This window comes from Mesorhizobium sp., from assembly GCF_005063415.1.
Lineage (GTDB): Bacteria > Pseudomonadota > Alphaproteobacteria > Rhizobiales > Rhizobiaceae > Mesorhizobium.
Genome location: NZ_SUEG01000001.1, coordinates 1 through 111,674 on the forward strand (window position 1 = coordinate 1; position 111,674 = coordinate 111,674).

General features: G+C 62.2%; 113 protein-coding genes, 1 tRNA gene and 2 pseudogenes (1 of these 116 running past the window's edge). 76 read left to right on the forward strand and 40 right to left on the reverse strand.

Annotated elements, in window-relative coordinates:
* From E5W70_RS00005 to E5W70_RS00015, 3 genes and pseudogenes are all read right to left on the reverse strand, one after another.
* Positions 1–248, reverse strand: a pseudogene (locus E5W70_RS00005) (TIGR01620 family protein); the annotation flags it as partial.
* A complete protein-coding gene (locus tag E5W70_RS00010) occupies positions 245–1,723 on the reverse strand; it encodes a YcjX family protein (protein ID WP_292653432.1) in 1,479 nt (492 codons plus the stop codon). The gene E5W70_RS00010 and the pseudogene E5W70_RS00005, both read right to left, overlap by 4 nt.
* Before the next feature lie 62 nt (positions 1,724–1,785).
* On the reverse strand, positions 1,786–2,289 hold the full coding sequence (locus E5W70_RS00015; protein ID WP_292653433.1) for a histidine phosphatase family protein: 504 nt from the start codon (positions 2,287–2,289) through the stop codon (positions 1,786–1,788).
* A 260-nt stretch (positions 2,290–2,549) separates the two neighbouring features.
* On the opposite strand from E5W70_RS00015, the gene dksA reads away from it, so the two are divergent.
* Positions 2,550–2,966 carry an RNA polymerase-binding protein DksA gene (gene dksA, locus E5W70_RS00020; RefSeq protein WP_023717816.1) on the forward strand — a complete coding sequence of 139 codons (417 nt, stop codon included), beginning with the start codon at positions 2,550–2,552 and terminating at the stop codon, positions 2,964–2,966.
* Positions 2,967–3,049: 83 nt separating this feature from the next.
* On the opposite strand, the gene E5W70_RS00025 is transcribed toward dksA, so the two are convergent.
* Positions 3,050–3,802: a flagellar biosynthetic protein FliO gene (locus tag E5W70_RS00025; protein ID WP_292653434.1), complete on the reverse strand. Its 753-nt coding sequence runs from the start codon at positions 3,800–3,802 to the stop codon at positions 3,050–3,052.
* A 203-nt stretch (positions 3,803–4,005) separates the two neighbouring features.
* On the opposite strand from E5W70_RS00025, the gene cckA reads away from it, so the two are divergent.
* Together cckA and E5W70_RS00035 are read left to right on the forward strand one after the other, a co-directional pair.
* Positions 4,006–6,579 (forward strand): cell cycle histidine kinase CckA, encoded by a 2,574-nt coding sequence (gene cckA / locus E5W70_RS00030; protein ID WP_292653435.1) that lies wholly within the window; start codon positions 4,006–4,008, stop codon positions 6,577–6,579.
* A gap of 83 nt (positions 6,580–6,662) precedes the next feature.
* Positions 6,663–7,373, forward strand: coding sequence for a purine-nucleoside phosphorylase (locus tag E5W70_RS00035; protein WP_292653436.1), 711 nt, complete (start codon positions 6,663–6,665; stop codon positions 7,371–7,373).
* Positions 7,374–7,422: 49 nt separating this feature from the next.
* Here E5W70_RS00035 and E5W70_RS00040 read toward each other — a convergent pair whose 3' ends face one another.
* Complete coding sequence (locus E5W70_RS00040) at positions 7,423–7,818, reverse strand: hypothetical protein (protein WP_292653437.1); 396 nt, start codon at positions 7,816–7,818, stop codon at positions 7,423–7,425.
* A gap of 299 nt (positions 7,819–8,117) precedes the next feature.
* Here E5W70_RS00040 and urtA point away from each other — a divergent pair, with 299 nt between their 5' ends.
* The 6 genes from urtA (at position 8,118) to E5W70_RS00070 (ending at position 14,312) form a co-directional block, all read left to right on the forward strand.
* The gene (gene urtA / locus E5W70_RS00045) at positions 8,118–9,428 is read left to right on the forward strand and encodes an urea ABC transporter substrate-binding protein (protein ID WP_292653438.1); all 1,311 of its coding nucleotides are present in this window, start codon (positions 8,118–8,120) and stop codon (positions 9,426–9,428) included.
* Between the two features lie 100 nt (positions 9,429–9,528).
* Positions 9,529–11,145, forward strand: a complete 1,617-nt coding sequence (urtB, locus tag E5W70_RS00050) for an urea ABC transporter permease subunit UrtB (RefSeq protein ID WP_292653439.1) — start codon at positions 9,529–9,531, stop codon at positions 11,143–11,145.
* Positions 11,142–12,374, forward strand: coding sequence for an urea ABC transporter permease subunit UrtC (urtC, locus tag E5W70_RS00055; protein ID WP_292653440.1), 1,233 nt, complete (start codon positions 11,142–11,144; stop codon positions 12,372–12,374). Before urtB ends, urtC begins: the two co-directional genes overlap by 4 nt.
* A 7-nt stretch (positions 12,375–12,381) precedes the next feature.
* Entirely contained in the window at positions 12,382–13,128 is a 747-nt protein-coding gene (urtD, locus tag E5W70_RS00060; protein WP_292653441.1) for an urea ABC transporter ATP-binding protein UrtD, read from the forward strand.
* A gap of 70 nt (positions 13,129–13,198) precedes the next feature.
* Positions 13,199–13,894, forward strand: coding sequence for an urea ABC transporter ATP-binding subunit UrtE (gene urtE, locus E5W70_RS00065; protein ID WP_292653442.1), 696 nt, complete (start codon positions 13,199–13,201; stop codon positions 13,892–13,894).
* A gap of 217 nt (positions 13,895–14,111) precedes the next feature.
* Complete coding sequence (locus tag E5W70_RS00070) at positions 14,112–14,312, forward strand: hypothetical protein (RefSeq protein ID WP_023674857.1); 201 nt, start codon at positions 14,112–14,114, stop codon at positions 14,310–14,312.
* Positions 14,313–14,356: 44 nt separating this feature from the next.
* Here the strand turns inward: E5W70_RS00070 and E5W70_RS00075 are convergent, their stop codons facing one another.
* From E5W70_RS00075 to E5W70_RS00115, 9 genes are all read right to left on the reverse strand, one after another.
* A complete protein-coding gene (locus E5W70_RS00075; RefSeq protein ID WP_292653443.1) occupies positions 14,357–15,163 on the reverse strand; it encodes a DUF72 domain-containing protein in 807 nt (268 codons plus the stop codon).
* Between the two features lie 28 nt (positions 15,164–15,191).
* Positions 15,192–15,662, reverse strand: a complete 471-nt coding sequence (locus E5W70_RS00080) for a GNAT family N-acetyltransferase (RefSeq protein ID WP_292653444.1) — start codon at positions 15,660–15,662, stop codon at positions 15,192–15,194.
* Positions 15,659–16,069 carry a DUF302 domain-containing protein gene (locus E5W70_RS00085; protein WP_292653445.1) on the reverse strand — a complete coding sequence of 137 codons (411 nt, stop codon included), beginning with the start codon at positions 16,067–16,069 and terminating at the stop codon, positions 15,659–15,661. The genes E5W70_RS00080 and E5W70_RS00085 overlap by 4 nt, the downstream gene beginning before the upstream one ends.
* Entirely contained in the window at positions 16,069–18,990 is a 2,922-nt protein-coding gene (uvrA, locus tag E5W70_RS00090) for an excinuclease ABC subunit UvrA (RefSeq protein WP_292653446.1), read from the reverse strand. Before uvrA ends, E5W70_RS00085 begins: the two co-directional genes overlap by 1 nt.
* 698 nt (positions 18,991–19,688) lie before the next feature.
* Entirely contained in the window at positions 19,689–19,982 is a 294-nt protein-coding gene (locus tag E5W70_RS00095) for a hypothetical protein (protein ID WP_292653447.1), read from the reverse strand.
* Positions 19,983–20,075: 93 nt separating this feature from the next.
* Entirely contained in the window at positions 20,076–20,681 is a 606-nt protein-coding gene (locus E5W70_RS00100; protein ID WP_292653448.1) for an ATP-dependent Clp protease proteolytic subunit, read from the reverse strand.
* 26 nt (positions 20,682–20,707) lie between these two features.
* Complete coding sequence (locus tag E5W70_RS00105) at positions 20,708–21,232, reverse strand: SRPBCC domain-containing protein (RefSeq protein ID WP_292653449.1); 525 nt, start codon at positions 21,230–21,232, stop codon at positions 20,708–20,710.
* Entirely contained in the window at positions 21,229–21,543 is a 315-nt protein-coding gene (locus E5W70_RS00110; protein ID WP_292653450.1) for a metalloregulator ArsR/SmtB family transcription factor, read from the reverse strand. Before E5W70_RS00110 ends, E5W70_RS00105 begins: the two co-directional genes overlap by 4 nt.
* A gap of 60 nt (positions 21,544–21,603) precedes the next feature.
* The gene (locus tag E5W70_RS00115) at positions 21,604–21,993 is read right to left on the reverse strand and encodes a cupin domain-containing protein (protein WP_366509630.1); all 390 of its coding nucleotides are present in this window, start codon (positions 21,991–21,993) and stop codon (positions 21,604–21,606) included.
* 208 nt (positions 21,994–22,201) lie between these two features.
* On the opposite strand from E5W70_RS00115, the gene E5W70_RS00120 reads away from it, so the two are divergent.
* On the forward strand, positions 22,202–22,711 hold the full coding sequence (locus E5W70_RS00120) for a single-stranded DNA-binding protein (protein WP_292653451.1): 510 nt from the start codon (positions 22,202–22,204) through the stop codon (positions 22,709–22,711).
* A 123-nt stretch (positions 22,712–22,834) separates the two neighbouring features.
* Positions 22,835–23,260, forward strand: coding sequence for an OsmC family protein (locus E5W70_RS00125; protein WP_292653452.1), 426 nt, complete (start codon positions 22,835–22,837; stop codon positions 23,258–23,260).
* Between the two features lie 8 nt (positions 23,261–23,268).
* Here the strand turns inward: E5W70_RS00125 and E5W70_RS00130 are convergent, their stop codons facing one another.
* On the reverse strand, positions 23,269–23,898 hold the full coding sequence (locus E5W70_RS00130) for a MarC family protein (RefSeq protein ID WP_292653453.1): 630 nt from the start codon (positions 23,896–23,898) through the stop codon (positions 23,269–23,271).
* 74 nt (positions 23,899–23,972) lie between these two features.
* The gene (locus E5W70_RS00135; RefSeq protein ID WP_292653454.1) at positions 23,973–24,503 is read right to left on the reverse strand and encodes a hypothetical protein; all 531 of its coding nucleotides are present in this window, start codon (positions 24,501–24,503) and stop codon (positions 23,973–23,975) included.
* Positions 24,504–24,589: 86 nt separating this feature from the next.
* Between E5W70_RS00135 and E5W70_RS00140 the strand changes: the two genes are divergently transcribed.
* Both E5W70_RS00140 and gyrA read left to right on the forward strand, forming a co-directional pair.
* Entirely contained in the window at positions 24,590–25,417 is an 828-nt protein-coding gene (locus E5W70_RS00140; protein WP_292653455.1) for an AraC family transcriptional regulator, read from the forward strand.
* Positions 25,418–25,565: 148 nt separating this feature from the next.
* Entirely contained in the window at positions 25,566–28,376 is a 2,811-nt protein-coding gene (gene gyrA / locus E5W70_RS00145; RefSeq protein WP_292653456.1) for a DNA gyrase subunit A, read from the forward strand.
* A gap of 56 nt (positions 28,377–28,432) precedes the next feature.
* Here gyrA and E5W70_RS00150 read toward each other — a convergent pair whose 3' ends face one another.
* Positions 28,433–28,585 (reverse strand): hypothetical protein, encoded by a 153-nt coding sequence (locus tag E5W70_RS00150; RefSeq protein WP_254817366.1) that lies wholly within the window; start codon positions 28,583–28,585, stop codon positions 28,433–28,435.
* A 197-nt stretch (positions 28,586–28,782) separates the two neighbouring features.
* On the opposite strand from E5W70_RS00150, the gene coaD reads away from it, so the two are divergent.
* From coaD to E5W70_RS00195, 9 genes are all read left to right on the forward strand, one after another.
* Complete coding sequence (gene coaD / locus E5W70_RS00155) at positions 28,783–29,283, forward strand: pantetheine-phosphate adenylyltransferase (protein WP_292653457.1); 501 nt, start codon at positions 28,783–28,785, stop codon at positions 29,281–29,283.
* Positions 29,284–29,358: 75 nt separating this feature from the next.
* Positions 29,359–29,949 carry a peptidylprolyl isomerase gene (locus E5W70_RS00160; RefSeq protein WP_292653458.1) on the forward strand — a complete coding sequence of 197 codons (591 nt, stop codon included), beginning with the start codon at positions 29,359–29,361 and terminating at the stop codon, positions 29,947–29,949.
* A gap of 28 nt (positions 29,950–29,977) precedes the next feature.
* Positions 29,978–30,490 carry a peptidylprolyl isomerase gene (locus tag E5W70_RS00165; RefSeq protein WP_023717788.1) on the forward strand — a complete coding sequence of 171 codons (513 nt, stop codon included), beginning with the start codon at positions 29,978–29,980 and terminating at the stop codon, positions 30,488–30,490.
* A gap of 29 nt (positions 30,491–30,519) precedes the next feature.
* Positions 30,520–30,885 carry a hypothetical protein gene (locus tag E5W70_RS00170; RefSeq protein ID WP_292653459.1) on the forward strand — a complete coding sequence of 122 codons (366 nt, stop codon included), beginning with the start codon at positions 30,520–30,522 and terminating at the stop codon, positions 30,883–30,885.
* A gap of 12 nt (positions 30,886–30,897) precedes the next feature.
* Positions 30,898–31,983 carry a tRNA preQ1(34) S-adenosylmethionine ribosyltransferase-isomerase QueA gene (gene queA / locus E5W70_RS00175; RefSeq protein WP_292653460.1) on the forward strand — a complete coding sequence of 362 codons (1,086 nt, stop codon included), beginning with the start codon at positions 30,898–30,900 and terminating at the stop codon, positions 31,981–31,983.
* Complete coding sequence (locus E5W70_RS00180) at positions 31,973–32,242, forward strand: hypothetical protein (RefSeq protein WP_292653461.1); 270 nt, start codon at positions 31,973–31,975, stop codon at positions 32,240–32,242. Before queA ends, E5W70_RS00180 begins: the two co-directional genes overlap by 11 nt.
* Before the next feature lie 8 nt (positions 32,243–32,250).
* On the forward strand, positions 32,251–33,381 hold the full coding sequence (gene tgt / locus E5W70_RS00185) for a tRNA guanosine(34) transglycosylase Tgt (protein ID WP_292653462.1): 1,131 nt from the start codon (positions 32,251–32,253) through the stop codon (positions 33,379–33,381).
* Positions 33,382–33,540: 159 nt separating this feature from the next.
* Complete coding sequence (locus E5W70_RS00190) at positions 33,541–33,912, forward strand: hypothetical protein (protein ID WP_292653463.1); 372 nt, start codon at positions 33,541–33,543, stop codon at positions 33,910–33,912.
* Positions 33,909–34,571 carry a hypothetical protein gene (locus E5W70_RS00195; RefSeq protein ID WP_292653464.1) on the forward strand — a complete coding sequence of 221 codons (663 nt, stop codon included), beginning with the start codon at positions 33,909–33,911 and terminating at the stop codon, positions 34,569–34,571. Before E5W70_RS00190 ends, E5W70_RS00195 begins: the two co-directional genes overlap by 4 nt.
* A 28-nt stretch (positions 34,572–34,599) precedes the next feature.
* On the opposite strand, the gene E5W70_RS00200 is transcribed toward E5W70_RS00195, so the two are convergent.
* Positions 34,600–35,019 (reverse strand): DUF4864 domain-containing protein, encoded by a 420-nt coding sequence (locus E5W70_RS00200; RefSeq protein ID WP_292653465.1) that lies wholly within the window; start codon positions 35,017–35,019, stop codon positions 34,600–34,602.
* A 242-nt stretch (positions 35,020–35,261) separates the two neighbouring features.
* Between E5W70_RS00200 and E5W70_RS00205 the strand changes: the two genes are divergently transcribed.
* The 15 genes from E5W70_RS00205 (at position 35,262) to glpK (ending at position 51,645) form a co-directional block, all read left to right on the forward strand.
* Positions 35,262–35,498: an Lrp/AsnC ligand binding domain-containing protein gene (locus E5W70_RS00205; protein WP_023674883.1), complete on the forward strand. Its 237-nt coding sequence runs from the start codon at positions 35,262–35,264 to the stop codon at positions 35,496–35,498.
* Positions 35,499–35,668: 170 nt separating this feature from the next.
* A complete protein-coding gene (locus E5W70_RS00210; RefSeq protein WP_023674884.1) occupies positions 35,669–37,081 on the forward strand; it encodes a circularly permuted type 2 ATP-grasp protein in 1,413 nt (470 codons plus the stop codon).
* 157 nt (positions 37,082–37,238) lie between these two features.
* On the forward strand, positions 37,239–38,180 hold the full coding sequence (locus E5W70_RS00215; RefSeq protein WP_292653466.1) for an alpha-E domain-containing protein: 942 nt from the start codon (positions 37,239–37,241) through the stop codon (positions 38,178–38,180).
* Between the two features lie 61 nt (positions 38,181–38,241).
* Positions 38,242–39,036: a transglutaminase family protein gene (locus tag E5W70_RS00220; protein ID WP_292653467.1), complete on the forward strand. Its 795-nt coding sequence runs from the start codon at positions 38,242–38,244 to the stop codon at positions 39,034–39,036.
* Positions 39,037–39,067: 31 nt separating this feature from the next.
* Positions 39,068–39,799, forward strand: a complete 732-nt coding sequence (locus E5W70_RS00225; RefSeq protein WP_292653468.1) for a peptidase — start codon at positions 39,068–39,070, stop codon at positions 39,797–39,799.
* A 58-nt stretch (positions 39,800–39,857) separates the two neighbouring features.
* Positions 39,858–41,231 (forward strand): pyridoxal-dependent decarboxylase, encoded by a 1,374-nt coding sequence (locus tag E5W70_RS00230; protein ID WP_292653469.1) that lies wholly within the window; start codon positions 39,858–39,860, stop codon positions 41,229–41,231.
* A gap of 128 nt (positions 41,232–41,359) precedes the next feature.
* The gene (locus tag E5W70_RS00235; protein WP_023674889.1) at positions 41,360–42,127 is read left to right on the forward strand and encodes a DeoR/GlpR family DNA-binding transcription regulator; all 768 of its coding nucleotides are present in this window, start codon (positions 41,360–41,362) and stop codon (positions 42,125–42,127) included.
* A gap of 125 nt (positions 42,128–42,252) precedes the next feature.
* A complete protein-coding gene (gene glpD / locus E5W70_RS00240; RefSeq protein ID WP_292653470.1) occupies positions 42,253–43,779 on the forward strand; it encodes a glycerol-3-phosphate dehydrogenase in 1,527 nt (508 codons plus the stop codon).
* A gap of 39 nt (positions 43,780–43,818) precedes the next feature.
* Complete coding sequence (locus tag E5W70_RS00245) at positions 43,819–44,898, forward strand: ABC transporter ATP-binding protein (RefSeq protein ID WP_292653471.1); 1,080 nt, start codon at positions 43,819–43,821, stop codon at positions 44,896–44,898.
* Positions 44,899–44,907: 9 nt separating this feature from the next.
* A complete protein-coding gene (locus tag E5W70_RS00250) occupies positions 44,908–45,975 on the forward strand; it encodes an ABC transporter ATP-binding protein (protein WP_292653472.1) in 1,068 nt (355 codons plus the stop codon).
* Position 45,976: 1 nt separating this feature from the next.
* Positions 45,977–46,843 carry a sugar ABC transporter permease gene (locus tag E5W70_RS00255; RefSeq protein WP_023674893.1) on the forward strand — a complete coding sequence of 289 codons (867 nt, stop codon included), beginning with the start codon at positions 45,977–45,979 and terminating at the stop codon, positions 46,841–46,843.
* 1 nt (position 46,844) lies between these two features.
* Positions 46,845–47,759, forward strand: a complete 915-nt coding sequence (locus E5W70_RS00260) for a carbohydrate ABC transporter permease (protein WP_292653473.1) — start codon at positions 46,845–46,847, stop codon at positions 47,757–47,759.
* Positions 47,760–47,932: 173 nt separating this feature from the next.
* The gene (locus tag E5W70_RS00265) at positions 47,933–48,199 is read left to right on the forward strand and encodes a DUF2160 domain-containing protein (RefSeq protein ID WP_031211283.1); all 267 of its coding nucleotides are present in this window, start codon (positions 47,933–47,935) and stop codon (positions 48,197–48,199) included.
* Between the two features lie 78 nt (positions 48,200–48,277).
* Positions 48,278–50,005: an ABC transporter substrate-binding protein gene (locus E5W70_RS00270; protein ID WP_292653474.1), complete on the forward strand. Its 1,728-nt coding sequence runs from the start codon at positions 48,278–48,280 to the stop codon at positions 50,003–50,005.
* Positions 50,006–50,151: 146 nt separating this feature from the next.
* Positions 50,152–51,645 carry a glycerol kinase GlpK gene (glpK, locus tag E5W70_RS00275; protein ID WP_292653475.1) on the forward strand — a complete coding sequence of 498 codons (1,494 nt, stop codon included), beginning with the start codon at positions 50,152–50,154 and terminating at the stop codon, positions 51,643–51,645.
* Between the two features lie 78 nt (positions 51,646–51,723).
* Here glpK and E5W70_RS00280 read toward each other — a convergent pair whose 3' ends face one another.
* Complete coding sequence (locus E5W70_RS00280; protein WP_292653476.1) at positions 51,724–52,188, reverse strand: BA14K family protein; 465 nt, start codon at positions 52,186–52,188, stop codon at positions 51,724–51,726.
* Positions 52,189–52,497: 309 nt separating this feature from the next.
* Here E5W70_RS00280 and E5W70_RS00285 point away from each other — a divergent pair.
* Positions 52,498–52,573 (forward strand) — tRNA-Lys (locus E5W70_RS00285).
* An 87-nt stretch (positions 52,574–52,660) separates the two neighbouring features.
* On the opposite strand, the gene E5W70_RS00290 is transcribed toward E5W70_RS00285, so the two are convergent.
* Genes E5W70_RS00290 through E5W70_RS00310 form a run of 5 tightly spaced genes read right to left on the reverse strand, consistent with a single transcriptional unit; the run spans position 52,661 to position 57,119 of the window.
* A complete protein-coding gene (locus E5W70_RS00290) occupies positions 52,661–53,056 on the reverse strand; it encodes a hypothetical protein (RefSeq protein WP_292653477.1) in 396 nt (131 codons plus the stop codon).
* A gap of 46 nt (positions 53,057–53,102) precedes the next feature.
* Positions 53,103–54,227, reverse strand: a complete 1,125-nt coding sequence (gene dprA / locus E5W70_RS00295) for a DNA-processing protein DprA (protein WP_292653478.1) — start codon at positions 54,225–54,227, stop codon at positions 53,103–53,105.
* A complete protein-coding gene (plsY, locus tag E5W70_RS00300; RefSeq protein WP_292653479.1) occupies positions 54,224–54,811 on the reverse strand; it encodes a glycerol-3-phosphate 1-O-acyltransferase PlsY in 588 nt (195 codons plus the stop codon). The genes dprA and plsY overlap by 4 nt, the downstream gene beginning before the upstream one ends.
* 59 nt (positions 54,812–54,870) lie before the next feature.
* On the reverse strand, positions 54,871–56,157 hold the full coding sequence (locus E5W70_RS00305) for a dihydroorotase (protein WP_292653480.1): 1,287 nt from the start codon (positions 56,155–56,157) through the stop codon (positions 54,871–54,873).
* Positions 56,154–57,119, reverse strand: a complete 966-nt coding sequence (locus E5W70_RS00310) for an aspartate carbamoyltransferase catalytic subunit (RefSeq protein WP_292653481.1) — start codon at positions 57,117–57,119, stop codon at positions 56,154–56,156. Before E5W70_RS00310 ends, E5W70_RS00305 begins: the two co-directional genes overlap by 4 nt.
* A gap of 155 nt (positions 57,120–57,274) precedes the next feature.
* On the opposite strand from E5W70_RS00310, the gene E5W70_RS00315 reads away from it, so the two are divergent.
* The 3 genes from E5W70_RS00315 to E5W70_RS00325 all read left to right on the forward strand — a co-directional run bounded on the left by E5W70_RS00315 (position 57,275) and on the right by E5W70_RS00325 (position 59,929).
* Positions 57,275–58,903, forward strand: a complete 1,629-nt coding sequence (locus E5W70_RS00315) for a DNA alkylation response protein (RefSeq protein WP_292653482.1) — start codon at positions 57,275–57,277, stop codon at positions 58,901–58,903.
* Positions 58,904–59,063: 160 nt separating this feature from the next.
* Positions 59,064–59,618 (forward strand): hypothetical protein, encoded by a 555-nt coding sequence (locus tag E5W70_RS00320; RefSeq protein WP_292653483.1) that lies wholly within the window; start codon positions 59,064–59,066, stop codon positions 59,616–59,618.
* Positions 59,618–59,929: a DUF6105 family protein gene (locus tag E5W70_RS00325; RefSeq protein ID WP_292653484.1), complete on the forward strand. Its 312-nt coding sequence runs from the start codon at positions 59,618–59,620 to the stop codon at positions 59,927–59,929. The genes E5W70_RS00320 and E5W70_RS00325 overlap by 1 nt, the downstream gene beginning before the upstream one ends.
* Here E5W70_RS00325 and ruvX read toward each other — a convergent pair.
* Positions 59,896–60,381 carry a Holliday junction resolvase RuvX gene (gene ruvX / locus E5W70_RS00330; protein ID WP_292653485.1) on the reverse strand — a complete coding sequence of 162 codons (486 nt, stop codon included), beginning with the start codon at positions 60,379–60,381 and terminating at the stop codon, positions 59,896–59,898. The two genes, E5W70_RS00325 and ruvX, sit on opposite strands and share 34 nt — an antisense overlap.
* A 116-nt stretch (positions 60,382–60,497) precedes the next feature.
* Between ruvX and E5W70_RS00335 the strand changes: the two genes are divergently transcribed.
* The 6 genes from E5W70_RS00335 (at position 60,498) to E5W70_RS00360 (ending at position 64,864) form a co-directional block, all read left to right on the forward strand.
* On the forward strand, positions 60,498–61,205 hold the full coding sequence (locus tag E5W70_RS00335) for a metal-dependent hydrolase (protein ID WP_292653486.1): 708 nt from the start codon (positions 60,498–60,500) through the stop codon (positions 61,203–61,205).
* 24 nt (positions 61,206–61,229) lie between these two features.
* The gene (locus E5W70_RS00340) at positions 61,230–61,646 is read left to right on the forward strand and encodes a hypothetical protein (protein ID WP_292653487.1); all 417 of its coding nucleotides are present in this window, start codon (positions 61,230–61,232) and stop codon (positions 61,644–61,646) included.
* Between the two features lie 76 nt (positions 61,647–61,722).
* Positions 61,723–62,010: an Asp-tRNA(Asn)/Glu-tRNA(Gln) amidotransferase subunit GatC gene (gene gatC, locus E5W70_RS00345; protein WP_292653488.1), complete on the forward strand. Its 288-nt coding sequence runs from the start codon at positions 61,723–61,725 to the stop codon at positions 62,008–62,010.
* A gap of 7 nt (positions 62,011–62,017) precedes the next feature.
* Positions 62,018–62,476 carry a GNAT family N-acetyltransferase gene (locus E5W70_RS00350; RefSeq protein ID WP_292653489.1) on the forward strand — a complete coding sequence of 153 codons (459 nt, stop codon included), beginning with the start codon at positions 62,018–62,020 and terminating at the stop codon, positions 62,474–62,476.
* Complete coding sequence (locus E5W70_RS00355) at positions 62,476–64,041, forward strand: amidase family protein (RefSeq protein WP_292653490.1); 1,566 nt, start codon at positions 62,476–62,478, stop codon at positions 64,039–64,041. The genes E5W70_RS00350 and E5W70_RS00355 overlap by 1 nt, the downstream gene beginning before the upstream one ends.
* A gap of 28 nt (positions 64,042–64,069) precedes the next feature.
* Positions 64,070–64,864 (forward strand): YdcF family protein, encoded by a 795-nt coding sequence (locus tag E5W70_RS00360; protein ID WP_292653491.1) that lies wholly within the window; start codon positions 64,070–64,072, stop codon positions 64,862–64,864.
* Here E5W70_RS00360 and E5W70_RS00365 read toward each other — a convergent pair.
* Positions 64,813–65,556 (reverse strand): DUF599 domain-containing protein, encoded by a 744-nt coding sequence (locus tag E5W70_RS00365; RefSeq protein ID WP_292653492.1) that lies wholly within the window; start codon positions 65,554–65,556, stop codon positions 64,813–64,815. The genes E5W70_RS00360 and E5W70_RS00365 overlap by 52 nt on opposite strands.
* Before the next feature lie 170 nt (positions 65,557–65,726).
* Between E5W70_RS00365 and E5W70_RS00370 the strand changes: the two genes are divergently transcribed.
* From E5W70_RS00370 to E5W70_RS00385, 4 genes are all read left to right on the forward strand, one after another.
* Positions 65,727–67,130 carry an L-serine ammonia-lyase gene (locus E5W70_RS00370; protein ID WP_292653493.1) on the forward strand — a complete coding sequence of 468 codons (1,404 nt, stop codon included), beginning with the start codon at positions 65,727–65,729 and terminating at the stop codon, positions 67,128–67,130.
* Positions 67,131–67,215: 85 nt separating this feature from the next.
* Positions 67,216–67,653 carry a DUF1489 family protein gene (locus tag E5W70_RS00375; protein ID WP_292653494.1) on the forward strand — a complete coding sequence of 146 codons (438 nt, stop codon included), beginning with the start codon at positions 67,216–67,218 and terminating at the stop codon, positions 67,651–67,653.
* A gap of 125 nt (positions 67,654–67,778) precedes the next feature.
* Positions 67,779–68,510 (forward strand): VWA domain-containing protein, encoded by a 732-nt coding sequence (locus E5W70_RS00380; RefSeq protein ID WP_292653495.1) that lies wholly within the window; start codon positions 67,779–67,781, stop codon positions 68,508–68,510.
* The gene (locus E5W70_RS00385; protein ID WP_292653496.1) at positions 68,510–69,208 is read left to right on the forward strand and encodes a DnaJ domain-containing protein; all 699 of its coding nucleotides are present in this window, start codon (positions 68,510–68,512) and stop codon (positions 69,206–69,208) included. Before E5W70_RS00380 ends, E5W70_RS00385 begins: the two co-directional genes overlap by 1 nt.
* Positions 69,209–69,256: 48 nt before the next feature.
* Here the strand turns inward: E5W70_RS00385 and E5W70_RS00390 are convergent, their stop codons facing one another.
* Positions 69,257–70,645: a D-alanyl-D-alanine carboxypeptidase gene (locus E5W70_RS00390; RefSeq protein ID WP_292653497.1), complete on the reverse strand. Its 1,389-nt coding sequence runs from the start codon at positions 70,643–70,645 to the stop codon at positions 69,257–69,259.
* A 297-nt stretch (positions 70,646–70,942) separates the two neighbouring features.
* Here E5W70_RS00390 and E5W70_RS00395 point away from each other — a divergent pair, with 297 nt between their 5' ends.
* The 3 genes from E5W70_RS00395 (at position 70,943) to clpA (ending at position 74,346) form a co-directional block, all read left to right on the forward strand.
* Entirely contained in the window at positions 70,943–71,272 is a 330-nt protein-coding gene (locus E5W70_RS00395; protein WP_023674920.1) for a phasin family protein, read from the forward strand.
* Between the two features lie 272 nt (positions 71,273–71,544).
* Positions 71,545–71,871, forward strand: coding sequence for an ATP-dependent Clp protease adapter ClpS (gene clpS / locus E5W70_RS00400; RefSeq protein WP_023717744.1), 327 nt, complete (start codon positions 71,545–71,547; stop codon positions 71,869–71,871).
* 6 nt (positions 71,872–71,877) lie between these two features.
* Positions 71,878–74,346 carry an ATP-dependent Clp protease ATP-binding subunit ClpA gene (gene clpA, locus E5W70_RS00405; protein ID WP_292653498.1) on the forward strand — a complete coding sequence of 823 codons (2,469 nt, stop codon included), beginning with the start codon at positions 71,878–71,880 and terminating at the stop codon, positions 74,344–74,346.
* Between the two features lie 94 nt (positions 74,347–74,440).
* Here the strand turns inward: clpA and E5W70_RS00410 are convergent, their stop codons facing one another.
* From E5W70_RS00410 to E5W70_RS00425, 4 genes are all read right to left on the reverse strand, one after another.
* A complete protein-coding gene (locus E5W70_RS00410; RefSeq protein ID WP_292653499.1) occupies positions 74,441–74,872 on the reverse strand; it encodes an HIT family protein in 432 nt (143 codons plus the stop codon).
* 120 nt (positions 74,873–74,992) lie between these two features.
* Positions 74,993–76,207, reverse strand: coding sequence for a GNAT family N-acetyltransferase (locus E5W70_RS00415; RefSeq protein WP_292653500.1), 1,215 nt, complete (start codon positions 76,205–76,207; stop codon positions 74,993–74,995).
* 40 nt (positions 76,208–76,247) lie between these two features.
* Positions 76,248–76,976, reverse strand: a complete 729-nt coding sequence (locus E5W70_RS00420; RefSeq protein WP_292653501.1) for a glycerophosphodiester phosphodiesterase — start codon at positions 76,974–76,976, stop codon at positions 76,248–76,250.
* Between the two features lie 14 nt (positions 76,977–76,990).
* Positions 76,991–77,455, reverse strand: coding sequence for a RidA family protein (locus E5W70_RS00425; RefSeq protein WP_292653502.1), 465 nt, complete (start codon positions 77,453–77,455; stop codon positions 76,991–76,993).
* Positions 77,456–77,593: 138 nt separating this feature from the next.
* Between E5W70_RS00425 and E5W70_RS00430 the strand changes: the two genes are divergently transcribed.
* The 5 genes from E5W70_RS00430 (at position 77,594) to tsf (ending at position 82,223) form a co-directional block, all read left to right on the forward strand.
* On the forward strand, positions 77,594–78,421 hold the full coding sequence (locus tag E5W70_RS00430) for a cell envelope integrity EipB family protein (RefSeq protein WP_292653503.1): 828 nt from the start codon (positions 77,594–77,596) through the stop codon (positions 78,419–78,421).
* A 135-nt stretch (positions 78,422–78,556) separates the two neighbouring features.
* The gene (locus E5W70_RS00435; RefSeq protein ID WP_292653504.1) at positions 78,557–79,855 is read left to right on the forward strand and encodes a hypothetical protein; all 1,299 of its coding nucleotides are present in this window, start codon (positions 78,557–78,559) and stop codon (positions 79,853–79,855) included.
* 43 nt (positions 79,856–79,898) lie between these two features.
* Entirely contained in the window at positions 79,899–80,177 is a 279-nt protein-coding gene (locus E5W70_RS00440; RefSeq protein ID WP_292653505.1) for a DUF4031 domain-containing protein, read from the forward strand.
* 205 nt (positions 80,178–80,382) lie between these two features.
* On the forward strand, positions 80,383–81,180 hold the full coding sequence (rpsB, locus tag E5W70_RS00445; protein ID WP_292653506.1) for a 30S ribosomal protein S2: 798 nt from the start codon (positions 80,383–80,385) through the stop codon (positions 81,178–81,180).
* A gap of 119 nt (positions 81,181–81,299) precedes the next feature.
* Positions 81,300–82,223 carry a translation elongation factor Ts gene (gene tsf, locus E5W70_RS00450; RefSeq protein WP_292653507.1) on the forward strand — a complete coding sequence of 308 codons (924 nt, stop codon included), beginning with the start codon at positions 81,300–81,302 and terminating at the stop codon, positions 82,221–82,223.
* Here tsf and E5W70_RS00455 read toward each other — a convergent pair.
* Positions 82,213–83,163: a LysR family transcriptional regulator gene (locus tag E5W70_RS00455; RefSeq protein WP_292653508.1), complete on the reverse strand. Its 951-nt coding sequence runs from the start codon at positions 83,161–83,163 to the stop codon at positions 82,213–82,215. The two genes, tsf and E5W70_RS00455, sit on opposite strands and share 11 nt — an antisense overlap.
* A 114-nt stretch (positions 83,164–83,277) precedes the next feature.
* On the opposite strand from E5W70_RS00455, the gene E5W70_RS00460 reads away from it, so the two are divergent.
* From E5W70_RS00460 to lpxB, 13 genes are all read left to right on the forward strand, one after another.
* Positions 83,278–83,706: a nuclear transport factor 2 family protein gene (locus E5W70_RS00460; protein WP_292653509.1), complete on the forward strand. Its 429-nt coding sequence runs from the start codon at positions 83,278–83,280 to the stop codon at positions 83,704–83,706.
* Positions 83,707–83,761: 55 nt separating this feature from the next.
* Positions 83,762–84,868, forward strand: a complete 1,107-nt coding sequence (locus E5W70_RS00465; RefSeq protein WP_292653510.1) for an aldo/keto reductase — start codon at positions 83,762–83,764, stop codon at positions 84,866–84,868.
* A gap of 132 nt (positions 84,869–85,000) precedes the next feature.
* Positions 85,001–85,723 (forward strand): UMP kinase, encoded by a 723-nt coding sequence (pyrH, locus tag E5W70_RS00470; RefSeq protein ID WP_023674934.1) that lies wholly within the window; start codon positions 85,001–85,003, stop codon positions 85,721–85,723.
* A 97-nt stretch (positions 85,724–85,820) separates the two neighbouring features.
* Entirely contained in the window at positions 85,821–86,375 is a 555-nt protein-coding gene (frr, locus tag E5W70_RS00475) for a ribosome recycling factor (RefSeq protein ID WP_292653511.1), read from the forward strand.
* 32 nt (positions 86,376–86,407) lie between these two features.
* A complete protein-coding gene (locus E5W70_RS00480) occupies positions 86,408–87,130 on the forward strand; it encodes an isoprenyl transferase (protein WP_292653512.1) in 723 nt (240 codons plus the stop codon).
* A gap of 3 nt (positions 87,131–87,133) precedes the next feature.
* Positions 87,134–87,967 carry a phosphatidate cytidylyltransferase gene (locus tag E5W70_RS00485; RefSeq protein WP_292653513.1) on the forward strand — a complete coding sequence of 278 codons (834 nt, stop codon included), beginning with the start codon at positions 87,134–87,136 and terminating at the stop codon, positions 87,965–87,967.
* A 104-nt stretch (positions 87,968–88,071) separates the two neighbouring features.
* Entirely contained in the window at positions 88,072–89,214 is a 1,143-nt protein-coding gene (gene rseP / locus E5W70_RS00490; RefSeq protein WP_292653514.1) for an RIP metalloprotease RseP, read from the forward strand.
* 217 nt (positions 89,215–89,431) lie between these two features.
* Positions 89,432–91,786, forward strand: coding sequence for an outer membrane protein assembly factor BamA (gene bamA / locus E5W70_RS00495; protein ID WP_292653515.1), 2,355 nt, complete (start codon positions 89,432–89,434; stop codon positions 91,784–91,786).
* 179 nt (positions 91,787–91,965) lie between these two features.
* Complete coding sequence (gene lpxD / locus E5W70_RS00500; protein ID WP_292653516.1) at positions 91,966–93,024, forward strand: UDP-3-O-(3-hydroxymyristoyl)glucosamine N-acyltransferase; 1,059 nt, start codon at positions 91,966–91,968, stop codon at positions 93,022–93,024.
* Positions 93,017–93,481, forward strand: a complete 465-nt coding sequence (gene fabZ / locus E5W70_RS00505) for a 3-hydroxyacyl-ACP dehydratase FabZ (RefSeq protein ID WP_023674942.1) — start codon at positions 93,017–93,019, stop codon at positions 93,479–93,481. The genes lpxD and fabZ overlap by 8 nt, the downstream gene beginning before the upstream one ends.
* Before the next feature lie 13 nt (positions 93,482–93,494).
* The gene (gene lpxA, locus E5W70_RS00510) at positions 93,495–94,328 is read left to right on the forward strand and encodes an acyl-ACP--UDP-N-acetylglucosamine O-acyltransferase (RefSeq protein ID WP_292653517.1); all 834 of its coding nucleotides are present in this window, start codon (positions 93,495–93,497) and stop codon (positions 94,326–94,328) included.
* A gap of 6 nt (positions 94,329–94,334) precedes the next feature.
* A complete protein-coding gene (lpxI, locus tag E5W70_RS00515) occupies positions 94,335–95,237 on the forward strand; it encodes a UDP-2,3-diacylglucosamine diphosphatase LpxI (protein WP_292653518.1) in 903 nt (300 codons plus the stop codon).
* Complete coding sequence (gene lpxB / locus E5W70_RS00520; protein WP_292653519.1) at positions 95,227–96,393, forward strand: lipid-A-disaccharide synthase; 1,167 nt, start codon at positions 95,227–95,229, stop codon at positions 96,391–96,393. The genes lpxI and lpxB overlap by 11 nt, the downstream gene beginning before the upstream one ends.
* A 127-nt stretch (positions 96,394–96,520) precedes the next feature.
* Here lpxB and gltA read toward each other — a convergent pair whose 3' ends face one another.
* Positions 96,521–97,849 carry a citrate synthase gene (gene gltA, locus E5W70_RS00525; RefSeq protein WP_292653520.1) on the reverse strand — a complete coding sequence of 443 codons (1,329 nt, stop codon included), beginning with the start codon at positions 97,847–97,849 and terminating at the stop codon, positions 96,521–96,523.
* Positions 97,850–98,028: 179 nt separating this feature from the next.
* A complete protein-coding gene (gene gltX / locus E5W70_RS00530; RefSeq protein WP_292653521.1) occupies positions 98,029–99,450 on the reverse strand; it encodes a glutamate--tRNA ligase in 1,422 nt (473 codons plus the stop codon).
* A 96-nt stretch (positions 99,451–99,546) separates the two neighbouring features.
* Here gltX and E5W70_RS00535 point away from each other — a divergent pair.
* A pseudogene (locus E5W70_RS00535) lies at positions 99,547–102,011 on the forward strand (ComEC/Rec2 family competence protein).
* Here E5W70_RS00535 and lexA read toward each other — a convergent pair.
* Positions 102,005–102,739: a transcriptional repressor LexA gene (lexA, locus tag E5W70_RS00540; protein WP_023674949.1), complete on the reverse strand. Its 735-nt coding sequence runs from the start codon at positions 102,737–102,739 to the stop codon at positions 102,005–102,007. The pseudogene E5W70_RS00535 and the gene lexA overlap by 7 nt on opposite strands.
* Positions 102,740–103,187: 448 nt before the next feature.
* Between lexA and kynU the strand changes: the two genes are divergently transcribed.
* Complete coding sequence (gene kynU / locus E5W70_RS00545) at positions 103,188–104,435, forward strand: kynureninase (protein WP_292653522.1); 1,248 nt, start codon at positions 103,188–103,190, stop codon at positions 104,433–104,435.
* Positions 104,436–104,532: 97 nt separating this feature from the next.
* Positions 104,533–105,363, forward strand: coding sequence for an alpha/beta hydrolase (locus E5W70_RS00550; protein WP_292653523.1), 831 nt, complete (start codon positions 104,533–104,535; stop codon positions 105,361–105,363).
* Positions 105,364–105,370: 7 nt separating this feature from the next.
* Here the strand turns inward: E5W70_RS00550 and glp are convergent, their stop codons facing one another.
* From glp to E5W70_RS00575, 5 genes are read right to left on the reverse strand one after another with little or no spacing between them, the layout of a single operon-like run.
* Positions 105,371–106,576 (reverse strand): gephyrin-like molybdotransferase Glp, encoded by a 1,206-nt coding sequence (gene glp, locus E5W70_RS00555; protein ID WP_292653524.1) that lies wholly within the window; start codon positions 106,574–106,576, stop codon positions 105,371–105,373.
* Positions 106,576–107,082, reverse strand: coding sequence for a cyclic pyranopterin monophosphate synthase MoaC (moaC, locus tag E5W70_RS00560; protein ID WP_292653525.1), 507 nt, complete (start codon positions 107,080–107,082; stop codon positions 106,576–106,578). Before moaC ends, glp begins: the two co-directional genes overlap by 1 nt.
* Before the next feature lie 2 nt (positions 107,083–107,084).
* Complete coding sequence (trpC, locus tag E5W70_RS00565) at positions 107,085–107,897, reverse strand: indole-3-glycerol phosphate synthase TrpC (RefSeq protein ID WP_292653526.1); 813 nt, start codon at positions 107,895–107,897, stop codon at positions 107,085–107,087.
* Between the two features lie 4 nt (positions 107,898–107,901).
* Positions 107,902–108,912: an anthranilate phosphoribosyltransferase gene (trpD, locus tag E5W70_RS00570; protein ID WP_292653527.1), complete on the reverse strand. Its 1,011-nt coding sequence runs from the start codon at positions 108,910–108,912 to the stop codon at positions 107,902–107,904.
* Positions 108,909–110,801 (reverse strand): SurA N-terminal domain-containing protein, encoded by a 1,893-nt coding sequence (locus E5W70_RS00575; protein ID WP_292653528.1) that lies wholly within the window; start codon positions 110,799–110,801, stop codon positions 108,909–108,911. Before E5W70_RS00575 ends, trpD begins: the two co-directional genes overlap by 4 nt.
* Before the next feature lie 142 nt (positions 110,802–110,943).
* On the opposite strand from E5W70_RS00575, the gene tpiA reads away from it, so the two are divergent.
* Positions 110,944–111,674: the 5' portion of a triose-phosphate isomerase gene (tpiA, locus tag E5W70_RS00580; protein ID WP_292653529.1), read on the forward strand. It continues 37 nt past the right edge of the window; only the first 731 of its 768 coding nucleotides appear in the window; the start codon lies at positions 110,944–110,946; the stop codon falls past the right edge of the window.

Here is a 111,674-nt window from a genome sequence, read left to right on the forward strand (position 1 = left end):
CCGAAGAACAGGCTGCCAAGCAGCGAACGTTTTCGCGGCGCAATCGCCGGCGGCGGTTCGGCAGCGACGATATCAGGCTCGTCGAAGACATCGATCTCCGCCGGTGTGACCACGGCTAAATCCGCCTTCACGGTAGGCGGCTTTCGCGCCGGCGCGGCCTCGGACGCAGCATGGCGAGCCGTCGAATCTTCCTTTTGCTGGGGCTCCGGCTCGATGCGAAAGGCCGCCGGTCTGCGGGGCGCACTCATGCGAGATGATCTCCGATCAGGAACTGCAGCGCGCGGTCGAGCCTGATATGTGGCAGCGACAGCGTGACGCCCTCGGCGGTGCGCTCGAGTTTCGGCGGGCGAAAGCGCACGAAGCGGATCGCGGGGTCGTCATTGTTCTGGCGGCGGGCCGATTCGGAAACGTCGAACGCCGCATCAACTTTCTCCGGCAAGTCACCGGGAAATATGGCTGTTTCGGTCTTTCCGTCAAAGGTTTCGCCATTAATTTTTTCGCCACGCAATGGCGTGCCGATAATGACCGGCAAAGTCTCGCGGACCTGCTTGACCGTGCCTTCACGGGTCGCGCGCATGGCCGCCATGGCCACGACGTCGACGTCGGCGCCGGTGAAATTCGCCCGCGCCACGGCGCGGTCGGCAAGCCGCCGCACGATCGCCTGCAGCCGGTCGTGGCTTTCGTGGTGAAGGTGGTCGGCCTTGCTCGCGGCCACCAATATGCGGTCGATGCGCCTCGAAAACAGGTCGGTCAGGAAGTTGCCTCGGCCGGGCCGGAAACAGGACAGGATTTCGGTGACCGCGCGCTCCAGATCGGCCATCGCACCGGGGCCGGCATTCAATGCCTGCAAGGCGTCGATGAGCACGATCTGGCGGTCGAGACGCGTGATGTGTTCGCGAAAGAACGGTTTGACGACATGCGTCTTGTAAGCCTCATAGCGCCGCTCCATCATCGCCTGCAGCGATCCCGAGCGGGCGCGCCGGCCGCCCAGATTTGGCAGCGGCGCGAAGGTGAGAGCGGGCGAGCCTTCAAGATCGCCGGGCATCAGGAAGCGGCCGGGCGGCAAGGTCGAAAGCGCCCGCTCGTCGAGCTTGCAGGCCTTGAGATAGGCCGCGAAGCTCTCGGCGAGACGGCGCGCCGTCATCTCGTCGGCGTCGGCGTTGGGATCGACCGGATCGGAGAGCGCCCGCCATTCCCGCGAAAGATCGACACGAACCGGCAACACGGCCATCTCGAAGGCCTCACGCGAAAAATCGGCGTAGGACTTGCTGAGCAGCGGCAGGTCGAGCAGCCATTCGCCGGGATAATCGACGATGTCGACCGACAATTTGCCGGCGGAAAACATGCGGCTCCAGCCAGAGGCCGATTCGTATTCGATGGTGAGCCTCAGTTCGGAAATCGCACGCGTCGAATCCGGCCAGACCCGATCGTCGACAAGAGCCGCGATGTGATCCTCGTACTGGAAGCGTGGTACCGCGTCGTCCGGCTGCTCTTCGAGAAAAGCGCGGGCGATGCGCCCCGATTTTTGTGCCTCAAACAGCGGCAAGCGTCCGCCATGGACCAGATTGTGCACCAGGGCCGAGATGAACACCGTCTTGCCGGCGCGGGACAGCCCAGTCACGCCAAGGCGCAGCGACGGAGCGAAAAGCCCGGCAGCGCGGCCTGACAACGTATCCAAGGCAATCTTCGCCTCGTCGGTAAAAGTCGTCAGCGATGATGCCAAATCTGTTCTCGCGGGCCGGTCAGGATCCGATATAGGCTTTGATGCGCGGCTTTGAAATGGCCTCAGATATCGGCAGGCGTCAGGAAGGCTTCGAGATAGCCGGCGCCCGGCGCAGCCTCGGCAAGACTGCCGTTGAACCGGACCGCCGCAAGTGCGGAGGCCGGGAAGCCGTGGTTCAGCATGGCCCGCGCGGTCTCCTCGCCGTCGCCTGAGAGCGCCATGGCGAGATCCTCAATCATCGGATTGTGGCCGATGACAAGCAGGGCATCCAGCCCGCCATTCTGCCGGATGGCAGCGAGGTACGCAGCGGCATCGTCGCTGTAGAGCGTGTCAAGGAACAGCACCCGGCCCGTGTCGGTGTGGCCAGCCAAGCTTTCCAGCGTCTGGCGGGCGCGCCTGGCGCTTGAGCAAAGGGTGAGGCCCGGTGCGTATTTGCGGGAACGCATCAGCGTGCCCATCGCTTCGGCATCGGCGAAGCCGGATGCATCGAGCGGGCGGTCGATGTCAGCCACGCCAGGCAGTGCCCAGCCGGCCTTCGCATGCCTCAGCAGGTAAAGTCTGGTCACCGGATCCCCGTTGTGCCGGGCACCGAACCCGTCAACACGCCGCAGGATTTGCCATCAGAAGAGCTCCGTGCGCAATGGCAAGCGCCCCTCAAGCATAGCGAATCATGTACGGATTCGGTCGTATTCTTCGCAAAAAGGGCATCGCAGATGCTGGTTTGTCCGGGACTAACAATTGCGTGAAACTGTCGTCGATTGATCTTGTGCAGTTTTCGGTCCGCGAATATATAGGCGCCAAATTTGGGGTTTGTTGGGTGAGTCGAATGAACGACATCGTTACCGCCGATTACGTACCCTCCGAAGACGAGCCGTTCATGAACGAGCGGCAGAAATCCTACTTTCGCCTGAAGCTCGTCACCTGGAAGAACGACATCTTGCGCGAAGCGCGCGAAACTCTCGAAATCCTGCAGCAGGAAAACGCTAACCACCCCGACCTCGCCGATCGCGCCTCCTCGGAAACCGACCGCGCCATCGAACTTCGCGCCCGCGATCGCCAGCGAAAACTCATCTCGAAGATCGATTCCGCCCTCCAGCGCCTTGACGAAGGCACTTACGGTTATTGCGAGGAGACGGGCGAGCCGATCGCACTGAAGCGGCTCGACGCGCGCCCGATCGCCACGTTGTCGATCGAGGCACAGGAGCGCCATGAGCGGCGCGAGAAGGTCTACCGCGACGACTGAGTCGGCGGGAAAATCAGCGGCATCGGTAAAGCGTTCAAAATGGCCGGTTTTCCGGCCATTTTCATTGGCCGGTCGCTATCGGCCTATCTTTTCTGATTGGACAACTCGCCGAGGAGCTTCGTCATCTCGTCGTCGAGAGAGGGCGATGCCTTCGCCGCCGGCTTGCTCGGCGCTTGGCTGAAGCGTGGCTCGTCGAGGGAAACCTCCAACTCCTTCATCAGCGCATCGTCGATCGACTCATGCTGTGCCGGCGGCTCGTATCTTGCCGGGGAGTCCTGTTTTGCCGGCGGCGGCGCATGTCGCGAGGCATTGGCGTTGACGGATCCATAACTTGGCAACGGTGTGACGTTCGATGCCGGTTTCGGCGCCGGTGCCGGCATTGTTGCCGGCATTGTCGCTGTCTGGCGGGCTCGGACAGGGGTCGCGGTTACGCTTGCCGGCTGCGGCGGCGCTTGCCTCGCCGGCGCGGCTGTGGTCGAAGCCGACCTTGCTGCCGGCTGGTGGCTGTTGTCTCCGGTCAATGCCGGGCGGCGCAGCGCCGAGAGCCTGATGTCGCGCTCGACGACGACGTCGGTCGGACCACCGATCAAGAGCAGGTGCTCGATATCGTCGCGGCGCACCAGCACCAGCCGCCGGTGACTGTCGACCGCTGTGGCATCCATGACAGCCAGTCGCGTCTTGCGGTTCCTGCCGCCGGCGACGAATGTTCCGAATGTCAGGCTGCGGACCAGCCTGATGATAAGAAGAATGATGAGCAGAAGGACAAGTACTGCAAACGTCCATAGGATTGCTGCGGCATAACCAGGACCCGCCACGCCATCCAGCCATTGCAGCATTGGTTCCCCCAAAATCAGCTTTCGAAGAGAGGCGACACTAGACTGTTGCGGCAGCCCACCGCAAGTTGCCTTTAACGCTTCGTGAACAGCTTGAAACACCGGGAGCCGAACGGCGTCATTTTTAGCGGACATCTGCAGCCGGGCCTTTTCCCGACCCTGAGAATATGATTCAACCGACACCGGAATTCACGAGCAGGGGGCACATGGCCAAGGAAGCGCGCGGCGATTTCTATCCGGTACCTATCGTCGACCAGAACACGCGACCGGGTGCGGTCACCCGGCTGATCGTCTTCATCGTCGTCCTGACAGGGGCAGCGATCGTCTTCGGCCTTTTCCGCGAGCGACTTGGCGATCCATTCCTGCTCGGCATGCTTGGCGTGCTGGCGATGATCGGTGTCGGCTTTCTATTCGCCACTGCGATCGGCTTCGTGCATATCACGCCGCGCTCGACAAGCGACGAACTGTCGAAAGCTTTCGTCGATTCGATGTCGCAAGGTCTCCTGGTCACCGACACCAAAGGCCGTATCATCTACGCCAACCGGACCTATGCCGATATGACGGGTGCCGAGTCGGCCGCCGACCTCAAGACGGTCGAAGGTTTGCTTTCAGACGTTCCCGAGGCCTCGGTGACCATATACCGGCTGGCGTCAGGCCTGCGCGACGGCCAACCGGGCGACGGCGAGTTCCGGCTCGCGCAGTCCATTCGGCCAGGCGCCGAACCGGGCGCGCGCTGGTACCGCGTCCGGGCCCGCGCCTTCAGCGTTCCCGGCCAGCGGCTGCCCATGCTTGCCTGGCAGCTTGCCGATATCTCGCGGGAACGGGCCGAGCAGGAGCGGTTCTTTCTCGACCTGCAAAAGGCGATCGATCACCTCGACCATGCGCCGGCCGGTTTCTTTTCGGCTGACCAGGAAGGCCGCGTCACCTACATCAATGCGACCCTTGCGGAGTGGCTGGGCATCGACCTGGCCAGCTTCACCCCCGGCGCCATCACGCTGCCGGAGATCGTCGCCGGCGACGGCATGGCGCTGGTCCGTTCGGTCAAGGCCGACGCGGGTACCACGCGCAATGCTGTTATCGATCTCGATCTGACGACGATGACCGGCGAGGCGCTGCCGGTGCGCTTCATGCATCGTGTCTCGGCCAGCCGAGAGGGCCTCAACGGCCCGACTCGCACCATCGTGCTCAACCGGACGCAAGGCGAGGACGCTTCGGCCGACCTCCGCGCCTCGGAAATACGCTTCACGCGGTTCTTCAACTCGACGCCGATGGCGATAGCCGGCGTCGACCACGCCGGCCGCATCCTGCGCACCAATGCGCCGTTTCTGTCGCTGTTTTCCTCGGTCGTCGACCGCGACGCGGTCGATCGGCGTGTGCGGCTGGATACGGTGATCCACGAGCGCGACCGGCCGGCTTTCGCCGCGGCGTTCGAAAAGGCACGCCAGCAACAGGCCGACATCGAGCCGATCGATACGGTGCTGCCCGGCAATGAGGAGCGCCACATACGCTTCTACGTCAACGCGGTCGCAGACGGTACCGGCGGCGAAGGCGCCGAGGAATCGGCCATCGTCTATGCCGTCGAGACCACCGAGCAAAAAGCCCTCGAGGGCCAGATGGCGCAGAGCCAGAAGATGCAGGCGGTCGGCCAGCTCGCCGGCGGCATCGCGCATGATTTCAACAATGTGCTGACCGCCATCATCATGGCCTCGGACCTGCTGTTGACCAACCACCGGCCGTCCGATCCGTCGTTCCCGGACATCATGAACATCAAGCAGAATGCCAACCGGGCGGCCTCGTTGGTGCGGCAGTTGCTGGCCTTCTCGCGCAAGCAGACCCTGCGGCCGGAGGTGCTCAACCTGACCGACGTGCTCGCCGATCTCAGGATGCTGCTTGCCCGGCTGGTCGGCAACGACATCAAGCTCAAGATCGACCATGGCCGCGACCTGTGGCCGGTCAGGGTCGATATCGGGCAGTTCGAGCAAGTGGTGGTCAATCTGGCGGTCAATGCGCGCGATGCGATGCCGGCCGGCGGCGACCTCACCGTACGCACCCGCAACGTCAGCGCCGCAGAGTGCAAGACCTTTTCCTACCGCGAACTTGCTCCGGCCGACTATGTGCTGGTCGAGGTCGAGGACAGCGGCAGCGGCATCGCGCCTGATGTGCTGAAAAAGATCTTCGAGCCCTTCTTCACGACAAAGGAGGTTGGCAAGGGAACTGGCCTCGGCCTGTCCATGGTCTATGGCATCATCAAGCAGACAGGCGGCTTCATCTTCTGCGATTCCGAGGTCGGCAAGGGATCCGTGTTCCGCATCTTCCTGCCGCGGCACATTGCGGAGGCAAGGAAGGCGGGCGAGGCTGGAGAAGTGCCGGCCGCGCCTGCCAAGATCGCCGACCCAGCCAAGGATCTGTCGGGCTCGGCCACGGTGCTGCTGGTCGAGGACGAGGACGCCGTGCGCATGGGCGGCATGCGGGCGCTGAAGTCGCGCGGCTACACCGTCCACGAGGCGTCCTCGGGCGTCGAGGCGCTTGAAGTCTACGAAGCGCTCGGCGGCAAGGTCGACATCGTGGTGTCGGACGTGGTGATGCCGGAAATGGACGGCCCGACGCTGCTTGGCGAATTGCGCAAACGGCAGCCCGACATCAAGTTCATCTTCGTGTCCGGCTATGCCGAAGACGCGTTCGCCAAGAACTTGCCGGCCGACGCGCATTTCGGCTTTTTACCGAAGCCGTTTTCGCTCAAGCAATTGGCCACCATCGTAAAGGACATGCTGGAATCCTGACCCTTCCAATGCTCCGCTTGCGCAATGTCGTGAGACTGCCATGATTGCAGGCGAAATGGGCGACGGGTTTTGGAAAGCATGCCGTGACGCCACACAACGAGGCAAGCAAGGGCGACTACGCAAGCACGGTGCTGCTGCCGGGCGATCCGCAGCGCGCTGAATGGATGGCGCAGACTTTCCTGGGAGCGCCGCGCTGCGTCAACCGCCGCCGCGGCGCGCTCGGCTTTACCGGGTTGTTTCGCGGCAAACCTGTCAGCATCCAATCCACCGGCATCGGCGTCTCTTCGTTCCTGGTCTATGTGCATGAGCTGCTGGATTTCTACGGTGCGACAACACTGATCCGCACCGGCACCTGCGGTGGCCTGACCGCCGAGATGGCGCTGCGCACCCTGGTGATCGCGCAATCGGTGCGCGGCGAAAATGCGGAGAGCGGCCAGGTTTTTGGGCTCTATCGTGCCGATGCCGGCCCCGATCCGGCATTGTTGGCCCAGGCGTTGGCCCGGGCTTCGGAACTCGGCATCGACCATCAGGCCGGGCTGACCATCTGCAGCGATATTTTCTATCATCCCCTGGGGCGCGAACGCTTTGCCGAAGCACAGGTACAGGGCGCGCTCGCCGTGGATATGGAAACCAGCGCACTTTACCGCATTGCGGCCGATTTCGGCGCCCGGGCGCTGTCGATCCTGACCGTCGTCGACAATGTGGCAACCGGCGAGCAGACCGACTATTCCGAACGCCAGGGCCTTTTCACCGATATGACCCGGCTGGCGCTCGATCTGGCGGCGGAGAGCTAGGCGGCTTTCTGCTTCGGAGTACGGAACCTCACCAGGTTCCCCACTTTTTTCAACGCTTCGTGCAGGTCGAGGCGGTAAAGGCGCCGTCTGGCTGCTTCATGATGATGTCGAAGGACGGGGTAGTTCCGCTTTCCAGCGTCGCCTGCGTAAGCGCGATCGAGTTGCCGCCACTGGTGTAGCCGCCCAGCGGACCTAGCCAGGTGATCACGCCGTCTGCATCCATCTGGTAATTGTAGCTCTGCGGCGCGATGCCGAAGCTCACCGGACCGCTATAGACGTTTCCCTTGATGGTGATGTCGCCGAGGCTGAGGAACATGCCAAGCAGGTAGACTTCGCAATGATAGGAGCCGTCCGGCAGCTTGCCGTCGCTGAAGCCGGCGCGCGCTACGGTTGTCGTCGCCAGCAGAAGCATGGCGGTGAAAATGCAAGAAGCTCTGAAGGCCATGGAGTCCCCCGTTAAGGGTTCGAACTTGCCTCATTTCGCTCCGGCGCTGCAATCCTCGCCAGCGCTCATATGATGCTGCTCAAAATTAGGGCATTGGCCTATATGTGAGTAAAATTTAGGCTTATATGGGTGATCCTTTCTCGTTTCGAACATGGCAGGCGAGGTTCATCTCCTGCGGCTAATACATTAACCGACTGACAGAGCTGGGAAATCCAAATCCTCCAACCTTGCTCCCGTGATTGGCACAGCCGTTGCATGGTCTGTTCCGATGCAGTTAACCAGCTTGGGAGTTTAAAAGTATGAGGGGTAGTTTCTCGACAATAGCAAAAATGTTTTCGGTCGGCGTGGTCACCGCCGGCCTGCTGATGAGCGTTCCCGCCAAGGCGGCCGACGACACCATCAAGGTCGGCATCCTCCATTCGCTGTCGGGAACCATGGCGATCTCGGAGACGACGCTGAAGGACGCCATGCTGATGCTCATCGAAGAGCAAAATGCCAAGGGTGGCCTGCTCGGCAAGAAGCTCGAGGCGGTGGTCGTCGATCCGGCTTCGAACTGGCCGCTGTTCGCCGAAAAGGCGCGCGAGCTGATCTCGAAGGACAAGGTCGCGGCGGTGTTCGGCTGCTGGACCTCGGTGTCGCGCAAGTCGGTACTGCCGGTGTTCAGCGAACTCGACAACATCCTGTTCTACCCGGTCCAGTATGAGGGCGAGGAAAGCGAGCGCAACGTGTTCTACACGGGTGCGGCGCCGAACCAGCAGGCCATTCCGGCCGTCGATTATCTGATGAGCGAGGATGGCGGTTCGGTGAAGCGCTGGGTGCTCGAAGGCACCGACTACGTCTACCCGCGCACCACCAACAAGATCCTCGAGGCCTATCTGAAGGCGAAGGGCGTTGCTGCCGAAGACGTCATGGTCAACTACACGCCGTTCGGTTTCTCCGACTGGCAGACCGAAGTCTCGGCGATCAAGAAGTTCGGCTCGGCCGGCAAGAAGACCGCCGTTGTCTCGACCGTCAACGGCGACGCCAACGTGCCGTTCTACAAGGAGCTCGGCAACCAGGGCATCAAGGCCGAGGACATCCCGGTCATGGCCTTCTCTGTCGGCGAGGAAGAGCTTGCCGGTCTCGACACCGCGCCGCTGGTCGGCCATCTCGCCGCCTGGAACTATTTCGAAAGCGTCGATACGCCCGAGAACGCGAAGTTCATCACCGACTGGCACAAGTTCATCAAGAATGACAAGCGCACCACCAACGATCCGATGGAAGCCCACTATATCGGCTTCAACATGTGGGTGAAGGCGGTCGAGAAGGCCGGCACCACCGATCCGGACAAGGTCATCGACGCCATGGTTGGCGTCTCGGTGCCGAACCTGACCGGCGGTTATTCGACCATGATGCCGAACCATCATATCACCAAGCCGGTGCTGATCGGCGAGATCCAGGCCGACGGCCAGTTCGAGACCGTGTCGCAGACGCCGGGCCTGGTGATGGGCGACGAGTGGTCCGACTACCTGCCTGACTCCAAGGACCTGATCTCCGATTGGCGCGCGCCTCTGTCCTGCGGCAACTTCAACGTTGCCACCGGCAAATGCGGCGGCAAGGGAACCAACTGATCCTCCCGGTCTGTCCTCCCAGACCCGCAAGCCTCCGGGCAGGCTCCTCCTCCATCCTGCCCGGAGGCGACATTCAACCTTCAACAGCCACCAGAAACCAATGATCCTGATCCGCGCGATTGGCCTGATGCTGCTCCTCCTCCTGGGGACGCTGCCGCCGTCGAACGCCGGCGAAGCAGATCTGCGCGCGGTCATCGGCAAATTCGCCACCGCCACCAATTTTCCGGCGATCGAAGCCGTCGTGCGGGAGCTTGCGGCAACCAGCGATCCAGCCGTAGAACGGCCGCTTGCCGCGCTTGCGGAGGGCAGCCTTTACGTCCGCAAGGCCGATTCACTGGTCTTTGTCGGCAAGGAGAGTGGCGACAGCATCGAGTTGCTCGATGCGCTCACCGGCGAAAAATCGGGCGAAGCTGCCAAGACCGACATCATCAAGATCAAGGTCAACAACACGCTGCGTCGCGTTATCCGCGACGCGCTGGGCACGCTGACGCTCGGCTCCAAGGATCCGGCCGTGCGCATTGCCGCCGCCGACACCATGTTCAAGACGCCGGACGCGGCAAACATCGAGCCGCTCGACACCGCGATCACTAATGAGAGCGTGGCAAGCGTCAAAGCGCTGCTCGAGCAGGCCCGCGCCGCGTCGGTTCTCGTTTCCGACAGGCCGGAGGCCGACAAACTGGCAGCGATCGCGCTGATCGGTGCGCGCGGCGACCGCGATGCGGTGTCGCTGCTCACGTCGGTAGAGGCTAATTCCGAAGGTGCGGTGAAGGACGCCGCGACGGCGGCGATCACCAACATCAATTCGACGCTGGCGCTGTGGGATGCCGGCCAGAATATCTGGTACGGCATATCCCTCGGATCGGTGCTGCTGCTGGCGGCGATTGGCCTGGCCATCACCTTCGGCGTCATGGGCGTCATCAACATGGCGCATGGCGAGATGGTCATGCTCGGCGCCTACACGACCTTCGTCGTGCAGGAGGTGATCCGCAATTCCTTTCCCGGCCTGTTCGACTGGTCGCTGGTCATCGCCCTGCCGCTGGCCTTCCTGGTAGCGGCGCTCGTCGGCCTTGTCATCGAGCGCGGGCTGATCCGCTTCCTCTACGGCCGGCCGCTCGAAACCCTGCTGGCGACATGGGGTGTGTCGCTGATCCTGCAGCAGGCCGTACGCACCATCTTCGGGCCGACCAACCAGGAGGTCGGCAACCCGTCATGGATGTCCGGCTCGTTCAATATCGGCCAGCTTGCCGTGACCTGGAACCGGCTCTGGATCCTGGTATTCGCGCTCGGCGTGTTCGCGGTGCTGCTCTACGTTATGAAACGTACGCCTTGGGGGCTGCAGATGCGTGCCGTCACCGCCAATCGCCGCATGGCCGCCTCGATGGGCATCAGGACGCCATGGGTCGATGCGCTAACGTTTGCACTCGGCTCCGGCATTGCCGGCATAGCCGGTGTCGCGCTCAGCCAGATCGACAACGTCTCGCCCAATCTCGGTCGTGGCTACATCATCGACAGCTTCATGGTCGTCGTCTTCGGCGGTGTCGGCAATCTTTGGGGCACGCTGGTCGGCGCTTTCTCGCTCGGCATCGTCAACAAGTTCCTCGAACCTTACGCTGGAGCGGTGCTCGGCAAGATCGTCGTCCTGGTGCTGATCATCCTGTTCATCCAGAAACGCCCGCGCGGGCTGTTCGCGCTCAAGGGCAGGTCGGTGGAAGCATGATCACGGGACGCTTCTTTGCTGCCGGCGCCGACCGCCGCGTCGCCATCACCATCTTCATCCTGCTGGCGGTTGCCATCGTCGTGCCGCTGCTCAACCTTGCGGTCTCGCCGACAAGTGCGTTTTACGTGCCGTCCTATATCGTCGCGCTCACCGGCAAATACTTGTGCTACGCACTGCTCGCCTTGGCGCTCGATCTCGTCTGGGGCTATTGCGGCATCCTCTCGCTCGGCCATGGCGCTTTCTTCGCGCTCGGCGGCTATGCGATGGGCATGTATCTGATGCGCCAGATCGGCTCGCGCGGCGTCTACGGCAATCCGCTGCTGCCGGATTTCATGGTATTCCTTAACTACAAGGAATTGCCATGGTTCTGGTATGGTTTCGACCATTTCTGGTTGGCGGCGGTCATGGTGCTTGCGGTACCTGGCCTGCTCGCCTTCGTCTTCGGCTGGTTCGCCTTCCGCAGCCGCGTTACCGGCGTCTATCTGTCGATCATCACCCAGGCGATGACGTATGCGCTGCTGCTTGCGTTTTTCCGCAACGACATGGGTTTCGGCGGCAATAACGGCCTGACTGATTTCAAGGACATTTTAGGCTTCAACGTGCAGGCCGACATGACACGCTCGGCGCTGTTCGCGGCCAGCGCCGTCATGCTGGCGTTTGCCGTCTTCGTCACCTGGACAATCGTCGGTTCCAAATACGGCAAGCTTTTGATGGCAGTGCGCGATGCCGAGAGCCGCACACGCTTCCTCGGCTGGCGGGCGGAGAACGTCAAACTGTTCGCCTTCACCGTGTCGGCGGTGATGGCCGGCATCGCCGGTGCGCTTTACGTGCCGCAGGTCGGTATCATCAACCCCGGCGAATTCGAGCCGTCCAATTCGATCGAGGTGGTGGTGTGGGCGGCCGTCGGCGGGCGCGGCACCATCGTCGGGCCGATCATCGGCGCGCTTCTGGTCAATGCCGGTAAATCCTGGTTCACCGGCGTGCTGCCGGAATTCTGGCTGTTTGCGCTGGGCGGACTGTTTGTCGCCGTCACGCTGTTCCTGCCCAAGGGCATCATCGGCATGTGGGATTCCTGGCGCGGCAACGCCAAGGCGATGCGGGCAGCCTCGGCCGCCGAGGAAGCCGGCATCGATCCCGACGCGCCAGTGCCGCCGAAAATCGATCGCTCGGCGGCGAGAAGGCCGGGCGACTGGTCGGCCTCCGGCGCCGAACCGCAGCCGGCGGAGTGATGGCCTGATGTCGAAGAGCAACACCATCCTCTATCTCGACGGTGTGTCGGTTTCCTTTGATGGTTTTCGCGCCATCAACAACCTGTCGCTGGTGCTCGATAAGGGCGAGATGCGGGCGATCATCGGCCCTAACGGCGCCGGCAAGACGACGATGATGGACATCGTCACCGGCAAGACGCGGCCCGACGCGGGCGAGGTCTTCTTTCACGGCGAAGTCGACCTGACCAAACACGACGAGGCCGAAATCGCCATGATGGGCATCGGCCGTAAATTCCAGAAGCCGACCGTCTTCGAAAGCCACACGATCGAGGACAATCTGATGCTGGCGCTGAAAGGCCCGCGCTCGATCTTCCCGGCACTGTTCCATCGTCGCTCGGCCGCGGATGTGCGGCAGATCGACGACATTCTCGGCATCATCCGGCTGGGCGACAAGCGTGACGAGCTCGCCGCCAATTTGAGCCATGGCCAAAAACAATGGCTCGAGATCGGCATGCTTCTGGCGCAGGATCCGAAGCTGCTGCTGGTCGACGAACCGGTTGCCGGCATGACCGACGCCGAGACCGAGGAAACCGCGCGGCTGCTTAGGGACATCGCGCGCGACCATTCGGTCATCGTCGTCGAGCACGACATGCATTTCGTGCGCGAGCTCGGCGTCAAGGTCACCTGCCTGCACGAAGGCTCGGTCCTTTCCGAAGGTTCGCTCGATTTCGTTTCGGCCGACGAGCGCGTCGTCGAAGTCTACCTGGGGAGATGAACATGGTCTGGCGCGTTCCGTTCCATCATTTCGACCTTTCGTTCTTCAGGCGTTGGAGAAGGCACTGACCATGCTCGAAGTCTCCAATGCCACGTTGCATTACGGCGCTGCCCAGGCGCTGCGCGGCGTCTCGCTAAAGGCCGGCGCCGGCAAGATCACCTGCGTGCTCGGCCGCAACGGCGTCGGCAAGACCAGTTTGATGAGATCGATCGTCGGCCATCATCGGCTGACGAGCGGAAGTGTTGCCTTCGAGGGGAAGGCGCTCGACCGGAGCGCGGCGTATGATCGCGCCCGGTCGGGCATCGCATTCGTGCCGCAGGGCAGGGAGATATTTCCGCTGCTTACGGTGCGGGAAAACCTCGAATCGGGCTTCGCGCCGCTGAGGCGCGCCGACCGCAATATTCCCGGTCACGTCTTCGAATTGTTTCCGGTGCTGAAGCAGATGCTCGCGCGCCGCGGCGGTGACCTTTCCGGCGGCCAGCAGCAGCAGCTTGCCATCGGCAGGGCGCTGGTGATGCGGCCGAAACTGCTGGTCCTCGACGAACCGACCGAAGGCATCCAGCCGTCGATCATCAAGGATATCGGCCGCGCCATCCGCTATCTGCGCGACCAGGCCGGCATTGCCGTGCTTTTGGTCGAACAATATCTCGATTTCTGCCGGGAATTGGCCGACGAGGTCAACATCATGGACCGCGGCCAGATCGTCCATACCGGCCCCGCCGAGGATCTCGACCGGGCGGACGTCCGCAAATTCCTGACTGTCTGAATTCTTATTGATTCCATTACTTTGCAACTCTGGCGCGCTGCAGATTGCGTGCTAGATTTTGCTTGGCCTTGGTGAGTCGGCCGCTTTCCGTACCAGTTTCAACTTGGCAGATCAGGGGAAGGCGCGGCCCGCGTCGGCACGCTTGCGCGCAAGCCGTTCCCTTCCAGCGATCTGTTGTCGTCCAACATTTCGGGTGCTTGGGAGCCAAGGCCAGTCGATGGAGCGCTATGTCGAGGACTACCAGAAACGACGGCTCACGGAGCGCGTCGACATCCTAACAGCCATCAACATTCTGAAATCGCAGGGGTATGACCACGACGAACTCATCGCGGAGATCACCAAGGTCTTCTATGTCGATCTCGATGCCTTTAACGAGATCGTCAGGGTTGATCGGCGTCCGGACGAACGCGCCGCATAGCCGGTAGTTTAGGACCAAGCCAGGCGGACCACCGACAGCGGGCGTCAGCCTGCTACCCGCTTCATCAGCGCGATGGCTCCGAATGGAGCGCGGACCTTGCCCTCGGTGATGAAGTAGACGAACACGTCGCGTGGCTTGACCGGCGCGTCGGTTGAAGGATCGGCACGCGGCAGGTCGGCCGGCACCTTGCCTTCCGCCCAGGTTTTTGCGCGCGCCGCCCATTCGTCGAGCGCCTTTGGCGTGTAGCAATCGGGATTGTCGTCGCTGCCGGTCTGCAGCCGCGCATAGATGAAATCGCCGGTAACGTCGGCAATCGCTGGATATTTGGCATGGTCGGCATAGACGACCGCCACCTTGTAGTTGCGCGCCAGCGCTGCGAATTCCGGCACGATGAAGCTGTCGTTGCGCACCTCGACCGCGTGGCGCAGCGCAACGCCGTCCTGCTTCTCCGGCAACAGCTTGAGGAAGGCCTCGAAGTCGTCCGGGTCGAATTTCTTGGTCGGCGCGAATTGCCATAGGATCGGCCCGAGCTTGTCGCCAAGTGCCGCGACGCCCGACCCGAGAAAGCGCATTATCGATTCGCCGGCCTCGCCGAGCACGCGGCGGTTGGTGACGAAGCGGTTGCCCTTCAGCGAATAGACGAAACCATCCGGCGCCTCATTGGCCCATTTGACGAAAGTCGGTTCCTTGAAGCTCGAATAATAGGTGCCGTTGACCTCGATAGTCGGCACTTGCCGGCTGGCATAATGCAGTTGCTTGGCCTTCGACAATTTGTCCGGGTAGAAGGACGTGTCCCACGGCTCGAAGGTCCAGCCGCCCATGCCGGCGCGGATTGTTCCTGATTGAGTCATGGTAGTCCTCCCGGTTTGCAGAAAAGGATCACGCGATGGCGGTCGTCTCGACGGCTTTCGCCATGTCGACGACCGTCCATCCTGACCGATATGGATTGGGCCGGCGACCCGTTTCGCGAAATCCGTAGGCCTTATACAACGAAACGTTCCGTTCCATTCTGGAATTGGTGTAGAGTCGGATTTCAGCCAAGCTCCACAGGCGCGTCTGTTGCTCGGCCCAGTCGAGCAGCCCGATGCCGAAACCCTTGCCCTGAAAGGCGGGCGCAACGGCGACGCTGAAGATCATTGTATGGTCCGCATGTCGTTCGAGAACGATCAAGCCAGCCGTCTGCCCATCTTGCTCCGAAAGCCAGACCTCGCCGCGCTCGATGTGCGGCGCATAGTCCTCGGTAACCGGGATCGGCGGTGCTCCGAGCATCGCGGTGTAAGGCGCGTAGGCGGCTTCCGTCAGCGAGATCACCGTGGCGAGATCATCGGCCCGAGCGGCTCTCATGATCAAAACTGGCCCGCGCTGGCAGCGGCCGCAATCACCTTGTCCATGCCGGCCGCTATCGCCGCGACGGCATTGCGACTGGCGTCGCCCAAGTCGTGGCGATCAGCCATCCAGTGCGCATCATTGTAGGAGAGCCAGACCTTGCCTTGCTCATCCTCCCAAGCCAACGCCTTGACCGGCAGATCGATGCCGGCAAGCTGCCGGTCCTGCATCAGCGGCGTACCTCCTTTCGGATTGCCGAAAATCAGGAGCTGGGTTGGACGCAGTGATGTTTCGACACTGCGCGCACCGGCGGCGTGGTCGATGCGGGCGAAGACCAGCAATCCTGCACGTTCCACAGTCTCGACCAGGCGATCGATGGTTTCGGCCACGCCGAAGCGGCTTTGGACCGTGAGGAGACCGTTCTTTGCCATCACTCCGCCGCTTCGCGCTTGCCTCCGGGGCGCCGCTCCAGCAATTCCCTCAGGAACTGCCCGGTATAGCTGCGTTTTTCGCGGACGATGTCCTCCGGCGTGCCGGACGCCACCAGCTCGCCGCCGCCGTCGCCACCCTCGGGGCCGAGATCGAGTACCCAGTCGGCGGTCTTGATCACCTCGAGATTGTGCTCGATGACGACGACCGTGTTGCCCTGGTCGACCAGCTCGTGCAGCACTTCAAGCAGCTTGGCGACATCGTGGAAATGCAGGCCGGTGGTTGGCTCATCCAGAATGTAGAGCGTCTTGCCGGTCGCCTTGCGCGACAGTTCCTTGGCAAGCTTGATGCGCTGCGCCTCGCCGCCCGACAAAGTCGTTGCCTGCTGGCCAACATGGATGTAGCCGAGGCCGACCCGTTTCAGCGTCTCCAGCTTGTCGCGCACGCCGGGCACGGCGGCGAAGAAATCGACGCCTTCCTCGACCGTCATGTCGAGGACGTCGGCGATCGACTTGCCCTTGAACAGCACGTCGAGCGTCTCGCGGTTGTAACGCTTGCCGTGGCAGACGTCGCAGGTGACGTAGACGTCGGGCAGGAAGTGCATCTCGATCTTGATGACGCCGTCGCCCTGGCAGGCCTCGCAGCGGCCGCCCTTGACGTTGAACGAAAAGCGCCCCGGCTGGTAGCCGCGTGCCTTGGCCTCCGGCAGGCCGGCGAACCAGTCGCGGATCGGCGTGAAGGCGCCGGTATAGGTGGCGGGGTTGGAGCGCGGGGTGCGCCCGATCGGCGACTGGTCGATGTCGATGACCTTGTCGAGGAATTCCAACCCCTCGATGCGGTCGTGATCGGCCGGATGTTCACGCGAGCCCATGATGCGGCGCGACGCCGCCTTGAACAGGGTCTCAATCAGGAAGGTCGACTTGCCGCCGCCGGACACGCCGGTGACGGCGGTAAACGTGCCGAGCGGGATTTCGGCGGTGACGTTCTTCAGATTGTTGCCGCGCGCGCCGACGACCTTCAGCCGGCGGTTCTTTTTCGCCTCGCGCCGAACCGCAGGCGTCGCCACTTCGAGCTCGCCCGACAGATATTTGCCGGTGATCGAAGCGGGCGTCGCCATGATCTGCTGCGGCGTGCCCTGGGCGATGATGTGGCCGCCATGGATGCCGGCGGCCGGGCCGATATCGACGACGTAGTCCGCATGCAGGATGGCGTCCTCGTCATGCTCGACGACGATGACCGTGTTGCCGATGTCGCGCAGATGCTTCAGCGTGTCGAGCAGGCGGGCATTGTCACGCTGGTGCAGACCGATCGACGGCTCGTCCAGCACGTAAAGCACGCCGGTCAGGCCGGAGCCGATCTGCGAGGCGAGCCTGATGCGCTGGCTCTCGCCGCCTGACAGCGTGCCGGAGTTGCGCGACAGCGTCAGATAATCGAGCCCGACATCGTTGAGGAAGCGCAGCCGCTCGCGGATTTCCTTGAGCACGCGCACCGCGATCTCGTTCTGCTTGTCGTTGAGCGAAGCGGGCAGATCGGTGAACCACTGGTCGGCCTTGCGGATCGACAGTTCGGTGACCTCGCCAATGTGCTTGCCGGCGATCTTGACCGCGAGCGCCTCGGGCTTCAGCCGATAGCCGCGGCAGGCCGGGCAGGGTGTGGCCGACATGAAGCGCTCGATCTCCTCGCGCATCCAAGCGGATTCGGTTTCCTTCCAGCGGCGCTCGAGATTGGGGATGACGCCCTCGAAGGTTTTCGTCGTCTTGTAGGAGCGCAGGCCGTCATCGTAGTGGAAGGTGATTTCGCGCTCGCCGGTGCCGTGCAGGACGGCTTGCCTTGCCTCCTCGCTCAAATCCTTGAACTTGTCGCCGAGCTTGAACCCATAGGCAACGCCCAGCGCTTCCAGGGTTTGCGCATAATAGGGCGAGGTCGACTTCGCCCACGGGCTGACGGCGCCAGCGCGCAGCGAAACATTCTCGTCGGGCACGACCAGGCTGGCATCGATGGCGCGCTGGCTGCCGAGCCCGTCGCAGGTTGGGCAGGCGCCGAACGGATTGTTGAAGGAGAACAGCCTAGGCTCGATCTCGGGAATGGTGAAACCGGACACCGGGCAGGCGAACTTTTCCGAGAACAGCATGCGTTCATGCGTCTCGTTCTTCGATTTGTTGACCGAATCCTCGCCGGTCTGGCTGGCGTCGAGCGGCTTGTCGGCAAATTCCGCTACCGCCAGTCCGTCGGCCAGCTTCAGCGCGGTCTCGATGGAATCGGCGAGCCGCGTCGCCAGATCGCCGCGCACGACGATGCGGTCGACGACAACGTCGATGTCATGCTTGTACTTCTTGTCCAGCGCCGGCACGTCGGCGATCTCGTAGAAGACGCCATCGACCTTGACGCGCTGAAAACCTTTCTTCTGCAGCTCCAGCAGTTCCTTGCGGTACTCGCCTTTGCGGCCGCGCACCATTGGCGCCAGAATGAACAGCCGGGTGCCTTCCTCGACTGCAAGCACCCGGTCGACCATCTGCGAAACCGTCTGGCTCTCGATCGGCAGGCCAGTGGCCGGTGAATAGGGTACACCGACGCGGGCGAACAAAAGCCGCATATAGTCGTAGATCTCGGTGACGGTCCCGACCGTCGAACGTGGGTTTTTCGAGGTGGTCTTCTGCTCGATGGAGATCGCCGGCGATAGGCCGTCGATCTGGTCGACGTCCGGCTTCTGCATCATTTCGAGGAATTGCCGTGCATAGGCCGAAAGGCTCTCGACATAGCGGCGCTGGCCCTCGGCGTAGATGGTGTCGAAGGCAAGCGACGACTTGCCCGACCCCGACAGGCCGGTCATGACAATCAGGCTGTCACGCGGCAGGTCGAGATCGACATTCTTCAGATTGTGTTCGCGTGCCCCGCGAATGGAGAGATATTTATGGTCGGCCATCGCCGGTCGCCGCCTCAGAATCTGGAATTCGTGGGATGGGCGGGTTTTCCCGACCATCCCCTATGTAGGTAATTTCGCCGCCTTTTCGAGAGACGCCACAACTCTCGACCAAAGCGTTTAACCGCCTTTCGCGCGAACGGGCAAGCGGAAAGAACAAAGGCTGAACACGCTCCTGACAAAAGCTGCCCGTACAGCCGGCTTCACAAAGCGTCTTGCGATCACATTTTTCGGTAATCGGCTATTCAAGGTTGACGTCCATGTGTCACGGGGGCAGACTCCAAGCGTCAACGAAGCCGGCCGTCTTTCGATGGCCTCGCGGCCTGGGGCTAGCCTGCGAGACGCCGCGGGTTATGCGATGAGCGCTTCGACGACGACAGTCACAACGAACAGAAGGAGAGCAGAGGCATGACTCCACCGGATAGTTCCTTGAGGCTCCACGTGTCGCTGGAGCCGCGGCAGGTATAAGTAGCCAGGTCAGGCGTTTAGCGCCACCTGCCAACGTTGACCTGCCGATCCCCACAACAATTAGAGACTGCTAGTCGGATCGTCGGCTGAACGCCGCGAAGCATCCGAAATAAAAAGCCGGCAGTACACTCCCGGCAATTTGGATTTCAGATCCAAGAAGCCCCGTCAGTTGCAAAAGCAATGGCGGGGCTGTTCGTTTGAAGCGCAATATTTGTGGTTCACACCAGGCGAACTTAGCGGCTGGGAGGCCTGATCCCGCCGGTAGCGACATCGATGGTTATGCTGCCGGAAATCCGAACGTCGGTATCGCCGATCTTGAACGTGCCGTTGCCGCTGCTTGGAACCACGTCGTCGGGCTCGGGCTGCGGAGTTGGCTCGGCGATGCGATAGTCGCTGGTCACACCGGGCAGGGCGCCTTTTTGCGAAGACGTCGAATTATCTTGGGCAAGTGCCATGCCCACCAGCATGTTCGTGCCCACAATGGCGGCAATGGCAAGGCATAGGCTGGATGAACGGCTGGCGGTCATCACCTGACTATAGTGCGGCGATAGCGCCGAAGCCAGACCGGCGGCGCTGAAAGTTGCCGGCCCTCATATCGCTCAGTTCCGTTTGAAGGTGCTTCACGCGGCCTGCTTGCGAGTGTCGAAAACATGGTCAACGAGGCCCCAATCCTTGGCCTCCTGGGCAGTCATGAAAAAGTCGCGGTCGAGTGTGCGTTCCACTTCTTCGTAGCTGCGGCCGCAATGGTGGGCGTAAAGATCGGTCATGCGCCGCTTGGTGCGGAGGATGCCCTCGGCATGGCGCTGGATGTCGGAGGCTTGGCCCTGGAAACCGCCGAGAGGCTGATGCAGCACGATGCTAGTGTTGGGTAGCGCGATGCGCCGCCCCGGTGTGCCGGCCATCAAAAGGAACGAGGCCATCGAGGCGGCGAAACCCATACAAACGGTGGAGACCGGGCAGCTGATATACTGCATCGTATCATAGATGGCGAAACCGCTGGTCACCACGCCGCCCGGCGAGTTGATGTAGAGCGAGACCTCCTTGTCGGGATTGTCGGATTCCAGCGACAGAAGCTGGGCGCAGACCAGCGCCGAGGTGCCGTCGTCGATGGGCCCGTTGATGAAGACGATGCGCTCGCGCAGTAGCCGCGAAAATATGTCGAAGGCGCGTTCGCCGCGGCTCGACTGCTCGATCACCATCGGCACCAGATTGGCAAGGCCGCTCATCGTTTGTCTCCGTTGACTGTTGTCGTTCAGGCCGCGCGCAGGAAGAGGCGCGGGGTGTTTGCGGCGATCTGGGTGTGCCTGGGAGTGCGCGCTTCAAAGGAAAGCCGGCAACCGGCGCCTGCCATCGCGATCTCCGGCATCGCTGCCCGAGCAAAACCATCATGGACGATGCGCAGATGCGTGCCGCCGGAAAAGGTTCGGTCGAGCGTAATGGTGACGATGCTGTCCACTGGGCTGTCGTCCATTGGGCTGTCCACGGGGCTGCCGGGCGGCACCTGCGTGCCGCCGGGCGCCGGCCGCTCCCGCCAGGAATAGCGCAGCAGCCGTCCGGGATCCGCGTCGAGGATTTCGCACTCGATCGGCGCCTCCGGCGCTTTAAATGCAAAGCGGCTACCGATCGTTGGTTCAATGTCGTTTGGCATCATCCAGGCCGCGAGCAGGTCCGGCACCGTCAGCGCCCGCCACACCTTTTCCGGCGGCTCGGGCAGCTCGCACTCGAACTCGATCTTGTCTGCTGCCATTTCCGCGCGTTCTTTGCCTCGGCTGGTCATTGGTCCATGTCCTTCAAAACCGTCTTGAGCCTTTCGATGCGCTCTGGCCAGAACGCGCGGTAGCGTTCGATCCAGCCGAGCAGCGGCGCAAGCCCCTTCGGATCGGCGCGGTAATAGGCGTTGCGGCCGGCCCGGCGCTCGACCACGAGGCCGGCGCCGCGCAGCACTGCGAGATGCTGCGATACCGCCGGCTGCGATACCGGCATGCCAGTGCGCAGTTCCGACACCGTCATCTCGCCGTCGGCGAGCCGCTCATAGACGGCGCGACGTGTTGGATCGGCCAGTGCCCGAAAAATCTCTGCTTCGATCATGCCGAAGCATAAGTCGATACTTATCGGTTTGGCAAGCAGTGTTTTACGACAGGCGAGGTTTTACAAACTCGCCGGAAGCCAGCGTCTCACCATGTCAGAGGATCCGCTAAACGTCGCCTCGAAAACTGGTGACGCGAGCACAGCATGGATATGAAGCGTTTCGGAGCCGACGTTTCGGAAGCCATGTTGCCTGCGCGCGGCAACAACAAGCGACTGTCCGGCAGTCAAGACGAGATGCTCTTCGTCGATCCACATCTCGGCCCTGCCGGCGATGACGGTAAGCACTTCCTCGACCGGGTGCCAATGTGTCGGGGCGCCAACCGCTGGTTCGACCCATTGTTCGAATATGCAAAGTTGAGTTGCGCCGTTGCAGGCCGAGACATGCATTCGGGTCTTTACTCCCACCCGCCATTCTTCTTGCGGCTGATCGTCATGCGCAACCATTTTCATGCGTTCGCCTCGATCCCATGGTCTGTGGAAATTCGACGTCAAGACACTACTTCTTACTGACAACTATTGACAGTGCAGGGCCTGTATTGTAGAACGAAAAGAGAACAAAAACGTTGTGGGAAAAGGCAGCGACGGCAGGCAGGGATTATCCGTAGCCTGTAAGGTGCAGCGACAGAAATCTGGTTTCGGATGAGCGCGGAGAAGTATCATGGCGGGTAGCGTCAACAAGGTCATTCTGGTGGGCAACCTCGGGGCGGACCCTGAAATCCGCCGCCTGAATTCGGGTGACCCGGTTGTCAACATTCGCATCGCGACGTCGGAAAGCTGGCGCGACAAGACATCCGGAGAGCGCAAGGAAAAGACCGAGTGGCACAATGTCGTGATCTTCAACGACCAGATCGCCAAGGTGGCCGAGCAGTATCTGAAGAAGGGCATGAAGGTCTATGTCGAGGGCCAGCTGCAGACGCGCAAATGGCAGGACCAGACCGGCAATGACCGCTATACGACCGAGGTCGTGTTGCAGAAATTCCGCGGCGAGCTGCAGATGCTCGATGCGCGGGGCGAGGGCGGCGGCCAGGTCGGCAACTATGCCGGTGGTGGTGCGAGCCGCGGTTCCGATTTCGGCCAGTCCGGCCCGGGCGAAAGTTTCAATCGCGGTGGCGCCAACAAGGGCGGCGGTGGTTCGTCGCGCGAGCTGGACGACGAAATCCCGTTCTGATTTCTCGGGGCGGACTGCCCTTGCGGCGAAAAGCGCCGGCACCTTGGCCACGAAATGGCGTCCCGAAAATCTGTCTTGGATTTTCGGGACGTTGTGCGTTTGAGCGGTGAAAGGACGTATCAAGTGAAAGCAAGGGTCAAATGGGTCGAGGAGCGCACTTTCGTTGGCGAGTCCGCCAGTGGGCACAAGCTGGTGCTAGGCACTGCGTTCGGGCCGGAGGGCAAGACGCCGGGGCCGAGCCCAATGGAACTGGTGCTGATCGGCACCGGCGGCTGCTCGGCCTATGACGTGGTCCATATCCTCGAAAAGGGGCGCGAGGCGGTTGAAGATTGCGTGGTCGAACTCGATGCCGACCGTGCAGAAGCCGATCCCAAGGTGTTCACCCGCATCCACATGCATTTTGTCGTCAAGGGCCGGGCGCTGTCACACGACAAGGTGAAGCGGGCGATCGGGCTTTCGATCGAGAAATACTGCTCGGCCTCGGCAATGATGGCCAAGACCGCCGAGATTACCCACGACTTCGAAGTCATTGAAACGACAGCGAAGTAGGGCAGTTCCTAAGTCGCCATCAGCGCCTTGATGCCGTCGGCGACGAACTGTACGGCGAGCGCCGCCAGGATGACGCCGAGCAGCCGTGTCAGGATCGAACGGCCGGTTTGGCCGAGAATACGGTCGATGCGCTCTGACAGCACGAACACCAGATAGGTGATGACAAGGCAGATGGCGATGATGCCGACAAGTGCTGTCTGGGCGCCAAAACCCTGAAACGAGCTTGAGAGCAGGACGGTCGCCGAAATCGCGCCGGGACCGGCAATAAGCGGGATCGCCAGCGGAAAGGCGGCGATGTTGTGGATCATGTCCCTGGTGATGGCGACGTCGCTGATCTTCTCCTTACGGTCCTGCCGGCGCTCGAACACCATTTCGAAGGCGATGAAGAACAGAAGAAAGCCGCCGGCGACGCGGAAGGCCGGCAGAGTGATGCCGAAGACTGACAGGATCGATGCGCCGGCGATTGCGAACAACGCCATCACCAGGAATGCGATGACCGAGGCGCGTACGGAGACCTGGTTGCGCTCCTCGCGGTTCATGCCGCGGGTCACGGCGAGGAAGAGTGGCGCCAGGCCGGGCGGATCGATCGTCACCAGTATGGTGACGAAGGCGTTGAACAGGCTGTCGAAGCTCGGCATGCTGACCCTCCCCGCCGGCAATGCCGGATAACGGGATTGGTAGAGCAAAGCGGAGCCAGTGGAAACCGTGCGGATCAGGGGCTGACGGCCCGGCGCGCCAGGAACTCGACTTCGAGCCGCCAGGTCGCGCCGTCGTCCTGCGAGCGTTCGCCCAGCCAGCGGAACGAATTTTCGGTGATGCGCGAAAAGCTCCAGCGCACAGCCGATCCGGTGCCGTCTGCGCCTTCCTGGATGATGGTGTCGCCCTCGGCGCGGCCGAGCTGGCGGCTATAGTACTGGTTGCGCGGATCGCTCCAGAAGATGTGCCAGGCGTCGACGCCGGGGTCGTAGACGCGCAACGTCGTGCCGTAGAAGGTCCATTTGCCGAGCGAGGGCGAGGCGCCGGCGTCACGGGCAGGCAGGATCCATACGTCCTGGATCGCGCGGCCTTCGAGCACCCAGCCGAAATGCACTTCGCCGCGCCCGGTCAGCACCTGACCGTCCTCGAGATGGCGCGTGGCGTCGAACGTCCAGGCGCCGACGAAGCGGCCATAAAGATTCAGTTTCTCGGCAAGGGCCGGTACGGGCCCATCGCTGTGCAGGGCCTTGGCAAAGGAATTGGACATGGCTTCGCTCTCATCTTGTCAGGAGACCGTCAAGCATAGAGGCCGACAGGGGTTCTGCGCTTGGGAAAAGTTGCTATGTTTCGGCGATGACGACGAGCGCACATAGGCTGGCGTCGGGCCGAGGCTGGCAGGTGTCGGATGTCATCTGCACCGCTGGTGCCGCCGACAGGCCATTCGAGGAGGAGCATCGGGATTTCTGCGTCGCCGCCGTAACCAGCGGCACCTTCCGCTATCGTGCGCGCCAGGGCACGGCGATGCTGGCGCCGGGCGCGCTCCTGCTCGGCAATCCCGGCACATGCTACGAATGCGGCCACGAGCATGGCGCCGGCGACCGCTGCCTCTCCTTCCATTTCGGACCGGCCTATATGGAGCGGATCGTCGCCGACGTGCCGGGCGCGAAGCAGCTTGATTTCGGCACGCCGCGCCTGCCGCCCTTGCCGGCGCTGGTGCCGCTGCTTGCCGAAGCGGAGGCGGCGCGCGAGATGGCCGACACCGGCGCGTTCGAAGAATTCGCCCTGCGCATTGCCGGTGCGGCGGTGACAGCGGCTTGCAGCGCTACGGAAGGACAGAGCGCGCCGAGCCGCCGTGACCAGAAGCGCGTCGCCGAAGCGGTGCGGCGCATCGAAGTCGATGCCGACCGGCCGATCTCGCTTGCCGAACTCGCCGACGAGACCGCCACCAGCCCCTACCATTTCCTGCGCACCTTCCGGCAAGTTGCCGGCATGACGCCCTACCAATTCCTGCTGAGAGCGCGGCTGCACCGGGCAGCCGTGCGGCTGCGGACGTCGGATCAGGCGATTTCGGCGATCGCCTTTGCGGCGGGATTCAACGATCTGTCGACCTTCAATCGCCGTTTCCGGCGGCTGATGGACGAGGCGCCGGGTACTTATCGCGCCCGCCGGCGACGCTCGTGAAAGCGAGCCACGGCCATATCGTCGCAATTGGTGTATCCTTTTGAATTTGCCGCTAAAAACCACACTGGAAAACTGCCGCGATTGTTGGAGTTTCGGGCCGGCTTCCTATATAAGCACCAAGTGATTCCTGATTAGATTGTGATCCGATTTGACCGACCAAAAGACACCGCGCGGCGCCGACGGCGGCCCCACCGGCATCGAGCCGATATCCATCATCGAGGAGATGCAGCGCTCCTATCTCGATTACGCCATGAGCGTGATCGTCAGCCGTGCGCTGCCGGACGTGCGCGACGGCCTCAAGCCGGTGCATCGCCGCATCCTCTACGCCGCCTATGAGAGCGGCTATCACTGGAACCGCAAATATGTGAAATCGGCACGCCCGGTCGCCGACGTGATGGGTAAATACCATCCGCATGGCGACGCCTCGATCTACGACGCTTTGGTGCGCATGGCACAGGATTGGTCGCTGCGCGTGCCACTGATCGACGGGCAGGGCAATTTCGGCTCGATCGACGGCGATCCTCCGGCGGCGATGCGCTACACGGAATCGCGGCTGACCAAGGTCGCGCATGAGTTGCTGGAAGACATCGACAAGGACACCGTCGATTTCCAGGACACTTACGATGCGTCGGGCAGCGAACCGAAAGTCCTGCCGGCGCGCTTCCCGAACCTGTTGGTCAACGGCTCCGGCGGTATCGCAGTCGGCATGGCCACCAACATCCCGCCGCACAATCTGGGCGAGGTCTGCAACGGCGCCATTGCCCTCATCGACAATCCGGCGATTGATCTGCCGGCACTGATGGAGATCATTCCGGGGCCGGATTTCCCGACCGGCGGCATCGTGCTTGGCCGTTCCGGCATCTACAGCGCCTATTCGACCGGCCGCGGCTCCATCGTCATGCGCGGCCGCGTCAACGTCGAGGCGCGCGGCAACGACCGTGAATCGATCGTCATCACCGAGGTTCCCTATCAGGTGAATAAGGCGTCGATGATCGAGAAGATGGCCGAACTGGTGCGCGACAAGCGCATCGAAGGCATTTCCGACATTCGCGACGAGAGCGACCGCCAGGGCTACCGCGTCGTCATCGAACTGAAGCGCGACGCGGTCGCCGATGTCATCCTCAACCAGCTCTACCGCTTCACCCCGCTGCAGACATCCTTCGGCGCCAACATGGTGGCGCTGAACGGCGGCAAGCCGGAATTGCTGACGCTGACCGACATGCTGAAGGCGTTCGTCGCCTTCCGTGAAGAGGTGATCAGCCGGCGCACGAAATTCCTGCTGCGCAAGGCGCGCGACCGCGCCCATGTGCTGGTCGGCCTTGCCATCGCCGTTGCCAACATCGATGAAGTCATCAAGCTGATCCGCAGCGCTCCGGACCCGCAGACGGCACGCGAGCAGTTGATGGAGCGGCGCTGGCCTTCGGGCGACGTGGAATCGCTGATTCTATTGATCGACGACCCGCGCCATCGCATCAACGAGGACGGCACCTACAATCTCTCCGAGGAACAGGCGCGCGCCATCCTCGAACTGCGCCTGCAGCGCCTGACCGCGCTCGGCCGCGACGAGATCGCCGACGAACTGAACACGATCGGCGACGAGATCAAGGATTATCTCGATATCCTGTCGTCCCGCGCCCGCATCCAGCAGATCGTCAAGGACGAGCTCATTGCCGTGCGTGACGAATTCGGCACGCCGCGCCGCACCGAGCTCGCCGAGGGCGGGGCGGACATGGAAGACGAGGATCTGATCCAGCGCGAGGACATGGTCGTCACGGTAAGCCATTCCGGCTATATCAAGCGCGTACCGTTGTCGCTCTACCGGGCGCAACGCCGCGGCGGCAAGGGCCGCTCCGGCATGTCGACCAAGGAAGAGGATTTCGTCACCCGGCTGTTCGTCGCCAACACGCACACGCCGGTGCTGTTCTTCTCCTCGCGCGGCATTGTCTACAAGGAAAAGGTCTGGCGCCTGCCGATCGGCAACCCGCAATCGCGCGGCAAGGCGCTGATCAATATGCTGCCGCTCGAACAGGGGGAGCGCATCACCACCATCATGCCGCTGCCGGAGGATGAGACGAGCTGGGGCGAGCTCGACGTGATGTTTGCCACCACGCGCGGCACCGTGCGCCGCAACAAGCTTTCGGACTTCGTCCAGGTCAACCGCAACGGCAAGATTGCCATGAAGCTGGACGAGGAAGGCGACGAGATCCTCGGCGTCGAGACCTGCACCGACAATGAGGACGTGCTTTTGACGGCAAGTTCCGGCCAGTGCATCCGCTTTCCGGTCAGCGACGTACGCGTCTTCCAGAGCCGCAATTCGGTCGGCGTGCGTGGCATTGCGATGGCCGATGGCGACAGGGTGATCTCGATGGCGGTGATCGAGCATGTCGATGCACCGCCGGCGGAGCGTGCCGCCTACCTCAAGCGGGTGGTGGCCGAACGCCGGCTTGCCGCCGACATCGCGGCCGGCGAGGAAGAGGAAATCCAGCTCACCAATGAGGAGGTCGGCGAAGAGGCGGAGCTTTCCGACGAGCGCTACGAATTCCTCAAGGCACATGAGCAGTTCGTGCTGACGGTGACGGAATATGGCTACGGCAAGCGTTCGTCGTCCTACGATTTCCGTCTGACCGGCCGTGGCGGCAAGGGTATTCGTGCCACCGACGTGTCGAAAACGGCCGAAATCGGCCGCCTGGTGGCGACCTTCCCGGTCGGCAATGACGATCAGATCATGCTGGTTTCGGATGGCGGCACTGTTATCCGCGTCCCGGTCAACGGTATTCGTTTCGCCAGCCGCGCCACCAAGGGCGTTACCATCTTCAATACCGCAGAGGGCGAGAAGGTCGTTTCGGTGGAGCGGATTTCAGAGCCGCAAGCGGACGAGGAGATCGAAGAGAGTGTCGAGGTTGAAGGTGGCGCTGTTACCGATGCCGAAGGTGGGGAGCCAAACACTACCGTCGAGTGAGTTTGCCACGGCGGCGCCAGCCCTATTGGCCGGCGTTGTGAAGAAACCCCCGCAATCTAGAAGTGGCGATAAGGCTTGCGGTTGCCGAAGCCTTCGAACCGCTTGGTATTGGCCTTGGCGCGGACGCGCTGTGCTTCCTGATGCAACCCGAATACGGTGGCGATCAGCATGGCGACGGTCATTGCGGTGGCGAGCATGTAGATCAGCATGTGCGTGTTCTCCTGCGCCTAACAACGATTAGATGGGTGTTTGGTTTCATCTTCTGCAGCTGCAAACTTAGTGAACACCGCGTGAAGCCGTTGTGAGCGGCACATTCATCTGTCGTTCACGTAGGCCAAAAGGTTCATGGGGCGGGCCTGCCGATCGGATTTGCCTTTAGGGGAGAGGCTCGCTAGAAGCACCTGCCATGACCGAACGCATCGCCCTTTATGCCGGCTCTTTCGACCCGCTGACCAACGGCCATCTCGACGTCCTGAAGGCGTCGCTGGCCGTGGCGGATACCATCTATGCGGCGATCGGCATCCATCCCGGCAAGAAGCCGCTGTTTTCCTTCGAGGAACGGGTCGATCTTATCGAAACGGCCGCGAAGGCGGAATTCGGCAGCGACGGTGCGCGTATCAAAGTAGTCGACTTCGACGGGCTGGTCATCGACGCAGCCAGGAAGCATGGCGCCTCGATCATGATCCGCGGCCTGCGCGACGGCACCGATCTCGACTATGAGATGCAGATGGCCGGCATGAACGAGACCATGGCACCGGAGCTGCAGACGGTTTTCCTGCCCGCCAGCCCATCGGTGCGCACCATTACCGCCACACTTGTGCGCCAGATAGCTTCGATGGGAGGCGACATCCGCCCCTTCGTGCCGGCGGCCGTGGCCGGCGCGCTCACCGCCAAATTCGCGAAATAAATGCATGTCGCCCAAAAGTGGAACCCGGCTTTGGGTAACGACTTGCATGAACGAAGATATTCGGAGAAAGATCCCATGCAGCTGAAAAAGCTTGCCTTCTTGCTTGCCGTGCTTGCCGGTCTTGTGACCGCATCCGTGTCGGCGTTTGCCGCCGATCCGGAAAACACCATGATCGTAACGCTGAAGGACGGCGACGTGACCATCGCGCTGAGGCCCGACCTTGCGCCGAAGCATGTCGCGCAGATCAAAAAGCTGGTGCGCCAGGGCGCCTACGACAACGTCGCCTTCCACCGCGTCATCGACGGCTTCATGGCACAGACCGGCGACGTCAAGTTCGGCAACATGAAGAGCGGCTTCAATGCCGACGCGGTCGGCACCGGCGGCTCCGATCTTCCTGACCTGCCGGCCGAATTCTCCAGCACCGAGCACTACCAGCGCGGCGTGGTCGGCATGGCCCGCTCCGACGATCCGAATTCCGCCAATTCGCAATTCTTCATCATGTTCGCGCCGGCACCGCCGCTCGATGGCCAGTACACCATCGTTGGCAATGTGGTCAGCGGCATGGAGCTGGTGGACCACATCAAGAAAGGCGAAGAGGCGCAGAACGGGACGGTGACCGACCCCGATCGCATGATCAAGGTGCGCATCGCCGCCGACGGCAAATAAACCCAAGTTTCAAAAGGATATTTCTGACATGGCCGAGATCAAGGACCGCGAGAACGCGCTCATCATGGACACGACCAAGGGCAAGGTCGTCATCGAATTGTTTCCAGACCTGGCGCCCGGCCATGTCGGCCGCATCAAGGAGCTGGCGCGCGAAGGCGCCTATGACGGTGTGGTCTTCCACCGCGTCATCGACGGCTTCATGGCGCAGACCGGCGACGTCAAGTTCGGCAACTCCAACAAGCCGTCTTTCGCACCGACCCGCGCCGGTACGGGCGGTTCCGACAAGCCCGACTTGAAGGCCGAGTTCTCCAACGCCAACCACGGCCGCGGCACCTGCTCGATGGCGCGCTCGCAGAACCCGAACTCGGCCAATTCGCAGTTCTTCATCTGCTTCGACGACGCCGCCTTCCTCAACCGCCAGTACACGGTATGGGGCCAAGTCATCGAAGGCATGGACAATGTCGACAAGATCAAGCGCGGCGAACCGGTGCAGGATCCCGACAAGATCGTGTCGCTCAAGGTCGCGGCCGACGTGAAATGACCAGCCGGGCTGTCGCGGCCATCGCATTTGTGCTCGTCGCGGCGGCCACTCCGGCGCTGGCGACGGAATCGATCGTTTGCAGCGCCGACGGCGGCGCGGCGTCGATCGACGTTTTGATGGGACACACGGCCGTCATTGCGGTGGCGCGCGTGTGGCTGGATGCCGACGGCAAGACATGGACCACCGACGGCCAGCCGGGTTCAACGAAAGTGATCGTCGGGCAGGCATTCGAAGACGACGAGCGTATGCTGATCGATCTCACTGATGAGGGCCTCAGCTCGATCGTCGCCAAATTGCGGCTGGTCAAAGCCAGCGAGCAGTCCAGTTTCGCGATGGGCGGCACATTGAGCATAGACGGTGTCGGCGCCTGGGCGGTGACCTGCCCGGAACCTTGAGGCGGGGATTTCTTGCGCGTCGATCTTTTCGACTTCGATCTGCCGGAAGAGCGCATCGCGCTTCGCCCAGCCGAACCGCGCGACAGCGCCAGAATGCTGGTGGTCAGGCCGGGTGAGGGGCTCGAGGACCGGACGGTGCGCGACCTGCCGTCCCTGCTCAAGGCCGGTGATGTGCTGGTCTTCAACGACACCAAGGTCATTCCGGCGCAGCTGAAGGGCATCAGGCGGCGCGGCGAGGCGGCGGCGCAGGTCGAAGCCACGCTGCATATGCGGACGGCGCCCGACCGCTGGCTCGCCTTCATGCGTCCGGGCAAGCGCGTCGCCGCCGGCGATCGCATCCATTTCGGTCATGACGCCAATTCCTGCTTTCTCGGCCAACTCGATGCGACCGTGATCGAGAAGGGGGAAGGCGGCGAGGTGCTGCTCGGCTTCGACCTGTCAGGTCCGTTCCTCGACGAGGCGCTGCATGCCGTCGGCCACATCCCGCTGCCGCCCTACATCGCCTCCAGGCGCGACGACGACGAACGCGACCGCAGTGATTACCAGACCATTTATGCCAGGGAGGAGGGTGCCGTCGCCGCGCCGACGGCAGGGCTGCATTTCACGCCGGCGCTGTTTGCGACGCTCGACGCCAAGGGCATAGAGCGCCGTTTCGTCACGCTGCATGTCGGCGCCGGCACGTTTTTGCCGGTGAAGGCGGACGACACCGCCGACCACAAGATGCACGCCGAAACCGGTTCGGTCAGCCCGGAAACCGCCGAGGCGCTGAATGCGGCGAAAGCAAAAGGAGGGCGCATTATCGCTGTCGGCACGACATCGCTGCGCTTGTTGGAGAGCGCGGCTGGCGAGGACGGCAGGCTGGCAGCATGGTCAGGCCCGACCGACATCTTCATCACGCCCGGCTATCGCTTCAAGACCGCAGACATGCTGATGACCAATTTCCATCTGCCGCGTTCGACGCTGTTCATGCTGGTTTCGGCCTTCTGCGGTTTGCAGACGATGCGCGCGGCCTATGCGCATGCGATCGAGAACCGCTACAGGTTTTATTCCTATGGAGACGCAAGTCTTCTGTTCAGGAAGGATACCGATGGACGATGACCTTGAAACCTTCGACCGCGAAGCCTTGATCGCCGAGGTCAGGAAACTGCGCGCCGGCATCCGCCAACACCGCGACGCCACCGGCCACGATCTGTGCTGGCATCATCCCGACCTGTGGTCGCTTTTGCCCGAAAAGACCGAGCCGGCGATTGCCGTGCCGCCGTGGCCGAAATTCATGCGCGGCTGCATCCGCTACCGCCAGTCGCTCGATAAGCAGGCTCCGGACGCGGCGGTATTCGACAAGGAGTTCGATGGCTAGGGAATTCAATGACTAACGCATTCACCTTCACGGTGCTGGCGACCGACGGCAGGGCGCGGCGTGGTGTAATCACCATGCCGCGCGGCGAAATCCGCACGCCTGCCTTCATGCCGGTCGGCACCGGCGGCACGGTGAAGGCCATGTATATGGATCAGGTGCGCGGCGTCGGCTCGGACATCATCCTTGGCAATACCTATCACCTGATGCTGAGACCCGGCGCCGAGCGCGTGGCTCGGCTCGGCGGCTTGCATGAATTCGCCTGTTGGCCGTATCCGATCCTCACCGACAGCGGCGGCTTCCAGGTGATGTCGCTGTCGAAGCTGCGGAAACTGACCGAGAATGGCGTGACCTTCCGTTCGCATATCGACGGCGGCGCCTACGAGATGTCGCCGGAGCGTTCCATCGAGATCCAGGGGCTGCTCGATTCAGACATCCAGATGCAGCTCGACGAGTGCACGGCGCTGCCAGCCAAGGAAAAAGAGATCGAGCGCGCCATGGAGCTGTCGCTGCGCTGGGCCGAGCGCTGCAAGGCGGCATTCGGCGAGCAGCCCGGCAAGGCGATGTTCGGCATTGTGCAAGGCGGCGACGTGCCGGATCTGCGGCTGCGCTCGGCGCAGGCGCTGAAGGCAATGGAGCTGAAGGGCTATGCGATCGGCGGGCTGGCTGTCGGCGAGCCGCAAGCGGTGATGCTGGAGATGCTCGACATCACTTGCCCGGAGCTGCCGGCTGACCGGCCGCGCTACCTGATGGGTGTCGGCACGCCGGACGATATCTTGAAGTCGGTGGCGCGCGGCATCGACATGTTCGACTGCGTGATGCCGACGCGGGCAGGGCGCCATGGCCTTGCCTACACACGGCGCGGCAAGGTCAATCTGCGCAACGCCCGCCATGCCGACGATCCGCGCCCGCTCGATGAGGAAAGCGACTGCCCGGCCGCACGCGACTATTCGCGGGCCTATTTGCACCATCTGGTGCGCTCGCAAGAGGCGCTTGGGGCGATGCTCCTGACCTGGAACAATCTGTCCTATTACCAGCAGCTGATGCGCGACATTCGTGAAGCGATCGAGGCTGGCAGGTTCGCCGAACAAGCCGAGATCATCACGCAGCAATGGGCAAACGGTGACCTCGCCGTCCGGTAGGCATGCTCGCCAGGAATCCGGCTCCAACGAGGAGCTGCACCTGCCATGAACTGTTTTGAAACGTCTGCCTAATAAGCATTGCCGGACAACGTTGGGCGAGGATCAAGAACCTGTTCGTTTCGGGGCAAGTTTCAGTTCCTGGCACGACGGTGCGGACGAATGGCATCGCTTCGGCTTTCGTCTTCCGTGGCGGTCCAGCAATGGACGGCGGGGTCGTTGCTTGCCGCTCTGGTGATCGCCGTGACCGGTCTGGTCTTGCGCTTGCTTGGCGCGCGCGGCGACCTTTGGCTGGACGAGATCTGGAGCTTTGCACTGATCGAGCCGCTGACCTCGATCGATCAGATATTCTGGCGCGTCAATCACGACAACAATCATTTCCTCAACTCGGTCTATCTCTATCTCATCGGCCCCGACGCTTCGCCGCTGATCCAGCGAGGCCTGTGTTTGTCGGCGGCAGGCTGTTCGGCTTCAGTGTCGGTGGTGTTTCGCCGTTCTCGATTGCCGCCTTCGCGCAGGGCTATGGCGGGATGATCCGCTCTCTGTTCGGGCTGCCACCCTGGTTCGGCGACGGGCCCTATATCGTTGCCGCCTGTGGTCTTGTCGGCCTCTCCGCCGGTGTCTGGCGCGGTCGCCGGGCCAGCCTTTATGCCATCGGGATTATCGGACTGCCTTTGCTCATGGCGGCGGCACATCTGCCCAATCTCGAGTTCCCGCGCTATTTCATCATCAGCGGAACATTGCTGCTGCTCTGGGCCGGCGAGATGATTGGCCGCGGCCTGGATGCGCGCGGGACTGCCAGGCTACTTGCGATGGGGGCGCCGGCGATCGTGGTGAGTGGAAGCATTTCGTCGCTGCTCCAGTTCTATCAGTACGGACGCGGCTCGTACGCTGCTATGGTCGACGAGATGACCAGAAGTCGCGCCGCCACCTATGCCAGCAACAGTGATTTCCGCACCGCCATGGTCGTCGACTATTTTGCGGCGCGAATGGATCGTCGGGCATTGCTGGTTCCAGACGACAGGTTGTGCACCGAACGGGCCGCCTGGCTGATCCTCGAGGGAGACGTGGAGAAACAAGCCGAACATGTCGAACCGGCGGTCGCATGCGCTCTGGCCTATGAACGGGCCGACGCGTCGAGACACTGGGGGTTTTCAGGCCTGAGCTGGACGCTCTACCGGCGACAGGATTGAGACAGCTTTGCCCCTCCTCAAGCGCCCCTCAGGTGCTGAGCGACGTGGACGCGCGCAAGCTGCAGCCGGTGATCCGAAAGCTGCCGTCAGGCTGTAATTCGAGCGTGTAGACCGCCTCGTAGTCCTTGCCATCCGGGCCGACGATCAGCACCTGCTGGATGATCGAGGTCGGGCTCGTCTCGCGAACCTTGCCGAAGGAGTAGGTCTGCGGCTGGCGCACCGGCGGGTAGCCGTTGGTCACCATGTTCATAAAGGTATCGACGGTCGGAAAGATGCGTTTCACATTCGGTGCGGCAAAGCTGTAGGCCGTCGCTCCGTCATTGGCGATGAAGGCCTTCAATTGACCATCGATGACCGTTTGCGCTGCCTTGACTTCGGCGTCGCCGGCGAACGCCGGGGATGCGAAAATGAATGGAACGACTGCGAATGCGAAAAACGCGCGGCGCATGGCCTGTCTCCGTTGTCCCTGAGAAATCGCTGTCCGAAGGTACATGATACCATACGCTTTGCAGTGCTTCAGGGTTTCAGCCGAGCGCAAACATTCGGCGCGGCAGTCCGTGTCCAGACCGAGAACGCATTGTCGAGGCGAGAACAGCCTGAGCGATGCCCGATGCTTGAAAGGCGAACGGCAGTCTGCCACAAGGGCCGCTCGATTATACCTAGAGTGTGCATCTTGGGCAGGACCAGGCAATGAAGGCATTTTTCGTGCAGATAAAGTGCGATCTGGGCAAGGCCTATGACGTTGCCAGCGCTTTGGCCGATGCCGAGATCGCTTCGGAAATCTACTCGACAGCCGGAAACTACGACCTGCTCGCCAAATTCTATGTCGACGACGAGGAAGACATCGGCCACTTCGTCAACGAGAAAGTGCAGATTCTTCCCGGCATCAAGGACACGTTCACGGTCGTCACCTTTCGCGCCTTTTGATCTCGTCCGGCATTGCCCGGACACGAGGCAAAGCCTGATCAAGGCCCTATTGGTGCTGCCTTAATTTTAGGCAACCGCGATATACTGATCGCCGGGGCCCGCCAAATCACCGATTGCGCTTGATTTTCTCCAGTGAGGCCAGTGAAATGGCGTCACAGGGGAGTATGCGATTGGCAGCGTTCGACGAAATGCTTCCGGAAGTTTCCGGGCTGAGAAAACCGTATTCGGCTTACGATCGCTGGCTGAAGGAACAGGACCCGGCCAGGCTTACCGAGAAGATGCAAGACGCCGAACGCGTTTTTCGCAAGACCGGCATCACTTTCGCCGTCTACGGCGAGCAGGAAGCATCGGAGCGGCTGATACCCTTCGACATCGTTCCGCGCATCATTTCGGGCAATGAATGGCGACGGCTAACGCAAGGCATCGAGCAGCGCGTCCAGGCGCTGAACGCCTTTCTCGACGACATCTACCATCGCCAGGAGATCTTGCGCGCCGGCCGGGTGCCGAAGGAGTTGATCGCCAAGAACGAGGCGTTCCTGCCCGAGATGATCGGGGTGCGGCCGCCGGCCGGCGTCTATACCCACATCATCGGCGTCGACATCGTACGCATCAGCGAGAACGAGTTCTACGTGCTGGAGGACAATGCGCGCACGCCGTCCGGCGTCTCCTACATGCTGGAGAACCGCGAGACGATGATGCAGCTCTTTCCTGAGTTGTTCCAGCAGATCAAGGTGCGGCCGGTGGAGAATTATCCGCAGCTCTTGCGCCAGTCGCTGGCCGCAGTGCGGCCGCAAAGCACCAAGGGCGCGCCGACCATTGCCGTGCTGACGCCGGGCAGCTTCAACTCAGCCTATTTCGAACATGCCTTCCTTGCCGACCAGATGGGCGTGCAGCTTGTTGAAGGACAGGATCTGCGCGTCGTCGATGGCCATGTCGCGATGCGCACTACCGAGGGCTACAAGCAGATCGATGTGCTCTACCGGCGTGTCGACGACTCGTTCCTCGATCCGCTGACCTTCCGCCCCGACTCGGCCCTTGGCGTGCCGGGCATTATGGACGTCTACCGCGCCGGCAATATCACGATCGCCAATGCGCCGGGAACCGGCATCGCCGACGACAAGGCGATCTATTCCTACATGCCCGAGATCGTCGAATTCTACACCGGCCGCAAGGCGATGCTTGGCAACATCCCGACCTGGCGCTGCTCGGAGCCGGACAGCCTGAAATACGTGCTCGAACACATCGACGAATTGGTGATCAAGGAAGTCCACGGGTCCGGCGGTTACGGCATGCTGGTCGGTCCGGCGGCGACCAAGAAGGAATGCGAAGAGTTTTCCAAAAAGCTCGCAGCAAAACCGTCGAACTACATTGCCCAGCCGACGCTGGCGCTGTCAACCTGTCCGATCCTGACGGACAAGGGACTGGCGCCGCGCCATGTCGATCTGCGCCCCTATGTGCTGGTTTCCGACCGTATTCAGATCGTGCCCGGCGGGCTGACCCGAGTAGCGCTCAAGGAAGGCTCTCTGGTCGTCAATTCCTCGCAAGGCGGCGGCACGAAGGATACGTGGGTGTTGGATGATTAGAGAGTGAATAGTGAATAGTGAATAGTGAATAGATAAGGATATGTGTCGTTGATGTTGGTGAAATGCCCTGAAGTGACGCACGCGGCCTCGTGCCCTGGAATCTGGACAGTCACCATTCACCATTCACCATTCACTATTCACAGCAGGACCGCCTGACATGCTTCTCGGCCGCACCGCCAACGGGCTCTACTGGATGAACCGCTATATCGAGCGGGCGGAAAACATGGCGCGGCTGGTGGACGCCGGCCTGCGCATGGCGCTAACTCGCACTCAGAACGCTTCGGAGGAGTGGAATTCGGTGCTGCTCAGCGCCGGTTCGGACGCCGCCTTCACGCAGAAATATTCCGACTACACCGCCGCCAATGTCGCCGACTATCTGCTGCGCGACACGTCGAACCCGTCGAGCACGATGTCGTCTATCGAAACGGCCCGTAACAATGCCCGCATGGTGCGTACCGCGTTGACGCGTGAAACCTGGGAAAGCATCAACGAAGCCTGGATGTCGCTGAAGCGGATGCTGGCCAAGCCGATCGACGAGCGCGACCTGCCCAGCGTACTCGACGCAATCAAGCGCGAGACGGCGCTGATCCGCGGCTCGTTCTACGGCACGATGCTGCGCAACGAGATTTTCGATTTTTCGCAGCTCGGCACGTATGTCGAACGCGCCGACAACACCGCGCGCATCCTGGATGTGAAATACTACGTGCTGTTGCCGTCGATCTCCTGGGTCGGCTCGACGCTCGACAACTACCAGTGGGAATCGATCCTGCGCTCGGTGTCGGCGCACCGTTCCTATCGCTGGGTTTATGACGCCGACTACAAGCCGAGCAACATCGCCGATTATCTGATCCTCAACGTCCGCATGCCGCGCTCGCTGACCTTTTGCTACCGCTTCCTGACGGAGCATCTCAAATTCCTGGGTGACGACTATGGGGAGCGCCACGCCTGTCATGCAACGGCTGCCAAGACCCAGGCCATGCTGACGGCCGGCTCGATCAAGGATATTTTCGACGCCGGCCTGCATGAATTCCTGGCCAATTTCATCCGCGACAACACCAGGCTCGGCGACGAGATCGCGCAGGATTACAGGTTCTATTGAGCATGACCCCAAAAAGCGGAGACCGGTTTTCGGAAAAGCTCATGTTCCAGGGACGAGTGCGATGCGGCTGAAGATCACCCACCGGACCGAATACCGCTATGATGCGCCGGTGCATTATCTGTTGCAGCGTTTGCGGCTGCTCCCGGTGAACGGGCGCACCCAGACGGTACTGTCCTGGGCGCTGAAGATCGAAGGCGCACGCGAGGAAGTGCGCTTCACCGATCATTTCGGCAATGATACCCGGCTGTTAAGCGTCGAGGGCGAGCGCGACTTCATCACCGTCGAAGCAGCCGGCGAAGTGGTGACGCGCGACACCGCCGGCGTCTGCGGGCCGCACCAAGGTTTCGCGCCGCTCTGGCTGTTCGGCCATGAAACGCCGCTGACGACGATCGGCAGCGGCATTCGCGAGCTTGCTGCCTCGGCCGGCAAGGGTACCGACATCGAAAGGCTGCACCGCTTGATGGCGGTGATCGGCGAGCGTGTAGCTTATACGTCAGGCACCACCAACGCGACGACGCCGGCCGAAGAGGCCCTCGCGCTCAAGACCGGCGTTTGCCAGGACCACAGCCACATCTTCGTTGCCGCGGCGCGCGCCATGGATTTTCCGGCGCGCTACGTCAGCGGCTATCTGATGATGGATGCAGCGATCGAGCAGGCGGCAAGCCACGCCTGGGCCGAGGCGCATGTCTCGGGCCTCGGCTGGGTCGCCTTCGATGTCGCCAACGGCATTTCTCCCGACGAACGCTATGTAAAGGTGGCGACCGGCCGCGATTACCGCGACGCCACGCCGGTATCGGGAATTCGGCTGGGACAGGCGGAAGAACAGCTTGCGGTCACCGTCACCGTGGAGCAGTAATCCCCGGCAAGATTGTTGCCAAAGAGATTCGATGACCTATTGCGTCGGCCTGAAAATCAATCGCGGGCTCGTGTTCATGTCGGACACGCGCACCAATGCCGGTATGGATTCGATCTCGACCTTCAGGAAGATGCATGTCTGGGAAGAGCCGGGCGAGCGTGTCATCGTTTTGATGTCGGCCGGCAATCTCGCGACGACGCAGGCCGTAGTCAGCCTGCTCGACGAACGCACCAAGGCAGTGGCGGAGCGCCGTGCCACGCTGCTCGAAACGCCCTCCATGTACCAGACAGTCCGGTTGGTCGGAGACACCGTCAAGGAGGTCATCACCAGTTCGTCGCCGGCGGGCGAAAAGGCGGATTCCTACTTCAACGCCTCCTTCATCCTCGGCGGTCAGATCAAGGGCAGCGCGCCGCGCCTGTTCATGATCTATCCGGAAGGCAATTTCATCGAATCCACCGACGACACGCCGTTCTTCCAGATCGGTGAGACCAAATACGGCAAGCCTATCATTATCCGCGCTTATGAAAGGACGATGAGTTTCGCCGAGACGGTGAAGTTGCTGCTTGTGTCGTTCGACTCGACGCTGAAGTCGAACCTGTCGGTCGGCCTGCCGCTCGATCTGCTGTTCTATGAAAAGGACACTTTCAAGGTCGGCCTCAAAAAGCGAATAAACCAGGACGATCAATATTATCGTACGATCTCGGATAGCTGGTCGAATGCGCTGAAGACCGCCTTTGCCAGTTTGCCTGATTTTCCCGAATGAAAACCTTCGTTTTTCGTGCTCTTGGACCGCGGCTCGATGAGGCGCTACGGAGGCGAAGATGAATAGCAACGAATTCCGCGAATGGTCGCTGCGAGCGGCTGAATGGGGCGCCGACTACAGAAACAGCCTTCGCGAAAGACCGGTGCGGCCGCTTGTCGAGCCGGGCGAAATCTTCAAAAGCATCGACGCCGCGCCGCCGGAAGACGGCGAAACGATGCAGGCAATCTTCGCCGATTTCGAACAAAAGATCCTGCCGGGCATGACGCACTGGCAGCATCCGCGTTTCTTTGCCTATTTCCCGGCCAACGCGGCACCGGCCTCCGTCGTGGCCGAGTATCTGGTTTCCGCCATGGCTGCGCAATGCATGCTCTGGCAGACCTCGCCGGCGGCGACCGAGCTCGAGATGCGGGTCGTCGACTGGATGCGGCAGGCGCTTGGTCTGCCGGCGGGATTCTCCGGCGTCATGCAGGATTCGGCTTCATCGGCGACGCTTGCCGCCGTGCTGACCATGCGTGAGCGCGCGCTCGACTGGCAAGGCAACAACAGCGGCCTGCAAGGCCAGCCGGTCGTGCGGGTCTATTCTTCCGACCAAGTCCATACTTCCATCGACCGGGCGATCTGGGTGTCGGGCATCGGGGAGGTGAACCTCGTGCGCATTCCGGTCGCGGGACGCTTCCGCGCTATGCAGACGGCGGCTCTGGAAGCGGCGATCGTCGCCGACCGCGAAAACGGCATGCTGCCGGCCGGCATTATCGCCAGCGTCGGCGGCACCAGTACCGGCGGCATCGACGATGTCGCGGCTGTTGCCGCGGTGGCGAAGCGGCACGGGCTCTACCTGCATGTCGATGCCGCATGGGCCGGCTCCGCCATGATCTGCCCCGAGTTCCGGCATTTCTGGGCCGGCGCCGAACATGCGGATTCGATCGTCTTCAATCCGCACAAATGGCTGGGCGCACAGTTCGATTGCTCGATGCAATTCATCCGCCAGCCGGAAGACCTCGTGCGCACGCTGGCGATCAAGCCCGAATTCCTCAAGACGCATGGCCGCGACGGGGTCATCAACTACTCCGAATGGTCGGTGCCGCTCGGCCGAAGGTTCCGCGCGCTGAAACTTTGGTTCCTGCTGCGTGCGCATGGCTTGGAAGAGGGCCTCGCCGCCTGGCTGGCTCGGGAACCGGATTTCGAGATCGTCACGGAACCGATGCTGTCGCTATTCTCATTCCGCCATCTCGCGGCTGCGGGCGTCGACCTTGACGAGCACAATTTGCGGCTGGTCAGCGCGATCAACGATGACGGCCGCATCTACCTGACGCAGACCCGGGTGGACGGGCAGGTGGCGATCCGCTTTCAGGTCGGGCAGTTCGAAACGACTGTGGCGGACGTCGATACTGCGTTCGAGGTCATCACTGAGATCGCGCGGAGCCTGAGTTGATAGCCTCGTCCAGATTGCGCCGGAGCTTTTCTCTCTGCAGTCGCCCGATGTTCATTAGCCGGCTCATACCTGTTCATGGCTTTCGTTTTCAGCTATAGACGAGAAAAACGAAAATGAGAGGTTGCTAGATGTATCTGTCGCCGCGTCATTCCGAAATCATCCAGATGGCCAAAGATCATGGCCGCGTACTGGTCGAGGAGTTGGCGACGCATTTCAACGTGACGCCGCAGACGATCCGCAAGGATCTCAACGATCTCTGCGACCAGCGGCTTTTGTCCCGCATTCATGGCGGGGCATTGTTCCCGTCCGGCATCGAGAACATGGAATATGAGGCTCGGCGTAAGATCGCCGCCGAGGAGAAGGAGGCGATCGGTCGCGCAGCAGCCCGGCTGATCCCGGACAACGCGTCTCTGTTCATCAATATCGGGACCACGACGGAAGCTGTCAGTAAGTCGCTGCTCGATCACAGCGGCCTGATGGTCATCACCAATAACATCAATGTTGCCAACAGGATGCGCATATATCCTTCGATCGAGGTGGTAATCGCCGGCGGTGTCGTGCGCGGTTCCGACGGCGGTGTGGTCGGCGAGGCAGCGGTCGATTTCATCAGGCAGTTCAAGGTCGATTTTGCGGTGATCGGCGCCTCGGCCATCGACCATGACGGCGCACTGCTCGACTTCGATTTTCGTGAGGTGAAGGTGGCTCAGGCGATCATCGCCAACGCCCGGCATGTGATCCTGGTGTCGGACCAGACCAAATTCGAGCGCACCGCGCCCGTCCGCATCGGCCATCTGTCGCAGGTCAACACCTTCATCACCGATCGTTGCGACATCCCGTCGGTGCGCAAGATCTGCCAGGAGGCAGAGGTTCAGCTGATCGAAACGTCGCTCTCTTAGAGGTGCCGTTGCGACATCTGTCGCCAACCATATTTCGTTTGACATTCGTTATCATTTCGAAATAATTCCCGTACGGTTTCGCAAGAACCCAAAAATGCTGCAATGCGAAATCGAGGGAGGACTCTTTGGGCGCATCACCGATCCATGACATTTTCGTCATCGGTGGCGGCATCAATGGCTGCGGCATCGCCCGCGATGCCGTTGGGCGGGGCTTTTCGGTCTTTCTTGCCGAGATGAACGATCTGGCCAGCGGAACTTCTTCGGGTTCGACCAAACTGATCCATGGCGGCTTGCGCTATCTCGAATTCTACGAATTCCGCCTGGTGCGCGAAGCGCTGATGGAACGCGAGGTCCTGTGGAGGAACGCGCCGCATATCATCTGGCCGATGCGCTTCGTGCTGCCATACGCCAAGGGGCTGCGTCCGGCCTGGCTGATCCGGCTCGGGCTTTTCCTCTACGACCATATTGGCGGGCGCAAATTGCTGCCGCCGACGAAAACCTTGGACATGGCCAAGGATCCGGCCGGCAAGCCGCTGAAGCCGCTGTTTCGAAAGGCGTTCGAATATTCGGACGGTTGGGTCAACGATGCCCGGCTGGTTGTGTTGAATGCCCGTGACGCCACTGAGCGCGGCGCTATCATTCGAACCCGTACAAGGGTCGTCAGCGCCCGACGTGAAGGCAATCTCTGGACGGTCAGGCTTGAAAACGTGCGGACCGGCGATACCGAGGAGGTCAAGGCGCGGCTGCTGGTCAATGCCGCGGGCCCGTGGGTCGACCAGGTTCTTTCGGCCACCGTCGGCCTGAACGACGTGCACAATGTCCGCCTCGTGCAAGGCAGCCACATCGTCGTTGGCAAGAAATTCGACGACCCACGCGCCTATTTCTTTCAGAACAAGGACGGGCGCATCATTTTCGCCATCCCCTACGAAGACGAGTTCACGCTCATCGGCACCACCGACCGGGACTATCCCGGCGATCCGCACGACGTCAGGATCAGTGATGCCGAGATCGACTATCTCTGCGCTGCGGCAAGCGAATATTTCGCGCAGCCGGTCAAGCCGTCGGATATCGTCTGGACCTATTCCGCGGTGCGCCCGCTCTACGATGATGGCGCCTCAAAGGCGCAGGAAGCCACGCGCGACTATGTGCTGAAGGCCGATGGAGGCGAGGGTGCCGCCCCGATCGTCAACGCCTTTGGCGGCAAGATCACCACCTACCGCCGATTGTCGGAATCAATGCTCGAGAAGATCGAGGGTTTTCTCGGCAAGCGAGGCAAGCCATGGACAGCAAACACGCCGCTGCCCGGCGGTGACTTTCCCGTCACCGGCTTCGATGGCGAGGTAGCGAAACTGAAAACGGCGTACCCGTTCCTCGACGCGCGGCTGGCCCGCCGGTTGACCCGGCTCTATGGCACCCGCGCAAGGAAGCTGCTGGGCCTCGCCAAGTCGAACGCCGATCTTGGCCGCAACTTCGGCGCCGATCTCTACGAGGCCGAGGTGCGCTACCTCGTCGAAAACGAATGGGCGATGACTGCCGAGGATGTATTGTGGCGCCGGACCAAGCGCGGCCTGCGTCTCAGCCGTGAGCAGGCGGCAGTGCTCGACGAGTTCATGCGCGGAATAAGCCGGCAGCACGTAGCGGCTGCCGAATAGGGACGGCCGACTGATGCAGAAAGCCTGGGAGGAGGCATCATGCTTGAACTGAGAAACGTGACGAAGACGGTGGGTGCGGCGGAACATATCCGCGACGTCTCGCTGACGCTTCAGCACGGCTCGCTCAACGTCCTGCTCGGGCCGACGCTCTCCGGCAAGACCAGCCTGATGCGGCTGATGGCGGGCCTCGACGTGCCGACCTCCGGCTCGGTCCGGTTCGATGGCAAGGATGTCACCGGCATGCCGGTGCAAAAGCGCAACGTCGCCATGGTCTACCAGCAATTCATCAATTATCCGGCGATGACGGTCTACGAAAACATCGCCTCACCGCTGCGGGTGGCCGGCACGGATCAGGCAACGATCGACAGGGAGGTGCGCAATGCCGCCGCCCTTCTCAAACTCACGCCCTATCTCGACCGCACGCCTCTCAGTCTGTCGGGCGGCCAGCAGCAGCGCACCGCGCTGGCCCGCGCCATCGTCAAGAATGCCAGCCTCGTGCTGCTCGACGAGCCGCTCGCCAACCTAGACTACAAGCTGCGCGAAGAATTGCGCGCGGAACTGCCGAAGGTCTTCGCGGCCGCCGGCACGATCTTCGTGTATGCCACGACCGAGCCGCACGAGGCCTTGCTGCTCGGCGGCAACACGGCGACGCTTTCCGAAGGCAGCATCACCCAGTTCGGGCCGACCATCGAAGTGTTCCGCAAACCGGTCGATCTGGTGACGGCGAGAACCTTCGCGGATCCGCCGCTCAACACCATTGTGCTTGCCAAGAAGGGCCTGGATTTCCTGCTCGAGGGCGGCGTGAAATTGCCGGTGCCGGCCGAACTCTTCGGCATTGCCGATGCGATCTATACGATCGGCTTCCAGCCTCATCATCTTTCCCTCGATCGGCCCAACGCCGCCGCAGTGCCGGTGCGCGCAAAGGTGACGATCACTGAGATCACGGGATCGGAAAGCTTCATCCATCTCGATTTTGCCGATGCGCGCTGGGTGATGCTGACCCACGGCATTCGTGACTTCGAGCCGGACGAGGAGGTCGAGGTGTTCATCGACCCGCGCCACATCATGGTCTTCGACGAGCACGGCCGCGCCGTGGCCGCGCCGAAGCTGGCGGCTTAGGAGGAAGCGATGGCGCGCATCGATGTCAATCATATCCGCCACACCTATCTGCAGAACCCGCGCACGGATGCCGATTTTGCGCTGAAGGAAGTGCACCACACGTTCGAGGACGGCGGCGCTTATGCGCTGCTCGGCCCATCCGGCTGCGGCAAGACTACGCTGCTCAACATCATTTCGGGATTGCTGCATCCCTCGCACGGCCAGCTGCTGTTCAACGGCAGGGACGTGACCAATCTGTCGACCCAAGAGCGCAACATTGCCCAGGTGTTCCAGTTCCCGGTGATCTACGACACGATGACCGTCTACGACAATCTGGCGTTCCCGCTGCGCAATCGCGGCGTGCCGGAGGCCGACGTCGACCGCAAGGTGCGCGAGACGCTGGAGATGACCGGGCTGGCCGATATGGCCAAACGCAAGGCGCGCGGACTGACCGCCGACCAGAAGCAGAAAATCTCGCTCGGACGCGGGCTGGTGCGCTCCGACGTCAATGCCATCCTGTTCGACGAGCCCTTGACCGTCATCGACCCGCATATGAAATGGGTGCTGCGCTCGCAGTTGAAGCAGCTTCACCGCCGCTTCGGCTACACCATGGTCTATGTCACGCACGACCAGACCGAGGCGTTGACCTTCGCCGACAGGGTGGTCGTCATGTATGACGGCGAAATCGTGCAGATCGGCACACCGGCGGAGCTGTTCGAGCGCCCGCGTCACACCTTCGTCGGCTATTTCATCGGCTCGCCCGGCATGAATGTCATGCCGGTGGCGATCGACGGCAAGACCGCGAAGCTGGGCTCGCAGCAGATCGAACTGCCGGGCGTGCCCAAGGCGGGCGGCGGCGCCATCGAGCTCGGCATCCGTCCCGAATATGTGCGCCTGGGAAGCCAGGGCATGGCGGTCCGGGTCAGCAAGATCGAGGACGTCGGCCGCCATAAGGTGGTCCGTGCCAATCTCGAAGGGCGCGAGATCGCCGCCGTCATCGGCGAGGACGAGACAGTTCCGGCCGATCCGAAGGTGCGGTTCGACCCGGCCGGCATCAACATCTATGCCGATTCCTGGCGCGTCGAGATGGGAGCCTGAAGTGGAAAAGACCTGGAACAACAGAGCCTGGTTCCTGGTGCTGCCGGTGCTGCTGCTGGTGGCGTTCTCGGCGGTCATACCGCTGATGACGGTTGTCAATTATTCGGTGCAGGACACTTTCGGCAACAACGTCTTCTTCTGGGCCGGCACCGAGTGGTTCGAGGAACTGCTTTCCTCCAGCCGCTTCTGGCAAGCGATGATCCGCAACCTTGTCTTCTCCTTCATCATCCTGGCGATCGAAGTGCCGCTCGGCATCTTCATTGCGCTCAATATGCCGAAGAAGGGTTGGGGCGTGCCGGTTTGCCTTGTTTTGATGGCGTTGCCGCTGCTGATCCCATGGAACGTCGTCGGCACCATCTGGCAGGTGTTCGGGCGCAACGACATTGGCCTGCTCGGCTATTACGTCAACGCGCTCGGCATCGACTATAATTATGTGCAAGACCCTTATGACGCCTGGGTCACGGTCATCATCATGGACGTCTGGCATTGGACCAGCCTCGTCGTTCTGCTCTGCTATGCCGGCCTGGTCTCGATCCCGGATGCCTTTTATCAGGCGGCCAAGATCGACGGTGCCTCGCGCTGGGCGGTGTTCCGTTACATCCAGCTGCCGAAGATGAACCGCGTGCTGCTGATCGCCGTGCTGCTGCGCTTTATGGATAGCTTCATGATCTACACCGAACCGTTCGTGGTGACCGGCGGCGGACCCGGCAACTCGACGACCTTTCTTTCGATCGATCTCGTCAAGACGGCGCTCGGCCAGTTCGACCTCGGCCCGGCGGCGGCTATGTCGCTGGTCTACTTCCTTATCGTCCTGTTGTTGTCATGGGTGTTCTACACCGTGATGACCAATTACGACGCGGAGCGCTGAGATGAGCCGCGCTGACGAAAGAGCCGACAGAGTGAGCGAGACGACAGCTTCGCAAGGATTAGCCAGCACGCTGCGGCAGGACGAGATCGCGCGGCTGATGCGCCGTCGCGGCGAGGAGTCGCGTTGGTGGTGGATCGTGCCGACGCTCTACATCATCGTTCTGCTTTTGCCGATCTACTGGCTAATCAATATGAGCTTCAAGACCAATGGCGAGATCGTCTCGTCGCTGACGCTCTACCCGCACGCACCGACATTGGCGAATTACCGCACCATCTTCACCGACGCGTCCTGGTATTCGGGCTACATCAACTCGATCACCTATGTGGTTATGAACATGGTGATTTCGGTGGCCGCAGCACTGCCTGCTGCCTACGCCTTTTCGCGCTATCGCTTCCTCGGCGACAAACATCTGTTCTTCTGGCTGCTGACCAACCGCATGGCGCCGCCGGCGGTGTTCGCGCTGCCATTCTTCCAGCTTTATTCGGCCTTCGGCCTTATCGACACCCATATCGCCGTGGCTCTGGCGCATTGCCTGTTCAACGTGCCGCTGGCGGTGTGGATCCTCGAAGGCTTCATGTCGGGCGTGCCGAAGGAGATCGATGAGACCGCCTATATCGACGGCTATTCGTTCTCGCGCTTCTTCATCAAGATCTTCATGCCGCTGATTGCGAGCGGCATCGGCGTGGCGTGCTTCTTCTGCTTCATGTTCTCGTGGGTCGAGCTGCTGATCGCCCGCACGCTGACGACCACGGACGCCAAGCCGATCGCCGCGACCATGACCCGCACCGTTTCGGCCGCCGGCATGGATTGGGGGCTGCTCGCCGCAGCCGGCGTGCTGACGCTGATTCCCGGCGCGCTCGTCATCTGGTTTGTGCGCAACTACATCGCCAAGGGCTTTGCCCTGGGGAGGGTATGATGGAGCAGGTCGACAGAAGCCCCTGGTGGTGGGCCGTGCTGTTTCTCGCCCTGGTCGTCGTGGCCTGGGTGGCACTTCAAATCGATTTCGTGGCAATAACGGTAGGCTTCAGCGATCCGGCCAATATCCGCCTGTGGGGATTTAACCTCTCGTCCAACCTCGATTTTTCGTGGATGGCCTGGACGTGGCCGACCGCGGCCTTCTTTGGAACCATCTTTCTGCTGCTTTGCGGCATGGCGGCGTGGGAATACGTCTCGCCGGGCGGCAATCCGCGCGTCGGCGTGCTGCGCTTCGAAACGACGCGCGGCGACCGCCTGTTCCTGTCGCTGCTTGGCAGCGCCTTTATCCATCTCGCTTGGCTGGGTCTAGTCGGACCCAATCTGTGGTGGGCTCTCGCTCTCTCCGTGGTCTACGCCGTCGGCGTGTTCCGCTACGTATAGAGGGGGAAACTGTTGGAACGGCGGCGTGCCGGCCGCCGATCCAGATCGCACTTTGAACTTTAACAGTGGAGGAAATACATGCGACGGCAATTCTTGACATCAACAACTGCGCTTGTCCTGTTGCTCGGGGCAAGCAACGCCTATGCCGGAATGGACGAGGCCAAGGCCTTCCTGGACAAGGAAATCGGCGACCTGTCGACGCTCGACCGCGCCGGCCAGGAAGCCGAAATGCAATGGTTCATCGATGCCGCGAAACCTTTCGCCGGCATGGATATCAAGGTGGTTTCCGAAACCATCGCCACGCATCAGTATGAATCGCAGGTGCTGGCGCCGGCCTTTACAGCCATCACCGGCATCAAGGTTACGCACGACGTCACCCAGGAAGGCGACGTCGTCGAGAAGATCCAGACCCAGATGCAGACCGGCCAGAACCTCTATGACGGCTGGGTCAACGATTCCGATCTGATCGGCACGCACTGGCGCTACCAGCAGGTGCGCAACCTGACCGACTGGATGGCAGGCGACGGCAAGGATGTCACCAACCCGAATCTCGACCTGAAGGATTTCATCGGCACCTCGTTCACCACCGCGCCCGACAAGAAGCTCTACCAACTTCCCGACCAGCAGTTCGCGAACCTCTACTGGTTCCGTTACGACTGGTTCAACGACGAGAAGAACAAGGCGGACTTCAAGGCCAAATACGGCTACGACCTCGGCGTGCCTGTCAATTGGTCGGCCTATGAGGACATCGCCGAGTTCTTCACCGGCCGCGAGATCGATGGCAAGAAGGTCTACGGCCATATGGATTATGGCAAGAAGGACCCGTCGCTCGGCTGGCGGTTCACCGACGCCTGGCTGTCGATGGCCGGCAATGGCGACAAGGGCATTCCAAACGGTCTGCCTGTCGACGAATGGGGCATCAAGGTCGACGAGAATTCGCGTCCGGTCGGTTCCTGCACGGCGCGCGGCGGCGACACCAATGGTCCGGCTTCCGTCTACTCCATCCAGAAGTATCTCGATTGGCTGAAGGCCTATGCACCGGCGGAAGCCCAAGGCATGACCTTCTCCGAATCGGGGCCAGTTCCGGCGCAGGGCGCGGTTGCCCAGCAGATCTTCTGGTACACCGCCTTCACCGCCAGCATGGTCGACGCCAGCGCCAAGGCCGTGCTGAACGACGACGGCACGCCGAAGTGGCGCATGGCGCCGTCGCCGCATGGCGTCTACTGGAAGGACGGCATGAAGCTCGGCTATCAGGACGTCGGTTCCTGGACGCTGATGAAGTCGACGCCGACCGACCGCGCCAAGGCCGCCTGGCTCTACGCGCAGTTCGTCACCTCGAAGACGGTCGACGTGAAGAAGAGCCATGTCGGCCTGACCTTCATCCGCGAGAGCACGATCCACGACAAGAGCTTCACCGAACGTGCGCCAAAGCTCGGCGGCTTGATCGAGTTCTACCGCTCGCCGGCGCGCGTCCAGTGGTCGCCGACCGGCACCAACGTGCCGGACTATCCGAAGCTGGCACAGCTCTGGTGGCAGGCGATCGGCGATGCTTCGTCGGGCGCCAAGAGCGCGCAGGAAGCGATGGACTCGCTCTGCGCCGAGCAGGAAAAGGTGATGAGCCGCATCGAGAAGTCGGGCGTTCAGGGCGATATTGGCCCGAAGATGGCCGAAGAGCATGACCTCGCCTACTGGAACGCCGACGCGGTCAAGAAGGGCAATCTCGCTCCTCAGCTCAAGATCGAGAACGAGAAGGAAAAGCCGGTCACCATCAACTACGACGAGCTGGTGAAGAGCTGGCAGCAATAGGACCGTTTGATGCGGGCGTCCGCGCCCGCATCGCCATGCTCAGGGGAGGCGGCATGTTGCCGTCTCCCCTGTTTGCGTGAACGGCTCCGCGCCATCTGGCGTCGAGACACCGTAGCACCTTTGAATTCGCTTCGACGGGAGAGAGAATGACCGGATACATCCTTGCAATCGACCAGGGAACGACATCGAGCCGGGCGATCCTGTTCGACGACAAGATGATGGTCGTCGGCAGCGGGCAAAAGGAATTCACCCAATATTATCCGGCGTCCGGCTGGGTCGAGCACGATCCCGAGGAGATATGGGCAAGCGTCGTGGAAACGGTGAAGGCCGCGCTGAAGACAGCCGACCGCAACGCAGCGGAAGTCGCCGCGATCGGCATCACCAACCAGCGCGAAACAGTCGTCATCTGGGACAAAGAGACCGGCAAGCCGATCCACAACGCGATTGTCTGGCAGGACCGCCGCACCGCGCCGCTATGCCAGAAACTGAAGAAGCTGGGGCTGGAGAAGAAATTCACAAAAAAGACCGGCCTGCTACTCGATCCCTATTTCTCTGGCACCAAGATCGCCTGGATGCTGGACAAGGTGAAGGGCGCCAGAAAACGCGCCGAGAAGGGCGAACTGCTGGCCGGCACCATCGACAGTTTTCTGATTTGGCGCCTGACTGGCGGCAAGGTCCACGCCACTGACGCCACCAATGCCTCGCGCACACTGGTCTACAACATCGAACAAAACGCCTGGGACGACGAGCTGCTGGCCATTCTTGGCATACCTGCAAGAATGCTGCCGCAGGTGAAAGATTGTGCCGATGATTTTGGAATCACAGACAAAAGCCTGTTTGGTGCAGAGATCAGAATCCTCGGTGTGGCCGGCGACCAGCATGCGGCGGCGATCGGCCAGGCCTGTTTCGATCCGGGCATGATGAAATCGACCTACGGCACCGGTTGCTTCGCGCTGCTCAACACCGGCAGCGATCTGGTGCGTTCGAAGAACCGGCTTTTGACCACCATCGCCTATAGGCTGAACGGCAAGACCACCTATGCACTGGAGGGCTCGATCTTTATCGCCGGCGCCGCCGTACAATGGCTGCGCGACGGCATCAAGGTGATCGGCAAGGCCGAGCAGAGCGGCAAATTGGCGGCGGAAGCCGATCCAACGCAGAACGTCTATCTGGTGCCGGCTTTCGTCGGGCTCGGCGCACCGCACTGGGATGCCGAGGCGCGCGGCGCCATCTTCGGGCTGACCCGCAATTCGGGGCCGGCGGAATTTGCCCGCGCGGCACTGGAATCCGTAGCGTTCCAAACGCGCGATCTGCTTGATGCCATGCGCAAGGACTGGAAGGGCGCCTCGGTCCAGACCGTGCTCAGGGTCGATGGCGGCATGGTGGCGTCGGACTGGACCATGCAGCGGCTGGCCGACATTCTCGATGCGCCGGTCGACCGGCCGACAATTCTCGAGACGACTGCACTCGGTGCGGCTTGGCTGGCCGGCTCGAAGGCGGGTGTCTGGCCGAAGGCCGCGGAATTCGCCAGGAGTTGGGCGCTCGAGCGCCGGTTCAAGCCGGACATGGATGCTTCGACACGTGCCGCCAAGCTGGCAGGTTGGCGCCACGCTGTGCGCAGGACGCTAAGCATGCGATAGGCAGGGATGCCACCAGATTCGCACTAATGAAAAACCCGCGCCGTTTCGGGCGCGGGCTTGCAGCCTCTAAGCTAGGACTCAGTAAGGCGACCGGCACTGCCGGCGCGGACCGTAGTTGGGCTGGTAAGTGTTGTCAGAAGCGCGATAGCTCCGATAACGGTCATAGCACCACTGCACATGGGCATCGCCACGATAGACACGATTCTGGCTGTTGACGATGGCGCCCGTAATCAGCGCTCCGGTGGCGAAGGCTGCCAGGGGGAACCAGTAGTCACCGTGACGGCGATAGCCGCGACGATATTCGCGATAGCCGCGATGGCCACGCCAATACATGCCGTCCTCACGCGCAAAACTGCGCCGCGAGAAATCGCGGTTGAAACTCCTGTGCCTCCGCCACGGCTCGTACTGGACGGTCTGGACATTCGAGGTGAGCCCCTGGGCAGGGGGCGCATAGCTGGGCTGAGCGTTGACTGGCACGATCTCCGCGGCAGCGAATGAGATCGAAAGGGTGGTCGCCAGCAGGCACGACATGATCCTATTCATGATCTTCTCCTTGAAACGCGTGTCCCTTGTCGCGGAAAAACGGGCAGGCTGCGCAAATTGTTCCGCTAAAAATCCCAAGTTGCTGATCTGCAAAGGTTCTCCCGATTCGCTGCTTGCGCTTGTGCCGCAAAGCGCTAGCTTCGGCCTTGCGCGAGAGGGAGGCAGTTCCGTCAACGCCGAAGTGCACCGCACGGCATGCATGACACGGCAGGAAAGTCCGGTTTGGGAGCCGTCTTTTTCCGGTTGACCGGCAGAGGCACTCTCCCTATGTTCCGCGCAATTTCGAGGGCGGCCTTTCTGAGCCCGCGGGAGCGCGTAGCTCAGCCGGTAGAGCAACTGACTTTTAATCAGTAGGTCATGGGTTCGAATCCCATCGCGCTCACCATCAATAAAATTGTACGGCCGGAGACATGGGTAACAGTTTGTACCTAAGACATGGGTGACAACCTCGTGCCGAACGCATGCAGTGGCCTTAGCCGCCCGCGCCATCGTCCATCATCGTGCCGGTGAGTGCCTCATAGGCATTGCTGCACAGCTGTGAATGCGGACAATCCTTCACGATAAGCACTGGCACCACAGTGAGAACCGCTGCGGCAAGGATTTGCAGGAAAAGACCGAGGGCGCTCACCTTCCTGCCGAACGCGCCGGCCAGGAAAAAGTAGAGACCCTGGGCCATGCAGGCTGCCGTCAGAATGCCCAGAAGCGTGCTGGTCGCTCTTGCGAAGGGCGTTATGTAGCCGTCGGGAAAACCCGACATCCCGAGATCCATCGACCATTGCAGCGCCAGCATGACGCTCAGCGCTGACCAGACAAGGGTCGTCGTACGAGCGAACAGCGTCTGCTTTGGTTTGTTGCTCGAATCGGCCATCGGGATCACAGCGGAATTGCTTGCCGGGACATGCGCAAGCTCTCGGTCAGATCAGTGAGACGTTGCCGCCGGCATGGCGTTCGAGCCGGCCGGCGAGGTCGAGCTCCAGCAGCACCATGAACACTTGAGCGGGATGCAGGCCGGTGTGGCGGATGATCTCGTCGACTGCTACCGGCGTCGGGCCGAGCGCCTCGACGACGCGGTCGCGGTCGTCCTCGCGCGGCGGCGGCGTTGCCGAAAAGTCGGGCGGCTCTTCGAGCGGCGATGTCCTTGGCGTCCAGACGCCGACCAGCGGCGCGATCGCACTGGTGATATCGGCGGCCTCGGTGACAAGAGTGGCGCCGTCCTTGAGCAGGCCATTGGTGCCGGCGGCGCGCGGATCGAGCGGCGAACCGGGAACGGCGAAAACCAGGCGGCCCATCTCGCCGGCCAGCCGGGCGCTGATCAGCGAGCCGGAGCGCTGTGCGGCCTCGACCACGACCAATCCCAATGCAGCACCGGCGACGAGCCGGTTGCGGCGCGGAAAATCCTGTGCGCGCGGCTGCCAGCCAAACGGCATTTCGGAAATGATGGCGCCGCCACGCTCGGCGATCTCGTCGCACAGGCCGGCATTTTCGGGCGGGTAGGGCAAATCGAGGCCGCCGGCGAGCACGCCGATCGTGCCGGTCGAAAGGCTGCCCTGGTGCGCGGCCGTATCAACGCCGCGCGCCAGGCCGGAGACAATGCCATAGCCGTCGCGGCCGAGATCCGTCGCCAGCATCCGCGCCATCTTGATGCCGGCCAGCGATGCGTTGCGAGCGCCGACGATGGCGACCGCTGGCAAGCGGAACACCGCACTGTTGCCCCTGACCGCGAGCAGCGGCGGCGGATGATCCATGCTTTTCATCAGCGGCGGATAGTCCGCCTCGCCGATGCCGACAAAGCGGGCGCCCGCACGCCTGGCTGCCTCCAGCTCCGCCTCGGCCTCGGCAATGGACGGAATGCGGGCGATTTTTTTGGCGCCACCCGAAATCATCAGCTCCGGCAGGATCGATAACGCTGCTTCGGCCGAACCGAACCGGTTGATCAGGTCGCGAAAGGAAGCCGGGCCGACATTCGGCGTACGGATCAGACGAAGCCAGCTCAGCCGCTGCCGGTCGCTGAGGCGCGGCCCGGCATTGGGCTCGCTCACTCCTTGGCCCCGATCTTACCCTCGGTGCCGGCAAGCAGCCGCGCAATGTTGGCGCGGTGCTTTACGATGACGATGAGGCTCATTGCCGCGAAAAGCCCGGCAATCTGCTGCGTGCTCAGGAAATACAGGGCCACGGGCACGACCACCGCTGCCGTCAGTGCCGCAAGCGAGGAGAAGCGGAACAGGAAGGCCACCGCCAGCCAGACGACGGCGAAGATCAGCGCCCCCTGCCAGGCAAGGGCGATCAGCACGCCAAGGTACGTGGCGACACCCTTGCCGCCCTTGAAGCCGAGCCAGACCGGAAAGAGATGGCCTAAAAACGCGCCGAAGCCGGCCCAAAGTCCGAGCTCGGGCGCAAAGCGGCCTGCGATCAGCACCGCCGCGGTGCCCTTCAGCGCATCGAGCAGCAGCGTGGCCGCGGCCAAGCTCTTGTTGCCGGTGCGCAGCACATTGGTGGCGCCGATGTTGCCGGAGCCGATGTTGCGCACGTCGCCGAGGCCGGCGGCACGGGTGATCAGCAGGCCAAACGGAATCGAGCCGAGAAGATAGCCGAACACCAATGCCAAGACGGGACTGTAAACCATTGTTCCCCCCCGAACTTTCCTTGGCCGAGCGGATTTAAAGACGTGACGGCCGCTCCGTCCTACGCCGAAAACACTGTGCGGCCCGACACCATCGTTTGCAAGACCTTGCCTTGCAGCCGCGCGCCTTCGAAACAGGTGTTTTTCGAGCGCGAGCGGATGCCGCTCTCGCTGACGACCCATGGCTCGTCCAGATCGACAAGCGCAAGATCGGCCAACGCGCCCGGTTTCAGTGTGCCGCCGGGCAGGCCGAACAATCTTGCCGGCGCGGTCGACAGTGTTTCGACCAGCCGCAGCAGCGTCACGTCGCCATTGTGATAGAGCCGCAGCGCTGCGCCCAGCAGCGTTTCCAGCCCGATGGCGCCGGCCGCGGCATCGGCAAAGGGCAGGCGCTTGGTGTCGACGTCTTGCGGGTCGTGGGAGGAGACGATGAGGTCGATGGTGCCGTCCTTGATCGCTTCGATCATCGCCAGCCGATCTTCCTCGGCGCGCAGCGCCGGCGTCAGCCGGAAGAAGGTGCGGTACTCGCCGACATCGTTCTCGTTGAGCGACAAATTGTGGATCGACACGCCTGATGTGACGTTGGCGCCATCGGCTTTCGCGCGTGCTACCGCGTTTGCCGCCATAGCCGTCGAAATCTTGGCAGCGTGATAGGCGCCCCCGGTCAGCCGAGCCAACGCGAGATCGCGGTCCAGGGGAATCGATTCGGCTTCGCGCGGAATGCCGGCAAGGCCAAGCCAGCTTGCGTAAAGGCCTTCGTTCATGACGCCGGCCGAGGCGAGATCGGCGTCCTGGGTTTCATGCGCGATGATGCCGCCGAAATCGCGCGCATAGGTCAGCGCGCGGCGCATCACCAGCGCGCTGGCAATAGAATGGCGGCCGTCGGTGAAGGCGACCGCGCCGGCCTCGCGCAGCAGGCCGAATTCGGTCATCTCGCGGCCTTCCAGCCCCTTGGTGATCGCTGCCGCCGGAAAGATGTTGACGATTGCAGTGTCCTTGGCGGTGCGCAGTACGAACTCGACCAATGCGACATTGTCGATCACCGGGTCGGTATCGGGCATCATGACGACTGAGGTGACGCCGCCGGCCGCCGCCGCGATGCTCGCCGAAGCAATGGTCTCGCGGTGTTCGCCGCCGGGTTCGCCGATGAAGACGCGCGCGTCGATCAATCCGGGGATGATAGTCTTGCCGGCGCAGTCGATGATCGTGGCGCCTTCGGGCGCGCCCTGGTTCAAGGCCGCCTTGCCGGCCGCAACGATTTTGCGGCCTTCGACCATGACGGTACCGACCTCATCGATGCCGCGCGACGGGTCGACAATGCGGGCTCGGCTGAAGATCGCTATGCTCATGCGCCGCGGCCCTCGTGATTTCGACGGGGATCGAGCAGTGCTTCCATCACCGCCATACGTACGGCGACGCCCATCTCAACCTGTTCCTGGATGACGCTTTGAGGGCCGTCGGCGATCTCGGAGGCGATCTCGACGCCGCGGTTCATCGGGCCGGGATGCATGACCAGCGCGCCATCCTTGGCCGCTTTCAGCTTCTCGGCGTCGAGGCCGAAATAGCGGAAATATTCGCGCACCGACGGTACGAAAGCGCCTTCCATGCGTTCGCGCTGCAGGCGCAGCATCATCACCACGTCGGCGTCCTTCAGACCCTCGGCCATGGAACGGGTGACGATGACGCCCATCTTCTCGATGCCGGAGGGCAAAAGCGTCGAAGGGGCGACGACCCTGACCTGGGTACCAAGCGCGTTGAGCAGGATGATGTTGGAGCGCGCCACGCGCGAATGCAGGATGTCGCCGCAGATCGCCACGATCAGCTTCGACAGCTGACCCTTGGCGCGGCGGATGGTCAGTGCGTCGAGCAGCGCCTGGGTAGGGTGCTCATGGGCGCCGTCGCCGGCATTGACCACCGAGCAGCCGACTTTTTGGGCAAGAAGTGCTGCCGCACCGGCCGATTGATGGCGGATGATCAATATGTCGGGACGCATGGCGTTCAGCGTCATCGCCGTATCGATCAGCGTTTCGCCCTTTTTCACCGAAGAGCTCGCTACGGACATGTTCATGACGTCGGCGCCGAGCCGTTTGCCGGCCAGCTCGAACGACGATTGCGTCCGGGTCGAGGCTTCGTAGAAGAGATTGATCTGGGTGCGGCCGCGCAGCGTCGATGTCTTCTTGTCCGACTGCCGAGAGATGGCAACGGCCCGGTCCGCCCGGTCGAGCAGAAGCTCGATATCGGCGGGGGAAAGATCGCGGATGCCCAGAAGATGGCGGTGGGGATAAAGTGGCAGGGACGATGCGTCGGTCATCTCAAGTCGCTGCTATAGGGGGGAGGCCTCGCGGCTGCAAGCACCGGCTTGGGATTGGATTGGTTCTCCCCGGTATTTTCGTCGCGCGCCGTTGGCCATAGGCTATAAACCGCCTTGGCTTTGGATTCGCAGCCTTCAGGTGATAAGGACGAAGCGTGACTGACGACGTGACCAACCAGCCGCCGCCGCTGGCCGGCGGCAACGCCTGGCGGGGCGATCCGTTGCTGATCCAGCTTGCCGAGCGCTTTTCCGATCCGGTCCGCAAGGACCTCGACGGGCTTGGTCGTTTCGTTCTGACCCATGAGGCGCAGGAGTTGGCCCGTCTTGCCAATGTCGAGACGCCGAAGCTCAGGACCCATGATCGCCAGGGCCGGCGCATCGACCAGGTCGAGTTCCATCCCGCCTATCACGCGCTGATGCGCCGCTCTGTTGCCAACGGGCTGCATTCGTCGGTCTGGGAGAATGGCGATGCCGAGATCGGCCGTCGCCACCAGGTGCGTGCCGCGCGCTTTTATCTCACGGCTGAGCTCGAGACCGGGCATCTCTGCCCGATCACCATGACCAGCGCTTCGCTGGCAGCCCTGATGGCCAGCCCGAAGCTGTTTCGCGAATGGGCGCCTCGGGTGACGACGCGGAAATACGATCAAAGCCAAAAGCCGCCGGTCGAAAAGGCCGGGCTGACACTCGGCATGGGCATGACCGAGAAGCAAGGCGGCACCGATGTCCGTGCCAACGTCACCAGGGCCGAGCGGGCCGGCAGTGGGTTTTATCGCCTGACCGGCCACAAATGGTTCATGTCGGCGCCGATGTCGGATGCCTTCCTGGTGCTCGGACAGGTGCCGGAGGGACTGTCGTGCTTTCTCGTGCCCCGCTTGCTTGGCGACGGATCCGGCAACGGCTTCCGTTTTCAACGGCTGAAGGACAAGCTCGGCAATCGATCCAATGCCTCGTCGGAGGTGGAATTCGTCAATGCCATCGGCGAGATGGTTGGCGAGCCCGGCGCCGGCGTGAAGACGATCATGGACATGGTGACCCTGACGCGGCTCGACTGTGCCGTCGCCTCGTCGGCGATCATGCGGGCCGGACTGGCCGAGGCTGTCCACCACACGCGCCACCGCAAGGTGTTTGGAACCAATCTGATCGAGCAGCCGCTGATGCAGCGTGTGCTGGCCGATATGGCGCTGGACGTTGCCGCCGCTACCGCGCTGTCGTTCCGGCTGGCGCGCTCCTTCGACGAGGCAGCCGGCGACCGCGGCGAGGCGGCCTTCGCCCGCGCCATGACGCCGGTCGTCAAATACTGGGTCTGCAAGATCGCGCCGCCGCTGCTCTATGAAGCAATGGAGTGCCTCGGCGGCAACGGCTATGTCGAAGAGGGGCCGCTCGCCCGCTACTATCGCGAAGCTCCGGTCAACGCGATCTGGGAAGGTTCAGGCAACGTCATGGCGCTCGACGTGCTACGTGTGCTGGGGCGTGCACCCGGCCTGTTCGATGACGTGCTGTCGGGCATCGACCGCGATCTCGGTGCAGGCGGACGCGGCACCGTCGGCGTGCTCAAGGCGGCAATGCAGGTCGCGGCTACCGACGAGGGCTCGGCGCGGCTGTTGACAGAACAATTGGCATTGTCGGCGGCGGCGGCAGAGCTTCGCAGGCTGGGGGCAGGGCGGATCGCCGACGCCTTCGTCGAAACGCGCCTCGCCGGCCAGTGGCGCAATACCTATGGCATGATCGATTCGCGCCATGATGCGCGCATGATCATCGATACGCTCTACCCGCCGATCAACTAAGTGCCGTCGCCCAATTCGCTGCCGCTCTCGCGCCGCCTGTGGATGGCCGTTAACCTTAACGAATGGTTTCCATTGCGGCGACCGGTGGCAAAGCCCAGTGTTATGGTTAAGGCAAGGATTGTTCAGCTTGAGCGGCTTTGCCCTGCGAAGCAGGAGCGTCATGCGGCATATTCTGAGCTCTTTTCTGGCATTGCATTGGGCGGCCGTTTTCGCCCTGCTGGCGTTCATCTGCATCGACGGAAATCGAGGCGTCGCGACGGCCCTTGGCGTGCTCGGCGTTCCCGTCCAGAACACTCGATTTGCCGATCTCGAAAACGCCGTCGTCGTGGCGCCGCTCGCCGTGGCACTGCTTGTCGTCGCGGTGCTGTTCTGCTGGGCCTTTGTTGAAGCACTGACCAGCGACGCGACCAACCCGGACCCCGCCGACAGCGTCGTGCGGATCGCCTTCATCTCCGCCTTGGGCGTGCTGTCGCTGATAGTCATCGGCGGCGCCGCGCAAGGCATCAATGGGCTGTTCATGGTTGTCGCGGTGCAATTGGCGGCACTTCTGGCGTCCTATGTCGCGATGCTCGCCGAGCGGCGGTCGGCCGTTGCCGCGGCAGTTCCAGGAACCGGCGAAATCCGAGCGGCCGCGCATGTCATGGCCAAGGCAGCGGCGCATAATTCCTCGCTTGCCCGCATTTCCGGCCGGCTGGATTCGAGGGATGACCGCTAATGCGCACCTTGTTCGCGCTGTGGGCGGCTCCGCTCCTCTTGTTTTGGGGCTGGTTCTTTCTGTCGCTCAACGACATCAATTTCGGCTATGTCATGCTGAGCCGCCAATTGCACGATCTCGTCTTCCAGCTCTATGGACAGATGCTCGGCGTCGATCCCGCGCTCATTCCGGGCATGGTGGCAAAAGCTTGCGTATTCGACGGGCTGCTGCTGATGGCGTTCTGGGCATTTCGCCGCCGCAAGGCAATCGGCGGCTGGATCACGACGATGCGCAACCGCTATTTCGACCAGGCATCGACGCCGAGCGCCTGAAGGCGGTCGAGAACGCCCTGCAAGATAAAAGCGGCCGCCGCAGAATCGATCTTGCCGGCGCGTTTCTTGCGGGAAAAATCCATCTCGATCAGCGTCCGCTCGGCCGCCACCGTCGACAGCCTTTCGTCCCAAAAGACGAACGGCAGATCGGTCAATCCAGCCATATTGCGCACGAAAGCGCGGGATTTTTGGGCGCGCGGGCCTTCCGAGCCGTCCATGTTGATGGGGAGGCCGATCACCGCGGCGCCGGCATTTTCCTTCTGTAGCAGAGCGAGCAGCACTGCGGCATCGAGCGAGAATTTCCTGCGCATGATGACAGGGCGCGGGTGCGCGAAGGACAAGCCACGGTCGGAAACCGCCACGCCGATCGTCTTGTCGCCGAGGTCGAGACCGGCCAGGGTTTTGCCGCCGCCGAGCCGGGCCGGCAACTCCTCGATGGTGATGATGCCCAACGGCTTTTCCTTTGACCGCGACGCCGCACGTCCTATACGCGCAAAGCGTGCGTGGCACTTTAATTTCGCCGTCGGCGTTCTATCCTCTACCGAAACAAAAATCGAGGAAAGCATTGATGAGACTGACCTGGTACGGACATTCGGCATTCCGAATCGAAATCGAAGGCGCGAAAATCCTGATCGACCCCTATCTGGTCGGCAACCCGTCGTGGACGGGCGGCTGGGAAGGGCCGGCCGAAGGGATCACGCACGTGTTGCTTACCCATGGCCACAGTGACCACATCAGCGGCGCCATCGAAGTGCTCAAGAAGAGCGGCGCGATGCTGGTCGCCAATTTCGAGATTTGCATGTACCTGGTCGGCAAGGGCGTCGGTGACAAGCAGATCAATCCCGGCAATATCGGCGGTACGGTCGATTGCGGCGGCTTCACCACCACCTTCGTTCAGGCTCTGCATTCATCGTCCTTTCCGGGCGAGGGTGGCCAGAATACCTATCTCGGCAATCCGGGTGGGCTCGTCCTGCACTTCCCCGAGGACAAGACGCTTTATCATATGGGCGACACCGATATTTTTTCCGACATGGCGCTGATCAACGAGTTGCATGAACCGAAGATCGGCATCGTGCCGATCGGCGACCGCTTCACCATGGGTGGCGCGGTGGCAGCCCTTGCCTGCCAGCGTTTCTTCAAGTTCGAGACCGTCGTTCCCGCCCACTTCGGCACGTTTCCGATGATCGATCAGACCGCCGACAAATTCGTGGCCGGGCTGGACGGAACAGGTGTGAAAGTGGCGTTGCCGAAGATCGGCGAGACGATTACGCTGTAAAGAAAGCCGGTCCGGAACGATACGATGCGCTTGAGAAATTCTCTTTGCATTTCCATGCTGGTTGCCGCGTCGCCGACGCTGGCCGCGGAGAATTTCATCGAGGGCGTCTATCTGCAATCGGAGGACCTCTGCGCGCAGGCCAAAAAGGATACGCTGCAGACGGTGATCGAGGGTGGCAATATCGTGCTGTCGGCAAATGGCCTGGAAAGCATCGAATATAATTGTGAATTCCTGCAGATCACCAAAGCGACACGCTCACCAAGCTGGGCGGTGACCGCTATATGCCAGGAGCCGGGCTACGTCTTTCCCGATGTTCTCTCACTGACACAGATGAGCCCGAAGCAGATCGACCTGGTATCGGTTCGGCCTGCCACCGACGAAGGCGAGCAGAGCGGCAACGGCGGCAGTTATTTCCTCTGCGACGGCGTGGCGATGCCATAGGGCAGTTGTCGGCACGATGCATGTTGCGCGGCACGCGCTGCGCCGCTATAGCGCTGGTTTTCCCCGAGGCACGAACATGTCCGTTGATATAAAAACCGTGAAGCGCGTCGCGCATCTTGCCCGCATTGCGGTGAGCGAGGAGGATGCAGAGCGCATGACCGGCGAACTGAACGCCATTTTGGGCTTTGTCGAGCAGTTAAACGAGGTCGATGTTTCCGGCGTCGAGCCGATGACCTCGGTCACGCCGATGGCAATGAAAAAGCGCCAGGACGGCGTCACCGACGGCGGCAAGGCAGCCGACATCGTCGCCAACGCGCCGGCGACCGAAGAGAATTTCTTCCTTGTGCCGAAGGTCGTGGAGTAGCAGGCCGATGGCAATCGAGATCGCCGCGGAGACGCCGCTGCAGGACGATGTGCGCGGGCTGGTCGAGGAGCTCAATGCCACATTGCTGGAGCTGACGCGGCCGGAGCATTGCTACCATTTGACGGTCGAGCAGATGGCGGACCGCGACACGACCGTCTTCATCGCCCGCGACAACGGCCTTGCCATCGGTTGCGGCGCATTGAAGCGCCACGATGCTGTCGTAGGCGAGGTCAAGCGCATGTATACGCGACCTTCGCATCGCGGCCGCAAGATCGGCGCCAAGATTGTCGAGCGTATCGAGGCGCTGGCGCGCCAAGAAGGGCTTAAGCGTCTGGTGCTGGAGACGGGCGACCGTCATCCCGCCGCCTGGACCGTCTACGAACGAGCTGGTTTTTCGCGTTGCGGCCCGGTGCTGAATTATCCCGATTCTGAGTGGTCGGTGTTTTACGAAAAGAGCCTTGCCTGATGAGCGACCTGACCCAGCTGACGATTTCGCAGGCCCGCGCCAAATTGCGCTCCAGGGAGATCACCGCCACCGAAATCACCGAGGCTTATCTGTCGGCGATCGAGCGAGCCAATCCGGCGCTCAATGCTTATGTCGTGGTCACCGACGACAGGGCGCGCGACATGGCCAAGGCCTCCGACGCGAAACTGGCCAAGGGCGAGGGCGGGTCGCTCGAGGGTATCCCGCTCGGCATCAAGGATTTGTTCGGCACCGAAGGCGTCCACACCCAGGCCTGCAGCCATGTGCTGGATGGCTTCAAGCCGCGCTATGAATCGACTATCACCGCCAATCTGTGGGCGGATGGCGCCGTCATGCTCGGCAAGCTCAACATGGACGAGTTCGCGATGGGCTCGTCCAACGAGACCTCGTATTACGGGCCCGTCATCAACCCGTGGCGGCGTTCGCGCCTCGACACAGTGGTGATGCCGACGACACATCAGGGCGAGGGCGGCTTCGTTTCGGCGGGCGGCACCAGGACCGCGCGCACGTTGGACAATGCCCAACTGGTGCCGGGCGGTTCGTCCGGTGGCTCGGCATCAGCGGTCTCGGCCTTCCTGTGCGCCGGCGCCACCGCCACCGACACCGGCGGCTCGATCCGCCAGCCCGCCGCCTTCACTGGCACAGTCGGCATCAAGCCGACCTATGGCCGCTGTTCGCGCTGGGGCATCGTTGCCTTCGCCTCGTCGCTCGACCAGGCCGGGCCGATCGCGCGCGACGTCCGCGACGCCGCGATCCTGTTGAAGTCGATGGCTTCGGTTGACCCGAAGGATACGACGTCCGTCGACCTGCCGGTGCCGGACTACGAGGCGGCGATCGGCCGCCCGATCAAAGGCATGAAGGTCGGCATCCCAAAGGAATATCGTGTCGACGACATGCCGGCGGAGATTGAGGCGCTGTGGCAGAAAGGCATTGCCTGGCTGAGGGATGCCGGTGCCGAGATCGTCGATATCTCGCTGCCGCACACCAAATACGCGCTGCCGGCCTATTACATTGTGGCGCCCGCCGAAGCTTCGTCCAACCTCGCCCGTTACGACGGCGTCCGCTATGGGTTGCGCGTGCCCGGCAAGGACATTGTCGACATGTATGAAAACACCCGCGCCGCCGGCTTCGGGCGCGAGGTCAAGCGCCGTATCATGATCGGCACCTATGTGCTTTCCGCCGGCTATTACGATGCCTACTATCTGCAGGCGCAGAAGGTTCGAACCCTGATCAAACGTGACTTCGAAAATGTGTTTGCCGCAGGCGTCGACGTCATTCTGACGCCGGCAACGCCGTCCGCCGCCTTTGGCATCGCCGACGAGGACATGGCAGCCGACCCGGTCAAAATGTATCTCAACGACATCTTTACGGTGACGGTGAACATGGCCGGCCTGCCCGGCATAGCGGTCCCGGCTGGGCTCGACGCCAAGGGGCTGCCGCTCGGCCTGCAGCTAATCGGCCGGCCCTTCGACGAGGAAACGCTGTTCCAGACCGCCCACGTCATCGAACAGGCGGCCGGCACACTTCAGCCGGAAAAATGGTGGTAGGATCGTTTCTCATCTGAGGGGGTGAGGGATGTTCTTCTATGTCTCCAAGATTCTATGGTTCTTCGTCCAGCCGTTGAATCTCACGATCTTCCTGCTGCTGGCGGGGCTGGTCGCGGCGATGTTCGGCCGGCGACGGTTGGCGACCGCCGGCAGCGCTCTTGCCTTCCTCATTCTGGCGGTTTCGACATGGAGCCCGCTCGGCCCCATGATGCTCAATCGGCTGGAGGAACGCTTCCCCAGGCCGCCGCTGCCGGAAAAGGTTGACGGTATCATAGTGCTTGGGGGCAGTCTGGATGGCGCCGTCAATCTGGTGCGTGGTGGCTACGAAATGAACTCCAGCGGCGACCGAATGGTCGAGGCGGCCGTGCTGGCGCGGCGGTTTCCGACAGCGAAAGTCGTTATCTCCGGTGGCAGCATCGAAACGTTCCGCGGCGGCGAAGGCGATGCAGATACCGCGCCGCGTCTTTTCGCCGCTTTCGGCGTGGCGGCCGATCGGCTGATCCTCGAGAACAAATCCCGCAACACCTACGAGAATGCTGTCTTTACCAAGGAACTGGTGACGCCGAAACCGGGCGAGACCTGGTTGCTGGTGACCTCGGCCTTCCACATGCCACGCGCCAAGGCGCTGTTCGACAAAGCCGGCTTTTCGACCGTTCCGTGGCCAGTCGACTATCGCACCTCCGGTAGGGAAGGCATCACCACGTTCCCCTATCCCGGCGACTGGCTGGAGGTCAGCACTGTTGCGATCCGCGAATGGATAGGGCTCATCGCCTATTGGCTGTCGGGCCGCATCGATCGGCCTTTTCCCGGGCCGGGCGGCTGACCGAGCACCGCCTGCCGCGCCGCCGAGAAAAATTGGCGGCGCACCAGCACCGCCAGCAGCAGCAGCGTCGATAGCACGAAAACGGCGGGATCGACGAACCAGCCAAGATAGCCAATCGAGAAGAACACGCCGCGCAGGCCCGAATTGAAATGCTTCCCGGCCAGCATGTTCATGCGCGCCGCACGCCAGACTGCCGTTTCGGTGACCGGATTGCGCGACGCCTCGCCATGCGGAATCGGCACGGCGCCGATCAGGATCGAGCAATAATTGAACAGCCGGTAAGCCCAGCCGAACTTGAAGAAGGAAAAGGCCAGGATCAGCACCAACCCGAACACCTTCGTCTGGAACGCCGCGCGTGAGGACGTAGCGCCAAACGGCAGGTCGCTCAGCACGGTCAGAACCTGATCGGAGGCGCCGAGCAGGGCAAAACAGCCGCCGATCGCAATCAGCGAACTCGAGGCAAAGAAGGCGGTTCCCTGCTGCAGGCCGCTCATGATGGCGGTGTCGACGATGCGGATCTCGCGCTCGGCCATGGTCCGCATCCAGGCCTCGCGCTGCGCGTTCATCGCCCTCGTCAGCGACACGCGGCTGACCAGCATTCCGTCTGCGGCGAGCGTATGCAGCACCCACGCGGCAAGGAAGAACCCCAGCGCCGCAGGGTCGGCCATCGATAGATGAAAGGAATCGCTCATGCGTTGCTTTTACCACAGGCGGAGGGGACGCTTCGATGGCCGAAGCTGGAATGTCGCTGCCGGAGCAAACAAGGTCGGCAGGCGCAGCGCCGCAATCTTCAAAACAGCTGAAAACATCATGGGAATTCCTATATGTAGACCTCAACAGGGTCCCAGGAGAAAACGCCCACGTGTTCCTTTCGGTTTTCGACCTGTTCAAGATCGGCATCGGCCCATCGAGTTCGCACACGATGGGGCCGATGACGGCTGCGCGGCGTTTTCTCGACGAGATTGCGGGAGACGACTGGCCGCGCCCGGCCGGCGCCAAGGTCGACCGCATCGCGGCCAGCCTGCATGGCTCGCTCGCCTATACCGGCATCGGCCATGGCTCCGATCGTGCCGTGGTGCTCGGCCTCGCCGGCCAGACGCCGCAGACGGTGGATCCCGACCAGGCGGACGGCATCATCGCTCGCATCGCCGCCGAGAAGCGGATTTCGCCGCCCGGCCATCCGTCTTATCGTTTCGACCCGGCAACGGATCTTGTGCTGGATCGCAAGACGCCGATGCCGGGTCACGCCAATGGCATGGCCTTCTCTGCCTATGATGCCGGCGACCGCTTGCTGCTGAGGCGCGTCTACTATTCGATCGGCGGCGGCTTCGTAGTGTCCGAGGAAGAACTGCAGCGGCTGAAGGCAAGGGGCTCGGCGACAACAGAGGGCAAGAAGGTTCCGTATCCGTTCAAGAACGCCGTCGAAATGCTGTCCATGGCAGCGAGAAGCGGGCTTTCCATTGCCGAGATGAAGCGCGTCAACGAGGAGACGCAGATGTCGCGCGAGGAGCTCGACGCCGGCCTCGACGGCATCTGGAGCGCCATGAAGGGGTGCATCGAGCGCGGCCTGTCGCAAGACGGCATCATGCCGGGCGGACTGAAAGTGCGCCGTCGTGCCCGCATGCTGCACGACAAGCTGCAAGAGCAATGGCAGCAGAACCGGCCCAACCCGCTGCTCGCCAATGACTGGCTGTCGATCTATGCGATGGCGGTCAACGAGGAGAACGCCGCCGGCGGCCGTGTCGTCACCGCGCCAACCAATGGGGCGGCCGGCACTCTGCCCGCGGTGCTGCGCTACTGGCTGCATTTCCATCCCGAAGCCGACCAGCCCAGCATCCGCGATTTCCTGCTGACGGCGGCGGCGGTGGGCGGCATCATCAAAACCAATGCTTCGATCTCGGGGGCGGAAGTCGGCTGCCAGGGTGAGGTCGGTTCGGCTTCGGCAATGGCTGCGGCGGGACTGTGCGCCGTGATGGGCGGCACACCCGAGCAGGTCGAGAACGCCGCCGAAATCGCGCTGGAACATCATCTCGGCATGACCTGCGATCCGGTCGGCGGCTTGGTGCAGGTGCCGTGCATCGAGCGCAACGCGCTTGGCGCCGTCAAGGCGGTGACCGCCGCTTCGCTGGCCATCAAGGGCGACGGCGTTCATTTCGTGCCGCTCGATGCCGCGATCGAGACGATGCGCCAGACCGGCCTCGACATGAACGAAAAGTACAAGGAAACCAGCCTTGGCGGATTGGCCGTCAATGTCGTGGAGTGCTGAGCGCCAATCTGGCGGCCTGGACCACCACTGTGGAGAAGTCGATCAGGCCGTTGACGCGTTCGCGTGCTGGACTAAACCTTAAACGATGTCTCTCAATCTCATAAAGCTTTGCGTCGGCTGTGACAGCGTCGAGGATCTGGAAGAGTGGATTGCGTTCCGTCTCGACGAGCGGCGCCGCGCTGGCGAACCGGCCGAGCACTACCACACCACCCGCATGGTGCCGACACGCGGCGCCGAGATTACCGACGGCGGTTCGCTCTACTGGGTGATCAAGGGCAATGTCCAATGCCGCCAGCTGATCACCGAAATCCAGACCTTCACCGATGACGAGGGCATCGGCCGTTGCCGTCTGATCCTCGATCCCGAGGTCGTGCGCACCGACTGGCAACCGCGCCGTGCATTCCAGGGGTGGCGCTACCTGAAGCCGGCGGACGCGCCGGCCGATCTCGGCAAGGGTAAAGCCGGGCTGATCGAGATGCCGCCGAAGCTCAGGCGTGAGCTTGCCGATCTCGGCCTGCTCTGACGCCGAGAACCGCGACGCCAAGACCACCAGGCGAAGCGCTTGTCCGCAGTTGCCATCATCACCGGTCCTCCAGGTCGCCTCATCTGGGCTTGCAAGCCGGGGAACAACGCCACATCTTGAATGTCATGAGCGACAAGAAGCAGCCAGTGCCTGCAAAGGCAAATCCTGCGCCGGTCGAGTCTCAATCGAGCACCGGCGAGATCGACGCGTTTCTCCGTCAGGCAAGAACGCTCGCTGCATCCGCCACCGGTTCAGGCAGGCTGATCCTGTCCCTCGACGCGACGATGAGCCGCCAGCCGACCTGGGATCTCGCCTGTGCGCTGCAGGCCGAGATGTTCGACGCCGTCGGCAAGGCCGGGGCACTCAAGGTGCAGCTGGTCTATTTTCGCGGTCTTGGCGAGTGCCGCTCATCCGCATTTGTCACCGATACCGAAGCTCTGAAACAGCTGATGACGCGGATCGAATGCCGCAGCGGCCATACCCAAATCGGCAAGGTGCTCGCTCATGCGCTGAAACAGACGGCGGCGGCCAAGGTCAACGCGCTGGTCTATATCGGCGACGCGATGGAAGAAAACATAGATGATCTGGCCGAAAAGGCCGGCAGCCTCGGCCTGCACGGCGTTCCTGTCTTCGTCTTTCAGGAGGGCCATGATGCCGCCGCGGAAAAGGCGTTCAAGGAAATTGCGCGGCTGTCGAAAGGGGCCTGGTTCCGGTTCGATCGGCGGGCTGCCGCAACCTTGGCCGGCCTGCTTTCGTCCGTCGCCGTGTTTGCGACCGGCGGGCTGAAAGCACTGGAGGCCCGGGGCAGGCCGGAGGACCGGCTGATGATCGAGCATCTGAGGGGCGGCGGAAACTGATGGGCGCAATTATCGCTTTTGTAGCATTGCTTCTGGTGTTTCTCGGCACGCTCACCATCTTCCTGCGCGCCGATCCGGCCAAGCTTGCAGGCGGCATGAGAACGCTTGGACCTGTGCTGCTCGGGCTGGTCGGCGTCGCCGTGCTGCTGGTCGGGCGCGAGGGCATCGGCGGCTTGATCCTGTCGGCTGCGCTCGCCTGGTACGGCTCCATGCGCATGAATCGGCCGGCAGCCAAACTGGCACCAGGCAAGCGGTCGACAGTTCGTACCGCGGCGCTTGAGATGGAACTCGATCACGATACCGGCGGCCTCGAAGGCCTTGTGCTGGCCGGGCGCCATGAAGGCAAGATGCTTGGTTCGATGGGGCTTGCCGAATTGCAGCAACTCTATCGCGAACTCTCCGGCGATCCGGAGAGCCGCCAATTGCTAGAGACGTATCTTGACGGCAGATTTCCCATCTGGCGCAAAGACGCTGATGCGAATGGTGGCGAAGGGCTGGGTGTTGCGCCAGGTTCTGGCGCCATGACTAAGGAGGAGGCCTACAAGATCCTTGGTCTTGAAGCGGGGGCTGCCGCGGCGGATGTCCGCAAAGCGCACCGCCGCCTGATGCAGCGCCTGCACCCCGATATCGGTGGCACGTCTTTCCTGGCGGCGCGGATCAATGAAGCCAAGGACGTCTTGCTCTCCAATCACAACTAGTCTCCTTCGACGCAGAACTTTCGGGAAAGATATCGTTTCGCGCGCCGCTTACTGCTGGACGGCGTAGCACTCGATCTTCTTCTTTTTCAAAGCGTTGCAGGCCTTCCAGGCAGAAGTCTTCGAACCGAAACCACCGAACCGGGCACGGTAGTAGGTGACACCGTCTTTATCGAAGGCGATGGTGAAACCGGAGGCATCGGCCAGAACGGAGGGCGCCTGCTTCGTCGCCTTGTCGAGGAAAGCCTTCGCTTCGGCCTGTTTTGGCGAAGAGGCGACCTGTATTGCCCAGCCGGATGGCACTGACGCCGTGCTGACCGGATCGACCTCTGCCGCCGGTTCGGCATAGGCTGCGGCGACCCGGGCTGTCGCCACGTCGTCCACCGTCGACACAGCCGTCGTCTTGACCCTCTTGGCCTGAACGACCGGAGTGGTTTCTTCAGCGATGGGCGCATTTTCCTCGACAAGGGAGGCAACGGCATCGTCGTCCGGCTTACTGTCCGGTGTCGGCGCGTCATGTTTCGGTAGAAGCACCTTGGCCAAAGCTGAAATCGGATTGCCGCCACCAGCCTCGGCAATCAGCACGCCGCCGCCGCGCGACGAGGCCTTCGGCATGTAGGCATTGATCAACCCGGCCATCTGGCTGTCGCGGCTGCCGCCGGACCTGCCGCCCATGACCACCGCTACGATGCGCCGATCGCCATCCGAGACCGAGGAGACCAGATTGTAACCGGAGGCGCGGGTGTAACCGGTCTTGATGCCGTCGACGCCCTTGATGCGTCCGAGCAGACGATTGTGGCCGTTGATACGCTGCCGCCCATAAAGAAAGGAGCGCTGCGAGAAATAGCCGTAATATTGCGGAAAATGCTCTCTCAGGGCGATGCCGAGCATCGCCATGTCGCGCGCGGTCGTGAACTGGCCGGGATCAGGCAAGCCGTTGGCGTTGCGGAAAACGGTTCCCCTCATGCCCAGCGCCCGCGCCTTGGCGGTCATCATGCGGGCGAAATTGGCTTCATTGCCGCCGAGCATCTCGCCAAGCGCCGTTGCGGAATCGTTTGCCGATTTGGTCACCATCGACAGGATCGCGGTCTCGACCGTGACCGAGCCGCCCCGCTTGACGCCGAGCTTCGTCGGCGGTTCGGCAGCGGCATTGGCCGAGAACACGACCGGGGAATTCTTGCTGATCCTGCCCTTCGCCAATGCCTCGAACGTCAGATAGAGCGTCATCATCTTGGTAAGCGACGCCGGATAGCGCCGGCCATCGGCATCCGACGAATAAAGCACCTTGCCGGTCTTGGCATCGATGACGATGGCCGCCGACTTGGCCGCCATGGATGAAGCCGCGTCCGCGACGACGAAGCTCATCGCCATAGCGAGGATCATGATCGTTTTGAGGGGGGACGCGGATTTGGAAACGAAGCCCGACAACGCCTTACGCACTGATAGTTCCTTTGAATTTCCGTTGCCTTGGAGGCGGCAAAGGGTCCTGCCTCATCTTCGGCCACGCTAACGCGGGCAGCGTTACCAATCCGTTTATGGTAACCGCCGCGTTCACCATTTTCTGCGGGATTGAGCTTCTCTTTATTCGAATCTTAGCGATTGCCGGCAGCTCACGATGCGCATTGCCGCGGGAATCTTGACTTTTTGTGCACTGCACAATATATTTACACGCATTGCACAACGCAGGCCGGACAAGGCGTCTGTCGTCCAAGGCAACCGTTCAAGGGAAAGCGTGAAATGACCCAGACTTACGAAGATTTCAGCAAATACGGCAAGGAATTTGCGGACACCGGATTAAAGAGCTTCGCCTCGCTGTCCAAGGGTGCGCAGGCTATCGCCGCCGAGGCGGGCGAGTACACCAAGAAAAGCTTCGAAGCTGGTAGCGCCGCTGTCGAGAAGCTCTTTTCCGCCAAGTCGCTGGACAAGGCGATCGAGATCCAGTCCGACTATGCCAAGCAGTCCTATGAGAGCTTCGTCACCGAGGCCACCAAGCTTGGCGATCTCTATGCCGAACTCGCCAAGGAAGCCTACAAGCCGTTCGAATCGATCGTCGCCAAGGCGAAGTGAATTCGACGAACGTTCCGAGCCGGCCCTGGGCTCGCAAAGACAGACCCGGTCGCAAACGCGCGGCCGGGTTTTTTCATGCCAGCTCGAAATCGGGGCCTGCGGTCTTCACGATTTGAAAAATCGGTCAAGTTTGGCCACCTAGCCATATTGTCAGCTAAACAGAAGGGCTTAAAATCGTCCATCGAACACCTACATGTCGAGCATGCATGAGGATTCGAAAGAGGCAGGACTACGTGACTACAGGTTTGACTGCCACGAGCTACGTGGTGCGAATGCAGAACGGCAGCAACGGCAATGAGGCCGGTCGCGGCACGGCCGTCATCACGCGCACAAAAACCAAGACCAAGAAGCCCAGTCTGTATCGGGTCCTCATTCTTAACGACGACTACACACCCATGGAATTCGTGGTCCACGTGCTGGAGCGCTTTTTCCAGAAGGACCGCGAAGCCGCCACACGCATAATGCTTCATGTTCACAATCATGGGGTGGGCGAGTGCGGGGTCTATACATTCGAGGTGGCCGAGACCAAAGTGTCTCAGGTCATGGATTTCGCCCGACAGAATCAGCATCCGCTGCAATGCGTGATGGAGAAGAAGTGAGGTAACATGCCGGCTTTCTCCCAAGGCCTGGAAAAGGCGCTTCACCAAGCGCTGACGCTCGCCAATGAGCGGCACCATGAATATGCAACCCTTGAACATTTGCTGCTCGCCCTGATCGACGACACCGAGGCGGCCGCCGTCATGCGTGCCTGCAACGTCGATCTCGACGAGTTGAAGCATACGGTCCTCACCTATATCGACACCGAGCTCGACAATCTCGTCACCGGCTACGATGAAGATTCCAAGCCGACTGCCGGTTTCCAGCGCGTCATCCAGCGCGCAGTGATCCATGTGCAGTCGTCAGGCCGCGAGGAAGTGTCCGGCGCCAACGTGCTCGTCGCCATCTTCGCTGAGCGCGAGAGCCACGCCGCTTACTTCCTGCAGGAACAGCAGATGACCCGCTACGACGCGGTCAACTACATCTCGCATGGCATCGCCAAGCGCCCCGGCGCTTCCGAGACGCGGACGCCGCGCGGCGCCGACGACGAGCAAGGCAGCCAGAGCGGGGCCGAGCCGCAAGAGGAAGGCGGCAAGAAGAAGCAGCAGCAGGACGCGCTGACTGCTTATTGCGTCAACCTGAACAACAAAGCCAAGGCCGGCAAGATCGATCCATTGATCGGTCGCGAGAGCGAGATCAACCGGACTATCCAGGTTCTGTGCCGCCGCTCCAAGAACAACCCGCTCTATGTCGGTGATCCCGGCGTCGGCAAGACGGCGATCGCCGAGGGCCTCGCCAAGCGCATCGTCGAGGGCGACGTTCCCGAAGTGCTGCACAATGCCACCATCTTCGCGCTCGACATGGGCACGCTGCTGGCCGGCACCCGCTATCGCGGCGATTTCGAGGAGCGGCTGAAGCAGGTCGTCAAGGAGCTCGAAGACTATCCCGGCGCCGTGCTGTTCATCGATGAAATCCACACCGTGATCGGGGCAGGGGCCACCTCCGGCGGCGCCATGGATGCATCGAACCTGTTGAAGCCGGCGCTGTCGTCCGGCGCCATCCGCTGTATCGGCTCGACCACCTACAAGGAGTTCCGTCAGTTCTTCGAGAAGGACCGCGCGCTGGTGCGGCGCTTCCAGAAGATCGACGTCAACGAGCCGACGGTCGAGGACGCCATCGAGATCATGAAGGGCCTCAAGCCTTATTTCGAAGAGTTCCACAAGGTCCGCTACACTAGTGAGGCGATCAAGGCTTCGGTCGAGCTCTCGGCGCGTTACATCAACGACCGCAAGCTGCCGGACAAGGCGATCGACGTGATCGACGAGACCGGCGCCTCGCAGATGCTGGTGCCGGAAGCAAAGCGCAAGAAGACGATCGGCATCAAGGAGATCGAAGCGACGATCGCCACCATGGCGCGCATCCCGCCGAAGACGGTTTCCGCCGACGACGAGAAGGTGCTGCAAGGCCTCGACATCGAATTGAAGCGCGTCGTTTACGGCCAGGACACCGCGATCACAGCGCTGACCTCGGCCATCAAGCTGGCGCGGGCCGGCCTGCGGGAACCGGAAAAGCCGATCGGCTCGTACCTGTTCTCGGGCCCGACCGGTGTCGGCAAGACGGAAGTGGCCAAGCAGCTCGCCGCCTCGCTCGGCGTGGAGCTGATCCGCTTCGACATGTCGGAATATATGGAACGCCATACCGTTTCGCGGCTGATCGGCGCGCCTCCGGGCTATGTCGGCTTCGACCAGGGCGGCCTTCTGACCGACGGCGTCGACCAGCATCCGCATTGCGTGCTGTTGCTGGACGAAGTCGAGAAGGCGCATCCGGACCTGTTCAACATCCTGTTGCAGGTCATGGATCACGGCAAGCTGACCGACCACAACGGCAAGCAGATAGACTTCCGCAATGTCATCCTGATCATGACCACCAATGCGGGTGCATCCGATGCGCAGCGCGCGGCGATCGGTTTCGGTTCGACCAAGCGCGAAGGCGACGATGTCGAGGCGATCAACCGGCTGTTCACGCCGGAGTTCCGCAACCGCCTCGATGCGATTATTCCGTTCGGCTCGCTGCCGGTGCCGGTCATCCATCAGGTGGTGCAGAAGTTCGTCATGCAGCTGGAAGCGCAGCTTTCCGAGCGTGGCGTGACTTTCGACTTGTCGCAGGATGCAATCGCATGGCTGGCCGACAAGGGCTATGACGAGCGCATGGGCGCCCGGCCGCTTGGCCGTGTCATCCAGGAGCACATCAAGAAGCCGCTGGCCGATGAGGTGCTGTTCGGCAAGCTCAAGAAGGGCGGCACGGTGCGTGTCACCGTCGAGAAGAAGGAAACCGGCGAGACAGGCCTGAAGCTCGAATCGCTCGCCGACGAGGCGCCGGTGAAGCCGAAGAAGGAAGACCCGGACGACGTGCCGAAAGCCAAGAAGGCGGTGGCGAAAAAGCCCGCCGCCAAAAAGGCGGTGGCGCAGAAGCCGGAGCCCAAAGGTAAGGACGGCGGCAAGCGCAGCCTTGTGCCGCAACTGCCGCGCAAGAGCTGACGAACCAGCCAGCAAAAAAGCCCCGGAAACGGGGCTTTTTTTTATGACACCTTCCGTTAAGCACCCGGCGCCCGCCGGAGCGGTTTGCGCCGGTTCAGCTTGCCAGCGCTATCCGTATCTTGCCGGCGTTCTCGGCCAGGACTTCAGGCTTTTCCATCTGTCCGCTGTGCGGCTTCAAGGGAATGCCGTCGAAGCGCGGAATGACATGGACATGGAGGTGGAAGACGGTCTGGCCCGAAGCTGGTTCGTTGAACTGCAAGACCGTGACGCCATCGGCATCGAAAGCCTTTTTTACGGCCCGCGCAACTTTCTGGACGTGAATGAAGAGCGGGCCAAGCACCACCGGATCCGCGTCGAGCAGGTTGCGCGACGGCGCTTTCGGCACCACCAGCGTGTGACCTTGTCCTTGCGGCATCACATCCATGAAGACGACGACCGCGTCATCCTCGTAGACGCGGTGCGAAGGGATTTCTCCGCGCAGGATTTTCGCGAAGATGTTGCTGCTGTCGTAGGTTGCTTCGGCCATGGCGCGCGCTCCGGTTCTTGGCTCGCTGTCTCGTGTAGCGAAGCTGTTCCGGGCGGGCAAGACGATCGATCGACATCGGCCATGCCGGCCCGCGCGGCTGAGCGATTGGGTCTCGCTACCCTACTCCGCCAGGTCCTTGCGGAACGGGGTGTGCTCTTCCAGATATTCGCTCATCCGCTTGACTTCGCGCCGCTCGCGTTGGAGGTAGTCGGCCACTGCATTGCGCAGACCTGGATGGGCGATGTAGTGCGCCGAATGCATTGTCACGGGCCGGTAGCCGCGCGCCAGCTTGTGCTCGCCCTGCGCACCGGCTTCAACCACCTTCAGCTTGCGCGAGATGGCGAAATCGATCGCCTGATGGTAGCAGACCTCGAAATGCAGGAATGGGTGGTCCTCGATGCAGCCCCAATTGCGGCCGTAGAGCGCGTCGGAACCGATGAAGTTGATGGCACCGGCAATGTAGCGCCCGTTGCGTTTGGCCATAATCAGCAGGATGTCGTCGGCCATGCGCTCGCCGATCAGCGAGAAGAAATCGCGGTTGAGGTAGGGCCGGCCCCATTTCCTGCTGCCGGTATCCATGTAGAACGCGAAAAAGTCGTCCCAGGCCTTTTCGGTCAGATCCTTGCCGGTCAGCCAGTCGATCGAGATGCCGTCGGCGTGCGCCTCGCGCCGCTCTTTCTTCATCGCCTTGCGCTTGCGCGAGGCTAACGTCGCGAGAAAATCGTCGTAGCTCGAAAAGCCTTCGTTGGAGAAGTGAAACTGCTGGTCGGTGCGATGCAGGAAGCCGGCCGCCGCCAATATCTGGACGTCGTCCTCCGGCGCGAAGGTAACATGCGCGGAAGACACGCCGAGCTTATCCGTCACCGCCTTCAGGCCGGCCGCAAGACCGGCCTTGACGGTCGGGCTGTCCTCGCCCTTGCCGACCAGCAGGCGAGGGCCGGTGACGGGCGTGAACGGCACCGCGCATTGCAGCTTCGGATAGTAGCGCCCGCCGGCGCGTTCGAATGCGTCCGACCAGCCATGGTCGAAGACATATTCGCCCTGGCTGTGCGACTTCAGATAGCAGGGGACCGCCCCGAGCAGCTTGCCTCGTGCGGTTTCCAGCCTGAGGTGATGGCCTTGCCAGCCGGTGCGCCGAACAGCGCAGCCGGAATCTTCCAGCGCGCTCAAAAAAGCGAATGAAACAAGCGGGTTGTAGCCGTTTTCTGCATCGCCGCGTGTAGTGCCGCCGAGGCTGTCCCATTCAGCGCTGGTAAAGGCGCCGATGCCCGCGGCGATGCGGATCGACAGCTCCGCATTCGCCGTTTGTCTTTCGCAGTCGTCCCCTTGATCCATGAGGCTTACTTAAGCTCGCTGCGGACCCATACAAGCCCGCTCAGGCAAGCCGTACCAGATCGGGCTCGAATCCTTCGAACGTCATCTGGTCGGCATATTTGAAGGTCAGATCGACGGCAGGCTGGTCATGCACGGTCCAGGTGATCACCGGCATGCCGAGTCTCTCTCGCACGAAGGAGACGAACCGGTTCGGCAGGTCGCCGGCGGCGTAGGAGGTGAAGGCGATGTCATGCGCCAGCATGGCGAAATGCGCCTCGATCAGGTGGTTGTCGTTGCCGTAGGCGGTCAACCCTCCGGGTATGCCGGGTGCATATTTCGCGAACTCGCGGATCAGCCAATGGTCGAACGACATGATCGCGGTCTTGCCCTTGTATTGCTTGAGCATCTTGCCGACGCTTTCGACCAGGCCTTCGTCGTGCCCGGCAGCTCCTTTCAGTTCGACAACCATCGGCACACGGCCGTCGACCAGATCGAGCGCCTGCTGCAGCGTCGGCAAATGGTCGGCGGTGCCGCCGACCTTCAGCGCCGTGATCTCGGCAGCCGTACGCTGCCAGACGAAGCCGTCCTTGCCGGTCAACCGCCGCAGATCGCCATCGTGGATGATGACGGGGACGCCGTCGGATGACAGGTGCACATCGCATTCGATCGCGTAGCCGCGCTCGGCTGCCGCGGCAAACGCGGAAAGCGTGTTCTCCCAGCGCGTCTTGTTCATGTCGTGGAGGCCGCGATGGGCGACGGGCCGGGCGGTCAGCCAAGAAAGATCGGTCATTGTCGCAGTCCCGGTCATTCGACTTCGAAGATCGCTTCGATTTCCACTGCGGCATTAAGCGGCAGGGAGGCGGTGCCGACGGCGGAGCGAGCGTGCTTGCCGCGATCGCCGAGCACGGCGACGAGAAAATCCGAGGCGCCGTTGGCAACCAGATGCTGTTCGACAAAATCCGGTGCCGAGGCGACGAAGACGGTGATCTTCACCAAGCGACGGATTTTCTCGAGATCGCCAAGTGCCGCCTGGGCCTGCGCCAATATGTTGATCGCACAGTATTTTGCGGCTTCCTTGCCGGTCGCGGTGTCGACATCGCGGCCAAGCAGTCCGCTCGCCTGGAGCTTGCCCTCCTTGAGCGGCAACTGCCCGGCGGTGAACAGCAGATTGCCGGTCCTGCAATATGGCACGTAATTGGCGGCGGGCGCGGCGGCGGCCGGCAGCGTCACGCCGAGTTCGCTTAGCCGCTTTTCGATTGTTTCGCTCATGCTATTTCCCTATTGCTTGAAGGCGCCGCGCAGGCCGGGCCGAAATTGCTATTTTTGCCTCGCTTCCGCCACGACTTTTTTTAAGCTGGACCATCTTTCCATGCGGCCTGCCGTTAGCCGCGATGATCGGAGCACCCCATGCGCGCAACGCGCCTCGCATTCAACGCCGTTCTCCTGACAGCGGCTTCCTGGGCGGCTCCCGCTTTTGCGGTGCCTGCGCTGCAGGCGCATCGTGCTGTTTACGACATTTCACTCGACAAGGCCTCCGATCGCTCCGGCATTACTGGCATCACCGGCCGCATGGTCTACGAGTTCAACGGCTCGCCTTGCGAGGGCTATACGGTAAAGTTCCGTTTGGTGACCCAGATCGTAACCAACGACAACACCAGGCTGACCGACCAGCAGATGACCACCTTCGAGGATGCCGAGGGCAAGACCTTCTCCTTCGTGAACAAATCCTTTGTCGACCAGAACCTCGACAAGGAGGTCAAGGGTACCGCAACGAAGGAGGCCAATGGTCTCAAGGTCGATATCGACAAGCCCGAAAAGAGCAGCCTGGAACTCGCGCCGACCCAGTTCCCGACCCAGCAAATGGTCGAAATGATCGGCAAGGCGGAAAAGGGCGAGCGGTTCTACGAAACCAACCTGTTCGACGGCTCTGAGGATGCCAACAAGGTGGTGACCACCACCGTCGTCGTCGGCAAGCAAGCCGATGCCGACAACACCGATCCGGAAGCGCCGGCGCTGGCCAAGCTCGCCACCGACAAATACTGGCCGGTCGACATCGCCTATTTCGACGATGCCGACAAAGGCGGCGAGGAGGTGCCGGAATACCGGATCAGCTTCAAGCTGCACGAGAACGGCATCACGCGCGATCTCGTCATGGACTATGGCGAGTTCTCGATGACCGGCAAACTGGTCAATCTGTCGCTGTTCGATCAGCCAAAGACCTGCCCGTCGAAATAGGCTCGAACCAACGACAAGCCGCCGGCGCTGTCCGGGACAGTAGCGCTTGATCTTGCGGGGCATGTCGCATCGACTTGAGCATGCCGCAATTGCCTATCAACGTCTTACGACGGTAAGCGCCGTGGGGGGAGCAGGTTGAGCAGGATCGACGTTTTTGTGGCGCCGCGGCCCAATGCGACGCTGATCAAGGCCATGACATTCGTCAACCGGATTGTCATGCTGCACGGCATTCCGGGGCTTCGCGACCTGTTGCCATTCAACCGTCTGGCCGGTTTGCGCGGCGTCGCCAATGTCCGCCACATCGATTTTCCGGAGGATGACCGGCAAAGGCTGAAGGTTTGTTGCGGTGCGGGCAAGGCGACGTTCATCACACCCAACCATCCCGAATTCTTTACCGACTGGATGATCGACAAGGAGGTCGTGTCGCGGGTAAGCCCGCTGGCGGCATCCTGGGCCACGCATGGCGTCGTCAATGGGCTTGGCCGGCTGACGCAGAAATTCTGGCTGGCCAACAATCTGATCGCGCAAATCCCGGGCAATAGCGCGGCGGCCAAGGAACATTCGGTGGCCTGGGCGCTGAAAGGGCACGGCGTGCTCCTGCATCCCGAAGGCGGTGTCGGCTGGCATGCCAACATCGTTGCCCCGCTGCTGCCAGGCGCGGTCGAAATGGGGTTCGAAGCGCTGAAGCGCGGCCGCCTGATGGATCCGGATTTCAAGGTTTGGATCGCGCCCGTGACCTGGAAGCTCGCTTTTACGGGGAATGTCGAGGCAGCACTGGCAAAGGAATGCGCCTATGTCGAGCACAGCCTGAAGATCGAACGCCGTGCCGCCAATACGCTGCCGGAGCGCGTCCATCACATCTATGCGACGCTGCTGTCGCGGGATGAGGCTGCAAATGGCCTGCGGCCCGATGAGCGGGCTTCATATGACACACGTCAGAAGGATCTGCTGACCGAACTCGGCCATCGGCTTGCTGAACTTGTTTCGCTCGAAGCCGGCACGCTCGACAATGCCGAGCTTTTGCGCCGGTCGCGGCGCTGGCTGCGGGAAAACACGGACGGCACCGGAAGCCAAAAGCAGGTCCGAACGCTGGCGGATACGATCCAGCGCCTGCGGCGTGTCGGGCCGTGGGCTTCGGCCAATCCGCGCATCACGCAGGAGGAGATCGCCGAACATTTGAAGCGGATCCGCAACGACTATTGCAAGGGTACGCTGCGCGATACGATCAACCGTTTCGTGCCGCAGCCGGCGGGCCCTCGCCGCGCCTATGTCCGGGTACCGGAGCCGCTGGGCTTGCACGCCTATCAAGGCTCCGTCGAGGAGGCACTCGCCGAACTGCACGACCGCATGCAGGAGACCGTCACCAGGACGATGACGCAACTCGAGGCCGGCGGCGGCTTCATTTTCTATGCCAATCCCTTCTATCATCGTTAGCGGCGTGTTGGTCGGCGCAAGATGAAGGAGTGCGGCAAGCCTCATGGCGGTCTATGTCGATGCGGCGATCTGGAAATGGGTCGGCCACCGCTGGTGTCATCTGCTGGCAGACGATACCGACGAGTTGCATCGCTTCGCCGGGCAGCTCGGCATCAAGCGCTCGTCCTACCAAGGGCCGCCGAAGACATCGGCGCCACATTATGACATAACCGGGTTCGAGCGCGACCGCGCAGTGCGGTTAGGCGCCATCGAATGCAGCCGCGAGGAGATCGTCGCCGTTTTCCGGCGTGTGCGGGTGCCGAAGGGGAAGATGCGACGATGACACCGGTGCGCTGATCGCCGCACGCTGAGCCGCACGACGCCACAGCGCTTGCGTTTGTCGCGCTTCCCCTCTATATGCGCGCTCATTCCACACACGGACTTTGGTATCTGCCCGGGAGAAATCCGGCTGAAACCTCCGGTGGCGTTCGAGGACAAAGTCCAAAAATGCCTGTGTCCGTGGAGGCTAACCGGAAAGGAAATAAGAAATGGCTCTGCCTGATTTCAGCATGCGCCAGCTATTGGAAGCTGGCATTCACTTCGGCCACCAGACCCACCGCTGGAACCCGAAAATGGCGCCCTATATCTACGGCGCCCGCAACAACATCCACATCATCGACCTCTCGCAGACGGTGCCTTTGCTGCACCAGGCGCTGAAGCAGGTTTCCGACACTGTTGCCAAGGGCGGCCGCGTGCTGTTCGTCGGCACCAAGCGCCAGGCCTCCGACATCGTCGCCGATGCCGCGCAGCGTTCGGCCCAGTACTATGTCAACTCGCGCTGGCTCGGCGGCATGCTGACCAACTGGAAGACGATCTCGAATTCCATCCAGCGCCTGCGCAAGCTCGACGAAATGCTGTCCGGCGAGGCTCAGGGCCTGACCAAGAAGGAGCGCCTCAACCTCGATCGCGAGCGTGAGAAGCTCGACAAGGCGCTGGGCGGCATCAAGGACATGGGTTCGACGCCCGATTTGATGTTCGTGATCGACACCAACAAGGAAGCGATCGCCATTCTCGAGGCCAAGCGTCTCGGCATCCCGGTCGTTGCCATCATCGATTCCAACTGCGACCCGGACAAGATCGACTTCCCGATCCCCGGCAACGACGACGCGGCCCGTGCCATCCAGCTCTATTGCGATCTGATTGCCAAGGCAGCCATCGACGGCATCGCCCGTCAGCAGGGCGCGCTCGGTGTCGATATCGGCGCATCGGTCGAGGCTCCGGTCGAGCCGGCGCTCGATCAGACCCCGGCCGCCGAGAGCCCGGCAGCCCAGACCCCGGAAGTATAATAGCGAAGGCCGGCTGCGGCCTTCATCTTTCCAATATGTTGGCGCGGTAAGCGCTACCGGCACCAGGCGCATCATCGAAAATCGATGGTGCGTCGGTGCATTTAGACAAAGAGGCGACAATGAGCATTTCGGCTGCACAGGTCAAAGAACTCCGCGACTTGACCGGCGCGGGCATGATGGACTGCAAGGCGGCGTTGAACGAGACCAACGGCAATATGGAAGAAGCCATCGACTGGCTGCGCAAGAAGGGCATTTCCAAGGCCGACAAGAAGGCTGGCCGTACCGCTGCCGAAGGCCTGATCGGCGTCGATTCCGGCGTCCGCGAGGCAGCGATCGTCGAGGTCAATTCCGAGACGGATTTCGTTGCGCGCAATGCTGCGTTCCAGGAGATCGTCGCCAATGTCGCGAAGGTTGCGCTCGCCTATGGCGGCAAGACCGAGGCCGTTGCCGCTGCTCCCTATCCGGGCTCGGGCAAGTCGGTCACTGAGACCATCAAGGACGCTGTCGGCACCATCGGCGAGAATCTGGGCTTCCGCCGCTCGGCCAAGCTCACCGTCGAGCACGGCGCTGTCGCAACCTACGTTCACAATGCGGTCGCCGACGGCCTTGGCAAGCTCGGCGTGCTGGTGGCCATCGAGACGACAGGCAACGCGCATGCCGCGAACGCCTTCGCCCGCCAGGTTGCCATGCATGTCGCTGCCACCAATCCGATGGCCTTGACCACCGAAGAGCTCGATCCGGTCGCGGTGGAGCGCGAGAAGGCGATCTTCGCCGACCAGGCGCGCCAGTCCGGCAAGCCGGAAGCGATCATCGAGAAGATGGTCGAGGGCCGTTTGCGCAAGTTCTACGAAGAGGTCGTGCTGCTCAAGCAGGCTTTCGTGCTCAATCCCGACATCACCGTCGAGAAGGCGCTGAAGGATGCCGAAAGCGAGATCGGCGCGCCAGCCAAAATCGCTGCCTATCTGCGCTTCGCGCTCGGTGAGGGCATCGAGAAGGAAGAGACCGATTTCGCGGCGGAAGTCGCGGCAGCGGTCAAGAAGTAAACTGTCCGCTCGAAAGGCTTTTTCGGCCGGGTGTCCGCGAGGATGCCCGGCCGATTTCTTGCGCGGTGTCGATGAAGGCGCGGAGCTTCGGGGCCATCGCGGCGCGGCGCGGGAAATAGAGGAACAGTCCCGGTTCCTCGATCGATGCCTCGCCAAGGACTTCGACCAGCCGGCCTGCTTCGATGTCGGGCTTGACAAGCGGCTCGAACAGATAGGCGAGGCCGATGCCGGCAAGCGCCATGTCCCTTGCCGACAGCGGATCGCTGACGACCACGCTGCCGCGTGTCTCGACGCTGATATCCTTGCCCTGGTCTGACAGATCCCAACGATAGAGCGCACGTGATCGCAACAGCCGATAGCCGATGCAGTTGCGGGTGGAGAGATCAGCAATTGTTCGCGGCTTTCCGTGGCGGCCGACATAGGCCGGAGAGGCGACAATCGTCGTCCGGAATGGCTGAGTCAGTCGCACCGTCACCATATCCTCGGCGATCATCTCGCCCAGCCGGATGCCGGCGTCGAAACCCTCGCCGACGATATCGCTCAGACGTTCGTCGGTGACGATCTCCAGCGTCACGTCAGGGTAACGTTCCGCCATCGCCGTCAGGATGGGCATCAGCGCCAAAGGCAGCGCCAAACGCGGCGCGTTGATCCTGAGCAGTCCGCTTGCCCGGCCTTTGACCGAGCGGATGCGTTCGATCCGGTCGGCAATGTCTTCCAGCGCCGGCTCCGCCGCAGCGACAAGCGCGGTGCCAGTCTCGGTCAGCGAGACGCTGCGCGTGGTGCGGGCAAACAACGGCTGGCCGATTCGCTCCTCTACCAGCCGCACCGCATGGCTGACCGCTGACGGGCTCATGCCGAGCTCGGCGGCCGCCGACGCGAAGCCGCCACGCCGCGCGACGGCAACGATTATAGGTAGGTGGCTAAGCAGATCGCGGTCCATTCATGCATGATATCGCATAGTTCATTCGGATAATGCAATCTTATCGGTGGGAAAAGGAGGGCGCATCTTTGGCTGCATCACACGGCAAGCGCCGAGCAGCCAAGGAGACGTCCAATGACCGACCTCGATTCCGAACGAACCCGTAATCTCGAGACCGTGCGTAAATTCTTTGATCTGATGCACCGCAAGGACATTGAGGCATGGGACGACCTTTGGGCTGAAGATGGCCGTATCCTTGTCTTCTACCCGCCGGCAGGATTTGGAAACAGCATCGAGGGCAAGGCCGCGATCCTGGCGGCCTTCAGAGGCCTCTTCGGCAGTTTCGAATCCTTCGATTCGCAGTTGACAGCCATCTATCCGGCAGCGGATTCGGACTCGATCGTCGTTGAGTACAAGAACCGCGCGGTGCTGATCGGCGGCACTGAATACACCAACAGCAATATCACGATCTTCCGTTTCGAGAGCGGTCTGATCAGCGCCTACCACGATTATTTCGATCCGCGCCGGTTCCAGGTGGTGGTCGATGCGCTGGCCAAAGCCTGACTGCGTATCCCAGGCAAGACCTCAATCCCGCTTTTCAAACTTCAGGAGAAAATCCATGACCATGTCCTACTACACGCTCGGCAACAGCGGGCTCCGTGTCACTCGCCTGGCGCTCGGCACCATGACATTCGGCACGGAATGGGGCTGGGGCGCGGAGAAGGAAACCGCGCGCGCCTTGGTTGATGCCTATGTCGAAGCCGGTGGCAATTTCTTCGATACCGCCGATCTCTATACCGGTGGCACGGCCGAAACCTGGCTCGGCGAATTCATCGCCGAGCGTGGGTTGCGCGACAAGGCGGTGATCAGTACCAAATTCACCTACAACGCCGAACCGGGCAACCCGAATGCCGGCGGCAACGGCCGCAAGAACATCCTGCGGGCGGTAGACGGTTCGCTGAAGCGGCTCGGCACCGACTACATCGACCTCTACATCCTCCATACCTGGGACAGGCTGACACCACCGGAGGAGGTGATGCGGACGCTGGACGATCTGGTGCGCGCCGGAAAGATCCGGCATGTCGGTCTGTCCGACGTGCCGGCCTGGTACGCAAGCCGGGCGCAGGCGGTCGCCGAGCATCGCGGCTATGAACCGGTTTCGGCGCTTCAGCTCGAATATTCGCTGGCCGAGCGCAACATCGAGCACGAATTCGTGACGTTCGGCACGCGCTATGGCGCCGGAATCATGGTCTGGAGTCCATTGGCCAGCGGCCTGCTCAGCGGAAAATACCGTTTCGATACAATCGTCAAGAATGGTGGCCGGCTGGAGACAATGCGTGGTTCGACCAATCCCGGTTTCCAGAAATTCACCGATCGCAACTGGCAAATCGTGGCCGAACTGGAGACGGTTGCCGGCCAGCTCGGCCGCAGCATGGCCCAGGTCGCCCTGAACTGGACGGCAAACAGGCCAGGCATTGCGTCCGTCATCGTCGGCGCCACCAGGCTTAACCAGCTCAAGGACAATCTCGGCGCGCTTGATTTCGACATTCCCGAAGATCTTCGGGCACGGCTCGATGAGGTGAGCCGGCCGGTCACGCCCTTTCCGTATTCGTTCTTCGGCCCTGAAATACAAGGCGGCCTGACCGGTGGGCAGGCGGTGGGCGGTAAGCCGGCAAGTTATCTGCCGGACCTGCTCATGCAAGGCACTTTTGCCGGCGTGAGCTGACGGTTATCCCGGTCGACGATCTCAACTTTCCGGCTCGGGCGCCGCGTGACATCGCGGCGCCCTTCGTGTATCGGAACGCCCAGTGTTTCGGGGCGCACCGAAACGCGTCACACGCACGATGACGAGGACCAGATGACGGTGAAGCCCCTCTACCGACGTGTCTTGCTGAAAGCATCGGGCGAAGCGTTGATGGGCGAGCAGCATTTCGGCATCGACGTATCGGTGGTCGACCGCATCGCCGCCGACATCGCCGAGGCCCGCGCACTGGGCATCGAAGTCGGTGTCGTCATCGGCGGCGGCAACATCTTCCGTGGCGTCGCGGTTGCCTCGAAGGGCGGCGACCGCGTTACCGGCGACCATATGGGCATGCTAGCCACTGTCATCAACTCGCTGGCGCTGCGCACCTCGCTCAACAAGATCGGCGTCGACGCCGTGGTGCTGTCGGCGATCGCCATGCCCGAGCTTTGCGAAAGTTTTTCGCAGCGTCAGGCGACCGCCTACATGAACCAGGGCAAGGTCGTCATCTTCGCCGGCGGCACCGGCAATCCGTTCTTCACCACCGATTCGGCTGCAGCCCTTCGCGCCGCCGAGATCGGCGCCGATGCTCTGTTCAAGGGCACCCAGGTCGATGGTGTCTATTCGGCTGATCCCAAGAAGGACCCGCACGCGACACGTTTCGAGCGGATCAGCCATGACGAAGTCATCAAACGCGGACTTTCGATCATGGATACGGCGGCGATTGCACTTGCGCGCGAAAACAACATTCCGATAATCGTTTATTCGATCCACGAGAAGGGTGGTTTCGGCGATATCCTGAGGGGCGGCGGCCGTTGCACGGTTGTCGCAGACGATTGACCGGACCCATGAACCCGAAAGGGACCGGTTGCGGATGAGGCTCGAACAGGCCTTATCCTAAGCAGTGAACCCGGGTTAACGGGTCGAGGAGACGATGATGAGTGGCGAATACGACGATCTCAAACGGCGCATGGACGGGGCGATCGCCGCGTTCAAGCATGATCTGGCTTCGCTGCGCACCGGCCGCGCGTCGAGCAACCTGCTCGATGCCGTCCAGGTGCAGGCCTATGGCACCGCCATGCCGATCAACCAGGTGGCAACAGTGTCGGTTCCGGAACCGCGCATGATTTCGGTTTCGGTCTGGGACAAGTCGATGGTGAGCGCCGTCGACCGTGCCATCCGTGAAGCCAATCTCGGCTTCAATCCTATCGTCGACGGTACCAATCTCAGGATTCCGCTGCCCGAGCTCAACGAACAGCGCCGCAAGGAGCTGGTCAAGATCTCGCACGGTTATGCCGAGAATGCCCGCGTCGCCGCACGCCACGTTCGTCGGGACGGCATGGACTTCCTGAAAAAGGCGGAAAAGGACGGCGACATCAGTGAGGACGACCATCGCAAACGGGCCGACCAGGTTCAGAAACTGACCGACGAGACAATCAGCACCATCGACCACCTGCTTTCCGACAAGGAAGCGGAAATCATGCAGGTCTAGGGTCTGGCCACGCCTGGCCCGGAAGCGAGAATATGGCAACGCCCGCGCATGTCGCGATCATCATGGACGGAAACGGACGCTGGGCCAAGGCGCGCGGCTTGCCGCGGCTGGCCGGTCACCGCGCCGGCGTCGAGGCGCTGCGCAAGACAGTGCGGGCCGCCCCCGGCCTCGGCATCTCCTTCCTGACCGTCTACGCTTTTTCGTCGGAAAACTGGTCACGGCCGAAATCCGAAGTCAGCGACCTCATGGGCCTGCTGAAGCTTTTCATCCGACGTGACCTCGCCGAGCTGCACCAGAGTGGGGTACGGATCAGGGTCATCGGTGACAGGGCAGGGCTGCAGCCCGACATAAGGGGGCTGCTCGAGGAAGCCGAAACGCTCACTCTCAGCAACGAGGCGCTGACACTGGTCATTGCCTTCAATTACGGCGGGCGCGACGAGATCGTGCGCACCGCGCGCAAGCTTGCAGCGGCGGTGGCGCGCGGTGAGATGGAGAGCGAGGCGATCACGGCCGATTCCTTTGCCAGCTCGCTCGATACAGAGGGCATTCCGGACCCGGAACTGGTCATCCGCACCAGCGGCGAGCTTCGGCTGTCCAACTTCCTGTTGTGGCAGGCCGCCTATAGCGAACTCGTTTTCCTGCCTTGCTACTGGCCCGACTTCAGTCGCGAGCACCTGTCCGATGCACTGCGCGATTTCGCCGGCCGCGAGCGCCGCTTCGGCGGACTTGCCGCCCAAGATGCCGCCTCAGGCTGAGGAATGAGCAACCTCCAACTCCGGGTCATTTCGGCGGTCGTGCTTGCCATCGTCACGCTTGCCCTGACCTGGCTCGGCGGACTGTCCTTCCGGTTGCTTTGCGCCGCCATGGCGGCCGTGATCTTCTACGAGTGGACGCGGATGAGCCGCCCCGTTGCCCCGGCAGGTGCTAGTGCTACGGCAGGTCTCGGCTTTCTGCCGGAGGCGCTGATCGTGGTCTTTATTGGTGCCCTCGTCGCCGGCCTGCCTGCATTTTTGCTGCTGCCGCTCGTCGCGGCTCTGGTGGCTATCACTGCCGTCGCTTCTTCCATGCGCAGGGCAGGACCGTGGGAAGCATCCGGCCTTGCCTATGCGGCCGTGTCCGGCTTGTCGCTGGCCTTCTTGCGTGACGGCGACCATTCAGGGCTGCTGGCCATTCTGTTCCTGTTCGCCGTGGTTTGGGCGACCGATATCTTTGCCTATTTCGTCGGCCGCTCCGTCGGCGGCCCAAGGCTGGCGCCGTCGATCTCGCCGGGCAAGACGCGGAGCGGGGCGCTCGGTGGGGTGGTCGGCGGCGTAGTTGCCGGGCTGCTTCTGGCCGCCGTAGCCGGAACGGCCAACCTCGTCGTGCTTGGCGTGGTCGCACTGGTACTTTCGATCGTCGCGCAGGCCGGCGATCTGTTCGAATCATGGGTCAAGCGACGCCACGGCCGTAAAGATTCCGGCACGCTGATACCCGGCCATGGCGGTATCATGGATCGGGTCGATGGACTTGTCGCGGCGGCTTTCGCCCTATACGTCATCGGCTGGATTTCCGCGACCGCCGATCATCCGGCACAGGGACTGTTTCCGGTTTGAGCGGCATCGTCGGTGGGCCGGCGCGGGGCTGCGCCATGGATTCGCCTGGATTGATGTCACAGTCGCGGCGTGATCTGTGCCGTGGATGAATTTGAGGGCATGAGTTGAACGAGATTCTTCACGCGGTTTTCAGCACAGAGGGCTTTGTCCTCGGCACGCTGGTGCCTTTCCTGTTCGTGCTGACCGTGGTCGTTTTCGTCCACGAAATGGGCCACTACCTCGTCGGCCGCTGGTGCGGTATCGGCGCAAAAGCCTTTTCGATCGGTTTTGGCCCTGAAATCATCGGCTTCAACGACAGCCGCGGCACGCGCTGGAAGCTTTGCGCCATACCGCTCGGCGGCTACGTCAAGTTCGTCGGCGACATGAACGCGACGTCGAGCCAGCCCAGTTCGGAGGAGATCGAGGCGCTGAGCGACGAAGAACGCAAGGTTGCCTTCCACACGCAGCCGATCTGGAAGCGCGCGGCGACAGTGGTGGCGGGGCCGCTGTTCAACTTCCTGCTGACGATCGCCGTCTTTTCCGTGCTGTTTTCCGTCCATGGCCGGCCCGTGCTGGAGCCGATGGTGGCTGAGGTCACCGTCGGCAGTCCGGCCGCCGCGGCCGGCATCATGCCCGGCGACCGATTCGTCAGCGTCGACGGCAGCAAGGTCGAGACCTTTGCCGACGTCCAGCGTCTGGTCTCTGGCCGCGCCGGCGACAGCATCACCTTCGTCATGCTACGCGGCGGCAAGGAAATCACCGTCACGGCGACGCCGCGCTTGATGGAACAACAAGATGCACTAGGCAACAAGGTCCAGGTGGCCGTGATCGGCGTCGTCAACAACAAGGAACTCGGCCAGCCACGGCTCATTACCTATAGTCCGGCCGGGGCGGTCGGGGCAGCGGTCCAGGAAACCGGACACGTCATCCAGCGTACCGGCCAGTTCCTGCAACGTTTCGTTGTCGGTCGCGAGGACAAGTGCCAGCTGGGCGGCCCCATCAAGATCGCCAAGATGTCGGGTCAGGCGGCAAGGCTCGGCTTTGAATGGCTCGTGCAGCTTGTTGCATTCCTGTCAGTCGGGATAGGGATTCTCAACCTTTTGCCGATTCCCCCCCTCGACGGAGGGCATCTTCTGTTCTACGGCGTGGAGGCTGTCATCCGGCGGCCGGTGTCCGAACGCATGATGGAAATGGCTTACCGAAGCGGCCTCATATTGGTGCTCGGGTTCATGGGCTTTGTTTTCTGGAACGATCTGTTTGGGTGCTGAAATCATGAAGGAATTTGGCTTCGGCACGAGCAATGTTGAGACGCCGTTTACCATGCGTGGGGATATGCGTGACGCGAAAGCCACGCCGCAGGGTTAAGTAAATACAAATTAACCAGAAGCCTTGCGTGTAGGGAAAATCCGGTTAATACGGTAGGGGAAATTACCGCACGTCCGGTTTTCTCGCCGTGGGGACTTCGAGAAAAGGTACAAAAGCCCGATGAAGGCAGCATCCAAGTTTCTGAGCGCCGCGTCCGCGGTGGCTATGTCCGCCGCTCTGGTTGTACCAGGCGCGCTCGCAGTGCAGTTCGTTGCCACATCGGCCGCCGAGGCGGCTGTCGTCTCCAGAGTCGAAGTCACCGGCAATCAGCGTGTCGACGCGGACACCATCCGCAATTACGTGACGATCAAGCCCGGCAAGGCGTTTTCCAGTTCGGATATCGACGATGCGGTCAAGGCGCTGTTTGGCACCGGGCTGTTTTCGGATGTGCAGATCAACCAGGTCGGATCGACGCTGGTCATCAAGGTGTCCGAATACCAGGTCGTCAACCAGGTGCTGTTCCAGGGCAACAAGAAGCTCAAGGACAACGCGCTTGAGGCCGCGGTGCAATTGAAGCCGCGCGGCACCTTCTCGCAACAGCAGCTCGATGCCGATGTCGAGGCGGTCAAGGCCGCATACCGGCGTATCGGCCGCGACGACGCCGCCGTGACCACCCAGATCATGGATCTCGGCGACAACCGCGTAAACGTGGTCTTCAACATCAATGAAGGCGGCCGCACCCAGATCGCAGCGATCAATTTCGTCGGCAACAGCGCCTATTCGAGCCGCCGGCTGTCGGACATTATCTCCACCAAGCGCTCGTCCTTCCTTTCGTTCGTGCTGCGCGACGACGTCTATGACGAAGACAAGCTGCGCGCCGACCAGGAGCTGCTGCGCCGCTTCTATTACAATCATGGCTATGCGGACTTCCAGGTCGTCTCGGCCGTCGGCGAACTCGACGACACCACCAACAAATACACCGTCACCATCACGGTGCAGGAGGGCGAGCGTTATACATTCGGGGATGTCAGCGTCGAAAGCACGATCCCCGAGGTCGACAGCAAGTCGCTTGAATCGGTGGTCGAGACCCACAAGGGCGATGTCTACAACGCCAAAAACGTCGAGGACACGATCATTGCGCTGACCGAGAAGGTGGCTGGGTCCGGCTATGCCTTCGCCCAGGTGACGCCGCGCGGCGACCGCAACTTCGAGAACCACACGATCTCGGTCGTCTATACGGTCGACCAGGGTACCAAGGCCTATATCGAGCGCATCGAGATTCGCGGCAACGATCGGACGCGCGACTACGTCATTCGCCGCGAGTTCGACGTCAGCGAAGGCGACGCTTTCAATCAGGTCCTCATCCAGCGCGCGAAGAGGCGGCTGGAAGCGCTCGATTATTTTGAGAAAGTCGAAATCTCTACCGTTCCGGGTTCTGAGCCGGACCAGGTTGTGCTGGTGGTCGAGGTGGTCGAGAAATCGACCGGTGAGTTCACGGTCGGCGCCGGTTATTCGAGCGGCGGTGAAACGTCAGGTCCGTCCGTCGAAGGCTCCATCAGTGAGCGCAACTTCCTCGGTCGCGGCCAATTCATCAAGGTGGCGGCGGGCGGTGGCAAAAACTCGCGCGACTACAGCTTCTCTTTCACCGAACCCTATTTCCTCGGACGCCGCATCGCGGCTGGCTTCGACATCTACAAGCAGAGCCGAAACTACGACCATTACGACAGCGACACGACAGGCGCGACCGTTCGCTTCGGCCTGCCGATCACCGACAATATCTCGACGCAACTCGCTTATAATATTGCGCAAGAGAAGTACGAGTTCGACGAGGGCTGCGACCCAGCGGCCGGTTGCGACGTGTCCCAGGCGATCCAAAACGGCGTTAACGAGAGCCCATGGCTCAAGTCTTCGGTCAGTCTCGGCCTGATCTACAATACGATCGACGACATGAAGAACCCGCATGACGGCATTTATGCCAATGTCGGCACGGAAGTGGCCGGCCTCGGCGGCGACGCCAAGTTCATCAAGGTTACGGCGCGCGGCAGCATTTATCAGACCCTGTCCGAACAATTGGATCTGGTGGGCCTCATTTCGGGCGGCGCCGGTCATGTCCAAGGGTATGGCAACGGCGATCTGCGCGTCTTCGACCATTTCCAGAGCAGCGACCGTATGATCCGCGGTTTCGAATATGGCGGCATCGGCCCGGTTGCTTCGGATAACAGCAATGACCATCTCGGCGGCACCACCTACTTCAATGCCTCGGCGGAAGCGCAGTTCCCGCTGCCGGTCATCCCCGAAAGCTTCGGTTTGCGTGGCGCTGTGTTCGCCGATGCGGCAACGCTCTACGGCAGCAAAATCGCAAGTGGCCTTGTCAATTCTTCGACAACCGGCATGGAATGGCGCGCTTCCGTCGGTGTCGGTTTGATGTGGGCATCGCCTTTTGGCCCGATCCGCATCGACTATGCGATCCCGGTCAAGAAGGAAAAGACCGACGACGTGCAGGAATTCAACTTCGGCATATCGACCCGCTTCTGATGCGTGGGTAACGATGCTTCCGGCTCGTTTGGATCCGGATGGCAGTGATCCGAAACTACAGCGCAGCGTGTCCTAGCGGACGCGCAAAGGACGTTGTAGCACTTTGATTTGCGCATGATCCTTTCCGAGGATCGATTTCCGATTTCGGGGTCATGCGCTAGCTGGATATTGCTTCTGGAATGACCGATCCGGTGTTCTTCGCGCCCTCACGCCGGTATACGGCCGGCGAAGTCGCGAATCTGACCGGCTCGACACTTGTCGATTCCGGCCTCTCCGATGTATCGATCGAGGCTCTGGCGCCCGCCAACGAAGGCGGCGAGAACGCGCTTGTCTTCGTCGATGGCAGGCGCAATTTCGCCCTGATGCAGGCATTGCGGGCGGCAGCGGTTCTCTGCCCGGCCGAATTTGCCGGCAAGGCGCCGGCGGGCATCGCGGTTCTGGTGCATCCGCGCCCGCAGCAGGCTTTCGCAATGGTCGGGCGCCTGCTTTTTCCGGCGGCTGCAACGCCTGGACCGATGACCGGCGAAACCGGTATCTCGCCGCACGCCCATATCGATGCGACCGCCCATGTCGAGGCCGGTGCGATCATCGAAGCGGGTGCGGTCATCGGACCGCGCGCTGCCATCGGCAGCGGGACCGTCATTGCCCCGCATGCGGTCATCGGTCCGTCCTCTCAGATCGGCCGCGACGGCTATGTCGGTCCAGGTGCCAGCGTGCAATATGCGTTGATCGGCAATCGCGTCATCATCCATGGCGGTGCCAGGATCGGCCAGGATGGCTTCGGTTTCGTAGCCGGCGCCAAGGGTCCGGAGCGGGTTCCGCAGATCGGCCGCGTCATCATCCAGGACGACGTCGAGATCGGGTCGAATACGACCGTCGATCGCGGCGCCATGTCCGACACAATCATCGGCCAGGGTACCAAGATCGACAATCTGGTACAGATCGCCCACAATGTTCGCATCGGCCGCAATTGCATAATAGCCGGGCTTTCGGGTATTTCCGGTTCCGTGACGGTAGGCGACAACGTCACCATGGGTGGCGGCGTCGGCCTTGCGGATCATTTGACCATCGGGTCCGGGGCCAAGCTTGCGGCAAGAAGCGGGTTTATGAGCAATGTGCCTGCCGGTGAGATTTGGGGAGGATATCCGGCGCAGCCGATGGCGGAAGCCATGCGCGAGATAGCGGCCTTGCGCAGACTTGCACGGACGCGCAAACAGGGTGAGGGGGGAAATGGCTGACATCGCAGCGGCGACGCTCGAAGCGGTTGACATAATGCGGCTGATGAAGCTCCTGCCGCACCGCTATCCGTTCCTGATGATCGACCGTATCGTCGACATAGATGGCGACGAATCCGCCATCGGCATCAAGAACGTCACCATAAACGAGCCGCATTTCCAGGGTCATTTCCCCGACCAGCCGGTCATGCCCGGCGTGCTGATCATCGAGGCGATGGCGCAGACGGCCGGCGCCATCTGCATCCGCAGCCTCGGTACGGAAAAGCCGTCGCTGGTTTATTTCCTGACCATCGACAATGCCAAGTTCCGCAAGCCGGTCGTTCCAGGCGACCAGTTGAAAATTCATGTGAAGAAAATCAAGAAACGCGGCAATCTTCTCAAATTCGCTTGCGAGGCCCTCGTCGATGGCGCCAAGGCGGCGGAAGCCGAGATCTCGGCGATGATGGTCGCAAGCGGCTGACAAACGAATGCTAATGAAAATCCAGACAGTCATCCATCCATCGTCGGTCATCGAGGCAGGCGCCCAAATCGGCGAAGGCGCCCGCATCGGGCCCTTCTGTAACGTCGGTTCCGACGCCGTGATCGGCGACCGTGTCGAACTGGTCAGCCATGTCTCGGTGATTGGCGCGACCACCATCGGGGCATCGACCAAGGTCTATCCGATGGCGATACTGGGCGCGCCGCCGCAGAACACCAAGCACAAGGGCGGCCGTACCACGCTGGTGATCGGCGAGAACTGCACGATCCGCGAAGGCGTCACCATGCATGTCGGCACCGATTCCAGCCGCGGCGAGACGACGATCGGCGACAACGGGAATTTTCTTGCCTATGCCCACATTGCCCATGACTGCGTGGTCGGCAAGAACGCCACCTTCGCCAATCAAGCGACGTTAGGCGGGCATTGCGAAGTCGGTGACAATGTCTACATCGGCGGCCTTACCGCGGTTCATCAGTTTGTACGCATCGGCGATAACGCCTTTCTCGGCGGCTGCTCGGCGATCGTCGGCGACGTCATTCCCTACGCCATCGCCGTTGGCAACCGTGCCAGCCTTCGCGGCCTCAACATCATTGGCCTGAAGCGCGCCGGCTTGCCGCGTTCGGAGATCCACTTGCTGCGCAAAGCCTATAAGACGATCTTCGATCGCTCCCGGACCGTCGGCGAAAACATCGAATTCGCCAAGGCGGAGTTCGCCTCGTCGCGGACTGCCATGAAGATCGTCGATTTCATCGCCGGTCGCGGCAAGCGGCACTATGCCGTGCCGTCGCTCAAGGGTGGCGACGGCGACGATACCGATGATGAAGACTGAGGGCAGATGACGAAGATTGAGGCTGCCGGAAAGGGCCTTGATCTCGCGCCAGATGCCAAGGTCGGCATCATCGCCGGCGGCGGCAGTCTCCCGGTCGAAATTGCCCGAGCGCTCGCCCGGCAAGGCAAATCGCCCTTCGTCGTGATGGCGGCCGGCGAGGTCGATCGCATAGCCGATTTCGAGCCCTATGAGCAGGCAACCTTGAGGCTGGAAGACGTCGGCTCGCTGCTGCCGATGCTCAAGCGGCATCACGTTACGCATCTGGTGACCGCGGGTCATATCACGCGCCGCCCCAGGCTGAGCGCCATGCGCCTCAATCTCGGCCTACTCGCCTGGCTACCCAGCCTCTTCGTCGGTGTAACCCGGGGGGACGATACGGTGCTGAAACTGTTCGTGCGCAGGATCGAGCGCAGCGGCATCAAGGTCGTCGGCGCTCACGAGATCGTGCCGGAGCTGGTCGCCGCTGAAGGCCTGCTGACCAAGGCGGCGCCACGCAAATCCGACTGGCGCGACATCGAGGCGGCGCACGCTGCAGCAAAGGCAATCGGCGCGCTGGATATCGGCCAAGCGGCTGTTGCGGTCGGCGGCCGCGCTATTGCGTTGGAAGGCGTCGAAGGCACCGACGGGCTGCTCGAGCGGACAAAACAATTACGAGGGCACGGCAGGCTGGCTGGCAGGAGCCGTGGTGTTTTGGTCAAATGTGCCAAGCCCGGTCAGGAACTGCGTGCCGATCTGCCCTCCATAGGTCCTCTGACGGTCGAGGCGGCGCATGCCGCCGGACTGGCCGGCATTGCGGTCGAAGCCGGCCGCTCGCTGGTGCTCGAAGGTCCCGCCACCATCGGGCGTGCCAATGCGCTCGGCCTGTTCGTGATCGGGCTGCCTGCTGCGGAGCCGGCGCATGGCGAATGAGCGGTCGTTGAAGATAGCCGTCGTCGCCGGCGAGGAGTCCGGCGACCTGCTTGGCGCCGACCTTGTGCAGGCGCTCAAGCGCATGACCGGGCGCGAAGTCCGGCTTGTCGGCATCGGCGGCCGCCATTTGCAGGCGCTCGGCCTGGCGCCATTGTTCGACGGCAGCGAGATCGCACTAATGGGGCTTAGCGCCATCCTGCGCGACTTGCCGCGCCTGATGCGGCGGATCGGCCAGACGGCAAACGCGATTGCCGGTGAAAAGCCCGATTGCCTTATTACCATCGACAGTCCGGATTTCTCGCTGCGCGTCGCCAAGAAGGTGCGTGCTGCCGACCCGACGATCCCGATCGTCCATTATGTCTGCCCGAGCGTTTGGGCTTGGCGGCCGGGCAGGGCGCCGGCGATGATGCCATATGTCGATCACATCCTTTGCATCCTGCCGTTCGAGGTGAAGGAACTCGCTCGCCTGGGCGGGCCGCCCGGCACCTATGTCGGGCATCGCCTTGCACATGATCCGGGCATAATCAGTGCCGCCGGGGCGCAGGCGCAGCCGCGTGACCTGTCTGCAGATCACGTTAAAACGTTGCTTGTATTGCCCGGTTCGCGTCGTGGTGAGGTGCGGCGCCTGGTTGGACCGTTCGGCGAAACGGTGTCGATCCTGCGGGCGCGCGGGCACCGCTTGCGCCTGCTGTTGCCGACGGTGCCGCACGTCGCCGACCTGGTCAGGTCCTCGGTCGCGAGCTGGGACGAGAAGCCGGAGATCATCCTCGATGCCGAACGCAAATGGCAGGCCTTCGGCAAGGCCGATGCGGCGCTGATCGCGTCGGGGACTGTATCGCTGGAACTTGCATTGGCAGGTGTGCCGATGATCTCCTGCTACCGGCTCGATCCGGTCATGCGCATGGCGCAGCCGCTGATCAAAGTATGGAGCGCAGCCTTGCCCAATCTCATCGCCGACCGGCCGGTTGTGCCGGAACACTACAATCAATATGTGCGGCCGCATTATCTAGCGCGGCAACTGGAGGCGCTGTTCTTCGACACCGCCTACCGCGCTTGGCAGAAGGACGGTTTTGCCGACATTGCCGGGCATATGGCAACCGCCAAGCCGTCAGGCGAGATTGCCGCGGGGGTGGTGATGGGGATGGTGAGGAAGTGAGTGAATAGTGAATAGTAGTTTCTATAGACAGGGAGCGACGCTTTGCTACTCCCATTCACCATTCACCATTCACCATTCACCATTCACCATTCACCATTCACCATTCACTATTCACCATTCACGATCTTCACCGCTTCGCGATCGGCACATAATCCCGTTCCGGCGCGCCGGTATAAAGCTGGCGCGGGCGACCGATCTTCTGGTGCGGGTCCTCGATCATCTCCTTCCACTGCGCGATCCAGCCGACGGTGCGGGCGACCGCGAACAGCACGGTGAACATGGTGGTGGGGAAGCCCAGCGCCTTTAGCGTGATTCCGGAATAGAAATCGACGTTCGGATAGAGCTTCTTCTCAATGAAATAGGAATCGGTCAGCGCGATCTTTTCCAGCTCCATGGCGATGTCGAGCAGCGGATCGTCCTTGATGCCGAGCTCGCCCAGGACCTCGTGCGCGGTCTTCTGCATGATCTTGGCGCGCGGATCGTAGTTCTTGTAAACGCGGTGGCCAAAGCCCATCAATCGGAACGGATCGTTCTTATCCTTGGCGCGCGCAATGAATTCCGGGATGTGATCGACATGGCCGATCTCGCCCAGCATGTTCAGGGCTGCCTCATTGGCGCCGCCATGTGCGGGACCCCATAGGCAGGCGATACCGGCAGCGATACAGGCAAAGGGATTGGCGCCCGACGAGCCGGCCAGGCGGACGGTCGAAGTCGAGGCGTTCTGTTCGTGATCGGCGTGCAAGATGAAGATCCGCTCCATCGCGCGCGCCAGCACCGGATTGATCTTGTATTCCTCGCAAGGCACGGCGAAGCACATATGAAGGAAGTTGGCTGCGAAATTCAGCTCATTCTTCGGATAAATGAACGGCTGGCCGATGTGGTATTTGTACGCCATCGCCGCGATCGTCGGCATCTTGGCGATCAGCCGCATCGAGGCGACCATGCGCTGATAAGGGTCCGAGATGTCGGTGGAATCGTGATAGAAGGCCGACAGCGCGCCGACCACGCCGCACATCACCGCCATCGGATGCGCATCGCGCCGGAAGCCGGTGAAAAAGCGCGACATCTGCTCATGCACCATGGTGTGGCGCGTCACCCGGTAGTCGAAATCGTCCTTCTGCGCCTTGGTCGGTAGTTCACCATAGAGCAAGAGATAGCAGACTTCGAGGAAGTCGCCGTGCTCGGCCAATTGGTCGATCGGGTAGCCGCGGTGCAAGAGAATGCCGGCATCGCCATCGATGAAGGTGATTTCCGACTCGCAGCTCGCCGTCGACGTAAAGCCGGGATCGTAGGTAAAGACGCCGGTGGTGTTGTAGAGCGAACCGATGTCGATGACGTCAGGTCCTACCGAGCCACTTCGTATCTTGAATTCATGGGTTTTGCCGCCGAGTTCCAGCTTTGCCGTCGATGCCTGGGTTTTGCCGCCAAATTCCATTTTTGTCGCAGGTTCGGTCATAGCAAACTCCTTTTTGTTTCCTCAGGCCGGCAAAGGCAAAATATCTGAACCCAACACGTCAAAAGCATCGGAATACGCACATTTGCGCCCGCAATTGAATCTGCGCGCCAGATTAGGCCAAGACCCAATGTTGCACTGCGAAACACACCTTTCAATGCCAATCTTCTTGGGCCAGTTTGCTAATCAATTTGATCAGCGATCCGCGCCAGGCTTTCCTCGCGGCCCAGCACGGCAAGCACATCAAAGACACCTGGCGAGGTACTTTTGCCGGTGAGCGCGGCGCGCAAAGGTTGGGCCACGGCGCCGAGTTTATGGTCGCCGGCCTGCGCATAGTCGCGGATCGCGGCTTCCGCTGAGGCGGCAGACCAGTCCGAAGCCGTGGCTAGTGCCGCATGAGCGCCCCGCAGGATCGCGCGCGCCTCACCGCTGAGCAGCGCCGCCGCCTTCTCGTCGACCGGCAGCGGCCGCTCCACGAACAGGAATGCAGCCCCTTCAACAAGTTCGACCAGCGTCTTAGCTCGCTCCTTCAGGCCCGGCAAAGCGGCAAGCAGTTGCGCCTTGCGTCTGTCGTCGAGGCGCGCGGCGATTGCCGGGCCGCCTTCTAGATAGGGCAGAGTGGCGATGAAGATGTCGAGCAGCGCCGCCTCGTTCATGCGGCGCATGTGCACGCCGTTGAGCGCTTCGAGCTTGGCGAGGTCGAAACGGGCGGCGCCCTTGTTGACGTCGCCAATGTCGAACCATGCGATCATGTCGGCGATCGACATGATCTCATCGTCGCCGTGGCTCCAGCCAAGCCTCGCCAGATAGTTGAGCAGCGCCTCCGGCAGGTAACCCATGGCGCGATAGGCCTCGACGCCAAGCGCACCGTGCCGCTTCGATAGCTTGGCTCCATCGGCACCGTGGATCAGCGGGATATGCGACATCGATGGCACCTCCCAGCCCATGGCACGGTAGATTACGGTCTGGCGTGCGGCGTTGGTCAAATGATCGTCGCCGCGGATGATGTGGGTGACGCCCATGTCGTGATCGTCGACGACGACGGCATGCATGTAGGTTGGATTGCCGTCCGAGCGCAGAATAATGAAATCGTCGAGATCCTTGTTGGGAAAGCGCACGTCGCCCTGGACGCGGTCATGCACCACCGTCTCGCCGTCTGTCGGCGCCTTGATGCGGATCGCCCCCTTGGCGCCGGCCGGCGCCTCCGAGGGGTCGCGGTCGCGCCATCGTCCGTCATAGCGAGGAGGCAGCCCCTTGGCCCGTGCGCTCTCGCGCATTGCTTCCAGCTCGGCAGGCGTCGCATAACAATAATAGGCCTTGCCCATGCGAACGAGCTCCTCGGCCACCTCGCGATGGCGCGGCGCACGCTCGAACTGCGACACCGGCTCGCCGTCCCATGCCAGGCCAAGCCAGGAAAGCCCGTCGAGAATGGCCGCGGTTGCCGCATCGGTGGAGCGCTCGCGGTCGGTGTCCTCGATGCGCAGCAGCATCGTGCCGCCTGTGTGCTTGGCATACAGCCAGTTGAACAGCGCCGTGCGCGCGCCGCCAATGTGCAGATAGCCGGTGGGCGAGGGGGCAAAACGGGTGACGACCTTATCGGGCATGGAACTCTCAGGCGGGCGAAGGAAGTGGGTTTGAGGACTTTCGCGCGTTGCGCGTTCATGTAGCATAGGAGGTCGAGGGCGCAAGGGGCAGACCCGATGGCTGTGCGAGGCCGTGGTGCGGGCGAGGGCGAGGACGCTGGTAGCGGCGTCAGCGAACGCTTGCTGTTTGCCGCTCCCCTGCCTGTCCTGCCGACACCGGCATTGCTGCCCGCTCCGCGCTTCGATGCTCCGTCGCTGCCGGCCAGCGACCCAGCAACGTTTTCCGTGCCCGCGGGCGAGCCCATCGTGCGCCTACGCCGTCGTTTCCGCCTTCCGTCACCGTCCCGTATCCGCAACAGCGTAACCTCGGCGGCCGGCCTGGAACTCGACCGCGGCGTCGCCTTCCTGCTGGTGCCGGTGTTCCTCGCATGCGGGGTGGTCGTGTATTTCGCGATGGCGGCTGAGCCGGCCTTCCCACAGTCGATAGCTATCGTCGCCTTGGCAGCCCTTTGTGCCGTCGTCTCGCGGTCATGGCCCAGGACGCGCCTGTGCTTCATGGTGGCGTTGCTCTGCGCGCTTGGCGTGCTTGCCGCCAAGTTCGAGACCTGGCGTGTCGGGACGCATATGCTCGGTTCCGAAATCTCGACGCGGCTGACGGGTCGCGTCGTATCGTACGAGCCCATGGCGAGCGGCCGCATCAGGCTGACAATCGATGTGATCTCAACCGCCAGGCCGACACTGCGCTACATGCCGGAACGGGTCCGCGTTTCGGCGATGAAAATACCGGCTGAGCTGACCGCCGGTTCCGAGATCGCCGGCTATGTGCGGCTGCTGCCGCCGACCGGGCCGGTGCGGCCCGACAGCTATGATTTCTCCTTCGACAGCTATTTCGCCGGTATCGGCGGCAGCGGCTTTTTTCTCGGCAATCCGAAACTCGTGTCGTCGGGCAGCATGCCGCTTGCCGCGCGGCTTTCTTCCGCGATCGAAGACGCGCGCGAATCCATCGCCGACCATATCCGCAGCCGCATCGGCGGCGCCGAGGGCGAGATTGCCGCTGCGCTGATCGTCGGCGTGCGCGCCGGCATTCCCGAGGAGATCAACGAAGCGATGCGGCGTACAGGCATCTACCACATCATCTCCATCTCGGGGCTGCATATGGCGTTGGTCGCCGGCACCATCATGGCGCTGTTACGCGGCGCCTTTGCGCTGTTTCCCGATTTCTCATCGCGACGGCCGGTCAAGAAATATGCCGCGACCGCCGCGCTTTTTTCGATTGCGGCCTACCTCGTCTTTTCCGGCATTGTGGTAGCGGCCGAACGCAGCTTCATCATGCTGGCGGTGATGCTTATCGCCGTGCTGTTCGACCGGGCCGCGCTCACCATGCGCAACCTGGCGATCTCGGCCATCGCGGTCATTCTGGTGTCGCCGCACGAGGTGGTCGGTCCGAGCTTCCAGATGTCCTTCGCCGCGACGGCGGCCCTTGTCGGCGCCTATGCCGGCTGGTCCGACTACCGCGCCGGCAGGGCCACCACGCCGCCGCCGCGGCGGTCGCCGCTACGCTTCGCCACTCGAAAGGTCCTGCTGGGCATGGGCGGCCTGGCGATGACCTCGATCATTGCAGGGAGCGCCACGGCGCTTTTCGCCATGTGGCATTTCCAGCGCGTGGCGCCGCTCAGCCTATTCGCCAATCTGGCCATCATGCCTATCGTCTCACTGGTCGTCATGCCCTTCGCCGTCCTCAGTGCGCTGGCGATGCCGTTCGGCGCGGATGGGCCTTTCCTCTACGTGATGGGCAAGGGGCTGACGGCGATGATCGCCCTGTCCGGGTGGATCTCCGAGCGCTCGCCGATCGATGCGGTCGGGCTGATTTCGCTGAGATCTGTCCTTTTGGTGACGATCGCCCTCGTCATTGCCAGCATGGCGACGACCTGGTTGCGGCTGGCGGCACTTCCTTTTGCGCTCGCCGGCTTGCTGACGACAACGCAGACGCGCGTACCCGATGTATTGATCTCGGAGGACGCACGGCTGGTCGCGCTGCCGATCGGCAGCGGTGAACTCGCGGTCAACCGGGCACGCCCGAATGAGTTCACCATCGACAACTGGAAACGCGCGCTCACATCAGAGGCTATGTCGCGCCGGAAACACCTGGAAAGAACGATCCGCAATTCGACATTGCCGATCCGGCCGACCTACCGCCGGGCATGCCGTTCATTTGCACGGACGGCCTCTGCCTTGCCAGGCATCCATCCGGCGCGATCATCGCGCAAGCCAAGGACCGCGATACTGCACGGCCAGCCTGCGCCTTTGCCAGCTTGATCGTCATCGACGACGCCACCGCCCATAATCCCTGCTACTACGACCGGCTGGTCCTCGTCGTCACCAAACGGCAACTGGCGCGCGCGGGAAGTGCGGCCGTCTATTTCGATCCACAAGCGGCAACACGCGCCGAAATCCGTTTCGCCGTCGAAAAATCATACCGGCCCTGGCACGTGCAGCGGAAATTTTCACGCGCGGCGCGGGGCCTGCCGCCATACCGCAGGGCCGACAAACCCAAAGCCGGCGCCAAGGGCGGAGCTCAGTAGCGGCGGATCAGTCCGACGAGCTTGCCTTGCACCTTGACCCTGTCTGGTCCGAAGATGCGCGTCTCGTAGGCCGGATTGGCGGCTTCCAGGGCGATCGAAGCGCCCTTGCGGCGGAACCGCTTCAGCGTCGCTTCTTCCTCGTCGACCAGTGCCACCACGATCTCACCGGGGCTCGCCGTATCGGCATTGCGGATGATCACCGTGTCGCCGTCGAAAATGCCAGCCTCGATCATCGAATCGCCTTTGACCTCGAGCGCATAATGCTCGCCGCCCATGATCATATCCGGCGGCACCGAAATCGAATGCGTCTGGTGCTGGATGGCGTCGATCGGCACACCAGCGGCGATGCGGCCCATCACCGGAATCGAAACGGCGGCGACGACATCGTCGTCATTGCCGGCTGCAGGGACGCGCGATGATGTCGGCTTGCCCTGCCGAGGGGCGCCTTGCCCAAGACTGCCCTGGATGACACTCGGCGAGAACTTGCGTGCCGCATTGAGGCCGGGGGCGATCGAGTCAGGCAGGCGCAGCACCTCCAGCGCACGGGCCCGGTTGGGCAAACGGCGAATGAAGCCGCGCTCCTCCAGCGCTGTAATCAGCCGGTGGATTCCGGATTTGGAAGCCAGGTCGAGCGCTTCCTTCATCTCGTCGAAGGAAGGCGGGATACCGCTTTCCTTCAACCTTTCGTGGATGAACATAAGCAGTTCGTGTTGTTTGCGTGTCAGCATAGCGACCCCCAACAGAATCAGAAAAACAAACCCAGAACAAACACTATCTGTTCCAGTTGTGTTCCGCAACTGTTTAAAGTTTAATGAATGCGTTAAGGCTCGGGAAACAAACCACGCCCTTACCGGAATGCCGCATTTTCACCCGCCGCGAGCCTCATCGCCTTGATTCTGCTGTCGTTTGCGCCCTTCTGGCTTCCTAGAATGCGCCACTGGCATCCGCCGTCGGTCGGCAAAGGGCACGGAAGTGAATCCGTATCGACTGTGTGGTTCGGTCAATGCACCGTGAACGAAACGAACTCAAAACGCCAACCTCGGGTTAACTCCTGGTTTCCACCGCCTGGTCAGGCTGCTTCTCGCTGGTGGAGCCTTGCTGCGCGCTACCCGGTAATGGAAGAACAGTCGATGCGTGTCCGGCGTTGCGTCGAATCTTTGGGGGAGCAGGCAAATCATGACAGGAATTCCCGATCTCGCGGCCATAAAGGCGATGGATGCCGCAGATCCGCTGCGCGCGATGCGTGACCGCTTTGTGTTGCCGCAAGGAGTGATCTATCTCGACGGCAATTCGCTAGGGGCTGCTTCGCGTGCCGCTTTCGATGAATTGCGCAAGGCCGCGACCGAAGAATGGTCGCATGATCTCATCCGCGCATGGAACACGGCCGGCTGGTTCAACATGCCGCTTGAACTTGGCGACCAGCTCGGGCGCCTGATCGGTGCCGCGACCGGCCAGACGGTGGTCTGCGACACGACGTCGGTCAACATCTACAAGCTGCTGCACGCCGCCATGGCCATGCGGCCGCAGCGGCGGGTCATCGTCGCCGAGGGCGATAGTTTTCCGACAGACCTTTACATGGCTGAAGGTGTGGTTTCGACGCGAAAAGATACGCTGCTGCGCCTCTCGGGGGTCGACGCGCCGACCATCGAAGAGCTGATCGACGAACGCACTGCCGTGGTGCTGGTCAACCACGTCAACTACAAGTCGGGCGAACTGCGCGACATGCCGGGGCTGACGCGCAGGGCCCAGGAGGCCGGGGCGATGATCGTCTGGGATCTCTGCCACACCGCCGGTGCGATGCCAGTCGAGCTCGACAAGGCAAACGCCGATTTTGCCGTTGGCTGCACCTACAAATATCTGAATGGCGGACCGGGCGCACCTGCCTTCATCTATGCGGCTGAGCGGCATCTTGCCGACATCCAGCAGCCGCTCACCGGCTGGTGGGGCCATGCACGGCCCTTCGCCTTCGAGCCAGGCTATGCGGCCGGCACCGGCATCCGCCGGTTTCTGTGCGGCACCCAGCCGGTCCTGTCGATGCGGACGCTGAAGGGCGCGCTCGACATCTGGAACGATGTCGACATGACGGCGGTGCGCAAGAAGAGCATCGCGCTGGCCGATCTGTTCATCGAGCTTGTCGAGACAAGGTGCGGCACTTACGGGCTCACGCTCGAAAGCACGCGCGATGGGGAAAAACGCGGCAGCCAGATTTCATTCATGCACGAGCATGGCTACCAGATCATGCGCGCGCTGATCGAACGTGGCGTGATCGGCGATTTTCGCGCGCCATCGACCATGCGCTTCGGCTTCACCCCGCTCTATGTCGGCTATGCCGATGTCTGGCAGGCCGTCGAAGTGCTTGAGGACATCCTGCGCACCGGGGCGTGGAAGGATGCGCGCTTCGCCATCAAGGCGGCTGTCACTTGAGATTGATGCGAGAGCTGGAATCGTGAGGCTGGCGACGACGTGCCGCGCGATGCTTACGGCTACGTTGCAAGGCCATATTGCCAGGGGAGGGCGCAGGGTGTTCGAACGTCACATTGCCGATTGGGACAACGCCTATGCCAACGGCGCCAACATAGCCGGGAGCGATCGCTGGCCGGCGGCCTGGATCGAGCCCGCGCGGGTTTTCCGCAACGTGCTTTCGACGCAAGGCAGGGCGCAGCTCGACATGGCCTATGGCGATAACCCACGCAACCGGCTCGATCTTTTCCTGCCGGCCATCAAGCCCAAGGGACTCGTGGTGTTCGTCCATGGCGGCTACTGGATGGCTTTCGACAAGAGTTTCTGGTCGCATCTTGCCGCTGGCGCTGTTGATCGTGGCTATGCGGTTGCTATGCCGTCCTACACGCTCTGTCCGCAGATACGCATTGGCGGCATCGTCAAGGAAGTCGGCGCGGCGATCGGCAAGGCGGCGGCGATGGTCGCAGGGCCGCTGATGCTGACCGGACACTCGGCCGGCGGCCATCTTGTTAGCAGGATGGTTACGGCGACGACGCCGCTGGCGCCCGAAGTGGTCCGGCGCGTTCGTCATGTGGTGTCGATCTCAGGGGTGCACGATTTGCGCCCGATCATGCGCACCGGCATGAACGAGACGCTGGCAATCGATGAGGCCGAGGCGCAGGCCGAAAGCCCGGTGCTGCTGCGCCCTACGGACAAGACCCGCCTGACCTGCTGGGCCGGCGGCGGCGAGCGCGCCGAATTCCTGCGCCAGAGCGCGTTGCTGGCCAACATCTGGATCGGCCTGGGTGCCGCGACCAGCTCGGTGGTCGAGCCTGACCGGCATCATTTCAACATCATCGACGGTTTGGCCGATCCGGACCATCCGCTGACCCGGACCTTGATCTCGGAGTAAGGCAGGTTCAGCGTAGCATCAGCACGTCGCAGGGAGAGCCCGCCGCCGCGGCAGGCGCGAACGGCGCGCGAACGATCAGCCCGTTGGCGTCGGCCAGCATTTTCAGCATCGAGGAGTCCTGGATGCCGAACGGCGTCGCCACGAGCGTACCGGCGTCATCGCTGACAATAGCCCGCACATAATCCTGCCTGAGATCATTGGCCGGCATGGCAGCACCGAGCCGTGCCTGACGTATATCCTGCTGAAAGGCGCGGCCGCCGAGCCGCGCCAGCAGCGGCTTCAGGAAGAGCTGAGTGCAGACCAGACTCGCCACCGGATTGCCGGGCAGGCCGATGCAGCGAATGTCGCCTAGCCGCCCGAACATCAGCGGCTTGCCCGGCCGCATGGCGATCTTCCAGAAATCGAGCGTCATGCCTTGCCCGGTCAGCACGTCATGGACGAAGTCGTGGTCACCGACCGAGGCACCGCCCAGCGTGACGATGACATTCGCGCCAACCTTCACGGCCTTTTCCACCAGCGCAGCGATCGCCTCCCTGCGGTCCGGCGCGATGCCAAGGTCGAGCGCGCGCGCACCGACCGACTGTGCGGCAGCGGCGACACCATAGGCGTTGGAGGAGATGATCTGGTCGGGGCCAAGCTCGCTGCCCGGCGGCAGCAATTCGTCGCCGGTGGCGATAATGGCGACCACCGGCCGCTTGACCACGCCGACCTCGGGGTGGTTGGCCGATGCAGCCAGCGACAAGGCCGCCGGATCGAGCAGGCGGCCGTTGGGCAGCAGGACATCGCCCTTGGCGAAATCGAGCCCGAGGCGGCGGATGTTGCGCCCCTGCACCGTCGGCTCCGTCACTTCGACGCTGCCGCCGCCGAGATCGCGGACGTTCTCCTGGATGACAACGGTGTCGGCGCCTTCGGGAAGCGGCGCGCCGGTGAAGATGCGCACGGCCTGCCCCTGCTGCACCGATCCGGTAAAGCCGCGTCCCGCCGGCGCCATGCCGATCACCGAAAACCTTGCCGGTACGGACGCGATATCGGCCGCCCGCACGGCATAGCCGTCCATGGCGGAGGCGTTGAACGGCGGCTGGGTGCGGAGCGCCACAACCGGCTCCGCCAGCACGCGGTCGGCGGCATCCAGCAGTGCGACGCGTTCGCCCGGCAGCGCTGCTGCGCCGTCCAGCAGACGCTCGAGCGCCTCGGCAACCGGGACCAGCGCCATTATCGGCCCGCCTCGGTGGCCCCGTCTCCGGTGATCTTGTAGTTGCCGGATTTGCCGCCGGTCTTTTCAACCAGCCTGATGCCGGAGATGACCATGGCGCGGTCGACCGCCTTGGCCATGTCGTAGATGGTCAGGCAAGCGACCGAGACGGCGCTCAGAGCCTCCATCTCAACGCCGGTCTTGCCGGTGACGCGGGTCAATGCCGTCACTTTCAGGCCGGGCAGCGCGGCGTCCGGCTCGATATTGACAGATATCTTGGTCAGCAGCAGCGGATGGCAGAGCGGGATCAGTTCATGCGTCTTCTTGGCCGCCATGATGCCGGCAATGCGCGCGGTGCCTAGAACGTCGCCCTTCTTGGCATCGCCGGCAAGGATCATGTCCAGCGTCTCGGGCCGCATCGCGACAAAACCTTCCGCAACTGCCGTGCGCACCGTCTCAGCCTTGTCGCCGACATCGACCATATTGGCTTCGCCCTGCGCGCCAAGATGGGTGAGGGCGGCCGCCATCGTCAGATCGCCTCTGCCGGCGCCTTGCCCGTCAGAAGCAGGCGCGTTGCCGTGGCCACGTCCTGCTGGCGCATCAGGCTCTCACCGACGAGGAAAGTGGCGATGCCGCTCCGCTCCAGCCGGCGGCAATCGTCATGCGAAAAGATCCCGCTCTCACTGACCAGAAGGCGGCCGGCCGGCACCATCGCTACCAGCCGTTCCGAGGTCTCGAGCCTGGTTTCGAAGGTCCGGAGATTGCGGTTGTTAATGCCGATCAGCCGCGATGACAGCCGCAGCGCACGTTCCATTTCCGCCTCGTCATGCACTTCGACCAGCGCGTCCATGCCCAGCCCGAAAGCTGTCGCTTCGAGTTCTCTTGCCAACGCGTCGTCGACGCTGGCCATGATGATCAGGATGGCATCGGCGCCCCAGGCCCTGGCCTCGTGGACCTGATAGGGGTCGAACAGGAAATCCTTGCGCAAGGCAGGCAGCTCGACGGCAGCGCGCGCAGTGGTGAGGAATTCGGGCGCCCCCTGGAAGGAGGGTGCGTCGGTCAGCACCGAAAGACAGGCGGCACCGCCTTCCGCATAGGCCCTGGCCAGCGCCGGCGGATCGAAATCGGCGCGGATCAGGCCTTTGGACGGGCTAGCCTTCTTGATTTCGGCAATCAGCGCGAACCTGCCGGATTTGCGCTTTGCCTCAAGGGCGGAAAGAAAGCCGCGCGGCGCGTCGGCATTCATCGCGCGTGCCTTGATCTCGGCAAACGGCACTTGCGCTTTGGCCGCCGCGATCTCGTCGCGCTTGTAAGCCTCGATCTTGCGCAGGATGTCGGACATAGTTTTAACCGTTCGAAATCTCGACCAGCCTGTCGAGCACTTTTAGCGCGCGGCCGCTGTCGATGGCCTGCGTTGCCGTCACCATGCCGTCGGCAAGTGTCGTCGCCTTGCCGGCCACCACCAGCCCGGCGCCGGCATTCATCAGCACCGTATCGCGAAAGGCGCCGGCGGCGCCGCCCAGCATGTCGCGCATTGCCTGGGCATTGTGGGCGGCGTCGCCGCCGCGCAACTCGTCCTTGGTGTGACGCGTCAGCCCGACTGCTTCAGGGGTTAGCTTAAAGCTGCGTATCTCGCCGCCGGCCAATTCGGCGACCTGCGTCTCGCCAGTGGTGGTGATCTCGTCATAGCCGTCGCCATGGACCACCCAGGCATGGTCGGCACCAAGCTCCTTCAACGTTTCTGCCACCGGCATGATCCATTCGGGCAGGAACACGCCGACCATCTGCCGTCTGACACTGGCCGGATTGGAAAGCGGGCCCAGCAGGTTGAAGATGGTGCGGGTGCCGAGCTCGACCCGGGTCGGGCCGACATGCTTCATCGCCGGGTGATGCGCCGGCGCGAACATGAAGCCAACTCCGGCCTCGTGGATGCAGCGGCCGATCGTCTCCGGAGGGATGTCGATCTTGACGCCCAATGCGATCAGCACATCGGCGGCGCCAGTCAGCGAGGACAGTCCGCGATTGCCGTGCTTGGCGACGGGCACGCCGCTGCCGGCGATGACGAAAGCGGATGCGGTCGAAATGTTGACACTGTGCGAATTGTCGCCGCCGGTGCCGACAATGTCGATGGCGCCCTCGGGAGCTTCGACGCGCAGCATCTTGGCGCGCATGGTGGCGACGGCGCCGGCGATCTCGCTGACCGTCTCACCGCGCACGCGCAATGCCATCAGGAAGCCGCCGATCTGGCCGGGGGTGGCATCGCCGGACATGATGATGTCGAAGGCCTCGCGCGCCTCCTCGAACGAAAGAGCGCTGCCGGCGGCGACCTTGGCGATGTGGATCTTCAGCGCGCTCATCTGGCCAGGGCTTGGGTTACGGCGGTCTGATCGATGCGGACGTCATATTGCGTCTGCAACTGCGCCACCAACTGGTCGAGCAGGTCGTCGGACATACCGGAGGTGAAGGATTTCTGCGCGTCCTGGGGTACTGAGCTGGCATCGGCCCCGGCAGGCTCGAACACCTCGGCAACCTTGAACAGGACCTGTCCGTCGCCCGTAGGCGAGGGGATCAGCCCGGTGCCGCCTTCGCCGACGCCGAACATCGCGGCGGCCCCTTCCTTGCCGAAATCGACGTCGTCAGCATCGCGCTTGACGCCGCGCTTGGTCTGCTTTTCGAGCTTGAGCTCACCGGCGATCACCTCGATCGTGGCGCCGGCCTTGAGACGCTTCTCGAGCTCTTGTGCCTTTGCGGTGAGCCGTTTGGTGGTCTCCGCCGCGGTCCAGTCGGCCACGACCTTCTGGCGGACTTCGTCCAATGTGCGGTCGCGGGCCGGCGTGATCGCGCTCACGTCGTAGAAGACGAAGCCGTTATCGGCGGTGGTGAGACCTTCATTGTCGGTTCCGGGTTCGGATTCGAACACCGCCTTGATGAGTGCCGGCGATTCCGGCAGGTCTTTGACGATGCTTCCATCCGGCCGCTGGCCGGTGCGGTCGATGGCGTCGATGGTGACGACCTTCAGCTTCAATTTGGCGGCTGCCTCGGCGAGCGAACTGCCCGAGGCGCGCGTATCCTCGTAATTGTCGTGCACGTCCAGCAAGATGCGGCTTGCCTCGCCCAGTGCCAGATCCTTGCGGATCTGCTCGGATACTTCGGCCAGCGGCTTCACCACTTCCGGCTTGATCTCGGTTACGCGCAGCAGAACGGGACCAAATGCGCCTTGTACGACCGGGCTGACCTCATTGACGTTGAGCTTGAAGGCGGCATCGGCAACTGCCTTGTCGGCGATCTTGTCCTTGGCCAGCGTGCCGAGCAGCGTGTCGGCCGGCGCCTTGCCTTCGGCGGCGACGATCTTATCGAAGGTCGCGCCGGTCCTGAGCGAATCGAGCGCCGCCTTTGCGGCATCAGGCGTCTTGAATACAAGCTGCTCGATGGTGCGCATCTCCGGCGTGGTGTAGCGCGCCTTGTTCTTGTTGTAGTCGTCGCTGACCTGTTGGTCGGTCACCGCACTCAAATCCATGATGTCTTCCGGTTCGAGCCTGACATAGGAGAACTTACGGTATTCGGGCGCGGCGTAGGTTTTCTTGTTTTCCCCGAAATAGGCCGAAAGCACGCTGTCGGACGGCGCTTCTATCGGCTCGACAAGCGATTTCGGCAAGGTCAGGTAATCGATGGTGCGATCTTCGCCGCGATAGAGCGCGACCGCCTTGAAAAATGTATCCGGGGCCTTGAGGCCGTCCGAAACCGCCTCGACGATCTGCTGGCGGACCGCCACCTGGGCGCGGTTCTTCAAATAGTCTTCCGGCCGCATGCCGATCTGCCGAAGCAGGTACTCGAAGGTTCTCCTATCGAAGGTTCCGGCAGGCCCTTTGAACGCCGGGTCTTCACGCGTCAGTTCGGCGAGCCGGTCCTTGGACAGGCCGAGGCCGAGCTTGCGGGCCTGCTCGTCGAGGACGGCGCCCGACACGAGTTGCGCCAGCACCTGGTTGTCGATGCCGAGCGCCGTCGCCTGCTCACGACTGATGCGTTGACCGAATTGCTGCGACATGACGCTGAGCTGGCGATCGTAGGCGAGGCGGTATTCGTTAATCGAGACCTTGGTGCCTCCGGCCGTAATCACGGCGTCATGGCCGGCAAGACCGCCCATCAGCCGCCCCGAGATGCCCCAAATGGCGAAGCTCAACACCAACAATGACAGCAGCAGTTTCGCGACCCAGGTCCCCGCCGCGCTTCTCAACATACCAAGCATGAGTACTTCCGATTTTTGCGCATTTCGCATGCGCCGAGTCTGAAACAAGCGCAATAGCGCCCTTCCTGCCCACTGTCGATTGCTTTGTGGCCTGATTTTGATAGTGAGGGCCAGCTGGAAATTGCCCGGAGAAACAAATCCCATGACGCCTGGAATCCGCCCGCTCGTCGCCGGCAACTGGAAAATGAACGGTACCAGCGCCTCGCTCAACGAGCTCAGGATGATCGGCAACGGCTTCATGAGCGGGCTCGACGCCGAGACCGAAGCGGTGGTCTGCGTGCCGGCGACCTTGCTTGCGCACGCCGCCGAGATTCTGTCGCGCACGCCGGTGCGGGCCGGTGGCGAGGATTGCCACACCGAGGAAAGCGGCGCCTATACCGGCTGTATCTCGGCCGAGATGCTGAAGGATGTGGGCGCCAGCCATGTCATCGTCGGCCATTCCGAATGCCGCGCCGATCGCAAGGAAGACGATGCCATTGTGCAGGCCAAGGCCTCCGCTGCATGGCGCGCCGGGCTGGTGGCCATCATATGCATTGGTGAAACAAGAGCCGAACGCGAAGCAGGAGCCACGCTCGACGTGCTGTCGCGCCAGGTCGCTGGCTCGGTCCCGCCAAACGCCACGGCTTCCAACACCGTCATTGCCTATGAGCCAATATGGGCGATTGGCACCGGCTTGACCCCGACCGTCGCCGACGTCGCCGAGGCACATGCGCATATCCGCGAAGAACTGGGGCGGAAGCTTGGCAATACGGCGGCCAAGATGCGCATTCTCTACGGCGGTTCGGTCAAGCCGTCCAACGCCGTCGAGCTGCTCGGCGTCAGGAATGTCGACGGCGCGCTGGTCGGCGGCGCCAGCCTGAAGGCAGCGGACTT

Excerpts from the sequence above, each read along its gene's own strand:
- E5W70_RS00320 (WP_292653483.1), top strand. The coding sequence starts at position 59,064 with ATGCGGCATATTCTGAGCTCTTTTCTGGCATTGCATTGGGCGGCCGTT.
- E5W70_RS00360 (WP_292653491.1), top strand. The coding sequence starts at position 64,070 with ATGTTCTTCTATGTCTCCAAGATTCTATGGTTCTTCGTCCAGCCGTTG.
- E5W70_RS00290 (WP_292653477.1), bottom strand. The coding sequence starts at position 53,056 with ATGGCCGATTCGAGCAACAAACCAAAGCAGACGCTGTTCGCTCGTACG.
- E5W70_RS00325 (WP_292653484.1), top strand. The coding sequence starts at position 59,618 with ATGCGCACCTTGTTCGCGCTGTGGGCGGCTCCGCTCCTCTTGTTTTGG.
- fabZ (WP_023674942.1), top strand. The coding sequence starts at position 93,017 with ATGGCTGACATCGCAGCGGCGACGCTCGAAGCGGTTGACATAATGCGG.
- E5W70_RS00380 (WP_292653495.1), top strand. The coding sequence starts at position 67,779 with ATGAGCGACAAGAAGCAGCCAGTGCCTGCAAAGGCAAATCCTGCGCCG.
- E5W70_RS00310 (WP_292653481.1), bottom strand. The coding sequence starts at position 57,119 with ATGACCGACGCATCGTCCCTGCCACTTTATCCCCACCGCCATCTTCTG.
- E5W70_RS00075 (WP_292653443.1), bottom strand. The coding sequence starts at position 15,163 with ATGACTCAATCAGGAACAATCCGCGCCGGCATGGGCGGCTGGACCTTC.
- E5W70_RS00415 (WP_292653500.1), bottom strand. The coding sequence starts at position 76,207 with ATGGATCAAGGGGACGACTGCGAAAGACAAACGGCGAATGCGGAGCTG.
- dksA (WP_023717816.1), top strand. The coding sequence starts at position 2,550 with ATGAACGACATCGTTACCGCCGATTACGTACCCTCCGAAGACGAGCCG.
- E5W70_RS00165 (WP_023717788.1), top strand. The coding sequence starts at position 29,978 with ATGGCCGAGATCAAGGACCGCGAGAACGCGCTCATCATGGACACGACC.
- frr (WP_292653511.1), top strand. The coding sequence starts at position 85,821 with ATGAGTGGCGAATACGACGATCTCAAACGGCGCATGGACGGGGCGATC.
- E5W70_RS00215 (WP_292653466.1), top strand. The coding sequence starts at position 37,239 with ATGCTTCTCGGCCGCACCGCCAACGGGCTCTACTGGATGAACCGCTAT.
- E5W70_RS00130 (WP_292653453.1), bottom strand. The coding sequence starts at position 23,898 with ATGCCGAGCTTCGACAGCCTGTTCAACGCCTTCGTCACCATACTGGTG.
- E5W70_RS00375 (WP_292653494.1), top strand. The coding sequence starts at position 67,216 with ATGTCTCTCAATCTCATAAAGCTTTGCGTCGGCTGTGACAGCGTCGAG.
- E5W70_RS00365 (WP_292653492.1), bottom strand. The coding sequence starts at position 65,556 with ATGAGCGATTCCTTTCATCTATCGATGGCCGACCCTGCGGCGCTGGGG.
- gltA (WP_292653520.1), bottom strand. The coding sequence starts at position 97,849 with ATGACCGAACCTGCGACAAAAATGGAATTTGGCGGCAAAACCCAGGCA.
- E5W70_RS00140 (WP_292653455.1), top strand. The coding sequence starts at position 24,590 with ATGACGACGAGCGCACATAGGCTGGCGTCGGGCCGAGGCTGGCAGGTG.
- E5W70_RS00395 (WP_023674920.1), top strand. The coding sequence starts at position 70,943 with ATGACCCAGACTTACGAAGATTTCAGCAAATACGGCAAGGAATTTGCG.
- E5W70_RS00485 (WP_292653513.1), top strand. The coding sequence starts at position 87,134 with ATGAGCAACCTCCAACTCCGGGTCATTTCGGCGGTCGTGCTTGCCATC.
- clpA (WP_292653498.1), top strand. The coding sequence starts at position 71,878 with ATGCCGGCTTTCTCCCAAGGCCTGGAAAAGGCGCTTCACCAAGCGCTG.
- E5W70_RS00200 (WP_292653465.1), bottom strand. The coding sequence starts at position 35,019 with ATGCGCCGCGCGTTTTTCGCATTCGCAGTCGTTCCATTCATTTTCGCA.
- E5W70_RS00100 (WP_292653448.1), bottom strand. The coding sequence starts at position 20,681 with ATGAGCGGCCTTGCCAATCTGGTGCCGATGGTGATCGAGCAGTCGAGC.
- bamA (WP_292653515.1), top strand. The coding sequence starts at position 89,432 with ATGAAGGCAGCATCCAAGTTTCTGAGCGCCGCGTCCGCGGTGGCTATG.
- cckA (WP_292653435.1), top strand. The coding sequence starts at position 4,006 with ATGGCCAAGGAAGCGCGCGGCGATTTCTATCCGGTACCTATCGTCGAC.
- moaC (WP_292653525.1), bottom strand. The coding sequence starts at position 107,082 with ATGGCGGCCGCCCTCACCCATCTTGGCGCGCAGGGCGAAGCCAATATG.
- gatC (WP_292653488.1), top strand. The coding sequence starts at position 61,723 with ATGTCCGTTGATATAAAAACCGTGAAGCGCGTCGCGCATCTTGCCCGC.
- E5W70_RS00430 (WP_292653503.1), top strand. The coding sequence starts at position 77,594 with ATGCGCGCAACGCGCCTCGCATTCAACGCCGTTCTCCTGACAGCGGCT.
- E5W70_RS00115 (WP_366509630.1), bottom strand. The coding sequence starts at position 21,993 with ATGAAAATGGTTGCGCATGACGATCAGCCGCAAGAAGAATGGCGGGTG.
- E5W70_RS00335 (WP_292653486.1), top strand. The coding sequence starts at position 60,498 with ATGAGACTGACCTGGTACGGACATTCGGCATTCCGAATCGAAATCGAA.
- E5W70_RS00085 (WP_292653445.1), bottom strand. The coding sequence starts at position 16,069 with ATGGCAAAGAACGGTCTCCTCACGGTCCAAAGCCGCTTCGGCGTGGCC.
- E5W70_RS00460 (WP_292653509.1), top strand. The coding sequence starts at position 83,278 with ATGACCGACCTCGATTCCGAACGAACCCGTAATCTCGAGACCGTGCGT.
- E5W70_RS00110 (WP_292653450.1), bottom strand. The coding sequence starts at position 21,543 with ATGATCGAAGCAGAGATTTTTCGGGCACTGGCCGATCCAACACGTCGC.
- urtC (WP_292653440.1), top strand. The coding sequence starts at position 11,142 with ATGATCACGGGACGCTTCTTTGCTGCCGGCGCCGACCGCCGCGTCGCC.
- E5W70_RS00385 (WP_292653496.1), top strand. The coding sequence starts at position 68,510 with ATGGGCGCAATTATCGCTTTTGTAGCATTGCTTCTGGTGTTTCTCGGC.
- lexA (WP_023674949.1), bottom strand. The coding sequence starts at position 102,739 with ATGCTGACACGCAAACAACACGAACTGCTTATGTTCATCCACGAAAGG.
- trpC (WP_292653526.1), bottom strand. The coding sequence starts at position 107,897 with ATGTCCGACATCCTGCGCAAGATCGAGGCTTACAAGCGCGACGAGATC.
- rpsB (WP_292653506.1), top strand. The coding sequence starts at position 80,383 with ATGGCTCTGCCTGATTTCAGCATGCGCCAGCTATTGGAAGCTGGCATT.
- E5W70_RS00575 (WP_292653528.1), bottom strand. The coding sequence starts at position 110,801 with ATGCTTGGTATGTTGAGAAGCGCGGCGGGGACCTGGGTCGCGAAACTG.
- E5W70_RS00250 (WP_292653472.1), top strand. The coding sequence starts at position 44,908 with ATGGCGCGCATCGATGTCAATCATATCCGCCACACCTATCTGCAGAAC.
- E5W70_RS00025 (WP_292653434.1), bottom strand. The coding sequence starts at position 3,802 with ATGCTGCAATGGCTGGATGGCGTGGCGGGTCCTGGTTATGCCGCAGCA.
- E5W70_RS00260 (WP_292653473.1), top strand. The coding sequence starts at position 46,845 with ATGAGCCGCGCTGACGAAAGAGCCGACAGAGTGAGCGAGACGACAGCT.
- E5W70_RS00120 (WP_292653451.1), top strand. The coding sequence starts at position 22,202 with ATGGCGGGTAGCGTCAACAAGGTCATTCTGGTGGGCAACCTCGGGGCG.
- trpD (WP_292653527.1), bottom strand. The coding sequence starts at position 108,912 with ATGAGCGCGCTGAAGATCCACATCGCCAAGGTCGCCGCCGGCAGCGCT.
- E5W70_RS00305 (WP_292653480.1), bottom strand. The coding sequence starts at position 56,157 with ATGAGCATAGCGATCTTCAGCCGAGCCCGCATTGTCGACCCGTCGCGC.
- kynU (WP_292653522.1), top strand. The coding sequence starts at position 103,188 with ATGACAGGAATTCCCGATCTCGCGGCCATAAAGGCGATGGATGCCGCA.
- E5W70_RS00340 (WP_292653487.1), top strand. The coding sequence starts at position 61,230 with ATGCGCTTGAGAAATTCTCTTTGCATTTCCATGCTGGTTGCCGCGTCG.
- uvrA (WP_292653446.1), bottom strand. The coding sequence starts at position 18,990 with ATGGCCGACCATAAATATCTCTCCATTCGCGGGGCACGCGAACACAAT.
- coaD (WP_292653457.1), top strand. The coding sequence starts at position 28,783 with ATGACCGAACGCATCGCCCTTTATGCCGGCTCTTTCGACCCGCTGACC.
- E5W70_RS00160 (WP_292653458.1), top strand. The coding sequence starts at position 29,359 with ATGCAGCTGAAAAAGCTTGCCTTCTTGCTTGCCGTGCTTGCCGGTCTT.
- E5W70_RS00230 (WP_292653469.1), top strand. The coding sequence starts at position 39,858 with ATGAATAGCAACGAATTCCGCGAATGGTCGCTGCGAGCGGCTGAATGG.
- E5W70_RS00040 (WP_292653437.1), bottom strand. The coding sequence starts at position 7,818 with ATGGCCTTCAGAGCTTCTTGCATTTTCACCGCCATGCTTCTGCTGGCG.
- E5W70_RS00465 (WP_292653510.1), top strand. The coding sequence starts at position 83,762 with ATGACCATGTCCTACTACACGCTCGGCAACAGCGGGCTCCGTGTCACT.
- E5W70_RS00205 (WP_023674883.1), top strand. The coding sequence starts at position 35,262 with ATGAAGGCATTTTTCGTGCAGATAAAGTGCGATCTGGGCAAGGCCTAT.
- E5W70_RS00455 (WP_292653508.1), bottom strand. The coding sequence starts at position 83,163 with ATGGACCGCGATCTGCTTAGCCACCTACCTATAATCGTTGCCGTCGCG.
- E5W70_RS00265 (WP_031211283.1), top strand. The coding sequence starts at position 47,933 with ATGGCCTGGACGTGGCCGACCGCGGCCTTCTTTGGAACCATCTTTCTG.
- E5W70_RS00410 (WP_292653499.1), bottom strand. The coding sequence starts at position 74,872 with ATGGCCGAAGCAACCTACGACAGCAGCAACATCTTCGCGAAAATCCTG.
- E5W70_RS00225 (WP_292653468.1), top strand. The coding sequence starts at position 39,068 with ATGACCTATTGCGTCGGCCTGAAAATCAATCGCGGGCTCGTGTTCATG.
- E5W70_RS00280 (WP_292653476.1), bottom strand. The coding sequence starts at position 52,188 with ATGAATAGGATCATGTCGTGCCTGCTGGCGACCACCCTTTCGATCTCA.
- glp (WP_292653524.1), bottom strand. The coding sequence starts at position 106,576 with ATGGCGCTGGTCCCGGTTGCCGAGGCGCTCGAGCGTCTGCTGGACGGC.
- E5W70_RS00135 (WP_292653454.1), bottom strand. The coding sequence starts at position 24,503 with ATGTCCAATTCCTTTGCCAAGGCCCTGCACAGCGATGGGCCCGTACCG.
- urtB (WP_292653439.1), top strand. The coding sequence starts at position 9,529 with ATGATCCTGATCCGCGCGATTGGCCTGATGCTGCTCCTCCTCCTGGGG.
- E5W70_RS00440 (WP_292653505.1), top strand. The coding sequence starts at position 79,899 with ATGGCGGTCTATGTCGATGCGGCGATCTGGAAATGGGTCGGCCACCGC.
- pyrH (WP_023674934.1), top strand. The coding sequence starts at position 85,001 with ATGACGGTGAAGCCCCTCTACCGACGTGTCTTGCTGAAAGCATCGGGC.
- clpS (WP_023717744.1), top strand. The coding sequence starts at position 71,545 with ATGCAGAACGGCAGCAACGGCAATGAGGCCGGTCGCGGCACGGCCGTC.
- urtD (WP_292653441.1), top strand. The coding sequence starts at position 12,382 with ATGTCGAAGAGCAACACCATCCTCTATCTCGACGGTGTGTCGGTTTCC.
- E5W70_RS00095 (WP_292653447.1), bottom strand. The coding sequence starts at position 19,982 with ATGACCGCCAGCCGTTCATCCAGCCTATGCCTTGCCATTGCCGCCATT.
- E5W70_RS00190 (WP_292653463.1), top strand. The coding sequence starts at position 33,541 with ATGGCATCGCTTCGGCTTTCGTCTTCCGTGGCGGTCCAGCAATGGACG.
- lpxI (WP_292653518.1), top strand. The coding sequence starts at position 94,335 with ATGACGAAGATTGAGGCTGCCGGAAAGGGCCTTGATCTCGCGCCAGAT.
- lpxB (WP_292653519.1), top strand. The coding sequence starts at position 95,227 with ATGGCGAATGAGCGGTCGTTGAAGATAGCCGTCGTCGCCGGCGAGGAG.
- E5W70_RS00245 (WP_292653471.1), top strand. The coding sequence starts at position 43,819 with ATGCTTGAACTGAGAAACGTGACGAAGACGGTGGGTGCGGCGGAACAT.
- E5W70_RS00195 (WP_292653464.1), top strand. The coding sequence starts at position 33,909 with ATGATCCGCTCTCTGTTCGGGCTGCCACCCTGGTTCGGCGACGGGCCC.
- E5W70_RS00425 (WP_292653502.1), bottom strand. The coding sequence starts at position 77,455 with ATGAGCGAAACAATCGAAAAGCGGCTAAGCGAACTCGGCGTGACGCTG.
- plsY (WP_292653479.1), bottom strand. The coding sequence starts at position 54,811 with ATGGTTTACAGTCCCGTCTTGGCATTGGTGTTCGGCTATCTTCTCGGC.
- E5W70_RS00070 (WP_023674857.1), top strand. The coding sequence starts at position 14,112 with ATGGAGCGCTATGTCGAGGACTACCAGAAACGACGGCTCACGGAGCGC.
- urtE (WP_292653442.1), top strand. The coding sequence starts at position 13,199 with ATGCTCGAAGTCTCCAATGCCACGTTGCATTACGGCGCTGCCCAGGCG.
- lpxD (WP_292653516.1), top strand. The coding sequence starts at position 91,966 with ATGACCGATCCGGTGTTCTTCGCGCCCTCACGCCGGTATACGGCCGGC.
- gltX (WP_292653521.1), bottom strand. The coding sequence starts at position 99,450 with ATGCCCGATAAGGTCGTCACCCGTTTTGCCCCCTCGCCCACCGGCTAT.
- E5W70_RS00105 (WP_292653449.1), bottom strand. The coding sequence starts at position 21,232 with ATGACCAGCCGAGGCAAAGAACGCGCGGAAATGGCAGCAGACAAGATC.
- E5W70_RS00420 (WP_292653501.1), bottom strand. The coding sequence starts at position 76,976 with ATGACCGATCTTTCTTGGCTGACCGCCCGGCCCGTCGCCCATCGCGGC.
- E5W70_RS00235 (WP_023674889.1), top strand. The coding sequence starts at position 41,360 with ATGTATCTGTCGCCGCGTCATTCCGAAATCATCCAGATGGCCAAAGAT.
- E5W70_RS00480 (WP_292653512.1), top strand. The coding sequence starts at position 86,408 with ATGGCAACGCCCGCGCATGTCGCGATCATCATGGACGGAAACGGACGC.
- E5W70_RS00355 (WP_292653490.1), top strand. The coding sequence starts at position 62,476 with ATGAGCGACCTGACCCAGCTGACGATTTCGCAGGCCCGCGCCAAATTG.
- E5W70_RS00350 (WP_292653489.1), top strand. The coding sequence starts at position 62,018 with ATGGCAATCGAGATCGCCGCGGAGACGCCGCTGCAGGACGATGTGCGC.
- tsf (WP_292653507.1), top strand. The coding sequence starts at position 81,300 with ATGAGCATTTCGGCTGCACAGGTCAAAGAACTCCGCGACTTGACCGGC.
- tgt (WP_292653462.1), top strand. The coding sequence starts at position 32,251 with ATGACTAACGCATTCACCTTCACGGTGCTGGCGACCGACGGCAGGGCG.
- glpK (WP_292653475.1), top strand. The coding sequence starts at position 50,152 with ATGACCGGATACATCCTTGCAATCGACCAGGGAACGACATCGAGCCGG.
- lpxA (WP_292653517.1), top strand. The coding sequence starts at position 93,495 with ATGAAAATCCAGACAGTCATCCATCCATCGTCGGTCATCGAGGCAGGC.
- E5W70_RS00150 (WP_254817366.1), bottom strand. The coding sequence starts at position 28,585 with ATGCTGATCTACATGCTCGCCACCGCAATGACCGTCGCCATGCTGATC.
- E5W70_RS00270 (WP_292653474.1), top strand. The coding sequence starts at position 48,278 with ATGCGACGGCAATTCTTGACATCAACAACTGCGCTTGTCCTGTTGCTC.
- E5W70_RS00220 (WP_292653467.1), top strand. The coding sequence starts at position 38,242 with ATGCGGCTGAAGATCACCCACCGGACCGAATACCGCTATGATGCGCCG.
- urtA (WP_292653438.1), top strand. The coding sequence starts at position 8,118 with ATGAGGGGTAGTTTCTCGACAATAGCAAAAATGTTTTCGGTCGGCGTG.
- E5W70_RS00180 (WP_292653461.1), top strand. The coding sequence starts at position 31,973 with ATGGACGATGACCTTGAAACCTTCGACCGCGAAGCCTTGATCGCCGAG.